At 65.1% G+C, this 111,442-nt stretch carries 109 protein-coding genes (1 of these 109 only partly in view); 38 read left to right on the top strand and 71 right to left on the bottom strand.

Going from position 1 to position 111,442, the window contains the following annotated elements; genetic code table 11:
• The first annotated feature begins 555 nt into the window (after positions 1-555).
• Positions 556-777: a hypothetical protein gene (locus AB7535_RS24520; RefSeq protein WP_085405589.1), complete on the top strand. Its 222-nt coding sequence runs from the start codon at positions 556-558 to the stop codon at positions 775-777.
• 114 nt (positions 778-891) lie between these two features.
• Here AB7535_RS24520 and AB7535_RS24515 read toward each other — a convergent pair whose 3' ends face one another.
• The 8 genes from AB7535_RS24515 to AB7535_RS24480 all read right to left on the bottom strand — a co-directional run bounded on the left by AB7535_RS24515 (position 892) and on the right by AB7535_RS24480 (position 9,480).
• Entirely contained in the window at positions 892-1,266 is a 375-nt protein-coding gene (locus tag AB7535_RS24515) for a YybH family protein (RefSeq protein ID WP_085405590.1), read from the bottom strand.
• A gap of 131 nt (positions 1,267-1,397) precedes the next feature.
• Positions 1,398-2,804: a tyrosine-type recombinase/integrase gene (locus tag AB7535_RS24510; RefSeq protein ID WP_085405591.1), complete on the bottom strand. Its 1,407-nt coding sequence runs from the start codon at positions 2,802-2,804 to the stop codon at positions 1,398-1,400.
• Positions 2,805-3,493: 689 nt separating this feature from the next.
• Positions 3,494-4,726 carry a Zn-dependent hydrolase gene (locus AB7535_RS24505; protein ID WP_439037047.1) on the bottom strand — a complete coding sequence of 411 codons (1,233 nt, stop codon included), beginning with the start codon at positions 4,724-4,726 and terminating at the stop codon, positions 3,494-3,496.
• Positions 4,719-5,504 carry an ABC transporter ATP-binding protein gene (locus AB7535_RS24500; RefSeq protein ID WP_063981932.1) on the bottom strand — a complete coding sequence of 262 codons (786 nt, stop codon included), beginning with the start codon at positions 5,502-5,504 and terminating at the stop codon, positions 4,719-4,721. Before AB7535_RS24500 ends, AB7535_RS24505 begins: the two co-directional genes overlap by 8 nt.
• Positions 5,501-6,274, bottom strand: coding sequence for an ABC transporter permease (locus AB7535_RS24495; RefSeq protein WP_085405609.1), 774 nt, complete (start codon positions 6,272-6,274; stop codon positions 5,501-5,503). The genes AB7535_RS24500 and AB7535_RS24495 overlap by 4 nt, the downstream gene beginning before the upstream one ends.
• 72 nt (positions 6,275-6,346) lie before the next feature.
• Positions 6,347-7,291 (bottom strand): ABC transporter substrate-binding protein, encoded by a 945-nt coding sequence (locus AB7535_RS24490; protein ID WP_085405910.1) that lies wholly within the window; start codon positions 7,289-7,291, stop codon positions 6,347-6,349.
• A gap of 105 nt (positions 7,292-7,396) precedes the next feature.
• Positions 7,397-8,125, bottom strand: coding sequence for a histidine utilization repressor (hutC, locus tag AB7535_RS24485; RefSeq protein ID WP_014493578.1), 729 nt, complete (start codon positions 8,123-8,125; stop codon positions 7,397-7,399).
• Positions 8,122-9,480 carry a formimidoylglutamate deiminase gene (locus AB7535_RS24480; RefSeq protein ID WP_085405610.1) on the bottom strand — a complete coding sequence of 453 codons (1,359 nt, stop codon included), beginning with the start codon at positions 9,478-9,480 and terminating at the stop codon, positions 8,122-8,124. The genes hutC and AB7535_RS24480 overlap by 4 nt, the downstream gene beginning before the upstream one ends.
• A gap of 82 nt (positions 9,481-9,562) precedes the next feature.
• On the opposite strand from AB7535_RS24480, the gene hutI reads away from it, so the two are divergent.
• From hutI to hutU, 3 genes are read left to right on the top strand one after another with little or no spacing between them, the layout of a single operon-like run.
• Complete coding sequence (gene hutI, locus AB7535_RS24475) at positions 9,563-10,777, top strand: imidazolonepropionase (protein ID WP_085405611.1); 1,215 nt, start codon at positions 9,563-9,565, stop codon at positions 10,775-10,777.
• On the top strand, positions 10,774-12,333 hold the full coding sequence (gene hutH, locus AB7535_RS24470; protein ID WP_085405612.1) for a histidine ammonia-lyase: 1,560 nt from the start codon (positions 10,774-10,776) through the stop codon (positions 12,331-12,333). Before hutI ends, hutH begins: the two co-directional genes overlap by 4 nt.
• 13 nt (positions 12,334-12,346) lie before the next feature.
• Positions 12,347-14,017 carry a urocanate hydratase gene (gene hutU, locus AB7535_RS24465; RefSeq protein ID WP_085405613.1) on the top strand — a complete coding sequence of 557 codons (1,671 nt, stop codon included), beginning with the start codon at positions 12,347-12,349 and terminating at the stop codon, positions 14,015-14,017.
• On the opposite strand, the gene AB7535_RS24460 is transcribed toward hutU, so the two are convergent.
• Complete coding sequence (locus AB7535_RS24460; protein WP_085405911.1) at positions 14,018-14,638, bottom strand: TetR/AcrR family transcriptional regulator; 621 nt, start codon at positions 14,636-14,638, stop codon at positions 14,018-14,020.
• Positions 14,639-14,895: 257 nt separating this feature from the next.
• Between AB7535_RS24460 and AB7535_RS24455 the strand changes: the two genes are divergently transcribed.
• From AB7535_RS24455 to AB7535_RS24420, 8 genes are read left to right on the top strand one after another with little or no spacing between them, the layout of a single operon-like run.
• Positions 14,896-15,756, top strand: coding sequence for an FAD binding domain-containing protein (locus tag AB7535_RS24455; RefSeq protein ID WP_439037046.1), 861 nt, complete (start codon positions 14,896-14,898; stop codon positions 15,754-15,756).
• Positions 15,753-16,277: a (2Fe-2S)-binding protein gene (locus AB7535_RS24450; RefSeq protein WP_085405615.1), complete on the top strand. Its 525-nt coding sequence runs from the start codon at positions 15,753-15,755 to the stop codon at positions 16,275-16,277. The genes AB7535_RS24455 and AB7535_RS24450 overlap by 4 nt, the downstream gene beginning before the upstream one ends.
• Positions 16,274-18,649, top strand: coding sequence for a xanthine dehydrogenase family protein molybdopterin-binding subunit (locus AB7535_RS24445; protein WP_439037045.1), 2,376 nt, complete (start codon positions 16,274-16,276; stop codon positions 18,647-18,649). Before AB7535_RS24450 ends, AB7535_RS24445 begins: the two co-directional genes overlap by 4 nt.
• Before the next feature lie 22 nt (positions 18,650-18,671).
• Complete coding sequence (locus AB7535_RS24440) at positions 18,672-19,913, top strand: ABC transporter substrate-binding protein (protein WP_439037044.1); 1,242 nt, start codon at positions 18,672-18,674, stop codon at positions 19,911-19,913.
• A gap of 10 nt (positions 19,914-19,923) precedes the next feature.
• On the top strand, positions 19,924-20,799 hold the full coding sequence (locus AB7535_RS24435) for a branched-chain amino acid ABC transporter permease (protein WP_028152185.1): 876 nt from the start codon (positions 19,924-19,926) through the stop codon (positions 20,797-20,799).
• Positions 20,796-21,794: a branched-chain amino acid ABC transporter permease gene (locus tag AB7535_RS24430; RefSeq protein ID WP_085405618.1), complete on the top strand. Its 999-nt coding sequence runs from the start codon at positions 20,796-20,798 to the stop codon at positions 21,792-21,794. The genes AB7535_RS24435 and AB7535_RS24430 overlap by 4 nt, the downstream gene beginning before the upstream one ends.
• A complete protein-coding gene (locus tag AB7535_RS24425; RefSeq protein ID WP_085405619.1) occupies positions 21,791-22,546 on the top strand; it encodes an ABC transporter ATP-binding protein in 756 nt (251 codons plus the stop codon). Before AB7535_RS24430 ends, AB7535_RS24425 begins: the two co-directional genes overlap by 4 nt.
• Positions 22,539-23,258, top strand: coding sequence for an ABC transporter ATP-binding protein (locus AB7535_RS24420; RefSeq protein WP_085405620.1), 720 nt, complete (start codon positions 22,539-22,541; stop codon positions 23,256-23,258). The genes AB7535_RS24425 and AB7535_RS24420 overlap by 8 nt, the downstream gene beginning before the upstream one ends.
• Before the next feature lie 28 nt (positions 23,259-23,286).
• Here the strand turns inward: AB7535_RS24420 and AB7535_RS24415 are convergent, their stop codons facing one another.
• The 23 genes from AB7535_RS24415 to AB7535_RS24305 form a co-directional block, all read right to left on the bottom strand.
• Entirely contained in the window at positions 23,287-23,808 is a 522-nt protein-coding gene (locus tag AB7535_RS24415) for a hypothetical protein (protein WP_085405621.1), read from the bottom strand.
• Positions 23,809-23,823: 15 nt separating this feature from the next.
• A complete protein-coding gene (locus AB7535_RS24410) occupies positions 23,824-27,006 on the bottom strand; it encodes a DUF6519 domain-containing protein (RefSeq protein ID WP_439037043.1) in 3,183 nt (1,060 codons plus the stop codon).
• A gap of 21 nt (positions 27,007-27,027) precedes the next feature.
• A complete protein-coding gene (locus tag AB7535_RS24405) occupies positions 27,028-29,157 on the bottom strand; it encodes a hypothetical protein (RefSeq protein ID WP_439037042.1) in 2,130 nt (709 codons plus the stop codon).
• Positions 29,154-31,793, bottom strand: a complete 2,640-nt coding sequence (locus AB7535_RS24400; protein ID WP_439037041.1) for a putative baseplate assembly protein — start codon at positions 31,791-31,793, stop codon at positions 29,154-29,156. Before AB7535_RS24400 ends, AB7535_RS24405 begins: the two co-directional genes overlap by 4 nt.
• Positions 31,790-34,336, bottom strand: coding sequence for a putative baseplate assembly protein (locus AB7535_RS24395; RefSeq protein WP_439037040.1), 2,547 nt, complete (start codon positions 34,334-34,336; stop codon positions 31,790-31,792). The genes AB7535_RS24400 and AB7535_RS24395 overlap by 4 nt, the downstream gene beginning before the upstream one ends.
• Positions 34,333-34,704, bottom strand: a complete 372-nt coding sequence (locus AB7535_RS24390) for a GPW/gp25 family protein (protein ID WP_439037039.1) — start codon at positions 34,702-34,704, stop codon at positions 34,333-34,335. The genes AB7535_RS24395 and AB7535_RS24390 overlap by 4 nt, the downstream gene beginning before the upstream one ends.
• 12 nt (positions 34,705-34,716) lie before the next feature.
• A complete protein-coding gene (locus tag AB7535_RS24385; protein ID WP_135216069.1) occupies positions 34,717-35,031 on the bottom strand; it encodes a hypothetical protein in 315 nt (104 codons plus the stop codon).
• A gap of 9 nt (positions 35,032-35,040) precedes the next feature.
• Entirely contained in the window at positions 35,041-35,553 is a 513-nt protein-coding gene (locus tag AB7535_RS24380) for a phage baseplate assembly protein V (RefSeq protein ID WP_039152785.1), read from the bottom strand.
• Complete coding sequence (locus AB7535_RS24375; protein ID WP_354114052.1) at positions 35,550-36,680, bottom strand: hypothetical protein; 1,131 nt, start codon at positions 36,678-36,680, stop codon at positions 35,550-35,552. Before AB7535_RS24375 ends, AB7535_RS24380 begins: the two co-directional genes overlap by 4 nt.
• A gap of 15 nt (positions 36,681-36,695) precedes the next feature.
• Positions 36,696-37,046 (bottom strand): Base plate wedge protein 53, encoded by a 351-nt coding sequence (locus tag AB7535_RS24370; RefSeq protein WP_247344766.1) that lies wholly within the window; start codon positions 37,044-37,046, stop codon positions 36,696-36,698.
• Between the two features lie 11 nt (positions 37,047-37,057).
• The gene (locus AB7535_RS24365) at positions 37,058-37,723 is read right to left on the bottom strand and encodes a hypothetical protein (protein ID WP_354114051.1); all 666 of its coding nucleotides are present in this window, start codon (positions 37,721-37,723) and stop codon (positions 37,058-37,060) included.
• A complete protein-coding gene (locus AB7535_RS24360; protein WP_354114050.1) occupies positions 37,720-38,268 on the bottom strand; it encodes a hypothetical protein in 549 nt (182 codons plus the stop codon). Before AB7535_RS24360 ends, AB7535_RS24365 begins: the two co-directional genes overlap by 4 nt.
• A gap of 3 nt (positions 38,269-38,271) precedes the next feature.
• A complete protein-coding gene (locus AB7535_RS24355) occupies positions 38,272-40,617 on the bottom strand; it encodes an eCIS core domain-containing protein (RefSeq protein WP_439037038.1) in 2,346 nt (781 codons plus the stop codon).
• Positions 40,614-40,847, bottom strand: coding sequence for a hypothetical protein (locus tag AB7535_RS24350; RefSeq protein WP_439037037.1), 234 nt, complete (start codon positions 40,845-40,847; stop codon positions 40,614-40,616). The genes AB7535_RS24355 and AB7535_RS24350 overlap by 4 nt, the downstream gene beginning before the upstream one ends.
• Complete coding sequence (locus AB7535_RS24345; RefSeq protein WP_439037036.1) at positions 40,844-42,820, bottom strand: ATP-binding protein; 1,977 nt, start codon at positions 42,818-42,820, stop codon at positions 40,844-40,846. The genes AB7535_RS24350 and AB7535_RS24345 overlap by 4 nt, the downstream gene beginning before the upstream one ends.
• Positions 42,817-44,166 (bottom strand): DUF4255 domain-containing protein, encoded by a 1,350-nt coding sequence (locus tag AB7535_RS24340; RefSeq protein ID WP_439037035.1) that lies wholly within the window; start codon positions 44,164-44,166, stop codon positions 42,817-42,819. Before AB7535_RS24340 ends, AB7535_RS24345 begins: the two co-directional genes overlap by 4 nt.
• Complete coding sequence (locus AB7535_RS24335; RefSeq protein WP_439037034.1) at positions 44,163-44,810, bottom strand: hypothetical protein; 648 nt, start codon at positions 44,808-44,810, stop codon at positions 44,163-44,165. Before AB7535_RS24335 ends, AB7535_RS24340 begins: the two co-directional genes overlap by 4 nt.
• Positions 44,807-45,511: a hypothetical protein gene (locus AB7535_RS24330; protein WP_439037033.1), complete on the bottom strand. Its 705-nt coding sequence runs from the start codon at positions 45,509-45,511 to the stop codon at positions 44,807-44,809. Before AB7535_RS24330 ends, AB7535_RS24335 begins: the two co-directional genes overlap by 4 nt.
• A gap of 8 nt (positions 45,512-45,519) precedes the next feature.
• On the bottom strand, positions 45,520-46,044 hold the full coding sequence (locus AB7535_RS24325; protein ID WP_071911630.1) for a phage tail protein: 525 nt from the start codon (positions 46,042-46,044) through the stop codon (positions 45,520-45,522).
• A 24-nt stretch (positions 46,045-46,068) separates the two neighbouring features.
• Positions 46,069-47,589, bottom strand: a complete 1,521-nt coding sequence (locus tag AB7535_RS24320) for a phage tail sheath family protein (RefSeq protein WP_439037032.1) — start codon at positions 47,587-47,589, stop codon at positions 46,069-46,071.
• A gap of 36 nt (positions 47,590-47,625) precedes the next feature.
• Positions 47,626-47,994, bottom strand: a complete 369-nt coding sequence (locus AB7535_RS24315) for a hypothetical protein (RefSeq protein ID WP_439037031.1) — start codon at positions 47,992-47,994, stop codon at positions 47,626-47,628.
• A gap of 234 nt (positions 47,995-48,228) precedes the next feature.
• Positions 48,229-49,011: a LuxR C-terminal-related transcriptional regulator gene (locus tag AB7535_RS24310; protein ID WP_439037030.1), complete on the bottom strand. Its 783-nt coding sequence runs from the start codon at positions 49,009-49,011 to the stop codon at positions 48,229-48,231.
• A gap of 248 nt (positions 49,012-49,259) precedes the next feature.
• Positions 49,260-51,269: a putative bifunctional diguanylate cyclase/phosphodiesterase gene (locus tag AB7535_RS24305; RefSeq protein WP_439037029.1), complete on the bottom strand. Its 2,010-nt coding sequence runs from the start codon at positions 51,267-51,269 to the stop codon at positions 49,260-49,262.
• Between the two features lie 496 nt (positions 51,270-51,765).
• On the opposite strand from AB7535_RS24305, the gene AB7535_RS24300 reads away from it, so the two are divergent.
• Positions 51,766-53,082, top strand: coding sequence for an alpha/beta hydrolase (locus AB7535_RS24300; RefSeq protein WP_439037028.1), 1,317 nt, complete (start codon positions 51,766-51,768; stop codon positions 53,080-53,082).
• A 19-nt stretch (positions 53,083-53,101) separates the two neighbouring features.
• Here AB7535_RS24300 and AB7535_RS24295 read toward each other — a convergent pair whose 3' ends face one another.
• Together AB7535_RS24295 and AB7535_RS24290 are read right to left on the bottom strand one after the other, a co-directional pair.
• Positions 53,102-53,380, bottom strand: a complete 279-nt coding sequence (locus AB7535_RS24295) for a Plug domain-containing protein (protein ID WP_354114044.1) — start codon at positions 53,378-53,380, stop codon at positions 53,102-53,104.
• Between the two features lie 63 nt (positions 53,381-53,443).
• Positions 53,444-54,835 (bottom strand): hypothetical protein, encoded by a 1,392-nt coding sequence (locus AB7535_RS24290; protein ID WP_354114043.1) that lies wholly within the window; start codon positions 54,833-54,835, stop codon positions 53,444-53,446.
• Between the two features lie 104 nt (positions 54,836-54,939).
• Here AB7535_RS24290 and AB7535_RS24285 point away from each other — a divergent pair, with 104 nt between their 5' ends.
• Entirely contained in the window at positions 54,940-55,347 is a 408-nt protein-coding gene (locus AB7535_RS24285) for a hypothetical protein (protein WP_354076714.1), read from the top strand.
• Positions 55,348-55,547: 200 nt separating this feature from the next.
• Positions 55,548-56,357: a substrate-binding domain-containing protein gene (locus tag AB7535_RS24280; protein WP_354076712.1), complete on the top strand. Its 810-nt coding sequence runs from the start codon at positions 55,548-55,550 to the stop codon at positions 56,355-56,357.
• Here the strand turns inward: AB7535_RS24280 and AB7535_RS24275 are convergent.
• From AB7535_RS24275 to pstS, 3 genes are all read right to left on the bottom strand, one after another.
• Positions 56,331-57,029: an ABC transporter permease gene (locus AB7535_RS24275; protein WP_085405650.1), complete on the bottom strand. Its 699-nt coding sequence runs from the start codon at positions 57,027-57,029 to the stop codon at positions 56,331-56,333. The genes AB7535_RS24280 and AB7535_RS24275 overlap by 27 nt on opposite strands.
• Complete coding sequence (gene arsC, locus AB7535_RS24270; RefSeq protein WP_354114042.1) at positions 57,026-57,394, bottom strand: arsenate reductase (glutaredoxin); 369 nt, start codon at positions 57,392-57,394, stop codon at positions 57,026-57,028. Before arsC ends, AB7535_RS24275 begins: the two co-directional genes overlap by 4 nt.
• A gap of 172 nt (positions 57,395-57,566) precedes the next feature.
• Positions 57,567-58,622 (bottom strand): phosphate ABC transporter substrate-binding protein PstS, encoded by a 1,056-nt coding sequence (gene pstS, locus AB7535_RS24265; protein ID WP_354114041.1) that lies wholly within the window; start codon positions 58,620-58,622, stop codon positions 57,567-57,569.
• Positions 58,623-58,869: 247 nt separating this feature from the next.
• Here pstS and AB7535_RS24260 point away from each other — a divergent pair, with 247 nt between their 5' ends.
• From AB7535_RS24260 to AB7535_RS24245, 4 genes are all read left to right on the top strand, one after another.
• A complete protein-coding gene (locus AB7535_RS24260) occupies positions 58,870-59,781 on the top strand; it encodes a 3-hydroxybutyryl-CoA dehydrogenase (RefSeq protein WP_354114040.1) in 912 nt (303 codons plus the stop codon).
• Between the two features lie 135 nt (positions 59,782-59,916).
• Complete coding sequence (locus tag AB7535_RS24255) at positions 59,917-60,381, top strand: group III truncated hemoglobin (RefSeq protein ID WP_166343232.1); 465 nt, start codon at positions 59,917-59,919, stop codon at positions 60,379-60,381.
• 264 nt (positions 60,382-60,645) lie between these two features.
• Positions 60,646-61,299, top strand: a complete 654-nt coding sequence (locus tag AB7535_RS24250; RefSeq protein ID WP_354114039.1) for a ubiquinol-cytochrome c reductase iron-sulfur subunit — start codon at positions 60,646-60,648, stop codon at positions 61,297-61,299.
• Positions 61,300-61,416: 117 nt separating this feature from the next.
• Complete coding sequence (locus AB7535_RS24245; protein ID WP_354114038.1) at positions 61,417-63,144, top strand: methanol/ethanol family PQQ-dependent dehydrogenase; 1,728 nt, start codon at positions 61,417-61,419, stop codon at positions 63,142-63,144.
• A gap of 221 nt (positions 63,145-63,365) precedes the next feature.
• On the opposite strand, the gene AB7535_RS24240 is transcribed toward AB7535_RS24245, so the two are convergent.
• The 7 genes from AB7535_RS24240 to xoxF5 form a co-directional block, all read right to left on the bottom strand.
• Positions 63,366-63,626, bottom strand: coding sequence for a hypothetical protein (locus AB7535_RS24240; RefSeq protein WP_354265295.1), 261 nt, complete (start codon positions 63,624-63,626; stop codon positions 63,366-63,368).
• Between the two features lie 55 nt (positions 63,627-63,681).
• Positions 63,682-65,994 carry a molybdopterin cofactor-binding domain-containing protein gene (locus AB7535_RS24235; RefSeq protein ID WP_439037027.1) on the bottom strand — a complete coding sequence of 771 codons (2,313 nt, stop codon included), beginning with the start codon at positions 65,992-65,994 and terminating at the stop codon, positions 63,682-63,684.
• Between the two features lies 1 nt (position 65,995).
• Positions 65,996-66,448: a (2Fe-2S)-binding protein gene (locus AB7535_RS24230; protein WP_085405661.1), complete on the bottom strand. Its 453-nt coding sequence runs from the start codon at positions 66,446-66,448 to the stop codon at positions 65,996-65,998.
• A 649-nt stretch (positions 66,449-67,097) separates the two neighbouring features.
• Complete coding sequence (gfa, locus tag AB7535_RS24225; RefSeq protein WP_063981977.1) at positions 67,098-67,661, bottom strand: S-(hydroxymethyl)glutathione synthase; 564 nt, start codon at positions 67,659-67,661, stop codon at positions 67,098-67,100.
• 33 nt (positions 67,662-67,694) lie between these two features.
• Positions 67,695-68,804 (bottom strand): S-(hydroxymethyl)glutathione dehydrogenase/class III alcohol dehydrogenase, encoded by a 1,110-nt coding sequence (locus AB7535_RS24220; RefSeq protein ID WP_014493614.1) that lies wholly within the window; start codon positions 68,802-68,804, stop codon positions 67,695-67,697.
• A gap of 57 nt (positions 68,805-68,861) precedes the next feature.
• Positions 68,862-69,383: a c-type cytochrome, methanol metabolism-related gene (locus AB7535_RS24215; RefSeq protein WP_207794581.1), complete on the bottom strand. Its 522-nt coding sequence runs from the start codon at positions 69,381-69,383 to the stop codon at positions 68,862-68,864.
• Between the two features lie 81 nt (positions 69,384-69,464).
• Positions 69,465-71,276: a lanthanide-dependent methanol dehydrogenase XoxF5 gene (gene xoxF5 / locus AB7535_RS24210; protein ID WP_063981978.1), complete on the bottom strand. Its 1,812-nt coding sequence runs from the start codon at positions 71,274-71,276 to the stop codon at positions 69,465-69,467.
• A 514-nt stretch (positions 71,277-71,790) separates the two neighbouring features.
• On the opposite strand from xoxF5, the gene AB7535_RS24205 reads away from it, so the two are divergent.
• The gene (locus AB7535_RS24205) at positions 71,791-72,759 is read left to right on the top strand and encodes a helix-turn-helix domain-containing protein (RefSeq protein ID WP_014493617.1); all 969 of its coding nucleotides are present in this window, start codon (positions 71,791-71,793) and stop codon (positions 72,757-72,759) included.
• Positions 72,760-72,799: 40 nt separating this feature from the next.
• Here AB7535_RS24205 and AB7535_RS24200 read toward each other — a convergent pair whose 3' ends face one another.
• The 6 genes from AB7535_RS24200 to AB7535_RS24175 form a co-directional block, all read right to left on the bottom strand.
• Positions 72,800-73,225: a hypothetical protein gene (locus AB7535_RS24200; RefSeq protein ID WP_028151278.1), complete on the bottom strand. Its 426-nt coding sequence runs from the start codon at positions 73,223-73,225 to the stop codon at positions 72,800-72,802.
• A 135-nt stretch (positions 73,226-73,360) separates the two neighbouring features.
• On the bottom strand, positions 73,361-74,362 hold the full coding sequence (locus AB7535_RS24195; protein WP_439037026.1) for a Bug family tripartite tricarboxylate transporter substrate binding protein: 1,002 nt from the start codon (positions 74,360-74,362) through the stop codon (positions 73,361-73,363).
• Positions 74,363-74,462: 100 nt separating this feature from the next.
• Positions 74,463-75,485 (bottom strand): FUSC family protein, encoded by a 1,023-nt coding sequence (locus tag AB7535_RS24190; protein ID WP_439037025.1) that lies wholly within the window; start codon positions 75,483-75,485, stop codon positions 74,463-74,465.
• Positions 75,486-75,776: 291 nt separating this feature from the next.
• Positions 75,777-76,706: an ABC transporter substrate-binding protein gene (locus AB7535_RS24185; protein WP_439037024.1), complete on the bottom strand. Its 930-nt coding sequence runs from the start codon at positions 76,704-76,706 to the stop codon at positions 75,777-75,779.
• Positions 76,703-77,059, bottom strand: a complete 357-nt coding sequence (locus AB7535_RS24180; RefSeq protein WP_063981983.1) for a c-type cytochrome — start codon at positions 77,057-77,059, stop codon at positions 76,703-76,705. The genes AB7535_RS24185 and AB7535_RS24180 overlap by 4 nt, the downstream gene beginning before the upstream one ends.
• A 10-nt stretch (positions 77,060-77,069) precedes the next feature.
• A complete protein-coding gene (locus tag AB7535_RS24175) occupies positions 77,070-78,734 on the bottom strand; it encodes a methanol/ethanol family PQQ-dependent dehydrogenase (RefSeq protein ID WP_354114032.1) in 1,665 nt (554 codons plus the stop codon).
• Between the two features lie 339 nt (positions 78,735-79,073).
• Between AB7535_RS24175 and AB7535_RS24170 the strand changes: the two genes are divergently transcribed.
• The 4 genes from AB7535_RS24170 to AB7535_RS24155 all read left to right on the top strand — a co-directional run bounded on the left by AB7535_RS24170 (position 79,074) and on the right by AB7535_RS24155 (position 80,980).
• Positions 79,074-79,466: an EF-hand domain-containing protein gene (locus AB7535_RS24170; protein WP_063981985.1), complete on the top strand. Its 393-nt coding sequence runs from the start codon at positions 79,074-79,076 to the stop codon at positions 79,464-79,466.
• A gap of 171 nt (positions 79,467-79,637) precedes the next feature.
• Positions 79,638-79,718 carry a pyrroloquinoline quinone precursor peptide PqqA gene (gene pqqA / locus AB7535_RS24165; RefSeq protein ID WP_012029362.1) on the top strand — a complete coding sequence of 27 codons (81 nt, stop codon included), beginning with the start codon at positions 79,638-79,640 and terminating at the stop codon, positions 79,716-79,718.
• Between the two features lie 24 nt (positions 79,719-79,742).
• Complete coding sequence (locus AB7535_RS24160; RefSeq protein ID WP_354114031.1) at positions 79,743-80,645, top strand: hypothetical protein; 903 nt, start codon at positions 79,743-79,745, stop codon at positions 80,643-80,645.
• A gap of 125 nt (positions 80,646-80,770) precedes the next feature.
• Complete coding sequence (locus AB7535_RS24155; RefSeq protein WP_014493627.1) at positions 80,771-80,980, top strand: hypothetical protein; 210 nt, start codon at positions 80,771-80,773, stop codon at positions 80,978-80,980.
• A gap of 10 nt (positions 80,981-80,990) precedes the next feature.
• Here the strand turns inward: AB7535_RS24155 and AB7535_RS24150 are convergent, their stop codons facing one another.
• The 5 genes from AB7535_RS24150 to AB7535_RS24130 are packed head-to-tail and all read right to left on the bottom strand — an operon-like array spanning position 80,991 to position 84,625.
• Positions 80,991-81,338 (bottom strand): hypothetical protein, encoded by a 348-nt coding sequence (locus AB7535_RS24150; RefSeq protein ID WP_354114030.1) that lies wholly within the window; start codon positions 81,336-81,338, stop codon positions 80,991-80,993.
• A 26-nt stretch (positions 81,339-81,364) separates the two neighbouring features.
• Positions 81,365-82,150, bottom strand: coding sequence for a pentapeptide repeat-containing protein (locus AB7535_RS24145; RefSeq protein ID WP_354265294.1), 786 nt, complete (start codon positions 82,148-82,150; stop codon positions 81,365-81,367).
• 58 nt (positions 82,151-82,208) lie between these two features.
• A complete protein-coding gene (locus AB7535_RS24140) occupies positions 82,209-82,949 on the bottom strand; it encodes an ABC transporter ATP-binding protein (RefSeq protein WP_439037023.1) in 741 nt (246 codons plus the stop codon).
• Positions 82,939-83,676: an ABC transporter permease gene (locus AB7535_RS24135; RefSeq protein ID WP_354114028.1), complete on the bottom strand. Its 738-nt coding sequence runs from the start codon at positions 83,674-83,676 to the stop codon at positions 82,939-82,941. The genes AB7535_RS24140 and AB7535_RS24135 overlap by 11 nt, the downstream gene beginning before the upstream one ends.
• A gap of 1 nt (position 83,677) precedes the next feature.
• Positions 83,678-84,625: an ABC transporter substrate-binding protein gene (locus tag AB7535_RS24130; protein WP_354114055.1), complete on the bottom strand. Its 948-nt coding sequence runs from the start codon at positions 84,623-84,625 to the stop codon at positions 83,678-83,680.
• Between the two features lie 135 nt (positions 84,626-84,760).
• On the opposite strand from AB7535_RS24130, the gene AB7535_RS24125 reads away from it, so the two are divergent.
• Positions 84,761-85,120 (top strand): hypothetical protein, encoded by a 360-nt coding sequence (locus AB7535_RS24125; RefSeq protein ID WP_014493633.1) that lies wholly within the window; start codon positions 84,761-84,763, stop codon positions 85,118-85,120.
• 158 nt (positions 85,121-85,278) lie between these two features.
• Here AB7535_RS24125 and AB7535_RS24120 read toward each other — a convergent pair whose 3' ends face one another.
• Both AB7535_RS24120 and AB7535_RS24115 read right to left on the bottom strand, forming a co-directional pair.
• Positions 85,279-86,097, bottom strand: coding sequence for a quinoprotein dehydrogenase-associated SoxYZ-like carrier (locus AB7535_RS24120; protein WP_354114027.1), 819 nt, complete (start codon positions 86,095-86,097; stop codon positions 85,279-85,281).
• Between the two features lie 76 nt (positions 86,098-86,173).
• Positions 86,174-87,100 carry a quinoprotein relay system zinc metallohydrolase 2 gene (locus tag AB7535_RS24115; protein ID WP_354114026.1) on the bottom strand — a complete coding sequence of 309 codons (927 nt, stop codon included), beginning with the start codon at positions 87,098-87,100 and terminating at the stop codon, positions 86,174-86,176.
• Between the two features lie 129 nt (positions 87,101-87,229).
• Between AB7535_RS24115 and AB7535_RS24110 the strand changes: the two genes are divergently transcribed.
• Complete coding sequence (locus AB7535_RS24110; RefSeq protein WP_439037022.1) at positions 87,230-88,111, top strand: substrate-binding domain-containing protein; 882 nt, start codon at positions 87,230-87,232, stop codon at positions 88,109-88,111.
• The gene (locus AB7535_RS24105) at positions 88,108-88,665 is read left to right on the top strand and encodes a PQQ-dependent catabolism-associated CXXCW motif protein (protein WP_439037021.1); all 558 of its coding nucleotides are present in this window, start codon (positions 88,108-88,110) and stop codon (positions 88,663-88,665) included. Before AB7535_RS24110 ends, AB7535_RS24105 begins: the two co-directional genes overlap by 4 nt.
• Before the next feature lie 128 nt (positions 88,666-88,793).
• Here AB7535_RS24105 and AB7535_RS24100 read toward each other — a convergent pair whose 3' ends face one another.
• The 6 genes from AB7535_RS24100 to AB7535_RS24075 all read right to left on the bottom strand — a co-directional run bounded on the left by AB7535_RS24100 (position 88,794) and on the right by AB7535_RS24075 (position 93,644).
• The gene (locus AB7535_RS24100) at positions 88,794-89,093 is read right to left on the bottom strand and encodes a copper-binding protein (RefSeq protein WP_063981995.1); all 300 of its coding nucleotides are present in this window, start codon (positions 89,091-89,093) and stop codon (positions 88,794-88,796) included.
• A gap of 139 nt (positions 89,094-89,232) precedes the next feature.
• Positions 89,233-89,841: a hypothetical protein gene (locus tag AB7535_RS24095; RefSeq protein ID WP_063981996.1), complete on the bottom strand. Its 609-nt coding sequence runs from the start codon at positions 89,839-89,841 to the stop codon at positions 89,233-89,235.
• Positions 89,838-90,686, bottom strand: coding sequence for an ABC transporter permease (locus AB7535_RS24090; RefSeq protein ID WP_063981997.1), 849 nt, complete (start codon positions 90,684-90,686; stop codon positions 89,838-89,840). Before AB7535_RS24090 ends, AB7535_RS24095 begins: the two co-directional genes overlap by 4 nt.
• On the bottom strand, positions 90,683-91,489 hold the full coding sequence (locus AB7535_RS24085; protein WP_354114022.1) for an ABC transporter ATP-binding protein: 807 nt from the start codon (positions 91,487-91,489) through the stop codon (positions 90,683-90,685). The genes AB7535_RS24090 and AB7535_RS24085 overlap by 4 nt, the downstream gene beginning before the upstream one ends.
• A complete protein-coding gene (locus tag AB7535_RS24080) occupies positions 91,486-92,454 on the bottom strand; it encodes a YVTN family beta-propeller repeat protein (RefSeq protein WP_063981999.1) in 969 nt (322 codons plus the stop codon). The genes AB7535_RS24085 and AB7535_RS24080 overlap by 4 nt, the downstream gene beginning before the upstream one ends.
• An 8-nt stretch (positions 92,455-92,462) precedes the next feature.
• Complete coding sequence (locus AB7535_RS24075; protein WP_439037020.1) at positions 92,463-93,644, bottom strand: ABC transporter substrate-binding protein; 1,182 nt, start codon at positions 93,642-93,644, stop codon at positions 92,463-92,465.
• 59 nt (positions 93,645-93,703) lie between these two features.
• On the opposite strand from AB7535_RS24075, the gene AB7535_RS24070 reads away from it, so the two are divergent.
• A complete protein-coding gene (locus AB7535_RS24070) occupies positions 93,704-94,276 on the top strand; it encodes a DUF3280 domain-containing protein (protein ID WP_439037019.1) in 573 nt (190 codons plus the stop codon).
• 181 nt (positions 94,277-94,457) lie between these two features.
• Here AB7535_RS24070 and fghA read toward each other — a convergent pair whose 3' ends face one another.
• The gene (gene fghA, locus AB7535_RS24065; RefSeq protein WP_439037018.1) at positions 94,458-95,303 is read right to left on the bottom strand and encodes an S-formylglutathione hydrolase; all 846 of its coding nucleotides are present in this window, start codon (positions 95,301-95,303) and stop codon (positions 94,458-94,460) included.
• Between the two features lie 75 nt (positions 95,304-95,378).
• Entirely contained in the window at positions 95,379-95,999 is a 621-nt protein-coding gene (locus AB7535_RS24060) for a response regulator (RefSeq protein WP_014493646.1), read from the bottom strand.
• Between the two features lie 193 nt (positions 96,000-96,192).
• Here AB7535_RS24060 and AB7535_RS24055 point away from each other — a divergent pair, with 193 nt between their 5' ends.
• Entirely contained in the window at positions 96,193-97,542 is a 1,350-nt protein-coding gene (locus AB7535_RS24055; RefSeq protein WP_439037017.1) for a histidine kinase, read from the top strand.
• 153 nt (positions 97,543-97,695) lie between these two features.
• The gene (locus AB7535_RS24050) at positions 97,696-100,158 is read left to right on the top strand and encodes a TonB-dependent receptor domain-containing protein (RefSeq protein ID WP_439037364.1); all 2,463 of its coding nucleotides are present in this window, start codon (positions 97,696-97,698) and stop codon (positions 100,156-100,158) included.
• Positions 100,159-100,206: 48 nt separating this feature from the next.
• Here AB7535_RS24050 and AB7535_RS24045 read toward each other — a convergent pair whose 3' ends face one another.
• Positions 100,207-100,794 carry a DUF4440 domain-containing protein gene (locus AB7535_RS24045; protein ID WP_439037016.1) on the bottom strand — a complete coding sequence of 196 codons (588 nt, stop codon included), beginning with the start codon at positions 100,792-100,794 and terminating at the stop codon, positions 100,207-100,209.
• Between the two features lie 79 nt (positions 100,795-100,873).
• On the opposite strand from AB7535_RS24045, the gene AB7535_RS24040 reads away from it, so the two are divergent.
• On the top strand, positions 100,874-101,836 hold the full coding sequence (locus AB7535_RS24040; protein ID WP_439037015.1) for a LysR family transcriptional regulator: 963 nt from the start codon (positions 100,874-100,876) through the stop codon (positions 101,834-101,836).
• An 11-nt stretch (positions 101,837-101,847) separates the two neighbouring features.
• Here the strand turns inward: AB7535_RS24040 and AB7535_RS24035 are convergent, their stop codons facing one another.
• Positions 101,848-102,411 (bottom strand): DinB family protein, encoded by a 564-nt coding sequence (locus AB7535_RS24035; RefSeq protein ID WP_439037014.1) that lies wholly within the window; start codon positions 102,409-102,411, stop codon positions 101,848-101,850.
• A gap of 124 nt (positions 102,412-102,535) precedes the next feature.
• Between AB7535_RS24035 and AB7535_RS24030 the strand changes: the two genes are divergently transcribed.
• From AB7535_RS24030 to AB7535_RS24005, 6 genes are all read left to right on the top strand, one after another.
• On the top strand, positions 102,536-102,703 hold the full coding sequence (locus AB7535_RS24030; RefSeq protein ID WP_166343176.1) for a hypothetical protein: 168 nt from the start codon (positions 102,536-102,538) through the stop codon (positions 102,701-102,703).
• A 61-nt stretch (positions 102,704-102,764) separates the two neighbouring features.
• Positions 102,765-103,172: a hypothetical protein gene (locus AB7535_RS24025; RefSeq protein WP_085405692.1), complete on the top strand. Its 408-nt coding sequence runs from the start codon at positions 102,765-102,767 to the stop codon at positions 103,170-103,172.
• Between the two features lie 89 nt (positions 103,173-103,261).
• Entirely contained in the window at positions 103,262-103,534 is a 273-nt protein-coding gene (locus tag AB7535_RS24020) for a hypothetical protein (RefSeq protein ID WP_439037013.1), read from the top strand.
• 114 nt (positions 103,535-103,648) lie between these two features.
• The gene (locus AB7535_RS24015) at positions 103,649-105,112 is read left to right on the top strand and encodes a GH1 family beta-glucosidase (protein ID WP_439037012.1); all 1,464 of its coding nucleotides are present in this window, start codon (positions 103,649-103,651) and stop codon (positions 105,110-105,112) included.
• A gap of 279 nt (positions 105,113-105,391) precedes the next feature.
• Positions 105,392-106,624: an acetyl-CoA C-acetyltransferase gene (locus AB7535_RS24010; RefSeq protein WP_439037011.1), complete on the top strand. Its 1,233-nt coding sequence runs from the start codon at positions 105,392-105,394 to the stop codon at positions 106,622-106,624.
• Positions 106,625-106,905: 281 nt separating this feature from the next.
• Positions 106,906-107,208, top strand: coding sequence for an HU family DNA-binding protein (locus AB7535_RS24005; protein ID WP_014493658.1), 303 nt, complete (start codon positions 106,906-106,908; stop codon positions 107,206-107,208).
• A gap of 72 nt (positions 107,209-107,280) precedes the next feature.
• Here AB7535_RS24005 and AB7535_RS24000 read toward each other — a convergent pair whose 3' ends face one another.
• The 4 genes from AB7535_RS24000 to AB7535_RS23985 all read right to left on the bottom strand — a co-directional run bounded on the left by AB7535_RS24000 (position 107,281) and on the right by AB7535_RS23985 (position 110,984).
• Positions 107,281-107,436, bottom strand: a complete 156-nt coding sequence (locus AB7535_RS24000) for a hypothetical protein (protein WP_166343169.1) — start codon at positions 107,434-107,436, stop codon at positions 107,281-107,283.
• Between the two features lie 5 nt (positions 107,437-107,441).
• Positions 107,442-109,835: an endopeptidase La gene (lon, locus tag AB7535_RS23995; protein WP_439037010.1), complete on the bottom strand. Its 2,394-nt coding sequence runs from the start codon at positions 109,833-109,835 to the stop codon at positions 107,442-107,444.
• 8 nt (positions 109,836-109,843) lie between these two features.
• Entirely contained in the window at positions 109,844-110,227 is a 384-nt protein-coding gene (locus AB7535_RS23990; RefSeq protein WP_014493661.1) for an Hsp20/alpha crystallin family protein, read from the bottom strand.
• Positions 110,228-110,414: 187 nt separating this feature from the next.
• Complete coding sequence (locus tag AB7535_RS23985; protein ID WP_014493662.1) at positions 110,415-110,984, bottom strand: YciE/YciF ferroxidase family protein; 570 nt, start codon at positions 110,982-110,984, stop codon at positions 110,415-110,417.
• Between the two features lie 145 nt (positions 110,985-111,129).
• Here AB7535_RS23985 and AB7535_RS23980 point away from each other — a divergent pair, with 145 nt between their 5' ends.
• Positions 111,130-111,442 carry the beginning of a MarC family protein gene (locus AB7535_RS23980; RefSeq protein ID WP_071911716.1) on the top strand. Its footprint extends 314 nt past the window's final position, so 313 of the gene's 627 nt are visible here — the first part of the coding sequence; the start codon lies at positions 111,130-111,132; the stop codon falls past the right edge of the window.

Genomic DNA, 111,442 nt, shown 5'->3' with positions numbered 1-111,442 from the left:
CTCGCCGACGGCACGCCTTCGCCTTTTGAGCCGTGCAGGATTCGGGACAGTCGACGTCTCGGACATGAGCACGATGGACATCGTCACTGCTTCGTCGGCGCACCGCGACGATCGGGTACCAGTCGTGTTCTGCTTTGGGTCTACCGGCTTGGTCTGCATGGACGGAGCTTGGTATCGCTGTGATCGCTCCCTCGACCCTGCTGCCTGGCCGCGAAGCCGACCTCAACGAGGCCCGTTTATGAACGCGCCGGCCGATCGCTCGACAGTGTGCTCGGAGAGGGCAACGCGGGGCAACCGTGATCCAAACGAAGAGCATCCGGCCGCATCGTCAGCCGGGCGGCTACGACGTGAACCGTTTCATCGCACGCCGGTCGGCCGTCAGCTGCCTCGGACATCAGACGAATCAAGTTCGCCTGACCTACTCACCCTACAGAGATTCGCGCGCCACGCGGAGTCCGGGGGAAACACCCCGCAGTTATTCGACCTATTCACAGCGTCTTGACTCCGTGCGAATCGATTCGGCCCCCTTTGATGTGATAGCAAAGCTGTTTTGTGATGATGCTGCTGCTGGTCGGAGTGGGCGCGGTGCAAGCCCAGCAGTCGTGCATGCCCTGCTCGCTGCGCACACCCGGCCTGCTGTACGAATGCGTCGATAAGAACGGAAAGCTGCAGCCTGCTGGACCAACGGCAGCGCGGCAGACAAAACACTTCGACCAGTGCATGGCGCGCGGCGGCTCAGGTTACAAGTGTCTCGATGAAGCAGCGAAGGTGAAGTGAAGCAGCGGAGTGTCTGCCGAAGGGCTGATGTGTGCCGCCGGCTAGGGACGTGCCGGCTGGGCTGCTCGATAGAGCTACAATGGCCGCAACTCTGCGGCCGCGCGGACCGTTATCTCAGTTGACGGAGCTTCGGGCGGCCGCCCGAGCCATGGGTGCGCAGCTTGTGTAGATGATCTTGTTTGAGACACCGAACCGAAAATAAACGCGAACCGGCTTGCCTTCGTAATTTTGATAGTCGATTTGAACGCCGTGGCCCGTCAGGCTCACGTCGTCCAGCGAAAATGAGAGTACTCGCTTCGTTTCGAGCTTAGGTGACCAGTAGGCAGCGATTGCTTCTCGCCCAGTCAGGCTGACGCCTTCGCAGGCGCATTCAAGCACCGCTCGCTCATCATACAGATCGAGCAGCGCGTTGACGTCTCCACGCCGGCAGGCGTCGAGCCAGTCTACAACTGTGGCAACAGGGTCAAAGTCATCCCTCGGAATAGGCATGGAGGTTCCATCATCAGCCGCGCCGCTCCCGGCGCGGGACTTAGATGGACTGTGATGAATGCTGCTTGAACGCACTCCCGCAGAACTACTGATTGAAGCCCGCCTGATCGAAGCTCAGGCGGGGCGATAGATCAGGCCGCAACGTGAAGTCCGATATTGGCGTCCTTTCTCGATGTCCGCCCGCCGACGATCCGCCGCAGCTCGGCCGCGACGCCGTCCAGCACCGCGCGCTTTTCCTTCATCCGCTTGGAGTGATTGTACACTTTGCCGGTGACCGTCGGCACGATCTGCTCGGCCTTCTTGCTCGCGGCGTGGTCGAGGCACTTCGCAATCCATGCGTCGTCGAAGCCGAGGTCGCCGGCCAGGGTCGCTGCCGTCCGGCGCAGGTCATGGGGCGTGAACGGCTTGAGACCGAGCAGCTCGCAGAGGCCAGCGGTTTTGGTTTTGTCCTTGTTCGTCTCGTGCTTGGTGCCGCGCAGGGCGTCGGCCATCGCTTTCCGGTGGATCGGCTGGCCCTTGTACATGGGACTCTCGAAGACAAACTGCTGACCATCCGAGGCGAGCGCCTCCTTGATGATCTCGACCGTCAGATCGGATAACGGCTGCTGGATCACCCGCCGCTTCTTGACCCGCTTGAGCGGCACGTCGAAGCGCGGATGCTCGCCGTCGAGGTCAAACAGCTCATCCCGATGCGCGCCGAGCAGTTCGCGCGAGCGCAGCATAGTGACCAGTTCGAACTTGAGTGCGAGCCGGGTCCGGCGGTCGTAGGGAAGGTCGTTGCGGTCCAGCCCGTGCCAGAACGTCTTGATCTCGTCTTCGGAGAGGACCCGGGTGCGGGGATGTTCGGGATCGAGTTTTGGCAGGTTGACGCAGGGGCTGGCGGTCACATAGTCGCGGCCTGCCTCCGCCGCCCAGGTGAACAGGCCCGAGGCCGCCTTGCGCATATGGCGCGCGTTGCTGACCGAGGGCTTGCCGAACTTGCCTGCGACGATGTCGTTCGAGAGTGTGGCGATGTCGTGCTTGGTGACCTCCATGGCCAATTTCTTGCCGAGACGGGGCCGGATGAGGCGATCGAGGTGGCTTGCCGTGTTCTCCCAGCTCTCCAGCCGGGGCCGCATTTCGCCGTCCGGCTTCTTGACCGGCGTCTTCATCCAGGTGATTCGCTCGTCGATGATCTCGGCGACGGTCTTGCCGCGCTTGGCCGTCGCGGTCTTCTGGTCGCGGAAGGTCTCGGCAAGCGCCTCGCCGCCCATGGACTTGAGGCCGTAGACCTTGCTACGGGCGTCCTCGACCGTGAAGGTCTCAGCATTGTAGACGCCAAGCCAGCCGGTGCGTTGCTTGCCGGTCTCCCGGTCGGTGAACTTGAACGAGAAGGTCGCCACCCCTGCCGTGGTGATGCTGACGTACAGACCAGGGCACTTACGGTCGTAGAGCTTGGTCCGTTTGGCAACGCGTTTCTCGCACATGCGGTCGGTCAGAATGGCGCTGCTATTGCGGCCCCGCTTGCCGGCGGGGGAGGGGGTGATGTTACTATCCATGTGGTTTCGGCTCCTAAGGCTTGGGACCAAAGGGCTCGGCTTTGGGGCTTTCAGTTTGTCGTGCGGACGCTGAAAGGCTTAGGGCCGGGCCCTTATTTTGGTGAAGCCCGCTGAAACAGCCCGCATCAGGGTAGTCGAAAAGCCCTTATTTTAAAGAGTGTTCTTAGTTTCGGCGTGTTTCACCGAACACCAAAATATAGACGTGTGGTCCTGGCCGTCGTTGCTACGGTCAAGTGCTTTGCGAATGCGGCAGTCGCGTCAACCGGCGCGGTGCTGGTGACTTTTGCAAGCGTGAGGGAGGCCAGAAGGAACTCGGCTCCCGGGAGAGCACGGCATAAGCCGTCCAACCACTGCGCAGGGAAGGCCGAGTGATTGGCACCACCTGTATGCTGCTGTGCGGTCTCCTTTGCGCACCACCTCGCGCAGCGGACCGCGGGTGCGAGGTCAGCACCCGGCCTTCCCTGCGCCCTCTTGGCTTCGAGGGTGGAGAGATCAAGCAAAGCTCGGGCGAAATGCGCTGCGAGGATGCGAAGGTGTGTCTGCAACACGCGCTGTTATCGCCCGCGAAGGCGGGCGACCCAGTATTCCAGAGGCGGGTGTGGTTGAACGCTGCGCTTCGGCTATGCCGTGCCGATCACGAAGGGCAAGTACGACATCGTCCAGGAGTTCAGATGCGGCGGCACGTCGTTCTAACCACCGAGGAGCCGCCGGCAGGCGTCGACGAAGACCTGCGCGCCCGTGACGATGTCGGCGTCGGCGGTGTTCTCGGTCCAGTGATGGCTGATGCCGCCGATCGACGGCACGAACAGCATGGCCGCGGGCATGACGGTCGCGAGCAACTGCGCGTCGTGGCCGGCGCCGCTGGGCATGCGAATGGATCGTCCGCTGGCAAGGGCCTTGCTCGCGGCTTCGATGGCGTCCTGGAAGCCGGCGTTCATCAGCGCGGGCGCGCCGGTGCGAATCTTCTCCACGGTGACGGTGCAAGGGCCCTTCGCGTTGGCCTCTTCCGCCATGGTGCGCAGCAGCTCCTCCAGCCGCGCGATGACCGCCGGATTGTCGTCGCGGATCTGGAACAGCATCTCGGCGCCGCCGGGAATGATGCTCGGCGCGCCGGGATCGAGCGTGATGCGGCCGGTGGTCCAGACCGTGCGCGTGCCACAGGCGCCCGAGAACCGCTCGTCGATCGCCACGCAGAACTTGGCCAGCGCGAGGCCGGCATCTTTCCGCGCCGCCATGCGGGTGGTGCCGGCATGGTTCTGCTCGCCGACGAAATTGATCTGGTACTGCCAGATGCCGACGATGGAGGTCACCACGCCGATCGCGAGCTTGCCGCTTTCGAGCGTGTCGCCCTGCTCGATATGCGCCTCCAGATATCCGATGTGGCGTCCCGGCTCGGCGGCGACGCGCGCGCGGCCCGAGAGCCCCATGTCGGCGAGTGCGTCGCGCATGGTGCGGCCGCTGGTGCGGTCGCGGGCGGCATCGATGTCGGCCTCGGTCACCTGTCCGACGTAGGAGCGCGAGCCGAGGAAATGCCCAAAGTGTCCTTCCTCGTCGCACCACGCTGCGACTTCGACCGCGCCCTTCACGGTCGGATCGGCATTGAGCACGCGGGCCGCTTCGAGCGCATAGACGACGCCGAGCGGGCCATCGAGCCAGCCGGCGTAGTTCTGGCTCTCCAGGTGCGATCCCGCCAGCAGCTTCGGTCCGGGCTTTGCGCTGGTGCCGAATACATTGCCGATGCCGTCGATCGCGGCGGTGAGGCCGGCGTCGGGCAGCTTCTGCACCAGCCAGTCGAGCGACAGTTTGTGCGGCTCGGAGAAGGTCGGCTTATGCACGCCGGTCTTGTAGGCGCCGATGGCACGGAGCGTATTGAGATCGGCGAGAACGCGTTGCCCATCGGCACGCGGCTTGGTGTCAGGCATGTTCGGCAACCTTCAGCGCCTCGGTGCGGATCTCCTCGACCAGCCGTTCCTTCAACTGGACGAATTCGGGCGTGGTCTTGATCTTGTACGAGCGCGGATGCGGCAGGTCCACATTGATCTCGGCCTTGATACGGCCGGGGCGCGCGCTCATCACGATGACGCGGCTGCCGAGGAAGATGGCTTCCTCGATGTCGTGGGTGACGAACAGCACGGTCTTCTGGTCGCGCTCCCAGATCCCGAGCAGCATTTCCTGCATCAAGGCGCGGGTCTGGTTGTCGAGCGCGCCGAAGGGCTCGTCGAGCAGCAGGATCTTTGGATCGTTGGCGAGCGCGCGGGCGATCGCGGTGCGCTGCTGCATGCCGCCGGAGAGCTGCTTCGGCCAGTGGTTCTCGAAGCCGGACAGCCCGACCTGGCGGATGAAGGCATCGGCGATCTTGTTGCGCTCCGCCTCGGGCACGCCGCGCTCGCGCAGGCCGAAGGCGATGTTCTCGCGCACGCTCAGCCAGGGAAACAGCGTGTAGGACTGGAACACCATGCCGCGATCGGCGCCGGGGCCGGTCACCTCGCGCCCGTCGAGCGTGACGCGCCCGCTGGTCGGCCGGTCGAGACCGGCGACGATGCGAAGCAGCGTGGACTTGCCGCAGCCGGAGGGGCCGAGGATGGTGACGAAGTCGTTGTTGCCGATGGTGAGATCGGTCGGCTCCAGCGCCCTGGTCGGCGCGTTGCCGTGGCGCGCGGGGAAGGTTCGCGAGACCTGTTCGATCTTCAGGGTGGTCATGCGAGCCTCCACGGAAACAGCCAGGCGTTGAACGCCTTGAACATGAAGTCCGAGAGGAGACCGATCACTCCGATCACGATGATGCCGAAGATGATCTGGCCGGTGTTGAGAAGCGCCTGGCTGTCGGTGATCATGTGGCCGATGCCCGAGGACGAGCCGATCAGCTCGGCGACGATGACGTAGGTCCAGGCCCAGCCCAGCACCAGCCGCAGGATTTCCGCGATCTCGGGTGCGGAGGAGGGCAACAGTACCCGGCGGATGATGCCGCGGTCGCTGGCCCCGAGCGTATAGGCCGCCTCGACCAGATCGCGCCGCGTGGTGCCCACGGTTACGGCGATCATCAGGATGATCTGGAACACCGCGCCGATGAAGATGACGAGCAGCTTCTGCAATTCGCCGATGCCGGCCCACAGGATCAGCAGCGGGATAAAGGCCGAGGCAGGCAAATAGCGAGCAAAGGAGACGAACGGTTCGAGGAAGGCTTCGACCGGCTTGTAGGCACCCATCAGCACGCCGAGCGGAACCGCGATGATCGCAGCAAGGGCGAAGCCGCCGACGACGCGCCAGATCGTCATGCCGATGTCGAACAGGAAGCCTTGCTTGGCGAGCAGGTCATAGCCTTCCTGCATCATGGTCAGCGGGTTGGCGAGAAAGGTCTTCGACACATGGCCGCCGAGCGTCGCCCACGACCAGAGGGCAACGAACAGCACGAAGAACGCGAGGCCGTAAGCCACGCGCTGCTTCGATGTCACGGGATCCAGGGGACGCATCAACGATCTATCCGGGCGGTGAACGAGTTTTCCGGCCCCGCCGCGAGACGGAGCCGGCAGCTCCTGAAGGGTTTACTTGATGTAGCTCGCGTCGAAGAGGTCCTCGACCTTCGGCGCGGCCTTGATGATGCCGATCTCGAGCAGGAGGTCGGCGGCGTCCTTGTTGAAGGTCAGGAAATCGCCGGCAAAGAACTTCTGGTTCGCGGCCTTGTCCTGCCAGCGCAGATATTTTGCCGAGTTGCCGAACGCCTCGCCGGTCTGCTTCACATCGGCACCCATGATCTCATAGGCCTTGGCCTGATCCTTGCCGATCATGTCGAGCGCCTCGAAATAGCTGTCGGCGAGCGCCTTGGCTGCCTTCGGGTTCTCGGTGAGGAACTTCGGCGTGCAGCCAAAGGTGTCCATGACCATCGGATAGTCGAGCGTGGTCGCGATGATCTTGCCCTTGTCGGGCGCGGCGCGAACCGTGGACAGATACGGCTCATAGGTCATTGCGGCGTCGTTCTGGCCGGAGACGAAGGCCTGCGCGGCTGCAGCAGGCTCGAGGTTCACGACGGTGACATCCTTCACCGAGAGCCCGTTCTTCTTCAGCATCCAGGCCAGCGCGAAATAGGGCGAGGTGCCGGGCGCGGAAGCCGCGACGGTCTTGCCCTTGAGATCCTTGATCGATGCGAGATCGTTGCGAACGGCCATGCCGTCGGCACCATAGCTCTTGTCGAGCTGGAAGATCTGCTTGGTCGCAACGCCATTGGCGTTCCACGAGATCCAGGTCTCGACCGTCGTTGCCGCGCACTGGACATCGCCCGAGGCGATCGCGAGGTGGCGGTCCTTCTGCGGGATCTTCTTGATCGTCACGTCGAGACCGTTCTTCTTGAAGATCCCAGCCTCCTTCGCCAGCGTGAGCGGCGCGAAGCCGGTCCATCCGGAGATGCCGATGCCGACCTTGACGTCGTCGGCGAGTACCGGAGTGGAGGCCGCGAGGGCAATGATTGTCGCAAAAATTGTCGAACTACGCATGATTGTCGTCCTCTTGCCGATCGATGGATTGACGTCCCTGTTGATCATTCGGTCCTGATGGACCGTTGCCCGAAGCGTTGCACGATTTGTGCCGACATCGTTCTCTCAGCCTCCCTTGAATCGGGCGACAAGGCGGTGAGAGTCACCGGGATAGAGCAGGCGCACTGCGGTGATGGTGCGCGCGCTGCGCCAAGTATAGCGGTCGATCACGAGGCAAGGCGCGCCGACGGCGATGTCGAGCGCCTCCGCCGTGCGATCGTCCGCAACGATGGCGCTGATCGTATGCTCGGCTTCCGTCCATGGGACATGATGAAGCAGCCACGAGCCGGGCGGTTCGCGCGAGAAATCCGCGGTCGCTGCATCCGGCACGGACGACAGATCGATCAGTCGGTCCTCGACGGCAAACGGCACCTTGTCGGCGCTGTGCCGGCAGGTGATCGCAACGACCTTGCCGGCCTTCTTGACACCAAGACGCTCGCGGTCGGCGGCGGTCGCCGCACGCAGCTTGCGCCCGATCAGCTCGTAGCCGTAGCCGCGGCCAAGCGCGGTGATCTCGGCGCGAATGTCTGCGATCTTCAGCACCGCCGACAGATGCTGCGGCCGGCGTACGAAGGAGCCGGCGCGCCGCCGCCGTTCGATCAGATCTGCCTGCGCGAGCTCCGACAGCGCCTTGTTCACCGTCATGCGCGAGCAGCCGTAACGCGCGACCAATTCGTGCTCGAACGGGATACGATGCCCGGGCGGCCATTCGCCGGTCAGGATGCGCTTCTCGATATCGGCGCGGATGCGCTTGTAGAGCGTCGGCTGGTCGGCGGCATCGGTGGCCAGGCTCATGCGACGAGCCTCCGGACCGCCGCGTTGAAGCGCTCGCGCGCGGTCTGTCGCAGTCTGTGTCGTCCGCCTTCGACGACCTTGTGGCCGCCGGCCCAGACGCAATCGATCGCGCCGGTCCCTCCGGCAAAAATCCAACCGTCGATGGCGGCGTCGCGCAAACGTCCCGCGAGCGATGGATGTGCGGTGTCGAGCGTGACGATGTCGGCGCGCGCGCCGGGCCCGAGGCCAACCGTCGCCTGTGCCAGCGCGCGTGCACCGCCGGCGAGCGCATGATCGAACAGCGTACGTCCCGTCGAGCGGCCTGCACCACCGGAGAGCACGTTGCGCTCGAGATGCTTGAGACGCTGGCCATATTCGAGCTGACGCAGCTCGTCGGCTGCGCCGACCAGCACGTTGGAGTCTGTGCCCACACCGAACGCGCCGCCGGCATCGACGAATTCGCGCGCCGGACAAATGCCGTCGCCGAGGCTCGCTTCCGTGATGGGGCAGAGACCCGCCACCGCACCGGTCTTCGCGAACGCCGTGACTTCCGCATCCGTCGTATGGGTCGCGTGGATGAGGCACCAGCGTTGATCGAGCGGCGCGTGCTCCAGCAGCCATTGCACCGGCCGTCGTCCCGACCAGGCGAGGCAATCCTCGACTTCCTTCACCTGTTCGGCGGCATGGATATGCACCGGCCCGCCATCGGTGAGCGGAATGATCGCCGCGAGCTCGTCGGGCGCAACAGCACGCAGACTGTGCGGCGCGATGCCGATATTGGCGCCCGGCAATCTGCTGATCGCCTTGCGCGACGCAGCCATCAGCGCGGCGAACTGATCGACCGAGCAGATGAAGCGGCGTTGTCCGGCATGCGGTGCTGCGCCGCCGAAGGAGCCATGCGCATAAAAACTCGGCAACAGTGTCAGCGCAATGCCGGAAGCTTCGGCAGCCTGTGCAATGCGCGTAGCCATTTCCGCGAGGTCGGCATAAGGGGAGCCGTCGCGATCGTGGTGGAGGTAGTGGAATTCGCCGACGCGGGTAAAACCCTGTTCGAGCATCTCGACATACAGCAGCGTCGCAACGGCGGCGACGTCGTCCGGCGTCATCGCCAGCGCAAAACGATACATCGTGTCGCGCCAGGTCCAGAACGTATCGGTGCTATCGCCGCGCAGTTCGGCCAGCCCCGCCATGCCGCGCTGGAATGCGTGGCTGTGCAGGCTCGCCAACCCCGGAAGCGCAATTCCATGACGCTCGTCGCCGGCGGCCGGCGCCACGCCCGGCGTCACCTCGGCGATCGCGCCGGCGGTGATCACCATCTGCACGTCATTGGCCCAGCCCGAAGGCAGGAGCGCGGAGGCGAAATGCAGTCGGGTCATGATTACACGCCGGCTGGACAGAACCGCCCCACGATTATATGTCTAGACATATAAGTCAAGCATCCCACGAAGGGACCATTGCATGGCAGAGCGCTTCGACCGGATCTGGCACAACACCCGGCTCGCCACGATGCGGGCCGACCGTCCCGATCTCGGCGAGATCGAGCATGGCGTGATCGCCACGCGCGGCGGCTATATCGTCTATGCGGGCGTAGCGGCGGATTTCCCTGGTGATGCGGACGCGATCAAGCGGATCGATTGCGAGGGGCGTTGGATCACGCCCGGCCTCGTCGATTGCCATACCCATCTCGTCTACGGCGGCAACCGCGCGCACGAATTCGAGCTGCGCCTGAAGGGCGCAAGCTACGAGGAAATCGCGCGCGCCGGTGGCGGCATTGTTTCGACAGTCGCCGCGACCCGCAAGGCGAGCGAGGCCGAGCTCGTTGCAAGCGCGCTGCCGCGGCTCGATGCGCTGATTGGCGAGGGCGTCACCACCATCGAGATCAAGTCCGGTTACGGCCTCGATGTCGAGACCGAGATGCGGCAGCTCTCAGCGGCGCGCATCCTCGGCCGTCAGCGGCCGGTTGCGATCCGCACCTCCTTTCTCGGGGCGCACGCGCTGCCTGTGGAGGCCGGCGGTGACAAGGATCGTTACATCGATCTCGTGTGTCATGAGATGCTGCCGGCCGTCGCAAAGGCCGGTCTTGCCGATGCCGTCGATGCCTTCATGGAAGGTATCGCGTTCTCGGCCGAGCAGACCGCGCGGGTGTTCGAGACGGCGAGGGGGCTTGGGCTGCCGGTCAAGCTCCATGCGGACCAGCTGTCGAACCTCGGCGGCGCTGCGCTCGCCGCAAAATTCTCGGCACTCTCCGCCGATCACCTCGAGCATACCGACGAGGCCGGCGCTGCCGCGATGGCGAAGGCCGGTACTGTCGCCGTGCTGCTGCCGGGCGCCTTCTACTTCATCCGCGAGACGCAAAAGCCGCCGGTCGAGGCGTTCCGCAGGCACGGCGTCCACATGGCGCTCGCGACCGACTGCAATCCCGGCAGCTCGCCGCTGACATCGCTCCTGCTTACGATGAACATGGGCGCGACGCTGTTCCGGATGACGGTGGCTGAATGCCTCGCTGGTGTTACCCGCGAAGGCGCGCGTGCGCTCGGCGTGCTCGACGAAACCGGCACGCTGGAAGCCGGGAAGTGGTGCGATCTCGCGATCTGGGACATCGAGCGGCCCGCCGAACTCGTCTACCGCATCGGCTTCAATCCGCTGCATAGCCGGGTGTGGAGGGGACAGTGACGGAACAGGGCGCAGCGATCGTCGTCAAGCCGGGAACGGTCAGCCTCGACGATCTCGCGCGCGTGCTCGAAGGCGCCGCTGTCGTGCTTGATCCGTCATTTTGGCCGCGCGTCGAGGCGGCCGCGGAGATCGTCGCAAAGGCAGCACACGGCGCCGCGCCGGTCTACGGCATCAATACCGGTTTTGGAAAACTGGCCGCGAAGCGCATTCCGCCGGACCAGACCGCGCTGCTCCAGCGCAATCTCATCGTCTCGCATTGCTGCGGCGTCGGCCCGGCCACGCCGGAGCCGATCGTACGGCTGATGATAGCGCTGAAGATCGTCTCGCTCGGCCGCGGCGCCTCCGGCGTGCGCCGCGAGGTGATCGAGCAATTGCAGGCCATGCTGGCGCAGGACGTCTATCCGCTGGTGCCGCAGCAGGGCTCGGTCGGCGCCTCCGGCGATCTTGCGCCGCTCGCGCACATGACGGCGGTGATGATCGGCGAGGGGCAAGCGATCGTCGATCGCAAGACTGTCTCCGGCCGTGAGGCACTCGCCGTCGCCGGTCTCGCGCCGCTGACGCTGGGCCCCAAGGAGGGGCTCGCGCTGATCAACGGAACGCAGTTCTCGACCGCCTATGCCGTCTCCGGCGTGCTGCGCGCGTTTCGCCTGGCTCGCGCCGCGCTCGTCACCGGCGCGCTGTCGGTCGATGCGGCAATGGCCTCGACGGCGCCGTTCCGCCCCGAGATTCAGGCGTTGCGCGGCCATGCCGGGCAGATCGCGGCGGCCTCGACGCTGACCGCGTTGCTCGACGGCAGCGATATCAGGTTGTCGCATCTCGAAGGTGACGAGCGCGTGCAGGATCCCTATTGCCTGCGTTGCCAGCCGCAGGTCGCGGGCGCCGCGCTCGACCTGATCACGCAGGCCGCGCGCACGCTGATCGTCGAAGCCAACGCCGTCACCGACAATCCGCTCGTTCTGGTCGATACCGGCGAGATCGTCTCCGGCGGCAATTTCCACGCCGAGCCGGTCGCCTTTGCCGCCGATACGATCGCGCTGGCGTTGTCGGAAATCGGTGCGATCAGCGAGCGGCGCATCGCGACGCTGGTCGATCCCGCGCTCAATTTCGGTCTGCCGCCGTTTCTAACGCCCGATCCCGGCATCAATTCCGGCTTCATGATCGCAGAAGTGACGGCGGCCGCGCTCTATGCCGAGAACAAGCAGCGCGCGGCGGCCTGCTCGATCGACTCGACGCCGACCAGCGCCAACCAGGAAGACCATGTCTCGATGGCCGCGCACGCCGCGCGTCGCCTCTTGGAGATGGCCGATAATCTCGCCGCCATCCTCGGCATCGAGCTTCTGGTTGCCGCGCAGGGAATCACGCTGCGCGCGCCGCATGCGACCAGCGCCCCGCTCGCAGCCGTCATCGCTGCGCTTCGCGAGCATGTGCCCGCGCTCGGTGCCGATCGCTACATGGCCGGCGATCTCGCCAAGGCGGCTGCGCTGATCGAAGCCGATGCGCTACCGGCCGTGGCGATCGCGGCGCTTCCGACCGATCCGTTCCCGAGACTTGACTAAAGAGGTGCTCTGCATGAACCGCCGACTGGACAATGACCGCACCATCCGCGCCCCCCGCGGCAGCGACATCAGCGCCAAGAGCTGGCTGACGGAAGCGCCCCTGCGCATGCTGATGAACAATCTCGATCCTGATGTCGCGGAGCGTCCGAGCGAGCTCGTCGTCTATGGCGGCATTGGCCGCGCCGCGCGCGACTGGGAGAGCTTTGACCGCATCACGGCGGCCTTGCGCAAGCTCGAGAATGACGAGACGCTGCTGGTCCAGTCCGGCAAGCCGGTCGGCGTGTTCCGCACCCATGCCGATGCCCCGCGCGTCCTGATCGCGAACTCCAACATTGTGCCGCATTGGGCGACGCTCGACCATTTCAACGAGCTCGATCGCAAGGGCCTGATGATGTACGGCCAGATGACGGCGGGCTCCTGGATCTATATCGGCAGCCAGGGCATCGTGCAGGGCACCTACGAGACCTTCGTCGAGGTCGGTCGGCGCCACTATGGCGGCAGCCTCGCGGGAAGATGGATTCTCACCGCCGGCCTCGGCGGCATGGGCGGCGCGCAACCGCTGGCCGCGACCATGGCGGGCGCCTCGATGCTCGCGGTCGAATGCCAGCCGAGCCGCATCGAGATGCGACTGCGCACCGGCTATCTCGATCGGCAGGCCGCGACGCTCGACGAGGCGCTGGCGATCATGGAAGAGGCCGCGAGGACGAAGAAGGCGGTCTCGGTCGGCCTGCTCGGCAACGCCGCGGAGATCTTTCCGGAGCTGGTGCGCCGTGGCGTCAAGCCCGACATCGTCACCGACCAGACCAGCGCGCATGATCCGATCAATGGGTACTTGCCAAAGGGCTGGACGCTCGCCGATTGGGAAACCAAGCGCGCCTCGGATCCGAAGGCGGTGGAGCGCGCTTCAAAGACGTCGATGGTCGAGCACGTCCAGGCCATGCTGGATTTCCATGCGCAGGGCATTCCGACGCTCGACTACGGCAACAACATTCGCCAGATGGCGCAGGACATGGGCCTGAAGAACGCGTTCGATTTTCCGGGCTTCGTGCCCGCCTATATCCGTCCTCTGTTCTGCCGCGGCGTCGGACCGTTCCGCTGGGCAGCGCTCTCGGGCGATCCCGAGGACATCTTCAAGACCGACGCCAAGGTCAAGGAGCTGATGCCTGACGACAAGCATCTGCACAACTGGCTCGACATGGCCAAGGAGCGCATCAAGTTCCAGGGCCTACCGGCGCGGATCTGCTGGGTCGGCCTCGGCGATCGAGATCGCCTGGGCCTAGCCTTCAACGAGATGGTGGCACGTGGCGAATTGAAGGCGCCGATTGTGATCGGCCGCGATCATCTCGACAGCGGCTCGGTGGCAAGCCCCAACCGCGAGACCGAGGCGATGAAGGACGGTTCGGACGCGGTGTCCGACTGGCCCTTGCTAAATGCGCTGCTCAATTGCGCCAGCGGCGCGACCTGGGTCTCGCTGCATCACGGCGGCGGCGTCGGCATCGGCTACTCCCAGCATGCGGGCATGGTGATCGTCGCCGACGGCACGCCGGAAGCCGCGAAGCGCATTGAGCGTGTGCTGTGGAATGATCCCGCCAGCGGCGTGATGCGCCATGCAGACGCGGGCTATGAGACCGCGATCGATTGTGCCCGCGACAAGGGGCTCGATCTGCCGAGCCTTGCGAAGTAACTAGCCGCTCACCAGCAGCTTCGGCATCGTCATCTTCGCGCCGTCCATGAAGGTCTGGACGGCGTCGCGGACGATCGCGTCGAGATCGGGCGGGATCGGCGTCTCGTAGACGAACTTGCGGATGGCGAGATAGAAGATGCGGCCGTGCAGGCCCCAGAACAGCTCGGTCTCGCGTTCGCTGAGCGGGTGGGATTTCGCGTCGGGCAGCTTCAGATCGTGGCGCAGCTCGGCCGCCGCGGGCTCGATGATCTCGCGGCGGACAATGTCGAGATAACGGCCGGTGATACCGAACGACTTCATGCCGGAGAAGACGAAGATCCGCACCCAATTGTACTCGAACACGCGTTCGACATAGTCGAGATAGAAGCGCGTCAGCCGCGCCTCGAGCGGTAAGGTTCGGTCGCGGATCATCGGCCCCCAATCGGGCGACCAGCGGCTGAGATAGACCTCCTGGTAAACCCGCTCGATCAGCGCCTCCTTGCTCGGGAAGTGGCGATAGATCGCCGAGTGCGTGATGCCCATGCGTTTGGCGAGTTCGCGGGTCTGGCCCTCGAAGCCATGCTCGGCGAAGAAGCGGATCGCCTCGTCCACGATCGCACGCTCGCGGTCGGCCGCACGCATGTTGCGGCGCTTTGGCGCGGACTTGCTGCCTGTGTCCGTTCGCTTCCGGACCGGTCGCTTCGTTGGTTTCTGCGCTTTTCGGGCCATTTCGTCGCTGAATCGCAATCTCCGGCTGCCTTCTTAGCCTAAAGGTGCATTTGTGACCAAATGGTCATTTCCTGTTGACCGCCTCCCGGCGGCGTGTCAGGATTTTGAGACCAGATGGTTACAAATCTGGCATCCCGGCTGATGAGCCGACGGATCTTGAGGAAACGGCGGTGAAGGCGAGGGCTTTCAGCTATTTTCGTGCTGCGACGATCGACCAGGCGCTGGATGCTCATGCCCGCGCCAGCGATGACGCGCGCTTCATTGCCGGGGGCCAGAGCCTCGTGCCGGCGTTGTCGCTGCGGCTACAAGCGCCGCGGCTGCTGATCGACATCACCCATATTGGCGAGCTGCGCGGCGTCCGGCGCGAGGGCGGTTATTTGCGTATCGGCGCGCTGACGCGGCACTGCGAGATGCTGAGCGAGCCGCTAATCGCCGAATTCGCGCCGCTGCTGCATGCGGCTGCGCCTTTTGTCGCCCATCCCGCGATCCGCAACCGCGGCACCATTGGCGGCAGCGTCGCGCTCGCCGATCCTGCCTCCGAATTCCCGGCGATGACCCTGGCGCTCGATGCCGAGATCGAAATCGCCGGCCCTTCCGGCAGCCGGCGTGTGAAAGCCGACGACTTCTTTGTCGAGCTGTTCGAGACCGCATTGCAGCCCGGTGAGCTGATCACCGCGATCTACGTTCCGCTGTTCAAAGCCGATCAGCGTTTTGCGTTCGACGAGCTGGCGCGCCGGCGCGGGGACTATGCTCTGGTCGGGTGCGGCATGCTGGCGACTTTCACAGCCGAACGCATCGACGACATCCGCATTTCCTTCTTCTCGGTCGGCAATACACCGACGCGGGTGAAGGGCGCTGAGGCAACCCTGATCGGCTCGAACCTGGATCCTGAACGTATCGCCGCCGCACAAGCTGCGCTCGAAGGCGATCTCGCCCCGCCTGACAGCGACGAGGTGCCGCCGGCGATGCGGCTGCATCTCGCCCGCGTGCTGCTCGGCCGCCTGCTCGGACGTCTGGGTGAAGGCGCATGAGCGGTTTTGACGAAACCCTTCTGGACGACGCGGACGAGACGGTGCGGGTCCGCTTCGTCGTCAATGGCCGCAAGGTCGCCTGCGAGGTGGCGCCGCGCGAGACGCTGGTCGATTGCCTGCGCAACGCGCTCGAACTGACCGGCACGCATGCGGGCTGCGAGATGGGGGCCTGCGGCGCCTGCCTGGTGCAGCTCGACGGCCGCGCTGTGCACTCCTGCCTGATCTTTGCAGTGCAGGCCGATGGCGCCAAGATCAATACCATCGAAGGTCTTACCGAGAGCGGCGTGATTGCCGATCTCCAGGCCGAATTCCATCGCCGCAACGCGCTGCAATGCGGCTTCTGCACGCCGGGCATGCTGGTCAATGCCCATGAACTGCTCTCGCAGGTGGCGCGGCCCAGCCGCGACGAAATCCGCGACGCGCTGTCGGGCAATTACTGCCGCTGCACCGGCTATGAAGCGATCGTCGATGCGATCGACGCCGTGGCGAAAGCACGCAGCGAAGACGGGGGTCCGGCATGACCGCGCCGCTGACCTCGCTCGACCGTCCCAACTCCTATATCGGCCGGTCCGTGCCGCGGCCGAACGCCAAGCGGCTGCTTGCCGGGCGCGGACGCTATATCAGCGATCTCAAGCTGCCGCGCATGCTCTATGCCGCGTTCCTGCGCAGTCCGCATGCGCACGCGAAGATCGTCGCCATCAATACCGAGCAAGCGCGCGCGCTCGAAGGGGTGCATCTCGTTGCCACCGGCGAGGACCTCGCAAAGATCTGCACGCCCTGGACCGGCACGCTCGACCACTTCAAGGGCATGACGTCGGCCCCGCAATTGCCATTGCCGCTCGACCGCGTGGTCTGGGCCGGGCAGGCTGTGGTGGCCGTCGTCGCCGAGAGCCGGGCGCTTGCGGAAGATGCGCTGGAGCTGGTCGAGATCGATTACGAGGACCTCCCCGTCGTCGTCGATATCGACAGTGCGCGCGAGGTTGGTGGCCCGCTGATCAATCCGGGGACCGCAAATAACACCTGCTTCCGCAGCCAGCTCGACAACGGCACAGTCGACGAGGCATTTGCGCAGGCCGCCCACGTGGTGGAAGAAGAGTTCTCCTTCGGCCGCCATACCGCGGTGACGCTGGAGCCGCGCGCCATCGTCGCCGACTACGACCCGGCCGCCGGCGCACTCACCGTGCATCACGCGACGCAGACGCCCTACCAGTTCCAGGATCTCTATTCGCGCCACTATGGCATCCCCGAGGCCCGTGTTCGCGTGATCGCGACAGATATCGGCGGCTCCTTCGGGATGAAGCTGCATGTCTATCACGAGGATATGGCGGTGGTCGGCCTGTCGATCCTGCTCAGCCGTCCCGTCAAATACGTCGCCGACCGCATCGAGTCCTTCGTCTCCGACATCCACGCCCGCGATCATCGCGTCCGCGCCCGCATGGCGCTCGATGCCAGCGGCGAGATCCTAGCGATGGACGTGCTGGACCTGACCGCGATCGGCGCGTTCTCGACCTATCCGCGCACCAGCGTGGTCGAGGGCAACCAGGTGATCCGCCTGATCGGCGCGCCCTATCGTTTCAAGAACTATCGCGCCACGCTGGAGGTGATCTTCCAGAACAAGGTGCAGACCAGCCAGTATCGCGCCGTCGGTCATCCCATCGCCTGTGCCGTCACCGAGCGGCTGGTGGACATGGCGGCGGTCAAGGTTGGCCTCGATCCCTTCGCCATCCGCGCGCAGAACGTTATCGCTGACGATGCCTATCCGCAGACCTCGCCGACCGGCTATCGCTTCGAGGCGCTGTCGCATCAGGCCTGCCTGAAGCGCCTGCACGAGATGATGGGTTATGAGGCGTTGTGCGCCGAGCAGGCCGACTTGCGCAAGCGCGGCGTCTATCGCGGCATCGGCATTGCGGCCTTCGTCGAGATCACGAATCCCAGCCCGGCCTTCTACGGCGTCGGCGGCGCGCGCATCTCGTCGCAGGACGGCGCGATCCTCAGCCTGACGCCGTCGGGCGAGGTCCGCTGCCTGATCTCGGTCACCGAGCAGGGGCAGGGCACCGAGGCGATCATCAGCCAGATCGTGGCCGATCAGCTCGGCCTTGCGCAGGAACACGTCAAGGTCATCACGGGAGATACCGAGGTGACGCCGCATGGCGGCGCCACCTGGGCCTGCCGTGGCGCCGGCATCGGCGGCGAGACCGCGCTGCAGGCCACGCGCGTGCTCAAGCGCAATATTCTGGAGATTGCCGCGCTCATTCTTCAGGAGCAGCCCTCGGCACTCGACATCATTGATGGCGAGGTCGTCGACGCCGTGACCCGGAACAAGCGGTTGCCTATCTCCGAGATCGCGCGGATCGCCTATTTCCGCTCCGACACCTTGCCGCCCGGTACGCAGGCGCAGCTCACCGTCAGCCATCATTTCGCGCCACAGGGCTATCCCTTTGCCTTCACCAACGGCATCCAGGGCTGTTCGCTGGAGGTCGATGTCGAGACCGGCTTCATCAAGTTGCTGAAGCACTTCATCGTCGAGGATTGCGGCCGCGTCATCAATCCGATGCTGGTGGACGAGCAGCTTCGCGGCGGCATCGTGCAGGGGCTGGGTGCGGCGCTGTTCGAGGAATGCCGCTACAGCGAGACAGGTCAGCTCATGAACGGCTCGCTCGCCGACTACCTCGTTCCGATGCCGATGGAGATGCCCGACATCGTCATCGGCCACGTCGAGACGCCGACCGCCGATACCGTGCTCGGAGCCAAGGGGGTTGGCGAGGCCGGCACGGCGGCGGCATCCGCCTGCGTTCTCAACGCCGTCAACGACGCGCTCACGCCGTTCGGCGCGTCGATCAATTCGATCCCGATCACGCCCATAAAAGTCCTGAAAGCCCTGAAACGCTTCTAAAAAAAATCAGTTGGAGGAAATCATGCCCAAATCCGGTTCGACCTCGACAATATCCCGCCGCACCGCGCTCGCTGGCCTCTCCGCCGGCGCCGCCCTGCTCGCCATGCCGCGGCTCGGCCGCGCCGCGGACGAGACGATTCGCATTGGCTTCCCGACGCCGCTGACCGGACCGTTCGCCGCTGAGGCGCGCGATCAGGTCAAATGCGCCGAGCTTGCCGTCAAGCTCGTCAACGACAAGGGCGGCATCGGCGGCCGCAAGGTCGAGCTCTTGGTGCGTGACGACAAGCTCAATGCCGGCGAGGCCGCGACCCGGACGCTGGAGCTGATCGAGAAGGACAAGGTCCACGCCGTGGTGGGCGCGCTTTCCAGCGCAGTGCAGCTCGCCGTCAACGAGGTCACCCGCGCCCGCGGCGTGATCTACGTCTCGATCAGCCAGTCCGACACGATCAACGAGGCCAAGGATTTCAGCAAATACACCTTCCATGAGGCGCTGAACCCGCACATGACGACCGCTGCAGTGGCGCGGCAGACCCTGAAGAAGGGCATGAAGGTCGCCCATCTCGTCGCCGACTATGCGTATGGCCATGAGATGCTGCGCGGCTTCAAGCGCGCGCAGGCAGCGATCGGCGCGGACAATGTCGGCGAGATCCTGCATCCATTCGGAGCGGCCGACTATTCCACCTTCATGCCGCGCCTGATGTCGATGCGGCCGGACGTGCTCTGCATCTCCAATTTCGGCCGGGACCAGGCCAACGCGATCAAGCAGGCCGTGGATTTCGGCGTCAAGCAGCAGATGAAGATCGTCGTACCCGTCATCCTGCACAACCAGCGCCTCGCTGTTGGCCCCGACGTGTTCGAGGGCGTGGTCGGCGGCGCCAACTATTATTGGGGGCTGGAGCCGCAGAGCAAATCGGCGGCCGCTTTCAACGCCGCGTTCAAGGCTGCCAATGGTGGTGCGATCCCGACCGACTACGGCGCCTACGGCTACTCCGGCGTCGGTTCGCTGCTGGCGGCCATGCAGGCCGCCGGAGGCACCGACACCGACAAGGTCATCGATGCTCTCGAGAAGCTGCAATATGACTTGACCAAGGGCCCGCAGCATTACCGCAAATGCGACCACCAGTCGGTGCAGTCGGTGCTGGTGCTGGAGTCCAAGAAGAAGTCCGCGATGGCGAACGACAACGATTTGTTTGCGATTCTCGCCAACGATTCGGGTTCCGACGATATGCTGCGCAGCTGCAGCGAGCTCGGTCACGCGACCTGAAGCCTGGCCGATGGACCTGTCGCTGATCATCATGCAGCTTCTTTCCGGGATCGCCCTTGGGGCGGTCCTGGTGATCACTGCGCTTGGACTGACGATCGTGTTCGGCATGCTCGGGGTGGTCAATTTCGCCCATGGCGCGCTGTTCATGATCGGGGCCTATGCGGGGCTGTATCTGGCATCGCTCACCGGCAGTTTCTGGTGGGGATTGCTGCTCGCTCCCATCTTGATCGGTGCCTTCGGCATGCTGATCGAGCTCGTCCTGATCCGCAGGCTCTATGGACGCTCGATCGACGATCCGCTGCTGCTCACTTTCGGCCTCAGCTACATCCTGGTCGAGGGCGTGCGGATCGTGTTCGGCAGCGACGGCATTCCGTTTCCGACCCCGCCGCAGCTCGTCGGCGTGCTCGATCTCGGCATCGGCTTCTTCCCGCGCTACCGCCTGTTCGTCATCGCGCTGGTGGCGGTGGTGCTGCTGGTGCTCTGGCTGACGCTGGAGAAGACCCGCATCGGCCTCATTGTGCGTGCGGGCGCCCGCGATCCCACCATCATGCAGGTGCTCGGCGTCGATATCGGCCGGGTCTGGCTCGCGATTTTTGGCCTTGGCGTCGGACTTGCCGCGCTGGGCGGTGTGCTCGCGGGTCCGATGCGCAGCGTCAATCCGGAGATGGGCTCGCTGGTGCTGGCGGAGGCCTTCGTCGTGACCGTGATCGGCGGGCTCGGCTCGATCGTCGGCGCGGTCGTCGCCGGCCTCATGGTCGGCATCTCCATCAGCCTGGTGGCGCTGTTCGCACCTGAAATGGCGACCATCGTCATGTTCGCGCTGATGGCGATTGTGCTGCTGATCCGCCCGCAAGGCCTGTTCGGCGTGAGAGGGAGGACCGCGTGACGTCACCATCGAGCGGCGAAGCGGTCGCCAAGCCCTCGTCCAGCGGGCTTAGTTGGCTTCTCGAGCAGCGCGTGCTGCTGTCGATTGCGGTGCTGGCCGTGCTGCCCTGGCTGCTGCCGTCGCAGGCGCTGGCCGTCAACGTCCTGATCTACGGCGTCGTGGTGATGGGCTACAATCTGCTGTTCGGCTACACCGGGCTGCTGTCGTTCGGGCAGGCGGCGTTCTTCGGCGCGGGCGCCTACTTCACCGGCATTGCGATCGGCCGCTATGGCGTACCCTGGTTCGCCGCGGTGCCGATCGCCGTCCTCCTGAGCACCGGCCTTGCCGCCGCAATCGGCATCGTCTCGACGCGCACCCGCGGCATCTATTTTTCCATGGTGACGCTGGCGCTGGCCCAGCTCGTCTACTACGTCGCGCTGCAGGCCTCGTCCTTCACGGGCGGCGAGAACGGCCTGCGCGGCTTCACCGTCGACCGCATCAGCCTGTTCGGCTTCCCCGTCAATTTCCTCGATCCCGTCAACAAATATTACGTGCTGATGGCCTTCGCGGCGCTCGCGATGTGGTTCCAGTCGCGGATCCTGAACTCGCCGTTCGGCGCCGTCATCGAGGCCATCCGCGAAAACGAGCAGCGGGCGCGGGCGTGCGGCTATGACGTCGAGCGCAGCAAGCTGATCGTGTTCATGCTGTCGGGCGCGATCTCCTCGCTTGGCGGCTGCATGCTGGCGCTGCACCTGTCGATCGTGCCGCTCGACCTTTTGCACTACCAGACCTCGGGCATGATCGTGATGATGGTGCTGCTCGGCGGCGCGCGCAGCTTCTTCGGGCCCTTCGTCGGCGCGGCGAGCTTCCTGATCCTGGAGGATGTCATCTCGCTTTGGACGCCGCATTGGCAGATTTTTGTCGGCGCGATCTTCGTGCTGTTCGTGCTGTTCCTGCCCAAGGGGATCTGGGGAACGCTGCTCGACACCCTCGGCATCGGAAAGGCGCGGCCATGAGCGGCGAACTGCTTCGCGTCGAGGGGGTCGGCAAGCGTTTTGGCGGCTTTGTCGCGCTCGAAGACATCACCGTATCCTTTGCGGCGGGACAACTCACCTCGATCATCGGACCGAACGGCGCTGGCAAGAGCACCTTCTTCAACATCCTCTCCGGCGCGCTGACCCCGACGTCGGGCACGCTGCACTTCAGGGGACGCGAGCTGAACGGCCTGCCGCAGCACCGCTTCGTGCATCAGGGCATCTCGCGCTCCTACCAGATCACGAACATCTTCCCGGACTTGTCCGTACACGAGAATGTGCGCGTGGCGGCGCAGGCGCTGACCGTGAGCTACGACATCTGGCGCAACCGCGCCCGGCTGACGGAGCTGAACGCGCGCGCCGACGCGGCGCTTGAGGCGGTCGGACTGCTCGGCAAGCGCGCTGAATTGGCTAAATTTCTCTCGCACGGCCAGCAGCGCGCGCTGGAGATCGCGATCGCGCTGGTCTCCGAGCCCGAGCTGCTCCTGCTCGACGAGCCCACCGCCGGCATGGGGCCGGAAGAGACCAAGGACATGGTCGCGTTGCTCGAACGGCTCGCGGAGAAGCGCACGGTGCTGCTGGTCGAGCACAAGATGAAGATGGTGCTGGGCCTGTCCAAGCGTGTCGTGGTGCTGCATCACGGCCGTCTGCTGGCGGACGGCGCGCCCGACGAGATCAGGAGCAACCCGGAAGTCCGGCGGGTTTACCTCGGACAGAGTGAGGGCTATGGCTGAGACCGCGCTGCTCGAAATCGATGACCTCCACGCCTGGTATGGTGCAAGCCATATCCTGCACGGCATTTCCCTGCACGTGAAGGAGGGCGAGGTGGTAGCTCTCGTTGGCCGCAACGGCGCCGGCAAGACCACGACCTTGCGCTCGATGATGGGTCTGATGCCGAAGGCGACAGGCCGCGTGCGCTTTGCGGGCAAGGAATTGCTGCCGCTCCGGGCTCATCAGCGCTTCCATCTCGGTTTGGCCTATGTGCCGGAGGAGCGCCGCATCGTTCCCGGGCTCTCCGTGCGCGAAAATCTCCGCCTCGGCCTGGTCGCGGCCGGAAGCGAGATCGAGGAGCGCGCCGCGATCGACGAGATCGCCGAAACCTTTCCGCGCCTGAAGGAACGCCTCGATCAGGAGGGCGTCACGCTTTCGGGTGGCGAGCAGCAGATGCTTGCGATCGCCCGCGCGCTGATCGCAAAGCCCAAGATGATCCTGCTCGACGAGCCCTCGGAAGGCATCATGCCCGTCCTGGTCGAGGAGATGGGCGTGCTGTTCCGCCGCCTGCGCGACGAGGGCAAGACACTGCTGCTGGTCGAGCAGAACGTCGAATGGGCCCTGCGGCTCGCCGACCGCGCGGTGATCATCGACCAGGGCGAGGTCGTGCATCAAAGCAGCGCCGCGGCGCTGCTGGCGGACAAGGACATCCAAGAGCGCTACTGCGCGGTATGACGGCTCCGGAGGGCCGCACGCCGGCCGATCATCCAAGCAGCTTGCCGAGCTCGTTGAGCTTTGCGATCGCGGCTTTGCCGACCTCGGTGATGTTCTTTTCCGCGCGCGCGGCAAGCTCGCGATCGGCCTCGAAGCCTTTCCTGACGGCATTGACGCTTTCGCGGATCTGGCCGCCCACATTGGGGTCGCCGATCGCTTTCTTCACCGCACCGTCGTCGAAGGCCTTGACGGTCTGCTCCTGATCCGCGAGCCGCGCGTTGCTGCCGGCCTCGGTCTCCTTGAGCGCGAGGCCGAGCGCCTCATCCAGGAGTTCGTGCAAGGCTGCGAGCGGACCCTCGCTGGCGGAGCTTGTGGTGCTGACCTTGAAGCCCGGCGTATCCGGCACGAACAGCACGGTGCCGCGCGCGAGCCTGTTCAGATCGGCATGCGGATTGGCCTCCTGCAAGGCTTTCAGCGCAGCCTCGCTGCGAACCTGGCTCAGATTGGCATGCAGCAGCTTCTCGCTGACAGCCTTGAGTTTCGTCTCGTCTCCAACGATGAAGGTGCGCATCGAAATCTCCGCGGATTAGCCGATCACGTTGAGTGGCGCCCACGGCGTGTTGGCAATGCCGCCGGGGATGATGATGTTGCTGGTTGTGATGTTGCCGATCACGGTCACTGCCCGCGCGCCGGTGAGGCGGATCGAGCTTTCGCCGCCGCGCACCCGGTTCGTGCTGATGATGGCGACCGCGCTCTCCAGCGCAACGGCGACGCTTCTGCTGCCGGATTCCACCCGGTTGTCGTTGAACAGGCATTCCTGGCCGGCCACGACCAGAACGGCGGGTGCGGGCCCGCGCGCGGACAGCATGTTGCCGATGATGCCGGCGCGCGCGCCCTCGGTGTCGTTGGCGGCAAGGCTTGCCCTGACGAACGCATAGTCGGCGCCAAGCGCGAGGATCCGCCCGTCGCCGAGCCGGATCGCGACCTTGTCGCCGGCCTGTCCGAACGGCAGTTTCGGATTGACCTCCGCCGTGGTGAGCGCGAACCAGTTGCCGTCCGAATTGTCCACGCCCGGCGTGAGGTCGCGCTGCACGCTGTTGTGATTGACCTCGATCTGGGTCTGCGGCGCGCGCAGCATGATGCCGGCGCTGGTGCCGACAAACCCCTTGGCGGGCGCGACCTCGACGATCTCGTTGCCGCTCACGCGCGGCCGATTGACGCCGAAGGTGACGACGCCGGCGCGCAGTGCGGACTTGACCGCCGTCAGGCCGATCGCGCGAACCAGATTTCCCGCAATCGTCGCGCTGTCAGCGCGGATCACCTCGATGCCGACCACGGTGCCGTTCTCGCTCTCGGTGACCGGTTCGATGTTGCGGATGTGGTTGTTCTCGATCGATACGGCTGCGGCGTCGGTCGCGCCGCCGAGCATGATCCCGGCACCGCAGGCGTCGATCGCATTGAGCTTGATGATCAGGTCCTGTGCCCCGGCAATCACCTTGATTCCGGCCGTGCCGAAGCCGTGGATCTGGTTGGCGAGGATATGCGCGGTGGCGGTGCTGCGGCGGTCGAGCCCGGGGATCAGCCCGATGCCGACGTGGTCGCCGGGCGACCAGTTGCGCAGCTGGTTGCGCTCGATCCACAGCCCCGCCGCGGCACAGGCGATGCCGTTGGCCGTGACGTTACAACTGTTGCCGTCGATCGCCAGCGCGGCGCCGGGAAGCGCAAGGCCCTGCGCGGTGATGGCGGTATCGGTGCAGCCGATGATCTCGTTATGCGCGATCCGCGTGGCGAGCAGATGCAGCACCTCGTCGGCGAAGGCGATCGCGCCGCGCTGGCACAGAAGGACGTTCTCCTCGATCGTCACCGCGGCCGTCAGCAGGAAGCCGGCACCGTTCTCCACGCCCTTGAGGGCGCCGCCCGCAATCGCAACCGGCGCGAAGATCGCGTTCTCGGCGAGCTTCGCACCGCCAACCACACCGCGCAGCACCACCGCCGGGAGCTGTGCATTCTCGGTGCCGAGTGCCGCGATGGCGAGACGGGTCAGGCCGAGGCCGATGCAGGTCGAGACGTCGATGGTGGGGTCGCGTGCGAGCGAAAGGATCGCGAGGTCCTCGATTGCGATCGCAAAAGAGTCCTGGATGGCGAAGGCGCCGGCCGGCGCCACCAGCAGCGTTGCCGGGCCCTTGCCGGCGATGCGGACCGATTTCGCCTGGTTGATCGCCACGGCCTCTTTGAGCACGTAACGGCCGGGGCCGAGGCAGATGGTGCCGCCGGTCTCGCGCACCTTGTTGACGGCGTCCTGGATGGTGAAGCTGCCGCTCTCGTGCTGCTCGACCGTGACACAGGCCGTGCAGGCACAGTCGTGGCCTTCGCCTTTCGGCGGCCACGGGTGGCGGCAGTCGGTCACACTCTTGGCGCCGACATCCCAGATGCCGAGCCGCGCATAATGGTGATGGATGCCGCGCGGCGGGGTGCGGTCGAGCAACTCGACGCTGGCATCTGCCGTGCGCGCGGCGAAGGCCCACCAGTCGCCGGCACGACAGCCCGCAGCCCCGGTCGAATCGAAGCTCACGGTGACGCCGTCCTCGAGCAGGACGGTCGTGCCCGCGGCCGGCACCTTGATCACGCCGGTCGATCCGGCGGCATCGAGGTCGCCGATCTGCACCGGCGTGCCGCTGGCGTCGGTCCGGAACACCTTTCCTTTCTGATCCCAGCGGCGCACCCGCAAATTGGTCTGCTTCGGCCAATCGCTGTTGGGGAATCCCGACGGCAGCATCAGGCCCGGCAGTGCCGGTGTGAAGCTGATGCGGCGGGTCGCTTCGGTGACGGTGATGCGGCGCATCTCGCCGCCCTTCTGCGAGAACTCTCTGGGGTCGTCGATGATCTCGACCCAGTCGCCGGTGTTGAAACGCAGCACGTCGTCGCGCCCGAGACTGTCGAGCTCGAGTTCGGTGGCCGAGATCATGCTGGCGACGCGCGAGCCGACGCTGGCATTTTCGCGCGACCATTTGAAGGTCGCAGTGCCGCCGGGCTGGCCGGGGTCGTGGATCTCGATCCGGTAGAGCTGGTTCTCGAGGCCGCGGAAGCCGCCGGTCGGCGGCAGCTCGCAGGGGTCGGTCACCGGAGCTGCGTCGAAAGTGCCTGTCGTGAGCACGCCGGTCGATGGCGCGATCACTGTGGTCCAACCCGGCATGTCCTCGTCGGGCGTCGCGCAGCTGGTGTTGGCGCCGGCATCGGTGTCGAGCACACGCACCTGCCACACCGTCTGGAGCCGCGAGCTGGTCTCGACGCCGACGGCGATCTCGACCAGTTCCGGCCGCTCGAGCCAGGTCAGCTCGCGATTCCAGACGTCGAGATAGACGAGATGACGGCCGGCGGTCGGCAGTGGCGGCCGCACCTTGGCCGGCAGATAGGGCTGGGTCTCATAGGTCAGCTTGTCGGTGAAAACAGTCTCGGCCATGAGTTCGTCGAACAGGCGCTTGCCGGGATCGGCAAGGCCGTGGTTCTCCGCGAGCAGACCGTCGACATAGAGCCGCCCCTTGCCGATCTCGAGCGTATTGCCGGCAACGCCGAGCTTGAATGCATCCGGGGTCGTCGAGGACACCGTATCGCGGTCGAGAATGTCGCTGGCGAGTGCACGCAGCCTGCGATCGAGGATCGCCATCAGCTCGTTGGCGTCGCCGTCCAGCAGCACCGCGCCCTGTTTCAGCTCCACGCCGGCGAAGTCGAGCAGCGGGTCGAGACGAACGCGTGAGAAGTCGGCACCCATGATAGCCTCCGATGCACTCGGTCAACTCGCGAAGAACAGGCCCGCGTGCAGCCCGAAACGTAGATATTCATCGAGCCGCAGCCTGAGATTGGCCTCGCGCTGCGGCTGGAATAATGCGTTGAGAACGCCGATCTCGCTGTCATTGTCGCCGCCGGCGCGGATCGTGAGGCTCGTGGCGCGGCGCAGCTGCCCGTAACCGGGATCGCCATAACGCAGCGAGGTGAACAGCGGCAGCGCCGTGGGCGCCGTGTCATTCGGCACGCAATGGAAGCGCCGCGGCGTGATCGAACCCGCGGGCACGTAACAGAAGCGGACGCAACCTTCCTGGCGACGCTGGACCAAGAGCGGCGCGATCCACGTTTCCGCGGGCTTTGGACCAAGCTCTGCGAACAAGATGGTGTTGGAGGCGAGCTTCAACAGTTTCGTGTGAACCTTGCCGATGACGGTGCATTGGGCGACCGTCAGTTCGGCGCCGGGGCTGCCCGCGGCATCGGCGGCAAAGGCGACGTTCGCCGGCGCGCCGGCATCGATCATGCAGTCGGTCAGCGTTACCTCGGCATCAGTGACGGCGCGGATAGGGCCGACGACGCAGTGCTCCAATGTCACTTTGGCGAAGGGATGCTCGATGATCAGGCTCGGCTCGCCCGGCGAGGTCGGACTGCCGTCCCCATTCAGGGTCAGTCCGGGCACCAGCGTGCAATCGCGCAGCAGCAGCTCCCGCGGCTCGACATCGGCAAAAGCCGCCAGCCGCAACGCGCCGCCCGATATCACGAGCCCGTCGAGCGTGAGGCGACCACGCGCGCCGATGTCGAGCGTGATCTCGCCGCCCGCCGCCAGCAGCGGGCGGGTCTGGTCATGGGCGGCGACCACAACATGGTGCGGCGTGGCATCGCCGGTCACGTCGTCGACGACAAAGGTCGGCGTCTCCTTGTAGGTCAGGCTGTCGCCGATGATGAGGCGGCCACCGGTCCTGATCAGATTGAGCTTGGCCTGCCACGCGCCTCCGGCATCGACTGCCTGCTCGTTGCCGATATCGCCCGCGGCGGGCACGCGCGGATACTCGCCGCCGCCGATCTGCCGCGCAGTGCCGTAGTGGAATGTCGCAAGCAGCGGTCCGTCGGCGGGATTGCCGAGCAGCACACGGCCACGCTCGGGATCGAAGCCGATCGTGCCCGCCGTCACCTGCGCCTCATGGGCCCAGCCGATGACATTGCCGCCGCCATCGAGAATGTCGCGGAGATCGCAGACCCGCACCTTGGCCGTCGGCATCGGGATGGGCGGGGTGCCCGGCGTGAAAAACACCAGGCTCTCGCCGTCGCCATAATCGCCCTCGCGCTGTGCGTCCGGCTGTGCGGTTGCCTGTGCGGCGCGCACCGCCATTGCCATCAGCCGCACCGACAGCGGCTCCGGCGCGTTGACCGGCTCGGCGAGATGGGAGATGTCGGACTCGGCCTGCGCGAATCGAAACAGCCGCATGTCCGCGCCGAGCGGGTTGAGACGGAATTTCCGGCCGGTCGCGTCGCCGGCGTCAGGCGTCAGCGGCACCGCCGTGAGCGACAGCGACAACAGTCGCCACAGGAAGATGCCGATGTTGGGAATGTTGTAGCGGCCGGCGCCCGTTTCCGGCCGCCGCATCTCGGCGGTGTGCGCGATGCTGTTGAAGGCGCCGTCGCGCCGGAACAGCGCCGCAGTGTCGCGCAGATTGCAGGTCGCGGGCGCATGCAGGCGGATGTGCTTCATGTATTGCGTGGTGGCGAGCTGTTCGAAAAATTCGACCGCATGTGCCGGCCAGCCGGTGACGTCCTGCGCGAGCTCCTCCAGCATCAGCGCGGTGCCCTTGCGGCGGCGGAAGGCGATGGTGTCGGCGACTTCGGCACGCGGCGAGGTCAGCTCGGTGCCGAGCCCGCGCAGCGGCCGGTAGCCGATGAGATCGCCGATATAGGGCGTCACCCACTCGGCGCAGGTTTCGATGAACTGGTCGTCGTAGAGCTGGTCGATTGACTCTTCCAGCGTGGCGAACTCGCGCGCAATTGCCGCCAACAGAGCCTGGAGCGGACCGGCCTTTGCCGGATCGCCCGCAAGCGCGGCGTCGCGCAACCGGTGCAGCGTCGGCAGCAGGCTGTAGAGCCGTTCGGGGGTGAGGCTGTTCATGCCATCTTCTCCAGGAGGTCGAACGGCGCCGGGCTCAATGTCAGTAGCTCGCTCGGCTTCGCCGCGCCCTGGTCGACATGCATCCGCGAGGCGAGCAGCCGGACCTGGCGCGAGGGAATGGTCTGCGCGAAGGGCGCCGTGCCGCCATAGAGCTGGACGAGGTCGACAGCGACGACGCCGGGCACCGACTGTGCCGCCGCGATCACGTCGGATTGCTGCACTGGCTGGCCGAGCTCACGCGCGTCGAAGGCGAAGTGCGCACGCAGCGCCGCCTCGACCGCGGTGAGCACGGCCTTGGCGTCGAAATCGGGATCGCGCTTGACCTTCAATCCGATCCGGAAGGTACCGGGCTGGTAGGGCAGCAGCACGACGGCGACATGCGGATCGCCGCCGGCCTTCAGCGCAGCGAGCAAATTGGTCCACACCGGGCTTGTCGAATTGACGGGAGCGCCGAGCGGCCCCGCGATCGTGATGGCGATGGTCTTTCCGCGCGGCAGTTGCAACACCTGCGCCTGCGCCTTGGCAATGCCGGTGAAGGCGCGGGCAAAATCCTCATAGTCAAGGACGGACACGACGCGGCCGAGCGTGCGTGCGCCGAGCGGCATGCTGCGTCGCGCCGCATCCGCCGGCTCCGGATCGTTGCCGCCTTCGGCCGCGAACGGGTTGCTCACGCCCTTGAGTCCGAGCGGGCGCGACAGCAGTTGGCTCAGCGTCTCGGCGCGGACATTGCCGGCGACCCCGATGCCCTTGCGGTAGGTGGCGCGGACGTTGTTGAGCCCGCTCGGCAGCCGCGCACCGCTGGCGCCGTCGCCGAATTTCACGAGCTTGCGCCCTTGCTCGTCAATATCGAGCGCAAAGACGCGATCGGACGCGGCTGTGCCGAACAGCGTCGCGCGCTCGTGCCATGCGATCTCGCCGACCCGCAACGTCAATTCGCTCGCGGCACCACTCTCATTGGCGGCGGCGCGATAGGTCAGCGGAACCTGCTTCAGCTCGAATTGCTGGAACGGCTGGGCTGCATCGCCCGAGCCGAGGATCTGAGTCACCGTCTCGCCATGCGAGGCCGGCACCACATTGCCATGAACCACGACGCTGCCACGGTCGAGGCTGCCGGCGAGCGGCGGATCGATCTGAAGCATGCAGCGGCCGGCGTCGACAGCCTGGGCGAATACGAGGTTGGCCTGCACAACAACGGCCTGGCCGTCGGAGACGCGATTGCCTCGCACGATCAGCCGTCGCCCTGCGACGAGGCCATCGGCACTGACGGCTGCAGGGATGCTGCTGCCGGTCGCGGCATCATCGACGGCGTAGGGCGCAAGCGCGAGCTGCTCGGACTGCACGAAGGTTGTGATGCGACGAACTTGGTCCTGATAGCGGTCGTAATGGGAGCCGCGCAATTGCAGCCGGGTGACCTTGCCGGCCAGCGCGAACTCCGCGCGCGACGTCTCGTCCGCATCGGCTATCTGGTAGACGTCGAGATGCGGGCCGAGATCGAGGATGACATCCGACTTGCCGAAGGCCTTGATGATGACCTGGATGGAGCCCCTGGCTGCCATCGAAAGCACGACGTAACCGCCGGCGCGGACCTCGGAATAAACCGTATCGAGATCAATGAAACCGCCGCCCTGGGCCGAGCCCATCGGCGAGATCGTGTAGTCGGGCCACTCCGGCGCGTCACTCCCGCTCGGATAGTTGTTGCGAAAGTCCGTCGACATCGACTTCCACATCGGCGCGTTGTGGCCGAAGGGTGCTGCCCGCTTGCGCAGCGCATAGACCTTCGAGTTCTGGGCGGCCGTGACCCCGGAAAGACCGAGCTGCCAGGTCACCTTGGTGCGATCGAAATCCGATTGCAGCTCGACACTGTCGATGAAGCGGAAATCGCAGTTGCTGTCATTCGTACCGGGATTGAAGGCATCGCCGACGATCAGCAGCGCATCGCCCGGCTTCAGATTGTTGCGCTGGCCGGCGAGGTACATGACCGTGTCGCCTTTGTCCGGTCGGCGTGTCTCCGCCAGCCACGGTCGGATCGCATTCCAGGCCGGCCGTGCGGCGTCCAGTCGCTCGACCGTTTCGAAGGTCTGCGGCTTCTCGTCCGGCCCCGGTACGCTCTGCACTTTCGTGCCGATCTCGATCGACACTTGAGCGGGCACGCCGGTGACGAAGCTGCCCGGCTCGGGCGACAGCTTTGGCGGCGGCGCAGGGGGCGTTTCCAGCGTGAAGGCGAGCCAGGTCTCGGCGGCGACGCCGGACCGCAGGCGGTAGCCGATCAGCCGGCCCATCTCCTGGAGCGAGACGCGCTCCAGCGCAGTGCGGAGATAGGATTCGTTGGCGATGCGCTCCTGGTAGAAGGTGAGCACGTCGGCAGCGCAGGCGAACGCATCGATCAGGCCGATGGTGAAATCGTCATCGGCGCGGCTTTGCAGCTTGCCGAGCGGTGCGAACGCGGCAGAGGACAGCGCGGCGTGCAGGCTGTCGCGGAACTGGGCGTAGTCGCCGACGCGGTAGGTGATGGCGGAGAGGCCATAGCGGTTGGAGATGCGTTGCGGCGTCTCGGCTTCAATGCCGGCGCAGCAGCCGCAGCTCTCGCTGCCGGCAGGCAGGGCATCAGGCTTGATGGTTGGGACCGGTAGCGTCATTTGCCGCCTCCCGCCTCGATGATGAGCCGGCCGCGCTCGCGGAAACTCGGATTATTGGCGAGCTGCGCGATCTCGAGGCTTCCGATCGGGATCACCTCGTCATCCAGCGAGGTCGCGAGCGGCGAGATCAGCCGCTGGAATTTTTCCGCCTGAACCGCCTCGACACCCTCGACCGCTTGTGCGGCTGCGATGATGCGGCTGAGATAGACGGGATCGCCGAAGGTGAAATTGTCGGGATGGAACAGGCCGAGTGTGCCATCGGGCAGCACCGCGCTCGACAGCACCGTCCGCACGGCCTGCGCGACATCGGCGCGGAAATAGTCCGGCTTGACGCAGACATGCAGTGTGACGTCGAGCGGCACATAGCGCGGCGGTCGTACGTCGAGGTCGTAACCGGCCATCCTGAACCGCTCGAGATGGTTGCGCAGTTGCGTAGCGAAGGGCGCGTCGACTACGCCGCCGCCGAAGCGGTCGGGCGTTACGAACACGGTGTGCCAGCTTCCGGTCCAGCGGAACGTCGCGGCCGCGCGCTGCACGTCGGCGCGTCGCTCACTGGCGGCGGCGTAGTCGGCCGCCGTCACCGCGCGCTCCTGGGTACGGAACGCCTGTGGGGCATCGCGGCGCGCGGCTTCGATGTCCTCGGGCTCGACGCCGCCGGATGCGGGAAGCGGATTGCGTACGGCCTCGAACACGCCGTCCGTGGTGCTGACGATGTGGGCGATGGCTTCGGCGCCGACATTTCCGGATGTGCCGTTGCCGATCCGGTAGGTCGCCGTGAATGCGGTGTCTTCGGCCGGGCGCTTGCCGAGCAGGCCGTCGCCGAACCGCAGCAAGGCCTCGCCGTGGTTGTCGATCTCGACCACGACATGCGGCGCGTTGCCGGCGCTGTCGATGAGGTCGCGTCGCGGCAGCCAGTGCTCGGTGATGCCGGCGACTTGTCCCGTGAGATCGACGATGGCAGGCGTGGCGTCGCGCGGCGACAAGAACGAAAATGCGCTGGCCGCCCACCAGGGCTTGTCGTTGCTGACGGGAACGGCGAGCAGCGCGCCGAGATCGAAGGATTGCGTCAACGGGCTGTTTGCCAGCACCGGGCGGAAACGCGGCGGCAGCATGACGTCCGGGGACGAGGTGCAGCAATTGCCCGGCGCGCGCGATGCCTGCTTCAAGCTGGCGCGCGGCATCACGCCGAGCTGTTCGGGCGGCAGCGTGCGGCCGTGATCGACGAGCACGATATTGCCGCGCGCAACACTGATCGCGAGCTCGGGGCGATCCTCCACCGTCAGGCAAAGCGGGAAGGGCAGCGCGTCGGCCTCGCTCCAGGCGATCTCGGTGACGTCGACCGGGCCGTCGACCGGAGGCTCGTCGAACAGCCCGCCCGACGGATCGCTCGTAAGCGTCCTCTCGGTCAGCCGCACCGCGCAGCGATGGCCGGGATCGGCATCGGCGGCAGACAACGTCGTGGGGCTGATGACCTCCTCGAAGATCAGGATGTCGCCGATAGCCAGCGTATCAATGTGGCCGCGCAGGGTCGCGCGCGTGGTGCCGCCCGGCAGGCAGCATCCGTTGTTGCCCCAGACATAAAAGGTGAGACTGTTCTGTTGCTGGTCGAACTCGGCTGGCGCGACCGTTTCGAACACCTCGGCGCCGCCTTCGATCGCATCGCTGAGCGCGCGCGAGCCCGGCGTCAGCACCACGTCCAACCCGGGCACGCGGGTCAGCAGCTGCGTGCCCTTGGGCAGTGCGATCTTCTGCCCATTCACGTCGAAATGGACGAAGGCGCGGGCGTTGCAGCCCTCGTGCAAATGATAGTCGACCAACCTCGCATGGCGCCGCACCGAGATGCGCTGCCGCGCGGTGGCGAGATAGGCTTCGTTGGCGACTGCATCCTGGCGATAGGCGAGGTTGTCGGCGGCATAGGCGAGCAGCTCGACCAGGGTCACGCCGAGATCGGCCGCCGAACGCTCCTGCCAGCCGGGCACGAGCAGGCTCAGCCTGTCAAGCATCAACCGGCGAAAACCCTGATAGTCGCGCGCGAGATAGTCGATCTCCGGCCTCAAGCGCGGCACGGGCGGGCACGGCGCGGTGTCCGCGCAGTCATAGTCCGAGGGACATTCGACCTTGAAGGTGAAGTCGATCGCCGACAGCTTTGGATCGAACCCGGCCGGCGGCAGGGCCGAACCGGAATTGGCGAAGATGCCGAAATTGTAGATCGAATAATCCCCGCTGCTGTCGGTCCGGACGACCAGCGTGCGGGCGAGATCGTCGACGGTGTCGACCAGGCCGGGCTCGGCCTCGGCCGGCAGCGCGTCGGCGGGCGCGCACCAGACCACGCCGACGGTCGCGATCCGCTCGCCGCCAGTGATGCGCAGATTGTCCGGCGAGAGCGCGAAGCCAGCGTGCAGCAGCCGTACCAGCAGCGTCTGCTGTCGCGGTGCGCCGGGTGGGGAGGCGAGATCGAGCACCTCGATGAATGCGATGGCGTTGGCGCTGCCCTTGGCCTCGAGTACTTCGAGCCGGCGTGGGTCGCAGCAATGTTGCTTCATGCCGCGCCTCCCGGAACCGCAAAGCTTGCGACGTGGCTGGTGCGGTCGGCCAGCACCACGTAGCGGATCTCGACCCGCAGCACCGCATCGTCATTGATCACCTCGACCGAGGTCACGGCGATCAGGTGTGCGAGGTGTTGATGCAGCGCGGCCTGGGCCAGCATCTGCGTCGTCGCGGCGAGCGTCACCGAATTAGGCTCGAACACCAGCGCCAGCAGTCCTGCGCCGAAATCCGGCCGCATCACCCGCTCGCCCTGCATCGTGAACAGCACCTGCTCGATCAGGTCGCGGATGTGATCGGGGCGGCCGGTCGTGGCCGTGCGGCCCTGGTCGTCGAAATGATAGGGGAAATCGAGTTCGCTGCTCACGCCGTCCTCCCCTCAGGTTGCCAGCACGCGCGTCTGCGCCACGACGGGCAGCATCGGCGTGCCCGTCGGTGTGCAGACGGATTGCCCCATCATGGTCGCGGCCGGTGCGCCGCCGATCATCACCCGTGCGGCGCCCACTACCATCTGCGCCGTGACGCAAGGCGGCGCCGAGCCGGTGAGCGAGCAGGCCGCGATCGCATAGGGGCTGGTGAGATTGACCGCGGGCTGGCCCGACAGCATCACGCGCGGGAACGGCGCGATCGGCGTCGCCTGTCCGGCATGGCTGCACAATACCGTGGCGCCGAGATGCAAGACGGGAGCGGGCATGTGCGTCTCCTAGATCACGGTGAGCGCGCCGAGATTCACGTCGACGGTCGGCCCGGTCATGGTGATGACCGCACCTTTGCCGTTGGAAATGGTAATGCCGACGTCGCTGACCGAAATCATCGCGCCCGTCGTGGTCTGCATCAGGATGCCGCCGGTCGGGCCCGGCACGTCGCTGATGGTGAGACCGTTCTTCAAGGGGGTTTGCAGGGTGATGCCAGGCACGCCGGGCGGCACTGCGTGCGCCAGCACCGGCACCTCCGCGGCACTGCCCCAGTAGCACCCGACCCAGATCGGATAGTCGGGGTCGCCGCGCTCGAACTCGACCCAGACCCCGGCGCCGATGATCGGCACCGTGAAGAAGCCGGCATTGATGCCTGCGGTCGGCAGGCAAGGCATCGCCCAACTCGTCGGTATCACGGCGCCGACGTCGGGCACCATCACCTGGATCCGGCCGATCTGGAGCGGATCGACATTGTTGATCACCACCGCACGATATTTTCCGAACAGGGGCGCATCGCTCATGTCGGCACCTGCGGGACGGTCGAGATCAGCGCGTTGCGTGCGAGCGAGAATGATTGCTTGTAGGAGCCGCGCTCGATCTCGTGGGTGACGTTCTTGACGTAGTAGAGCCCGTCGAACGGGAGGCCTGCGCCGCGCACGCCAACCAGTTGCCGCGACTTCAGAACGCGGCCATATCTGGCGACGTCGAGCTTGCCGCTCCCGAACACGCTGTCGCTGTGCTGGCTGGCGTAAGCGAGCCCCGCCATCAGCGCCTGCGGCGCGGACAGGTGCGCGGTATTGCTCAGCTTCTCGATCTTCGGCGGCAGCGGCGGCACCACGCCGAGCGGCGGGCTCATCGGGGTGATGTCGGGGATCGGCACCGGGATCGGCGCCTTGCTGTTGGCCTCCTGGAAGAACACGATCGGCATGACCTTGCGTTCCTTGTCGAAGTTGAACGAGATCTCCTCGACATTGGTGAGCGCATCCATGTTGGTGGTGAGTGCCGGCTGCGGCGCGCCGAAGCGGATTTCCGGTCCCCAATAGGCCTTCGAGGCGCCGGGCGCGGGACCGGCCTCGAGATAGAAGACGTAGCCGGCTTCGCCCGCGAGCTTCTTGACGTAGGCGTAGTCGCTGCCCTTCTGCTGCGGGATCTGCTGAACCGGGATCGGCGGGATGTCGAGCACGCTCGGGATCACCATCGGGATCACGCCGAGCGCTGCGTATTTGGCAAGGATCGCCAGCACGCGCACCGAGGGCGGCATCGCCGGGAAGGGCAGGCCGGGCAGCTCGATGATGTCCATCAGCGCCGACATGTCCTTGCCCTTGATCACCAGCTTGCCGACGCCGCCGCTGCCCGGCTGCGTCTCGACATTGGTGACCATGCCGTCGATGACGGATTCGGCCGTGCCGTTGATGGTGACGATCAGCACCACGCGCAGCAGCGGCGGCAGCGCGCCGCCGCCGGCAAGCAGGAAGATGGTGCGCAGCGGCGAGCGCACCGGCAGGTCGAAAGTCAGCTCGAATCCGCTCTGCGCATCGCCCGATCCGATCTCGATCTTGGCATGGGTCAGCGTCTCCAGCACCTCGCGCGGCGCCGGCACCGGCGCCGGGCCGATCTGGAGCGAGAGCTGGACGCCGCCTTGCATCATCGGAAAATCGTCTCCCTAAAGCCCGTTCGGGCGCGGGATCTGCACGCGCTCACCGGGCGTGTCGGTGAGTTCGAGCGGATCGGTCACGACATTGGCGTCGGCGATGCGCCAATACAGTTCGGGGTCGCCGAGCGTTGCGGAGGCGAGCGTGTCGGGCCGTTCGCCGGCATTGACGATGTGTTCGCCGGCGATGCCGATGCCGCGCGCCTGGGGGATGAAGCGGCGCAGCACATAGGCGACACCGGGATCGTCCGCGCTGCGCTTGAGCCGCCCGATCGCGGCGCCATGATAGCGGCTGTTCGGCGGAAAACTGTTGTCCGGAAACGCACCGGCATCGATCAGCATCTGGACGGGATCCGAGGACATCATGTGCTCCGTCAGGGCAGACTGGAAAGACCAAGCGAGGCCAGCGAGGCGCCGCCGGTCAGGCCGGCGAGCGTCTCGCGGTTGCGCAGATAGTTGAGGAAGATGGTGCCGCCGCGATGCGTGAAGCCGAGATCGTCGGTGCTCATCACATGCAGCCCGAGCGAGACCTTTGCGCGGATCGGGTTGAGCGCGGGATCGAACGCTTCCTCGACGATGGAGAACTCGGCGACGCGCACCGGTGCGACCCGGTTCTTGCTCCAGACGAACAAGGTGAGCGGCGCCTCCGGCGGCAGGATCTCGAGCGTGCCGCCATCGGCCTGGCTTGCGATGCCGAGCAGATCGTCGACGCTCGGATTGACGAGCGCTTCGAGCACCGCGAGCTGCGGCGCGATGCCGAAGGCGACCGCATTGGCGTGCGCGTCGGGATCGGCGAGCTGGTCGGTGGCGTCGATTTCGGCGTCGAGCTTGATGGTCTCGATCGCGGGCCCTTTCAGCCGGAACGGTTGCGCCCGCCCGCCGGCCGCGCCGTCGCCGCCGGTGCCCTGCACCTGGTAGCTGCGGCTCAGCGTGTCCGGATTGTACTGGAGCGCGATCTGCCGTCGCACCGTGCCGCCGCCCGGCGCCAGCACCACGAGGCCGCCCTTGATCAGTTTTGGGGACGAGGTGAGGCCGGTCATGGCAGGCGCCCCCCCGATGGGCCGCGCGACGGCGGCAGCCGTTTCATCTGAAGGTCGAGCCGTAAGTCGCGCTGATAGCGTTCAAGACTGCCCGGTGCGAACGCGGCGATCCGGAGCGGCGTATCGACGGCGCGGTTGACGTAGAGCGTCAGGCCCCGCCGCGTGTACACGTATTCATTGGCTTCGACCTCGAACGTCCCCTGGAACGAATTGAGCCTTGTCTCCGGCTCGCCGAGTGCGTCGAGCAACGACGGCAGCGGCTCGACGAGGACGACGTCGGTCGCATCGATCAGCACCACCGTGCCGTCGTTTGCCCATACCCGCGCGCCGCGCGCGAAGCCTGCGGCCGAGGCGTTGAACCAGTCGGTCCGGTGCCTGGCGCTGCCGAGCGCGCCCTGACCATGCCAGGAGCGGTCGAGATCGAACACGGCTGCGACGTCGTCGAGGGAGGTCGGGTGCGCGAGGCCTGCGAACGAACGCAGGTCGCGGCCGGCGAGCAGCCGCAGCGGTGACAGGGCGAGATCCGACGGGCGCGCGGCTTGCATCGCTCAGCCTCCGATCTTCTTGACGTCGCCCTGGAAATAGGCGGCGTAGAGGTTGCGGATGCCGACGACGTTGACGAGCTTCACCGCCTCCGCATACGAGGAATAGCGTCGGCGTGATGCCGGCTGCACGGTGATCGGTTTGAGCCTTGCATATGCGGGGCCCTCAACCGCCTCGCGCAGCTTGGGATCGTTGACCCGCGGTGCGACGTTCTCCCAGGCGATCTCGTCGAAGAGCGAATCGACGCCTTCGATCAGCGTATTGTTCTCGTTGGAGCCATCGCCGAAAGTATTGGCGAAATTGTCGTATTCCGTGGTCCGCAGCGTGTGGATATATTCGTGGATCAGCGTCTGGAACATGTCCCACAGGAAATCGCGATCTTTGTCCGAGTCGGCCTTCTTGAAGATCTGGATGTTGATGTCGCCGAGATTGGCGGAGGCATCCCAGCCGCGGTCGATTTCGTTCAGCTTGTCGACCTGCGCGGCCGTGCTGGTGAAGTCGTCGGCGATCTGGTCGAGGATGATCGCCTCGTCGCCCACGGGATTGTTGCTGGCATCGAAATGCGGTGAGGCATTGAGCTTGCGATTGATGGCGCGCACGCGGTCGTTGGCCTGAAAGAAATACCGCATCAGCGCCTTCGCCTTGTCGCGCTTCTCGGTGCTGTCCATGCCCGCGAGCTCGGCCTCGGTCTCGGCGAACAGGTCGTGGATGTTGCCGCGCGCGCCGAGCGTATCGGCTTTCAGCTCGGGATGCTTCGACTGGTCGTAGTACTCGCCGAACACCTTGTCGGTTTCGTCCTTGCTGGCCTTGCCGATCCGCTCGAACTCCGCAAGCTGGTGCACCTTGTTCGGATCGCCGTGCTCCGCGGTCCCCTTGTCCTTGACCATTTCATCCCAGTAGTCCTGGATCATGCCGGGCATCAGCAGGCGCAAGGCGTCGTCGTACTTCTTCTTGCCCGCCGGGGAGTTGTCGAATGGCAGCGGGCTGCTGGGGTCGGGCCTCAGCGCCACCGCGATGTCTGCCTTCTTCGCGGCATCGGGTTCGACCGTCGTCGACAGATCGCCGGCGCTGGTGGTCAGCGTGACGTCGCGGAACACGCCCTGAAGCATGACGTCGTATTTGTCGAGGATCCTTTCCGTCGCGTCAGCCTGCTGTTTGAGCGTTGCTTTTTTCGCCGGATCGCTTTCGTCCTCGGCCTGGTCGCTGAGGAGGTCGAACCGGCGGGCGATGTCGGCGCGTTCGCGGCCGAGTTCCTCCGTGGCCTTCGCCCGCTCGGCCGGCGCAAGCGCGAACACCTCCGCGGCGATGGTGGCGACCTCGTCGTGGCCCGCTGCCGTCGCAATCCGGATCTTGATGGCCATGGCATCGTAGGCGAAGGTCGGCGCGCCCTTGCCCGGTTCGCCCAGCGGTTCGACGTCGCCCTTGGCGAGCGCGTCGCGTCCGCCGCGAAAGCGGGTTGCGAAGAAGCGCTTCAACCTCTTGTACTCGGCGCCGTCGATGTCGGATTCGAGCTCGGTGACGCTGAGTTTGCCTGAACCGAACATGATCCGCAGTGCGGCGATATCGCTCAGCTCGAGCAGGTCGAGGATGGCGTTCTCGTCGTCATCGAGTGTGGGGCCGTCCTGCATCTCCTGGATCAACAGCGCCTTTTGCAGTGGATCGAGCTTGAACTCGGCCTGGCCGGCTTTCCACCGACGGACGATGGCACGCGCCTTGTTGTCGCTGTCGAAGCTGCTTTCGATCGCTGCGGACTTGGTGATCTTTTCGAGATAGGCGAGCAGCTCCTTGTCGCCGAAATTGCCCTCGGCGCCGAAGAACACGGCGATCGATTCGTACCAGGCGAGCCGCTGCACCGCCGCCGGCGGCACAGTCGCGCCGCGCTGCTGCACAACATGGGCGAGCTCGTGCGCCAGAATGTGCCGGCCACGCGGGCTTTGCGGATTGTATGCGCCGTCGCCGAACACGATGTGGGCACCCGCAGTATAGGCGGTTGCGCGGATCGCACGGGCTGAGGCTGCGGCCTGCGCGTCGGTGTGGATCCGCACACGGCTGAAGTCGGAACGAAATTGACGTTCCATCGTCTCGCGCGTCGGAGCGCCGAGTGGCGAGCCGGCCGATCCGACCACCTCGGATACCGCGGCCGGCGCGGCCGGTCCCGTCGTGCCAGTGGAGCGTGGAAGTGGCGATAGCTCCGGGGCCGGGCCAGTCGGCTGCGATGGCCGCAGGGCGTTCTCGGCCGCATGCTCGGCTTCGCTCTCGAAGCGGTCGCGGGCCGGACGAAGCTCGAGCGAAGGCGCATGGGCCGGCGAGGATGGCTTCGGCACTGCCTTTGGTGCGGCATGCACGGTCATGGCTTGTCTCGCGGAGCGTCGGCGCCGGATGTCGTGGTCAATCGTGCCGCGATCCGATCGGCGACCGCGCGCGGCGCCTCGGCATGGGCGGCGCTCGCCTCGTTGGCGGACCCCGTGAGCCGCTGTTGCAAGGCCTGTCCGATTGCGTCGGCAAGTCCCGCAGCTTCGGAGTGTCGCGACGCATCGACGACGAGACGCCCGATCCGGATATCGATACCGGCATGTTTCATGGCCCGACTCCCGGCCAAGGCCGCTCGAGCTTGGAGAACTCGGCACGCACCGCGGCGTTGATCGCGTCCTGCTCGATCCGCTCGCCGCCGCCGGCGGCGGCCAGGAAGGCGGCGTTGAGCGCGATGGCGCGGATGTTGCCGCCGGTCAGTTGCAGCCTGGCGAGGCCTGCGAAATCGACCTTGCCGAGCGGTGCATCGGCGGGGAACTGCATGCGCCATAGTGTTTCGCGCGCAGCGGCGTCAGGGTAGGGGAACTGGACCACGTAGCGGATGCGGCGCAGGAAGGCACGGTCGAGCGCGCTCTTCATGTTGGTGGTGAGGATCACGAGCCCGCGATAGGTCTCGATCCGCTGCAAAAGGTAGGCGATCTCGATATTGGCGAAGCGGTCATGGCTGTCGCGCACCTCGCTGCGCTTGCCGAACAGCGCATCGGCCTCGTCGAACAGCAGGATGGCGCCGCTGGTCTCCGCGGCCTCGAACAGCCGGCTCAGATTCTTCTCGGTCTCGCCGATATATTTGCTGACCACGCTGGCAAGATCGATGCGGTAGAGATCAAGTGCGGCCGCGCTCGCGATCGCTTCGGCGGCGTAGGTCTTGCCGGTGCCGGATTCGCCGGCGAACAGCGCGGCAGTTCCGAGCCCGCGGCCGTTATGCACGGCAAAGCCCCAGTCGTCATGGACGCGCGGCCTGTGCTGCAATTCACTCGCGATGGCGCGGAGCTGCGCGGTTACCACCGGGGGCGCGACCAGGTCGTCGAAGCCAACGCGGCTGTCGATCCGCTGCGCCAGCGTGTCAAGCCCGCCGCGCACCGCGGCGCGGCAGAGCCGCCACACCGCCGGCCCGAGCAGAGCGGGATCGGCCTGTGTCTCGGCGAGGGCTTTGGTGACCACGAGGCGCAGGTCGGCGGCGGGGACGTTGAACTGCCGCAGCGCCGGACGCAGCGCGGCTGCGAGCGCGGCGGCCTGCTCGCGCGAAAGCCCGCGCAAGGCTGCGACCTGCCGCGCGGCGGCCGGGGCATCGGCGACCTCGAGCCCCAGGATGCGGCGCTGCCGCAGTCGCGACAAGCGGGCCGGCTCCGGCGCGTTGAGCACGATCGCGGGTCCCATTAGGTGAGAGAGCAACGTCATCGCATGCGCCTCGGCATCCGCCGCCTCGATCGGGCGGTCGAGCTCGAGCGCGATGATGGCGTCCGAGAGGGCGGCCTCGCGGTCGAGCAGACGGGCGATCTCGGCAAGCTCGCGCGGATCGTGCGGCAGATCGCGGGCGTGCAACCACAGTCCGTTCGCACCGAGGCAGGCGAGCGCCGCGCGCGCGAGGTCGCGCTGCGGCTCGATCTCGCCGCGAGCGTGACCCAGGGCGGCCAGGGCAGCCGCGCCCGTGCCGAGCGCGTGCGCGATCGTGTTCGCCTGTGGTGTATCGGGCTCGATGGATCCGACCGGCTCGCAGCGAACGAGCCCGATCAGGCGGGCATCCATCGCTGGGACGCCGGTCAGGTAGTGCAGCACGCGCTCGTCGATCTGGATCGGACGGCGCGGCGGCGCCTCGCGGCCCTCGCATGCGATCAGGCGCCAACGCCGCAACGGCCGGAGCGGCGAGAGCGCATCCCAATGTGGCTCAGTCAGCATCTGCACGGCGAAATTGAACGTCGGCTGCGTGCTCGCGATGGCTTCGGGCGCTTGCGCCATCGCCACGCCGACGAGGCGACGCAGCGCACTGTCGAGCTCGAAGCCGGCCGCGAGCAGCACGACGTCGCGCTCGAACGCTGACAGGCCGAACAGCTTTGTCAGCGCCTCGAGCGCGGGCTCGAAATCATCGCCGCATTCCGGCGGAGGCGGCTCGGCGTTGGCCGATGTATCGCGCAACTGCCGTGCGAGGCGCAGGCGCAGCGCAGCGAACTGCGCCGCCAGCCATTGCTGGTTGCGGCTGGCCCAATCGAGCCCCGGCGGCGCTTGCGGTCTGTCGTGCATGTTCATGGCGGCACGCTCAGGGTTTGCGAGGCATCGAAAGCGGGCGCATCGCCGCTGAGATCGAGCAGGAGACTGTCGACGCCTTCGATGCGCAACCGCGCCGGATAGGCCCCAGCGGCAAGCGTCGCGGGGAAGTCGAACACTAACGGATCGGTGGCCGCGCTGCGCGGCTTGGCGGTGGCTTCCGCCGTGCCGAGGACGAGGCTCGCGCGCTGCCGCGGCTGCACCTGCGGCCGCGAGAACAGGGTGGCCGTGACGCGCAGCGGCGCAGTCTTGCGCAGCACGGTCGCCGCAGGCAGCGAAAGTCCGGCATCGGCTGCAATGACCAGTGCTGGGGCGATGACCAGGGCCACCGCGTTGGTCTCGCGCTCATTGGCTTCGCCGGCCGGCAGCAGGCGCAGCGTGAGGCTCCATTGCCCCGGCGCGAGCGCTGCCTGCGCGGCGGCATCGTTCGGCAGCATCACGGTGAGCTCGGTGCCGTCGTCGTTGGGGGCGCCCGGTACCAGTTCAAAAGGAGCTGGAAATAGCGGGTGCGCCAGCCGCACATGAAAATTGCTGCCGCTGAGGCGAATGCCGGAGAGCACCACAGGCTCGCCGAGCCGCGCGCCGGCCTGCTTGTTCTGCGGCGTCGCCGCAAACAGCGTCGGCAGCGGAGGCAACGTGTCGGGATTGACGACGACGCCGCGGTCGCGCTTGGTCGCGGGATCGATGATCCCGCGCGACAGCACCGGCAGCGGCGAGACTGCGGGTTTCGTGGCCTCGATCAGCACCACCGACACCACATAGGCGGCCGTCGGCCGGTAATGCGATTGGATGGCGGCCCATAGCCGTGACATCTCCTCCGGCCCCATCACGGCCGGCGTGATCTTGATCAACTCGGCCTGATCGGCAAGGTCGGCGGCAGCGAGCGCCTGGAACGCCGGCGGCAGCATCGCGACGTCGAGCGGATTGGGATTGAGCGCGCGCTGCACGGCGGCGCGATCGAGCACCGGGCGCTCGTGCAACAGATGCATGCCATAGCCGAGCAGGATCTCGGCCTGGCAGTCGACCCGCGCGTAGGCCGTCAGCAGATAGTGCAGGTCGAGCGCGAGCGGTGCGTTGGTCAGGCGCTCGCCGCTGGTCGAGGACCGCGACGGCAGGGAGCGGTTGCGCCAACCCGGGTTCGGCGTCACCTGATGCAGGAACAGATTGAGCCGCGGCTGCTCTTCAGGGCTGGCGAGGTCGATCGTGTCGGGCGCAACCGCACTGACGTTGACGGTGCCGCCGACCGCGGGCCCGGCCTCGATCAACCCGTTGTCGAGCAGGTTGCGCAGCACTGCGCTGACCGCGCCGATCGCGAGCGGCGAACTCATGCGCGGCCTCCGGGTCCAGGGCGGCGCAGATAGTCGGATAGCGACACCGACGGCTTTGATGCGGGCTTAACGGCGCGTGCCGTGCGTGGGGGCTCCGGCGAGCGGATGTCGATGCGGTCGATCGTCACCTTGATCACCGGCGGTGTCTCGCGCCGGCGCTGCGCCTGGCCGGCGAGCACGGTCTGGCCGAGCGGAAGCGCCGGCGGTGTTGCAGCCTCGTTTCGGGGGCGGGGCGTGTCGCGCAAGACCGTGTCACGCGGCTGTGTGCCGCGCGGCGGATCGCGCGGGTCGGCAGGCAGAGGGGCATCGACAGGCGATCTTGACGGCGCGTCGGTCGATTGAAGCGGCTTCGCGGTAGCTGCGACCTTGGGTTCGAGACGCAACGGTGCGGCTTCGTTGTCCGGCTCCATTTGTCTGCGCTGCGGCGCCTGCAGGCCAGTGGCAGGATCATCTGCGCCGGTCATGTTCGGCAATGCCGCCGGCGAGGATGCCGGTGTCTGCCTTTCATCCCGTGTCGTCTCGTGCATCGGAGCATCGTCGTTCCGGGGCGGGGCGGCAAAACGCGCCGGCAGGGCAACGCGTGCCGCGCCGGGAATCGGTTCGCCGCGGCCGATGCGTGCGAGATTTTGCAGGAGGCCCGTCATGACGCGCCCGCAAGTTGCAGGTAGGCGGCGCGGCGGGTGTGCGGCAATGCCAGCACCTCGGCTTCGCTCCAGCCATATTCGCGCGCGAGCGCGTCGACTTCGAGCAGGGTACGCTCGGCCGCTGCCTGCACCTCGGTCCAGAGCGCCGGCGCGATGTCGATCACGGCCTGCCAGGCGTGGCCGCAATCGGGGCAGTCGAGCGCGAAACTGAGCACCGCGCCGGGATCGCAACGTTCGAGCTCGGCCTCGACCCTGTGCAGGATGTCCTGCGCGGCCGGTGGCGCCTCACCGAGGCAGCGCGCGAGCAACAGTTTTGTTGCGGCGGCGGAATCGCAGGTCGCGGCGAGGCTTGCAAGATCTGAAAGCGTCGGCAGCCGCAGGGCCAGCTCGCTGCCTCCGTTCGTGATGCGCGGCGGCACGGCGTCAGCCGGTGGTGCAAGTCCGTCCGCGAGCACTGCACTGTCCGCCGTGAACTCGCAGTCGGTGTGACAGGTGGGGCAGGCGGCGCGCAGCCGCCACGGCGCGCCGAACAATCGCGTGCGCAAGGCCAGCAGCGCGGCATTGCCTGTGCCGATCGAGTCCGTCGGCGCTGCGCCCGCCGCCGCGAACAGGGCATCGTCGCGCTGGCGCTGCGCGCGGCCGGCGGCCCGGTCCCACAGCGCCAGGATGTCCTGCTCGCGTTGAGCGGTGGCGGAGAGCATGGGCGGTCTCAGGCTGGATCAGTGAAAGTGGGCTCGGACGGCTCGGCGACGGCTTGATCGCGCTCCCATCCCTCGTTCTCCAGCTTGATGTGCTGGATCGCCACCGCATTGGCGTTGGCGTCGAGATCGGGCAGCGACTGGTATTCGGAGACCCAGCAGCGGAATAGCTTGTAGGCCAGCGCGAGCTGCCCGGCCTCGTTGTAGACCTCGAGGATGATGTCCTTGCGGAAATCCTTCAGCGAGACCTCGGCGCCAAGTCCTGCGCCGAAATGCCAGACCTTGTTGGCCCATTTCTCGAACTCGGTGTCGTGGGTGACGCCGCGATCGAGCGTGATCGCCTCGAACTTGCTGCGGCCGGGCGACTTGCGTCCCGTCGAGGGATCGCCGCCCTCGCGGTGTTCGACCACTTCGGTGGTGCGTTTCAGCGCCGACACCTTGCTGATGCCGGCGACGTAGCGGCCGTCCCATTTCACGCGGAACTTGAAGTTCTTGTAGGGATCGAAGCGCTGCGGATTGACCGAGAACTGTGCCATTTGCTTGCCTCAGGTGTCTTTGCCTCAGGTTGGGATGTCGCCGGCGATCTGCTGGATCTTGATGACGACGAACTCGGCGGGCTTCAGCGGCGCGAAGCCGACGATGATGTTGACGATGCCGAGATTGATGTCGGCCTGCGTCGTGCTCTCGCGGTCGCATTTGACGAAATAGGCCTCGCGCGGCGAGCGGCCCTGGAACGCGCCCTGCCGGAACAGGCCCTGCAGGAAGGCGCCGATGTTGAGCCTGATCTGCGCCCAGAGCGGCTCGTCATTGGGCTCGAACACCACCCATTGCGTGCCACGGTAGAGGCTCTCCTCCAGGAACAGCGCCATGCGCCGTACCGGAACGTATTTCCATTCCGAGCCGCGGTCGTTCTGGCCGTGCAGCGTGCGCGCGCCCCAGACCACGTTGCCGTAGACCGGCAGCGTGCGCAGGCAGTTGACGCCGATCGGGTTGAGCTGGCCGTTCTCGGCGTCGCTCAAGCTCAACGCGAAGCCGACGCCGCCGTTGACGCTGGCATCGGTGCCGGCCGGCGCCTTCCAGACCCCTCGCGTGGCGTCGGTCCGGGCGTAGACGCCGGCGACGAAGCCGCAAGGTGGAAAGTCGCGCACGACGCCGGATTGCAGCGGATCGGCCTGCATCACCCACGGGTAGTACAGCGCGGAGAAATTGCCGTCCGAGCCGGTCAGGCCGGCCTCGCCGTTGGCGCCGCTCATGTTGGCGACCGTCTCGTTCTGGAGGCTGTCGATGATCAGGAACGCACGGCGGACGTGGCAGCGTTGCTGTAGCTTGGCGAGTGCGCCCTGGGTCGTTGAATTGACATTGGTGAGGCCGGGCACGCAGACCAGGTTGAACAGGTCGATGCGGTCGACGATCCCGCCGGTCGCGAACAGCGGATCGATCGCGCTCACGAACGGACCGTCATTAGCGGAGAGGACCGTGCCATCGGCGCCGCCCGCAAATGGTTTCGTGGCCGGGGTCGGCACCGTCGTTGATGCCGTGGTCAGCTTGTCCATGAAGGCGGAGCGGCCGTTGACGACGCTCGGCGCGTAGCGCGGATCCGCCTTGTTCATCGACAGGTCCTGGAACGTCTCCACGATGTCAGTCCTCGGCGACGGGCCGATGACGTCGAGCCGGAAGCGGGTGCTGTCGTCCGCACGCAGCGTCAGCCGGACGCTGTAGGAGTTGGCCCACAGGCCCGGCGAACTCGCCTCGATACCGAGATCGTTGATCGCGCAGGTCGCGGTCTTCGCGTCGTTCGCCGGCGTTCCCGAATTGAACAGCGCGATCCGCACGACGTAGGCGTCGCTGCCGCCGTTGTCGAAGAATTGGCGCACGGCGTAGCCGAGATTGGCGCGGCGGTCGAGCCCGCCATAGGCGCGCTCATAGTCGGCAAAGCTCGAGATGCGCACGGCACGGTCAACGGGGCCACGCGGCGCCCAGCCGATGAACAGCGCGATCGACGTCGCCACGCCCGAGATCGAGCGCACGCCGCTGGAGATTTCCTCGATATAGACGCCGGGTTGCAGAAGGGCTGAGGGCATGTCGGCTCCTGTGATTTGGCGGTCCGTCTCGTTTGGTCAGACCGCGGCGATTGTCTTGCCTGGCCGGCGGGCGCGCCGCTGGCGCGGCCTGCGCCTCGGGCCGGGCGGATCCCGAATGGCTTCCGACAGGGATTGCGTCGTGATCTCGGTGATGGCCGTGCGGTGCGGCCGCAGCTCGTAGAGCGCGCCGCTTTCGCCGCTTGCGACGATGGTGACGACCTTCAACCGCGGCCGGCTGTGCAGAAGGCTCGCGAGGCTGTCGCGCTCGTCCGGGGCCTTCTGTGCCACCACGAGGACGTCGGCGCGGGTGCGGCGTGCCTCCGTTGCCAGATTGGCGTCGTCACTCGTCCCGACTACGGACAACGCCGGATCTTTCGCGACGACATGCTCGAGAAGATCGGTCATCAGCCTCGGAAATCCCGCAATGAGGATGCGTCTCTGTCGCAATGGCCACCTTTGCGGTGAGCCTTGCACAAGGCGCGACGGCGCGATTGAGCCAAAAGGTCTAGCGAGGATGGAGCTGATGGTCCGGACCATGCCCGCGGCGGTGAGACCGCGATGACGCAAACGGGCGCGCAATTCACCGCGACTTGGCGGCTTCGCGCGCGATGCCGGCCCGAAGGATCTAGGCCGAAAGGTCTAGCGGGTCTGGATCCGCGACGATGCAGGCGCGGGCGCGCCGTTCGCGTGCAGATGCCTGCTGATCTCGCCGCGCCGGCGAATCTGCAATTTGCTGAGCACGTTGTGCATGTGGTTCTTCACCGTCGAATTGCGGATCCGCAAGGCTCGTGCGATCTCTTTGTTCGATAGCCCTTCGCCGACGAAGCGAATGATCTCGTGCTCGCGTGGTGTCAGCGTGTCGACGCCGGCGGCCGGCGCTCGCGTGACGGTCCGCGCGGAGAGCAGCGCGAGCCGGCCGAACAGGGCGGCGGCGACTTTGGGTGAGCACACGAGCTCGTCGCGCATAGCGTTACGGACGGCGGCGACGACGTCGCTGATCGAACCCTCGCGCAGCACGAAGCCGGACACGCCGGCCTCTGCGCAGGCCAGGATGTCCTGCTCTGCCTCGGCGACCGCGATGGCGACGACCTTCAACGCCGGCGTCAGCGCGCGGCAGGCTGCCGATTGCTGCAAGCCCTGCGGCGTCGCTATGTCGACCAGCAGCACCTGCGCGCCGCTGTCGACGACTTGCTCAGGCGGGGTCGCAAGATCGCCGTGTCCGGAGATGCGTAAGCATTCCTGCCGGGCCAGGCAGGAACTGAGGCCTTCGCAGAGCAGGCGCACGTCGCTGAGGATGAAGAGGCTGATGGGTATGAGGCCGCCGGCGTCCGGCTCGGCGGGCGGCGGTGATGCATGCGAAGCGGTGAGTTGGGAATGCGGCGGGACGTGGCGCCCTGCCGAAAATGACGCATTGGACGACATGCCTGCCTCCCGATTGCCAACTCACAACCGTGTTTGCCGCCGCGCCCAGTTGAAGGCCACCAAGATCAAAAAGTTGTATACTAAATATCTTTCCCCTTGAAATTGAGTATCGCGCGTTTTGACGTCGCTGACAAGCACCGACACGGCATCCCAGCATGTCGGGGGCGTTTCGACGCATGTGAAGCGGACGATTGACAGGCAGCAATTTAATTTATCAGCGCTACGCATGCGGATTGAGATCTGGCCTCTCAGGCCACGACCTTGGCGCCGGCGGCGCCGAGACGCTGGCGTTCCTTTGCGAGATGATCGCCAATCGCATCGCCCGACATCGGCTTTGCGAAGTAGTAGCCCTGGATGAAGTCGCATCCTAGGCGGCGCAGGCTGTCGAGCTGGGCGCGGGTTTCGACGCCCTCGGCGACGCAAGCGATCTCCATGTCGTCGCACAGGCCGGCGAGAGACTTGATGATCTTGTGACTCACCGGATTTTCGTTGATGTCGGCGACGAAGCTGCGGTCGATCTTGATCTTGTCGAGCGGCAGCCGATGCACGTGGCTCAGCGAGGAATAACCGGTGCCGAAATCGTCCAGTGAAATGCCGCAGCCCATCGCCTTCAGCGTCGCGATCGACTGCTGCGCGCGCACGAAGTCGAAGGTGACGGCGGTCTCGGTGATCTCGAAGTCGATCCGGTTCGGCGGCAACCCGCTCTTCTCGATGATCGAGATCAGCGGCAAAATGCCCTCGGCTGCGCAGACATCGTGAGCAGAGAGGTTGAACGACAGGCGGATGTGGTCGGGCCAGGTCCTTGCCGTCGCGAGCGCGCGGACCAGCAGCGCCTGCGTCAGCGGCCGGATCAAGCCGATGCGCTCTGCGGCCGGAATGAAGTCGGCCGGTGAGACCAGGCCGAGGCGGGAGCTGTGCCAGCGCGCCAGGACTTCGAAGCCGGCGGTGTGCTCGCTCATGGCGTCCACGATCGGCTGGAACACCAGGTCCATCTCGGTGCTGAAATCGGCAGTGCGGAGCAAGTTCTCGATGACGCCGCGGCTGCGGATCTCGGCCTCGAGCTCGCTCGAGAAGATCACGGTGCGGCCGCGCAGATGGCGCTTGGCGTGATAGAGTGAGTAGTCGGCGCATTCATAGAGCGCTTCGGCGCTGGTCGCCGAGCTTGGGAACAGCGCGAAGCCGATCGAGCAGGACAGCCCGGTATGGGCGGTGTCGAGCTGGTAGGGCAGCTTGACCTGTTCGCCGATGCGCTGGCCGAGCCGCATCAAATCGTCATCTTCGGGATCGCCGCACACCACAAGGCCGAACTCGTCGCCGCCGAGCCGGGCAAATTCCACCCGCTGCGGGCCGAAGCCCTCGCAAACTTCGCGGATGCGGCGCCCGGCTTCGATCAGGACGCGATCGCCGACCGAGTGGCCGTAATTGTCGTTGATCGGCTTGAAGCCGTCGAGGTCGATGATCCCCACCGCGACGCGAACGCGCCTGCGCTCGGCGCCGCTGAAGGCGCTCGACAGCTCGGCGAAGAAGCGGCGGCGGTTCGGCAGCTCGGTGAGGGAATCGAGATTGGCGAGGCGGAAATTCTCGTCCGAGAGCGCTTGCGTTGCCGCCTGCTGCGCCAGCAGCGATTTGCGGCTGGAGACGAGATCGGCGAAGTCGCGGTAGTAGATGAACAGCACCGTCACCATCGCGCCAGAGACGAGAAGGTTGTTGACCGCGATCGCCTTCAGCGTCGGTTCGCCGGTCGCCCAGAAGAACAGCACATAGGGAACGTCGACGACGAGCGTCACGATCAGCGCCGCGGAACGCAGATGCATCAGCGAAAAGATGCAGCCGATCACGGTCACCGCCATGTAGAAGGCGACCTGGCTCTTGGCGAAGGCGTCGCCGTAAGGGTACAGCGCAAAGGACCATGCGGTGAAGCCGGCGCCGATCGGTAATGTCATCCAGTTGGTGGCGCGCAGATTGCGCAGGATATCGGCATCGCTGCGCACGAGGTGCCGCTGGCGCAGCCACCAGAAGGTCCGAAGCGCGGCGAGCACGGTGAGCACGCTCGGCACGATCATCGTCAGCCAGTCCGGCGCCACGTTGACATAGGTATAGGCGACCGCGATCGTGTTGCTCATCAGGATGAAATAGAGCAGCGGGATCTGCTTGGAGAAGGCGTCGAACTGCGCGCGCGTCAGGTCCGGGTTATCGGCCGGCACGCGAAACAGCCGCATCGCGGCGGCGAGCTGAGACTTCAAATTGACGACAGGCATTGCAATACGCGCCCCGGATCCCTTCAAAACGGCGGCGATCTTGCACGACGGGGGTAAAGGTCGCGTTAGGTGGGGCTGCACGAAAAGTCAGCGCAGGTTGCGCGCGGCCGCGGGATTTTCCAGCCGCGTGTATTGGTGAGGCCGTGTTAAGGATATCCGGCGGCCGAGGCGCGTGTCTCAGGCACACCTTGCCCGCAACCACCCGCAGCTACGATCTGCTAACCATGCGAGACCTTGGCTTTCACATCGGCGACGGCGCATGGCCGCGCGATCAGCCGACGCACGTGCTTGCGCAAGGTACGTCGTGCGAGGTGCAGCAGCAACGGCCTCGTGTCCGCGGTAATTCATGAGCATGCACGGAATAATGGTCGCCTTTCGGTTTGAGCATGGCGGCTATCGCTGGAATGCGGCCGCTTGCTGTTTGACCGCGCGCAGGCGGCCCGCCATACTTTGCGTCAAGGCGAGCCAGAAAGACTTGTCGGCACCGGGAGCTGAAATGACCAATTCTTTGTCCGTCCTTGCGGGGACGCTGATTTCCCTCGTCTCCTTCACTTCAATTGCACTGTCGCAGCCGGCCTGCGTCACCCAGAACATGGCTGTGCCGCCCGGGGCCAACACCACCGACAAGGCGGCACCGTTCTTCATCGACACGGCGGGCCTGGATTTCAAGACGGCACCGCCGACGCGCGATCCCTCGAACCCCAACTATCCGCGCGCGACCGAGCTGCCCGACGGAACGCTGCCGCCGTCCGGCGCCGAGGGCAATTTCATCATCGGGCCCACCCACAATCCCGCGCCGGAGACGATTGCGAAGGAAGGCGTACCACGCGGCACGACAAAATCCTTCACGCTGACGTCGAGGGAGAGCACGATCTACAATCCCGGCCTGATCCGCGACGACGTCGCCGGCTGCACCAATTCCTCGATCATGACGACCGTCACCGCGCCGGATGACAAGTCGCACATGATCGTCACCACCAGCCATCCTGGAATCTGGTCGCGCACGATCGACGTCTACGTGCCGGCGCAATATGTACGCGGCACCGAGGCGCCGTTCATCGTGGTCGGCGACGGCGGCTCCAACGCCTACAAGGACCTCGCCACGACGCTCGATAATCTGATCGCGCAGCGCCGCGTGCCACCGATGATCGCGATCCAGATCGGCAATGGCGGGCAGGACGCGCAGGGCAGCCAGCGCGGCCGCGAATACGATGCGGTGTCAGGCGACTATGCGCAGTTCGTCGAGCGCGAGGTGCTGCCGCTGGTCGAGAAGAACGCCGACGTCAAGTTGACCAAAAACCCCGACGGGCGCGCGACGATGGGCCTGAGCTCGAGCGGTGTGGCGGCCTTCACCATGGCGTGGTTCTATCCCGATCTCTATCACCGCGTGCTGGCCTTCTCGCCGACGATGGTCAACCAGCAATGGCCGCACGATCCGTCGCTGCGTGGCGGCGCCTGGGAATATCACAGCGCATGGACGGGGCCGGCCGGTCCCAACCTCATATCAAAGGCCGGCGTGCTCACGCCGGCCGAGCCGCCCGGCGTGCCGCTGATCGTCGCCGCGCCTGCGAAGCCGATCCGCTTCTGGTTCTTCGGCGGCGATCAGGATCTGTTCTATCCGAACCCCACCATTCCCGACGGCATGCACGACTGGACTTTGTCGAACGCGCTGATGGCGAAGGTGATGGCGGAGAAGGGCTACCACTACCAGTTCCTGTTCGTGCGCAACGCCAAGCACGTCGACCGGCCGACGATCGCGCAAACGCTGCCGTCGGCGCTGGAGTGGGTCTGGAAGGGCTATCCGATCCCCTGAACGCGAAGTCGCGCGAAATCTAGCGGCCAATCCCTATCGTCACGCCGGCGGTCGAGCGCATGGCGTCCCGGAGGGTCGTCGCGTTCATGTCGTCAAGGATCTGACGTGTCAGCACGGTGGTCTGGCCGGGCGTGTTGAGGATCGTCTGGCCGCGCGAGGTGGAGAGCCGGTCGGCCTTGTAGGGCGCGGCCGGATCGGTCGCGGGCGCATGGTGCGGGCGTTTGCTGGACGCCGCAAAGGCCCCTTGCGAGATGCAGAGGGCGGCGATCACGACCAGGCGCAATAATCTGGCGGGCATGCGGCCTCCCATGTCCAGGGCGTCAGCCTAGCATATGGCGGGCATGGTCGCAGAGGACAAGGGTCAGGCGAGAGCGGCCTGGCGTTCCCGTAGCGGTTCGCGGGGCCGGTCAGTGTTGCGCGGCTCGGCGAGCCGGGTAAAGCTGCGCTGACCCGCCGACGCGGGCGCCTCGACGACGACGCCCTCGCAGACGATCTGCCCGTCCAGCATCCTGAATTCGAGCTTGTCGTAGCGTGGCATGGTCTCGCCGGGCGCGGGCGGCAGCAGCTCGACGCGGCCCTGGATGTTCAGCGTGGCGTCGCCGGCGCCGTGAAGCCGCGGATTCCACATCCTGATCCCGGTCTCCGTCCAGCGCTGCCGGATCAACGTGGCGCGGTCGACGGGTTCCACGACCTTTGCGCGCGTCTTCGGCGCGCTGGGGATCACCGGAGCGGGATACTCGAGGATCGGCTCCGGCGCGACGTGCGTGACGGCGCTTGCCGTGTCGGCGGAGGAATCCTCCGCGGCGATCGTTGCGATCGGGGCGGGATCGTTGGCCGGGACCGGCTCGATCTCCATTGCGACGACAGCGAAGGCAGCGCTGTCGATGCTGCTCTCGGAGACCTCCCCTGCCGAGACGTCGCTGTCCGCAAGCGCGACGCACGTGTCCTCTACGACAGCCGGCTCCACATCAGCGACGTCAGAGGAGGTATCGTCGTTGACGGCGAGAACGGGGGCATCAACCGGTGCGATCTCGATGTCGATAGAGGAGACCAGCGCCTCCTCGACGACGACAAGCTCCACCTCGGTCGCGAGTTCGGGAGATGCATCGTTGCTGACGACGGGCTCGGAAACGTTGGCCTGCCGGCTCTCGGCCTCGACAGGCGACAGCCGCGCCTCTTCAACGATGACGGGTTCAGCGATCTCCGGAAGTTCCACAGACGGGTCGCTGCTAACGAGCTCGGGTGCACCGACCGGCTCGCTCTCGATCTCGACAACCGGGACCGGTGTCTCTTCTACGACGACGGGTGCGACGCTGGTTTCAGGCTCCGCGGGCGGATCGTTGGTGACGAGCTCATGAGCATCGACGGCCGCGCTCTCCACCTCGACTGACGAGACCGAAACCTCTTCGACGACGACCGCCTCGACCTCTGTCGGCGCTTCCAAGGATGGATCATCGGCGACGCTGATATCAGTTGGCGCCGCGGACGAGCTCTCCGGGATGACAGAGATAGCGGCGCCATCTTCGGCGACCGGAGCCGCAACGGCGATCTCGGTGTCACTGGGCAGCGGGCTCGTGCTGATGCTGTCGGGAGCCGGAACAGCTTCTGCGATGTCGGCGACGATTGCGGGCGAATCGCTTACCGCGATCGGCGCGACATCGATGCTGCCGCCGTGAGGCAAGGGCCTAAGCCGGGTGAACGCCCATTTCACCGCGGGAATGCGGCGCAGCAACGATATCAGTCTCGAAAGCACAGGGAGTTGTCCAAGAGGTACTCGGCGTGAAGCAATCGCTGATTCGCCAGCAATGCAAAAAACTGCCCCGGCCGTCACATCGATGTCAATGTAGGTGGGACCAATTGCAGAACATCCGTGCCTCCACCGCGCGGGAAAGGGCAACGCGACTGCCGTGTCGGATGCGACAATGCACCACCGCCGGGTTGCGGGCGGTCGCGCCTAGGATGGGCGGGACAGCAACGCAAAGCACGCGCATGTCCGATCCTCCCGACGACAGGATCGTTCCGATCCGCTCGTTGCAAGGCGCCCGGCTCGACGAGCGCTTTGACGCAACGCTTGCGGACCTCGAGGCGCGCCGCGATGAACTCGTGCAAATCATCTCGCGTCTCACCGACGGCTTGAGCGTGATCGATCAGGCCGCCGCTGGCGGATCAGCTCAGTCCGCGCGCGATCTGCTCGATCTGCTGGCCACGGCCAAAGCCCAGCTGAACGAGGTGACGGCCATCATCGAAAAGCTGCGGTCGTCCTGAAGTTCCGGCGCGGCAGGCGGCCAATGTGACCGCGCCCACAGAGTTGCCGCGCCGATCCCCGATACGCTTCCTTCGACAGCGAAGGAGAAAGGACGTGATCCGCGAGACATATCTGGCCGCTGATCCTGCGCCGAACGTCGGACTTCCCTGCGTCATCCTTCCCGCCTAAGTTTAAACGTCAGGAGAGTGAGGACAACACAATGAGAAAGCTTGCCGCCATCGCAGCGGTTCTGGTCTGGTCGACATGCGCATTCGCGCAAGATCGCACCATCACCGTGGCCTCGACGACGTCGACGGAGCAGTCGGGCCTGTTCGGTTACCTGCTGCCGCTGTTCTCGAAGGCGGAGGGCATCGAGGTGAAGGTCGTGGCCGTCGGCACCGGCCAGGCGCTCGACATCGGGCGGCGCGGCGATGCCGACGTGGTGTTCGTGCATGACAGGCCGGCCGAGGACAAGTTCATGTCCGAGGGGCAGGGCGTGAAGCGCTTCGATGTCATGTACAATGACTTCATCATTGTCGGTCCGAAGAGCGATCCCGCAAAGATCGCCGGCGGCAAGGACGTCACGGATGCGCTGCGCAAGATCGCGGCGGCGAAGGCGCCATTCATCTCGCGCGGCGACAAGTCCGGCACCCATGCGGCCGAGCTGAGATTGTGGAAGGAGGCGGGCGTCGATATCGGCGCCGGCAAGGACAGCTGGTATCGCGAGATCGGCCAGGGCATGGGTCCGGCGCTGAACATGGCCTCGTCGTCGAACGCCTATCTTCTGTCGGACCGCGGCACCTGGCTGTCGTTCAAGAACCGCGGCGAGCTTGCCGTCCTGACCGAGGGCGACAAGCGGCTGTTCAACCAGTATGGCGTCATGCTGGTGAATCCGGCGACGCATGCGAATGTGAAGGCGAAGGACGGACAGGCCTTCATCGACTGGCTGGTTTCGCCGAAGGGGCAGGATGCGATCGCCGGCTACAAGGTCGGCGGCGAGCAGCTATTTTTCCCCAACGCGTCCCACTAGCAGGAAGGCGACGGTCGACACCGCCACGCTCAGCGCGAGCAGGATCAGCCCGAGCCCGAGTGCCAGCGGCAGGTCGCCCTTGCTCGTCTCCAGTGCGATCGCCGTCGTCATCGTGCGCGTGAAGCCGCGGATGTTGCCACCGACGATGATGATGGCGCCGACCTCGGCGATCGCGCGCCCGAAAGCCGCGAGAAAGGCCGTCAGCAGCGACGTCCGGCCGAGCGCGAACAGCAAGCCGATGCTGCGCAGCGTCGATAGTCCGTCGATCCGCGCCAGGTCGCCATACTCGGCCCAGAGCAGGCTCGCCGGCCGGTGCACCAGCGCGACCACGATCGGGGTCGCGAGCAGGGTCTGCGCGATCACCATGGCGGTCGGCGTGAACAACAGTCCGGCTGCCCCGAGCGGACCGGACCGCGACAGTAGAAGATAGAGCGCAAGCCCGACCACGACCGGCGGAAGGCCGAGCAGCGCATTGGTCAGCACGATGACGACCTGTCGCCCGCGGAATCGGGTGATCGCGAGCAGGGCCCCGAAGGGCGCGCCGATCAGCAGCGCGACGATGCCGGCGGTGAGGCTGACACGAACCGACAGCGCGACGATGCCGAGCAGCTCGGCGTCGGCCTCGCCGATCAGCGTGAGCGCGGCGCCGATGGATCGCGCGAAGTCGTTCATTCGGCCGGACGCTGTTGCGCCGGCAGGAGATCAAGCACCAGCCACGAAGGGCGGAAAAGCCTGACGTCGTTCGGGGGCACGATCGGCCTGTTGCTCAGGATCGGATGTACCATCATCGCTTCGAGCCGCTGGTCATCCGTCAGTGCCGGGTTGTCGAGCCCGGGCTCCGGATAGGGCGCCGCCTTTTCGCGGACCGCCTCGTGCACCGAAATCCCCATGCGCGCGATGGACTGCTGCAACGGGGCTCGCGAGGGGGGCGTCTTCAAATATTCGACCACGTGCGGCTCGATGCCGGCACTCCTGATCGTGGCAAGCGCGCTACGCGACGTGCCGCAGTCGGGATTGTGGTAGATGATCACGTCCATGCGAAAGTCCCCGGGCTTGGACCTTCGCGCGTTCTCGCCGCTGCGAGCCGGCAACAGGCCTTTCGCAGGACTAAATCACGATTCACGGCGAGATTTCCAGAAGGATCGCGGTCGCGTGGCTGGCACTGGGAACGTGGATGCCCGGGGCATGACGGCCGCTCGTTTCCAGGCTTCAGCGCTTGACGTTAGCCGAGGCCGAGACCGTGGGGTTTGTCTCGATGCTCTGCTGCCAATAGCGTTCGATCTGGTCGACCAGGGCAGGCGGAAGCGGCACGTAATTGAGCGTCTCGGCCTGGGCCTTGCCGTTCTCCAACGACCAGCGGATGAAGTCGATGGCCGCTGCCGATCGTTCCTCGGATTTCGGCGCCTTCGGCATCAGCACGAACGTCGTGGCTGTGATGGGGTAGGCGTCCTCGCCGGGCGCGTTGGTGAGCACGAGGTGGAAATCCTTCTCCGCCTTCCAGTCCGCGCTCGAGGCCGCGGCCTGGAACGATGCGGCGTCGGGGACGACGAAATTGCCGGCGCTGTTCTGCACGACGCCAAATGAGATTCTGTCTAGCCGTTGCAGCGCGTAAGTGTATTCGAGATAGCCGATCGCGCCGGGCACGAGGCTGACGAGCGAGGCGACGCCGTCATTGCCCTTGCCGCCGAGACCAAGTGGCCACTCGACCGAGGTGCCTTCGCCCACGCTCGTCTTCCACTGCGTGCTGACCTTCGAGAGGTAGTTCGACCAGTTGAACGTCGTGCCGGACCCGTCGATGCGATGAACCACCGTGATCGCAGTGTTCGGCAGCCTGATGTCGGGGTTGATCGCGCGAATGGCCGGATCGTTCCATGATCTCAGCTTGCCGAGATAGATGTCGGCGAGCATCTGGCCGGTGAAGCGGATCTGGCCGGGTTTAACTCCATCGATATTGACGACCGGCACGACGCCCCCGATCACGATCGGGAATTGCATCATGCCGAGCCTGTCCAGCTCCTTGGGATCAAGCGGCATGTCGCTTGCGCCGAAGTCGATGGCCTCTTTCTTGATCAAGCCGACGCCGATGCTCGAGCCGACCGCCTGATAGCTGACGGTGTTGCCGGTCTTCGTCTTGTATGCGTCGATCCATTTCGCCATCACGGGCGAAACGAAGGTTGAGCCGGCTCCCTTGGTCTCGGCCGCCAGGCTTTGCGTGGCGACGAGCAGAGCGGTGAAGAGGACGGGGAGAGTGAGATGTTTCATCATGCGGCCGAGGCTAGCAGGCCGGGCGCGAAGCAGATGTGGCCTGTGTCACAAAGACGTCTTGGCCCGGTGCTCGCTGGCGCGCCCTCGGCACCCCCTGCAGCGGCCGGGCAAAATGCGCAGAAATCAGCCCGCGGGGGCATCAAATCGCACCTCTCCGCGGCGGAAGAGCGGCTTTATTCCCGCCCGGGATGCTTTAAGGAGGGGGCAGGATCAGGTCGCACCCGCCCGGCGGCGATGCTAGACCCTGATGCAGGAACAATGGGGCCGGGCCGTCTGGCACGCCCGCAATGATGAAGGATACGAGGCAATGATCAACACGGTTGGCATCATCGGGGCAGGGACCATGGGGAACGGCATCGCGCAGATTTGTGCCGCGGCCGGGCTCTCGGTCGTGATGGTCGACATCTCCGATGCGGCGGTGAACCGCGGGCTGTCGACCGTCGGCGGCAGCCTCGAGCGCCTGGTCAAGAAGGAGAAGATGTCGGCGGCCGATCGCGAGGCGGCTCTCAGCCGCATCACCGGCACCACCGACCGCGCGAAGCTCGCCGATTGCGACCTCGTCATCGAGGCCGCGACCGAGAACGAGGAGCTCAAGGTCAAGATCCTGAAGGACCTCTGCGCCACGCTGTCGCCGCGCACGCTGCTCGCGACCAACACCTCCTCGATCTCGATCACGAAGCTTGCCGCCGCAACCGATCGTCCCGATCGCTTCATCGGCATGCACTTCTTCAACCCGGTGCCGGTGATGGCGCTGCTGGAACTCATCCGCGGCTTGCAGACCTCCGACGACACCCACGCCAAGGCGCTGGATTTCGCCAAGCGGGTCGGCAAGGTGGCGATCACGGCCAAGAACAGCCCCGGCTTCGCCGTCAACCGCATCCTGTGCCCGATGATCAACGAGGCGATCTTTGCGCTCCAGGAAGGGATCGCAACCGCTGAGGAGATCGATGCCGGCATGAAGCTCGGCTGCAACCATCCGATCGGGCCGCTGGCGCTCGCCGATCTCGTCGGGCTCGACACCATGCTCTCGGTGATGGAGGTCTTCTATAAGGGCTTCAACGACCCCAAATATCGTCCGGCCCCCTTGCTCAAGGAAATGGTCGATGCCGGCCATCTCGGCCGCAAGACCGGCCAGGGCTTCTACACCTATAGCGCCTGATGGCGCCGGCGGCGGGTGCTCTGCATCCGCCGCCCGATCCCCGCAATTTGCGCTGCGACAAAGACGCCGCGCGCAATTGGCCCGACAATGTCGAACGGGCGGCCTGCGGGAACAAATGAACGGATAGCGAAGGACATGTCGGATCGACTGAAGGCCGAGCGCGAGGCGGCGGCCGCGCGGCGGAACCTGCTGACCCAGGATGCGATCGAGCGCACCGGGATCACCGAGGAGATGATCGGGGAGCTCGTCACCCGCTTCTACGGACGCGTGCGCGAGGATGGGCTGCTGGGGCCGGTCTTTGCGATCGTGCAGAATTGGGACGAGCATCTCGCCAAACTCAAGGATTTCTGGTCGTCGGTCGTGCTGATGAGCGGCCGCTATCATGGTTCGCCGATGCGGGCGCATGTGCCGCTCAGCCTGGTCGGCGATCATTTCGATCGCTGGCTCGATCTGTTCGAGCAGACCGCGCGCGAGGTCTGTCCGCCGCCGGCGGCCGCGCTCTTCATCGACAAGGCGCGACGCATCGCCGACAGTTTTGAGATGGCGTCGGCGACCATCGCCGGCCGTATCGCTGCGCCGCGTCACGTGCTCCGGTCCTGACGACAGCAAATTTGCCTGTAAAACGTGCAGTTGTATCGCTTCGAGGTTGTGCTGTGCGGCCAATAACGCGTTGCACCAATTCCGGCATCATCGGTCTGATCTGCAAAATCATCATGCCGATCGCGCGATGCGACGTTGCAATTGCAAATATGCGCTGGAACGCATTCATTTGCGTTCAACCAAAGCGAGCAAAGACATATTGATGCGCTGCGGCGCCAACTCTCCGCCTTTTTTTCGGCAGAGTTCCAGCGCCTGCTAGCGTGCATGTCGCGCGCATCGTTCAACACCACCCCCTCATCGTCCGAGAGCACCGCGGAGTCCGAAGTCGACGCGGGTACAGAACAGACGCGGCGAACGCTGCTGCTTGGCGCGCTCGCCACGACCGCCTGCCTCGGTTGTTTCACGCAGGCGCGCGGGGGCGAGGATCCGCCAGGCTCCGACGAACGTCCGCAGAAGGGTGATCTCCTCGTCTTCTCCGAAGGCGACCAGGAGGGAAAGCTCATCACCGCGGCCGATCTCCCGGCCGGTGGACCGCCGGTTCACGCTTGGCCGAAGGATCCCAACACGTCGGTGGTGCGCAGCGCCTCGCGCCTCAACGAAATCCTGATCATCAGACTCGATCCCGCCGAGCTCGACGAGAAGACCCGCGCGCGTGCCGTCGACGGCATCCTGGCCTATTCGGCGATCTGCTCGCATGCCGGCTGTCCCGTGACCGCCTGGGTCAAGAGCGATGTCGGCGACAAGGACGTGTTCAAGTGCATGTGTCACAACTCCGAATACGATCCCCGCGAGGGCGCGCAGGTCGTGTTCGGACCGGCGCCGCGGCGGCTTGCCGCGCTGCCGCTCGCGCTCGCTGACGGTTCGCTCAGCGTCGCCGGCAACTTCATCGGAAAGGTAGGTGGCGTGCAGCCAGGATGACGGACGGTGCGGGTTGTGCCCGCGTCACGAGAGGCCGCATCCGCCGAGGGGCGGACGACGGGACGAACGACAAGAATTCAAAACAAGAATTCAAACGGATGAAAAAGGGGAACGTTCATGACCAGGAAGCAATGGTTACTGTCCGGCTTCGTCGCCTTCACGTGCCTTGTCTCGACCGTCGCCGTCGCCGGCCCGATCGAGAACTACGCGCCGGTCACCCAGCAGCGGCTGGAAAATCCGGAACCCGGCAACTGGATGCTCTATCGGCGCACCTATGACGGACAGGGCTACAGCCCGCTCGACCAGATCAACACCTCGAACGTCAAGAATCTCACACCGGTCTGGACCTTTGCCACCGGCGTGGTCGAAGGCCACGAGGCGCCGCCGATCGTCAACAATGGCGTGATGTTCGTAACGACCCCGATGGGGCAGGTGATCGCGCTGAACGCGAGGACCGGCGACGAATATTGGCGCTACAAGCGGCAGCTTCCCGACGACCTCTTTCAGCTGCATCCGACCAACCGCGGCGTCGGTCTCTGGGAGGACAAGCTCTATCTCGCCACCACCGACGACCATGTCGTCGCGCTCGACGCCAAGACCGGCAAGGTGGTGTGGGACACCAAGGTGCAGGACTACAAGAAGGGCCAGTACATGACCCTGATGCCGCTGGTCGTCGAGGGCAAGGTCATCGTCGGCGGCTCCGGCGGTGAACTCGGCGTGCGCGGTTACGTCGCCGCATACGATGCCAAGGACGGCAAGGAGTTGTGGCGCACCTTCACCATCCCCGGCGAGGGCGAGCCCGGTCACGATACCTGGCAGGGCGACGACTGGAAGACCGGCGGTGGCTCCGCCTGGATGACCGGCAATTACGACAAGGACACCAAGACGATCTACTGGGGCGTCGGTAACGCCGCGCCATGGCCCGGCGAGACGCATCCCGGCGACAATCTCTACACCTCCTCGGTGCTCGCGCTCGATCCCAGCAATGGGAAGATCAAGACCTACCACCAGTACCACCAGAACGATTCCTGGGATTGGGACGAGGTCGAAGCACCGATCCTGGTCGACCTGCAACGCGACGGTCGCACCATCAAGAGCCTGATCCATCCGGGCCGCGACGCGATCTTCTGGGTGCTCGAGCGCACCCCGACCAAGATCAACTACGTCGCAGGCTGGCCCTTCGTCGCGACCGATGTCTGGAAGGGCATCGATGCCGAGAGCGGCAAGCCGATCGTCGATCCTGCGCACAAGCCGGTCATCGGCAAGCGGGTCGAGTTCTGTCCGTCGCTGTGGGGTGGCAAGGACTGGCCGTCGGCGGCCTACAGCCAGAGGACCGGCCTCGTCTACGTGCCCGCCAACGAGAATTTCTGCGGCGGCTTCACCGGCGAGAAGGTTCCGCTCAAGGCGGGCGAACTCTGGCTCGGCACCAAGCCGGAGGACATCGGCCTGACGACGAAGCCCGGCGCCGATCATTTCGGCGAGCTCCAGGCCTGGGATCCCGTCACCGGCAAGAAGGTGTGGCAGCACAATTTCCCGAAGTCGCAGTTGTTCGGCTCGGTGACGGCAACCGCAGGCGATCTCGTCTTCGTCGGCGGCACCAACGACCGCAACTTCCGTGCCTTCAATGCCAAGACCGGCGAACTCTTGTGGGAGCAGAAGACCAACTCCGGCATCATGGGCATGCCGGTGTCCTATGAGATCGACGGCACGCAATACATCTCGATCCAGTCCGGATGGGGCGTGGACGCGCAACGCATCCAGGATGCGCTCGCGACCAACAATATCGGCATCGAAGCCAATGTGCCGCAGGGCGGCGTCATCTGGGTGTTCGCGCTGAAGAAATAAGCTCCGCGGGCGAATCGAAGGAAGCGGAGCGTCAGGGGGCAAATGCGGCGGACGGCAACGTCCGCCGCATTTTGCGTGTGCGGTGCTCGCGCCACGAACTCGTCATGCCCGGGCTTGTCCCGGGCATCCACGTTCTTCGTGCCGCGGCAGAGGTCGTGGATGGCCGGGACAAGCCCGGCCATGACGGCGAGCGGCGGTTTGTGGGCGCAGGCGCTGAACCGCTACTTCCCCTGCCGATCAACCTTGTCCTTTTCCTTCTGGTTCATCTCCTGAACCTTCGGATCGGAGCTGGTCTGCCCGGTGGTCTGCGTGGTCGAAGGCGGCGGGGCGCCGGCGTTGGGAAGCGAGTTCTGCTCCGGCGCGGTGGGGCGCGTGGCGGTGGTCGGCGGGGCGGTGTTGCTTTGGGCGAACGCAGCCGTGGTCGTCATGAAAAAGGCGCCCGACAGCAACGAGACTGCGAGCGCCTTTGAGATGTTGGTCATCGATCTGCTCCTGTCAGATCGATGGAAACGGCGCGAGGCCGCTCAATGTTCCGCCTTAGGCCTCCAATTGCTTGCCGAGCGGAAGGCTGCGGATACGCTTTCCGGTCGCGGCGAAGATCGCGTTCATCAGCGCGGGTGCGAACGGCGGAACACCGGGCTCGCCGACGCCGCTCGGCGGCGTGTCGGGTCCGGGCGGGACGATGTAGACGTTGGTTACAAGAGGAGATTCATCCATCCTGAGGACCTGGAAGTCGTCGAAGTTCTTCTGCTCCACCTTGCCGTCCTTGAAGGTGATCGCGCCGTATTTGGCGACGCTCAGCCCCATGATCGCCGCGCCCTCCATCTGCGAGGCGATGCGCTCGGGATTGACATAGGTGCCGCAGTCGATCGCGGTGTCGACCCGCGGCACCGTCAGCTTGCCCTTCTCGTCGACGGCCACCTCGACGATGGTCGCGATGTAGCTGACGAAGCTGCGGTGCACGGCAATTCCGAGGCCGTGGCCTTTCGGCACCTGACGGCCCCATTCGCCCTTCTCGGCAACCAGCTCGACCACCTTGCGCAGGCGCGCGGTGTCGATCGGGTAGCTGTCATAGGGCTCGCCGTAGTTCCACATGTCCTTCACCGCCGGCTTGACGATGCGGGGACTGCCGATCAGCGCGAGCAGCGTCTCCTTCTGGTCGCGCCCGGTCGCCTGCGCGATCTCGCCGACCATCGACTGCACCGCAAAGGCCCGCGGGATGTTCGAGACCGAACGGAACCAGCCGATGCGGGTGAACGCCGCGGCTTCCGGGTTCTCGCAGGAGATGTTGGCGATCTCGAACGGCATGTCGACGAGGCCCATGCCGAGCTCGAAGGGCGCCTGGTGGTTTGCACCCGCGGCGAAGGTCGAGGCGATGCTCGGGGCCACGCTGCGGTGGCGCCAGGCGATCACCTTGCCGTTCTTGTCGAGCCCCGCCTCGATCCGCTCGACCGAGACGGTGTGCAGGAAGTCGTGACGGACGTCGTCCTCGCGCGTCCATTGCACCTTCACCGGCGCGCCGAGCTCCTTCGACAGCAGTGCGGCCTCAAGCGCGAAGTCGCATTTCGACTTGCGGCCGAAACCGCCGCCGAGCAGCGTGACGTTCACCGTGACGTTGTCCTCGGGAATGCCGAGCGTCTTGGCGACGTCCTCGCGGGTGCCGCCGGGACTCTGCACCGGCGCCCAGATCTCCGCCTTGTCACCCTTGACGTCGGCGACCGCCACCGGCGGCTCCATGCTGACATGGGCGAGGTGCGGCAGATAGTATTCGCCGACGACGACCTTGTCGGCGCTCTTCAGCGCAGCGTCTGCGTCACCCTCCTGGCGTACGACGAGGCCCGGTTTGCGCGAGGCTTCCTCGAGCTCCTTGCGATAGGCGACCGAGTCGTATTTGCCGTTGGCGCCGTCGTCCCAGGTCAGCTTCAGCGCGTCGCGGCCCTTGATCGCCGCGCCGGTGTTGCGCGCGATCACCGCGACGCCGCCGAGCGGCTGGAATTTCGACGGCCACGGCCAGCCGCGCACCTGCATTACCTTCTCGACGCCGGGGACCTTCAGCGCCGCGTCCGGATCGAACGAGACCAGCTTGCCGCCGGTCACCGGCGGGCGCGCGATGACCGCATATTTCATGCCTGGTAGTCGCACGTCCGCGCCGTAGCGCGCCTTGCCGGTGGTGATGTCGTGGAGATCGACGATGCTGATCTGGCCCTTGCCGAGATAACGGAAGTCCTTGGGGTCCTTCAGCTTGAGGCCTTCGATGCTCGGCACCGATTCCTTGGCTGCGTCCGCGGCGAGTTCGCCGAAGCCGAGCTTGCGGCCGCTGGCACTATGGACGACCTCGTGATTGACGGCCTTGACCTCGGTCGCCGGCACGCCCCAGCGCTTGGCCGCGGCCTGCTCCAGCATGGTGCGGGCGGAGGCACCGATCTGGCGCATCGGGATCAGATAATGCCGCGTGCTGCGCGAGCCGTCGGTGTCCTGGTTGCCGAACTTGACCTCGTCGCCATGGGCCTGCTGCACCTTCACTTTGGACCAGTCAGCCTCCATCTCCTCGGCGACGATCAGCGGCAGGCTGGTGCGCACGCCGGTGCCCATCTCCGCGCGGTGGGCGAGGATGGTGACGGTGCCGTCGAGTGCGACCGCGACGAAGACGCGCGGATCGACCACCACGCCGTGCGGCATCTTGCCGGCGCCGGTCTCATAGGCAAAGGCCTGGCGCGACATCACGGGGGCGGCGAGCACGAAGCCGCCGGTGATGCCGAGCCCCTTCAGGATGCTCCGGCGCGAGACCTTCTCGACCCGAATGTTCTTCTCGAAGCCACGAAGCTTCCCGGGTTTGTCGATGAAATTCATGTCACACTCCCGTCGATGCGAGATGGACGGCGTTCTCGATGCGCTGGTAGCAGCCGCAGCGGCAGATGTTGCCGGCCATCGCTTCGCGGATCTGGTCGTGTGACGGCTTGGGATTCTCCATCAGTAGCGCTGCGGCCTGCATGATCTGGCCGGCCTGGCAGAAGCCGCATTGGGGCACGTTGACTTGGCGCCAGGCCTTCTGGACGGGGTGGTCGCCGTTCGGATGCAGCCCTTCGATGGTGGTCACCTCGCGCCCGGCGACGTCGTTGATCGACGTGATGCAGGCGCGCACGGCCTCCTTGTCGACGATGACGGTGCAGGCGCCGCATAGGGCCTGGCCGCAGCCGAACTTGGTGCCGGTCAGGCCGGCCTCGTCACGCAGGAACCAGAGTAGCGGGAGATCCGGGTCGCCGTCCCAGCTCTGTTCCTGGCCGTTGATCTTCACCTTGATCATGATGGTCCCTCGCTCTTCATAAGCTTGTCGATTGAACATTGCCGACACAGGTCGGCGCACTGCCCGTTTCGTCGTGTCGTCGCATCCCGGCCTGTTCTCCTGCGCGGGCAGATCCCGGCGGCAAGCAGGAATGCGAATCGTGATGTCCGGATGTGCTCGATACCTCCCGTCTTATTCTTGATTGATTGAATTCGCGCGGCATCGTGACGACGCGATCGTAGCAGAGACCGCGCCGGCCCGGCGTTCACAGCCGGGTGTTGTTGAAGGGAAAAGTTGCAACGAAGGTTTGTCAAAAGCAGGGCGCGGCATCACGCCGCTGCGCCTGCGAAATGTGCACGACGAAAAAAGCTTCGTCCGGCAGAGACTGCGCGGACGAAGCAGGATGCCTCAGTCGAGGGAGGGAGAACGCAGCGGCGCGGACTTCGAGGGGGAAGTGGGCGGCACTGCGCAGTCATTCAGAGACCAGGACTGAGGAGCTCATCTGAGGAGTTCATGGCCCTCGCGTCTGCCTCGTGCGATGCGGCGGCATCGCAGCGATTTGGTCGAGGGCCGGACCGTCCGGCTCGCTGGCGATGGTCGGGCCAGCGAGCGGACGGGCACGGCGAGGGTCTGGCGGGCCTGTTCAGGCGGCCTTGTCAGGCAGCCTTGTTTAGGCGGCCTTGGCTTTCGCCACGTGGGTCGCGATCGCGTCCATCAGCGCCGGCGACAGGCAGTCATAGGGCTCGAGCCCGATTTCCTTCAGCCGCGAGCGGATGCCTGCCATCTGTTCCGGCTTCACGCCGGATTCGATCACGGAGGAGACGAAGGCGGCGAATTGCGGCGCCTGCGAGCCCTGCTCCTGGAACAGCTCGGGATGGATGAAGTCGAGGCCGTAGAACGGATGGCCCTTGTTCTCGATGCGGCCGTACATGTGGGTGCCGCAAGCCTTGCAGGCGTGCCGCTGGATCACCGCCGAGGGATCGACGATCTGGAGCTTGTCGCCGTTCTCGGTCACGCTGACGTTCTGGCGCGGCACCACGGCGACCACCGAGAAGTTCGCGCCTTGCGGCTTCCAGCACTTGGTGCAGCCGCAGGCGTGGTTGTGGGCGACGTCGCCCTTCACGGCGACCTTGACCGGGTGGTCCGTGCATTTGCAGACCAGTGTGCCGCCGGCAAAGCTGCCGCTGCCCTGTTTGACGCCGTTATCGATCGAGGGATGGAGTGCAACAGTCATGGGTCGATCCTCCTTGGGTGTGACGCTTTCGAGCTAGAACACGACGACTGAACGGATGGATTTGCCCTCATGCATGAGGTCAAAACCCTTGTTGATCTCCTCGAGCTTGAGCACGTGGGTGATCATCGGATCGATCTGGATCTTTCCGTTCATGTACCAGTCGACGATCTTGGGCACGTCGGTGCGGCCGCGCGCGCCGCCGAAGGCCGTGCCGCGCCAGTTGCGCCCGGTGACGAGCTGGAACGGGCGGGTGGCGATCTCCTTGCCGGATTCGGCAACGCCGATGATGATCGAGGTGCCCCAGCCGCGATGGCAGGCTTCCAGCGCCTGGCGCATCACGGTGGTGTTGCCGGTGCAATCGAAGGTGTAGTCGGCACCACCGTCGGTCAGGTTGACCAGATGCGCGACGATGTCGCCGGTGATCTTCTTGGGGTTGACGAACTCGGTCATGCCGAACCGGCGGCCCCAATCCTCCTTGGAGTCGTTGATGTCGACGCCGATGATCTTGTCGGCGCCGGCCATCTTGGCGCCCTGGATCACGTTGAGGCCGATGCCGCCGAGGCCGAACACGACCACGTTGGAGCCCGGCGTGACCTTGGCGGTGTTGACGACGGCGCCGACGCCGGTGGTGACGCCGCAGCCGATGTAGCAGCTCTTGTCGAACGGCGCGTCCTCGCGGATCTTGGCGACGGCGATCTCCGGCAGCACGGTGAAGTTCGAGAAGGTCGAGCAGCCCATGTAGTGGTAGACCGGCTTGCCCTTGTAGGAGAAGCGGCTGGTGCCATCAGGCATCACGCCCTTGCCCTGCGTCGCGCGAATCGCGGTGCAGAGATTGGTCTTCTGGCTCAGGCAGCTTTTGCACTGCCGGCACTCCGGCGTGTAGAGCGGGATGACGTGGTCGCCCGGTTTCACCGAGGTCACGCCCGGTCCGATCTCGCGGATGATACCGGCGCCCTCATGACCCAGGATCGACGGGAAGATTCCTTCGCTGTCGAAGCCGTCGAGCGTGTAGGCGTCGGTATGGCAGATGCCCGTCGCCTTGATCTCGACCAGGACTTCGCCGGCCTTCGGTCCTTCCAGATCGACTTCGACGATCTCGAGTGGTTTCTTGGCTTCGAAAGCAACGGCGGCACGTGTCTTCATCGTAAACTCCTCAAATTCTCGCAGGACGCCACGAGGTGGTATCGGTCCTGGTAACCTTCATTTCTTGCCCATGCAGGCGTCTTCCGCCTTGGTGTAGGTCTCGTTCTTCTCATCCTTCTTGGAGGGACGTTGACGGCCCCACGCCTCGTCGGAGCGGGCGCGCAGATAGACGTAGAGATCGTCCATGTAGCAGGCGACGTTCGGGTTGTCGCCGAAGGCAGGCATGACGTTCTCCTGCGCGGTCGAGATGTTCTTGCGACCGGAGGCGACGACGCCGAGGAAGTCGCCGTAGCTCATGGTCTTGACCGAATCCTTCAACGCCGGTGCGTAGGTGGATCCCATGCCGTCGGGGCCATGGCAGACGTGGCAGTCGGAGTGATAGCGGCGATATCCGGAATAGGTGAACCAGTCCACGGTGCCGTCGGCCGAAATCTTGTAGGTTGGGTTTCCTTCCTTATCGAGCCACTTTCCGTCGTCTTCCTTCTTGACGGCGGTCGGGTCGCCCGGACCGTCCGCAACGGCAATTCCCCCCGAGGTCACGAAGATGGTCGCAGCGATGACAAAGCAGATTTTACGCAAGAGATGATCCTCGAAGGCGTTCGGTGGAGACGAGCCGGCGCGTGGAGTTGATCCACGCGCCGGAGCGACACGAAGGTGAGGCTAGTTCGCCGCTGGCAGCGAGAACACGGTCAGCGTACCGCCGAGTGCCGTGTAGTTGCTGAGAGCCGCGTAGCCACCGACTGCGCCGAGACCGGCGGTCGGATCGGTCAGACCAGCTGCCAGACCGATACCGGCCCAGCCGCCCACGCCGGAGAGCACTGCGACATACTGCTTGCCGCCGTTCTCATAGGTGGTGACGTTGCCGATGATGCCGGAGGGAGTCTTGAACTTGTAGAGCTCCTTACCGGTCTTGGCGTCGACCGCCTTCAGGTAGCCTTCGAGCGTGCCGTAGAACACCACGCCGCCGGCGGTTGCGAGCGCACCCGACCAGACCGAGAACTGCTCCTTGTTCGACCAGACGATCTTGCCGGTCTTGCCGTCCCAGGCGATGAAATTACCCATATGGGTTTCACCCTGCGGCGGATACATCGAGAGCGTCGCACCCACATAGGGCTGGCCCGCGGTGTAGCTCACCTTGAACGGCTCGTAGTCCATGCAGACGTGGTTGGTCGGAACGTAGAACAGCTGCGTGTCCGGCGAGTAGGCTGCCGGCTGCTCGTCCTTGGTACCGAGCGCGGCCGGGCAGATGCCCTTGGTGTTGTGATCCTCGCCGCCCTTTTCAGTCGAGGCCGCGTCGAGAACCTTCGGGCGACCATAGGTCGGTGAGTTCTTGTCCATGTCGACGCCGGAGGTCCAGTTCACCTTCGGGTCGTATTTCTCGGCGACCAGCAGTTCGCCGGTGACACGATCCATCGTGTAGGCGAGGCCGTTGCGGTCGAAATGGGTCAGCAGCTTGCGCGGTTGGCCGTTGATCGACTGATCCGAGAGGATCATTTCGTTGACGCCGTCATAATCCCACTCATCGTGCGGCGTCATCTGGTAGACCCACTTGGCCACGCCGGTGTCGGCATTGCGGGCCCAGATCGTCATCGACCATTTGTTGTCGCCTGGACGTTGCTTCGGGTTCCAGGTCGAGGGATTGCCTGATCCGTAATAGATCAGGTTCAGCTCAGGATCAAAGGAGATCCAGCCCCAGGTGGCGCCGCCGCCAATCTTCCACTGATCGCCCTGCCAGGTCTTGAGGCTGGAGTCCTTGCCGACCGGCTTGCCGAGAGCGGTGGTCTTCTCGGCATCGACCAAGATTTGATCATCAGGCCCTCCCGAGTAACCGCGCCAAGCCAACTTGCCCGTTTTGAGATCGTAAGCCGTCATGTGAGCCTGGACGCCAAACTCGCCACCGGAAATGCCAACCAGGACCTTGTCCTTGACGACGAGCGCCGCAGAGGTTCCGGTCTCGCCCTTAGTGGGATCGCCGTTCTTCACAGACCAGGCGACCTGGCCGGTCTTGGCGTCGAGCGCAACCAGTGTGGTGTCAGCCTGATGCAGGATGATCTTGCCGTCGCCGTAAGACAGGCCGCGGTTGACCGTGTCGCAGCACATCACCGGGATGACGTTCGGATCCTGCTTCGGCTCGTACTTCCAGATGATCTTGTTCTCGTTGGAAAGGTCAAGAGCATAGACCTTGTTCGGGAACGGTGTATGGACGTACATCACGTTGCCGATGATCAGCGGGCCGCCTTCGTGGCCGCGCAGCACGCCGGTGGAGAAGGTCCAGGCGACCTGGAGCTTGCCTACGTTTTGTGCGTTGATCTGGTTCAGCTTGGAATAGCGGGTATTGGCGTAGTCGCCCGCCGGCATGACCCAGTCTTTGGGATTCTGCGACATCTTGATCAGCTCGTCATTGGCTGACGCGCTGCCGACGGCGAGCATCGCCGCGGAGCCAAGATAGGTCGCCATTAGCACCTTGCGCATAGTCATTCCTCCGTTGGTCTCGTTTATTGTTTCCGAAGCATTGCTTAATCACCGGGCTTCTCGTCCGGCGTCTGCTCGTGCAGGGCGGTCACGTTTGGGACCAGAAACGATGCTGTGCTGTTTCCTCCTCCGGATGAGAGCTACGGGTCCACGTGCAGGAGAGGCCCGTTTTTGTTGTTCCTGCCGCAATCCCTAACGACTTCGTCATCGGGAAACTTGCCCAAGAGGGAAGCCGGTTTGCTTGACAGCGCACGGACGCAAAGTTTTTGATTTTGCAGTAGCGAATTCAGCGGCTTCCGCGCGCCTTCGCGACCGCCTTCGACGCTCAGGTTCCCCTTGACGGCGCTGCAACTAAGGCGGAGGATTAACCGTCAAGGGCGGCAATGGAACGATCGCGCTCGTTGCAAGAGACCGCTCAAATTCGAGGTAAACGTCACGCAATCATGGCTGAGGGCTCCGGCAGCGCTGGTTGCGATTCGCGTCGAATCTGCAGATGAAACCAGCGGCTGGATTAATGTCCGACACCATTCACACGCTCTCGACGACCGGCCTGACGCCGAAGCGGCAGATCCAGAGCTGGATCGACGGGCTGACAAGCCTGTGTGGGCATTTCGACGTCGATCCGCTCGAGGCGTCCTCGCTCGAGGGCCGCATAGACTACACGAGCGTCTCGCGCCTGAAGCTCTGCCAGATCGAGGTCAGCCAGCATCGCATCGCGCACACGCTGGCGCGCGCCAAAGCCAATGAACACCCGTACATCAAGATCCACTTCCAGACCTACGGCGTGTCCTATTTCGAGCAGGAAGGCCGCCACATCGAGCTGAACCCGGGCGACATCATCGCCTATGACGTCTCGTGTCCGCATTCCATCATCAGCCCTGCCTTCACCCGCCACGACGTGGTGATCGTGCCGAAGGCCTTGCTGCGTGACCGTGGATTCCCGTCGCAGCGGATGCCGGCCTGCAAATTGTCGGCGAAGACCGGGACGGGGAGAATCGCCCATGATTTCGTCCATGCCACCTTCGACGAGGCGGCCAAGCTGTCGGCGAACAGCGCGGTCGGTGTCGCCGATTCGCTGATCGACCTCTTGCTGCTGCCGTTGCGCGAAGCGGACACGATGTTCGATCGCGTCGGGCCCGAGGCGATGTATGTGCGCGCGCAATTCTTCATCCGCGAGCACCTGCGCGATCCGGATCTGTGCATCGACCAGATCTCCGCCGAGCTCGGCTGCTCCAAGCGCTATCTGCACATGCTGTTCTCCGAGCGCGGCACCACGGTGAGCGACTACATCTGGCAGGCGCGCCTGCAGAATTGCCGCCAGGAGCTCGAGGCGCACGGCGGCAAGACCATCACCGACGTCGCCTTCTCCTGGGGCTTCTCCAGCTCATCGCATTTCAGCCGCGTGTTCCGGAAATATTTTGGCGTGGTGCCGTCCTCGATCCACAAGGCCCAGCAGGGCGCCGCGGCCTCGGGCGAGCATTAGGCGAGCGCCGCAGCCGACGCAGGCCGCGCGGCGATATCTCTCAGGCCGATATGGCGACGTAGGGAATGCTGGTCACGAGAGCGACCAGCAGCACCGCGTTGCCAAGCATGCCGCTCCAATGCAGCCGGCGCAGCCGGTGCGGGGCTTCAGCATCGCCTGCGTCCCTCGCGCGGAGCTGGTCGTCGATCCGTTGCATGAACCAGCGGCGTCCCCAGATCGCCAGGGCCGCGAGCAGGCCGACGCCCATCGCGGCGACCAGGCGACCGTCGAGCAGGAAAGCCAGCGCCCCGATCACGCCGGCGACGCGCATCACCAGAAAATGGGCGTTGAACATCCCACGCAAGAGCTGCGCGACGGGCTGGATATCGAGCTTCACCAGCAGGAAGGCGGGCGAGGCCAGCGTGAAGTAGCCCATCGGAAAGAGCAGAATGATCATGACGGCAACGGCGACGCCATCCGGTGTCATGCGATCGGCCTTTCTTGTCCGCCGGTGAAGAGGTCCGGCACCGGCGCACAATCATAGCGGGAAAATGGGGTTCCGACACTAGGCTTTGGTCGGATGCCAGGCTGCGATGGGACAGCCCCGTGCGCCGCGCAGGGTTCAGGCCGGCTCGAGGCCGAGCGACCGCGCGCTCTCGATCCAGATCGGCAACTCGTGCTGATACAGGGCATTGGTCTCCTTGAAGCCGATGGCCGGCTCGAGCACGAAGGTCGCGAGAACCTCCTTCACCTTCGGATCGCTGTTGGCGGCGACGCAGAGCGCCGCCAGGCGGTCGACCACCGGCTGCGGCGTCGCCTTCGGCACGGCCCAGCCGGAGAAGCCGCTCACGGTGAAGAATTTCGACGTTGCGCCCTGCTCCGGGAGGGTCTTGATGGCGGGGATCGCGTCGACCTTCTTCGAATGCACGGCGAACACAGTGCCGCGATCGCTTTGCAGGACGGACTGCGCCGCCGTGTAGCTGCCCATTGCGGCATCGAGCGTGCCTTCCAGCATCCCTGTCCACATCGGCGCCTCGCCGCGGTAATGGACCGGCTCGATGTTGAGACCGTACTGCTTGTTGAGCTCGTTGATCGTCATGTGCGGGGCCGAGCCCGCGCTATAGGTGCCGAAGTTGACCTTGCCGCTCTTGCGCGCGAAGGCGACGAAATCCTCCAGCGTCTTGACCCCGGTCTTGGGGTTCGCGACCAGCAACAGGCCGGCGCCCGGAATGACGCTGACCAGCGTCAGATCCTTGTCCATGTCGTAGCCGGGATTCTTCATCACGACCCGGTTCATGATGTAGGTGGTCGAGATCGAGCACAGGATGGTGTGGCCGTCGGGCTCGGCGCGGGCGACCTCTGCCGTGCCGATCGCGCCGGAGGCGCCGGGCTTGTTCTCGACCACGACGGTCTTGCCGACCTGCTTGGAGATGAATTCGCCATAGGCGCGCGCGAGCAAATCGGTCTGTCCGCCGGCGGGATAGCTGCAAATCATGCGGATCTGCCGCGACGGCCAATTGCCTTGCGATGCGCCTTGCGCCGAGGCGCCGCGCGCGACGAAGGGCATCGCGAGTGCACTGGTACCGGCGGCGATGAAGTGGCGGCGATCGAATTTTGCGGGCATGATTCCCTCCTGATTTTTGCCGACCCTACTGCATCAGGCTGGGGTGGTAGGCGAGACAGATTGGCGCATTCGACAAGGCCGCGCGGTGCCCATTTGCGCGTCATCCGGGCGATCGGGTCTTCCGCATCACCCGCAGCCAGACGATCTCGGTCAGGGCGACCGCTATCAGGCCGAACGTGCCGCCGATCAGCACGTTGACGATGCGCTCCTCGGCGATGCCGCTGGCGCCGCCGGCAAAGGATGCGGCGAGCGCAATGAAGAAGCAGCGCAGGCCGAAGCCGACGACGTAGCGGGAGAACGAGATCAGGGTGAGGGTGGCCGCGAGAATCGCGATGGCGTAGCCGACGCGGCTTTGCGGCAGGGCAAGGCCCGCGAGAAAGCCGAGCGGCGCGCCGACGAAGGCGCCGCTCGCCCGCTGCTTCAGCTTGCCGGTGGACGCCGTGAGGTCGCCGACCACGACGCTTGCGGCCGACCACATCACCCATTGCCCCTGCGCGAGGTTGAAGATCTCGACCAGGGCGGCTGCGGCAAAGACCGCCATGGCGGTTGCCGCTGCGGGCAGAAACCAGTCGGTCGCGGGCGATCCGAACGAGGTCGCGGCATTGCCATGCTGCCGCTGGTCGTAAACCTGGATAGCGCAGACGAGCGCCAGCGCGATCGGAGAGGAGGCGATGATCACGCCGGCATGACGTATCGCTTCCTCGGCGCTCACGCCCTCCCGCACCTCGCAGGCGAGATAGACGGCGGGGATGAACACCCAATTGCCGAGCGTGCGGAAATGTTCGCCATAGCGCGTCCCCGCCACCGCAAGGAAGCCGGCGAGCGCCGTCAGCACTACGAATAGCGGCTTGACCGGAGCTGCAAGGAAAAGCGCGGCAAAGGTGACGAGAATGGCGAGATAATGCCACGCGACGACTTTTGGCGGAAAGTGCTGCCTGAGCGCCGGAATCAGCAGCGAGACCGCGACGAGCCCCAGGTTCAGCAGCGCCGTCTCGCGCGAGATGAAATAGGCGGCGACCATCGGGCCGACGACGATCAGCGCGCGCAGCAGTTCGGCGGTTTTGATTTCGCGGGAGAGGATGTCGCGCAGGTTGGTGGCGGAGGGTGTCGTGGGGGGATTCACGGGGCACCAAAGGGGCGAACGAAACACTATGCATACCACGGAAATGTGGTCGGCACTTTGGGGTGTGGAGCGACGGTCGCACCACACCCTCGCTGTCATCGCCCGGCTTGACCGGGCGATCCAGTATTCCAGAGGCGCTTGCGATTGAATCGAGAGGCCGCGGCGTACTGGATGCCCCGCCTGCCGCCTACGCTAAAGCTTCGGCGCCCCTAGACCTCAACCCCGGCGAAGCCTTGGCGTAGCCGGGTCGCGGGGCATGACACCGGTGATGTGGTGGCACGTGAGGCCACCTCACCTTTGAATGATCTTCGTCCAGACATCGCCGAGGATCGCGGGCTCGCGCGGCGGCAGATAGGTGAGGCCGGCCTGCTTGCCGAATTCGGCGATCTTGCCCTCGGCGGCAAGGCTGGTCAGCGCCTTGTTGACCGCGTCGATCAGTGCGCCGTCGCTGGCGAGCCCGACATAGCCGCGATTGGCGCCGATCGGATAATAATAGCCCGACGCGGTGATCGTCGTCTCGGGATGCGCGGCGCGGTGGGCATCGAAGCGGCCGAGGTCGATCAGCGTCGCGTCATGGTCGCCGCGCTGGAGCGCGCCGAGGAGATCGTCGCGGCCGGGGACGAGATGGGTGATGCTGTCGATCAGGCGGCCCTTGTCGAAGGTCATCAGGATGGCATCGCCCAGCGAGCCGCTCTCGATCGCAAGGCGAAGGCCGGCGAGGTCGCCGATGTCGCCGATCTTGCGGCCCTGCGCTTTCGGCCCGAGTACCACCGTTATCGGCGAATAGACGTAAGGCTGGCTCGGCGCGAGCACGCCGAGCGCGACGCGGCGGCGCCGGTCGTCGCGCGTGGCCCCGGTGAAATCCGGCAAGCGTGCCGTCTTCATGCCGGGCTTGACGAGGGAATCCGTCGTCAGCGCATAGCCGCCGACCAGCGAGCAGCGCCCGTCGGAGAGCAAAGCGTTGGCCTCGAGCTGCGGGCTCGAATCCTCGTCCAGCTTGCTCTCGAACCACTGGATTTTCAGCGGCCGGCCGATCCGGTCCGCGATTGCCTGCGCCAGCAGCACGTCGAAGCCTGAATCCGGCTTGCCCTTGTGATGTACCGAGAGCGGAGGCCGGTCCTCATCGAGGCAAACCTTCAGCGGTTCGTCGGCCGCGCGCGAGGCGGTCGTCGCCGCCGCGAGGATCGCGGCAACGCTCCATGCGGCGAGCCAGGGTCTCATGGCTTTCTCCTGCTCGAGACGAAGGCCCAGAGATTGCCGATCTCGTCGTCGCTCAAAATGTCGGCCCAGGGCGGCATCTTGTTGTTCTTGCCGTTCTTCACCGTCGTGACGAAGCGCGTCTTGTCGTCGGGAAAGGCGCGCAGGTCCGGCGTGATGGTGCCGGAATTCATCATGTTGGGGCCGTGGCAGTGCGAGCATTTCGAAGTATAGGTCGACTTGCCATAGTCGATCTGTGCCTGCACGGGATTGCCGGTTGCATCGTCCGCGGCACGAACGGTCGCCGCAAGCGCGACCGTCAGCACCGCGACGGTGGCGATCGTCGCCACCGTCTTGTGAGATATGTCCTTCAGCATCGGGCCGTGGTTATTGCTTGACCGCAAAAACCCACAGCGAGCCGCCGGGCGGCACCTTGGCAAGCCGCTCGTCGCCGGAGAACAGCGAGTAGACGCCGCCATAGCCGGAGGTGACGGCAACGTACTGCACGCCATCCTGCTGCCAGGTCACCGGCTGTCCCTCGATGCCGGAACCGGTCTGGAACTGCCAGAGCTTCTTGCCGGTGTCGGCGTCGAAGGCCTCGAACTCGCCGGTCAGTGCGCCCGAGAACACGACACCGCCTGCGGTCGACAGCACGCCCGAGAAGCGCGGGATGTCGCTTGGTGCTTCCCACTTGGCCTTGCCGGTCATGGGATCGATCGCCTTCAGATGGCCGCGCGGGCCGTCGCCCCACTCCCAGAGGTCGGTGAGGTCCATGCCGAGATACCATTCGCCCTGCTTGAAGGTGACGGGCTCGGTCTTGTACCTGCCGCCGAAGGCGAGCGTGTTGGCGTAGGCCAATCCGGTCTGCGGATTGAACGACATCGGCTCCCAGTTCTTGCCGCCGAGGATCGACGGATAGACGGTGACCTTCTTACCGTCGCGCGCGTCCTTCGAGACGTCAGTCTCGATCGGCTTGCCGGTCTTCATGTCGATGCCGGTCGCCCAGTTCACCTTCACGTAAGGATTGGCCGCGAGCAGCTTTCCGTTGGTGCGGTCGAGCACGTAGAAGAAGCCGTTGCGGTTGGCGTCCATCAGCACCTTGGTGGGCTTGCCCTCGACATTCATGTCGGCGAGGACCATCTCGGCCACCGAGTCATAGTCGAACGGATTGTTCGGCGAGAACTGGTAGTGCCACTTGATCTTGCCGGTCTTGGGATCCATCGCCAGCACGGAGCAGGTGTAGAGGTTGTCGCCGGGGCGCACCGCCGAGTTGAACGGTCCGGGATTGCCGATGCCCCAATAGACCGTGTTGAGCTCGGGATCGTAGGAGCCGGTGATCCAGGTCGAGCCGCCGCCGAGCTTCCAGGTGTCGCCCTTCCAGGTGTCGCCACCGGGCTCGTCGGGCGAGGGGATCGAATGGGTACGCCAGAGATGCTTGCCCGTCGCCGGATCCCAGCCGTCGATGAAGCCCCGGGTGCCGAATTCGGCGCCGGAGATGCCGGTGATGACGACACCGTCGGCGACCAGCGGGGCCACCGTCATCGAATAGCCTTCCTTGATGTCGGCGGCCTTCTGCCGCCACAGCTCCTTGCCGTCCTTGGCATCGAGCGCGATCACGTTGGCGTCGAGCGTGGTGCGGAAGACCTTGCCGTCATAGAGCGCGGCGCCGCGGTTGATGATGCCGCAGCAGACGATGCGCGGCGTCTCGGCGGGATACTCGACCTTGGATTTCCAGATCTGCTTGCCGGTCTTGGCGTCGACCGCCATGGTGGCGTTGTGCGAGGTCACGTAGATCACGCCCTGGTACACCAGCGGCTGCGATTCCTCGCTGCGATCGTCGTTGAAACTGTAGTTCCAGACCGGGACGAGATTCTTGACGGTGTCCTTGTTGACCTGGTTCAGCGTCGAGAAGCGCTGCAGATTGTAGCCCATCCCGTAATTGAGAACGTTCGATGTATCGGTCGCGCCCTTGACCAGTTGCTCGGTGGTCTGTGCGCTCGCACAAGTCGATGCAAGCATGACGAGGCTCGCGGCCATCGCAAAGCGTTTCATCCGTTCCTCCCAATATGCGCGCCTTTTGACGCTGCAGGAGCAACACTCCGCCCGAACGCAAAACACGTCAATACGAAAGTCGCAAGTGCGTTGCCGATATGTTGGATGCCAGATGCCGGTCACCTGACAGAAACCTGACAACCGACTTTCACTTGTGCGCAGACGCTGAAAAAATTCCGTGGCATGAAGCGGAGACGGCTTCGGCCGCTCTGCCCGGGCCGTCGGGTTCCGCGAGTTGTGCGGTGCGCAGGTTGCAATTCCGGACTTGAACCGGGGCTCGCTTGTAGACTTATGTCGTTTCGACCCCCTACGAATCGGGGGGCTGGTCAGGAGGGTTTGATGATTTCACGTCGCTCAGTTGCGCTTGCGCTCACGATTGCAGTGCTGTCCGGTCCAGCTTGGGCTGCTTCCGGCAACGCCGTAAAGATGTTCGATACCGACAATGACGGCACGCTCGATCTCGCCGAGGTAAAGAAGGCGGCCGCCGCGCTGTTCGCAAAGCTCGATCCCGATCACGACGGCACGCTGGACGCGCGCGAATTGCGCGGACGGTTAACGGCGAAAGAACTCGCCGCCGCCGATCCCGATCGCGACGGGACTCTCACGCTCGACGAATATCTCGCGGTGGTGGAGCAGCGCTTCAACGCAGCGAATCCCGACAAGGACGGAACGCTGGATGCGAAGGAGCTGAACTCGCGCGCCGGCCGCGCGCTGCTGCGCCTGTTGCGGTGAGAGACGCGGCGCTTGACTGGGAGCGAAGGCGATTTGCCCGAGAGGGAAATTCGCGAGCATAACGCGACAGTTCGCCGTGTTTGCGCTTCGATTCCAGGCTTGCGCTGCACCTGACGCAGCCCTAGGTTTTGCCCCGCGCGATGTCGCGCTCAATACCCTTGGGAGACCCGAATGGCTTGGAAAGCTCCGAAGATCGTGGAAGTGCCGGTCGGCATGGAAATCAACATGTACGCCTGCGCTGCGCGCAAGTAAGACTGACGACCTGCCGCGGCTTCGATGGCGAACGCCGTCGAAGCCGTGGTAGTGTTCGCAATGCCCATTGGAGCCCACACGATCTGGACGGCAATTGCGTTCGGTGTTGCGCTTGCACCGGCGTGTGTCAGTGCCGAAGAGAGCTTTGATACCGAGCACATCTTCGGCTTCATGATCGGCACCGATGTCGGCAATCCCGGCGAGCGCGAATTCCAGACTCAGACCACGGGACGCTTCGGCAAGGGCGGCACCTATCGCGCCCTCCAGCAGGAGGTCGAGATCGAAGTCGTGCCGCTGCCGAACTTCCGTATCGAGGTCGGCGGCACCGCCACGCTGCATGACATCACCGGCGTTCCCGACATCGACGACCGCCGTCAGTTCAATTTCCAGGGCGCCTCGCTCGACCTGCGTTACCGCCTGCTCGACCGCGGGCGCGCGCCATTCGGATTGACTGTCGCCGCCGAACTCCATGGCGATCGCATCGACGAGACCAGCGGCGCGAAGGGACGGATGTACGGCTCCGAATTCACGCTCGCTTTCGACCGCGAGCTGGTCCCGAACTTCGTCATCGGCGCGCTCAACCTGATCTATCAGCCGGAATGGGCGCGCTTCGAGGTGGCAGGTCTGTCCGAGAAGAGTTCGACGATCGGGGCGGCGTTTGGCGGCTTGGTGCGCGTGCGCCCCAATTTTCTGCTCGGTGGGGAGATGCGCTACTTCCGCCAGTATGAGGGCATCGGCCTCGGTGAGTTCTCGGGGCAGGCGCTGTTTGTCGGTCCGACCGCCTATTTCCAGCTATCGGAGAAGTCGCGGCTCACCCTGAGCTGGAGCATGCAGGCCTGGGGCCGCCCCGCCGGATCGGGCGGCAATCTCGACCTCGTCAATTTCGAGCGTCATCAGGCGCGATTGGTGTTCGGGGTAAACTTCTAGGGTGTTTGTTCCGCCTCTTCCCGCGCGCGGGGAGAGGGAACATCCCGTCCGTCTGAAACTTCCTGCTCCTCGGAACGTAATCTTTCGTGCTAATCTCCATTGTCCCCTTGCGACAGGATCCCGGCATGAACCCGATTGACCTGGTGGTGACTGTGTGTGCGGTGCTCTCGCCTGCGACTTGCGAGGAGCAGCATCTGGTGTTCAACTTTGCGGGGTCGCCGAGGCAATGCGTGATGGCTGCGCCGCCCTATATCGCCCAATGGGTCGGCGACCATCCGAAGTGGCAGGCGGTGCGGTGGCGCTGCGAATATCCGCACCCGAACGACAAGGCGTAAGCCGCCTTCGCTATTTCGTGCAGTCCTTCAGATCCTTGTCGGCGATCGAGAACACCGCGTCCGCCTTGATCTCGATGTCGCGGACGATGCACTGCCGCGCATTGGGATAGCTGACCCTGGCGTCGTAGTGGCCGGGTTCGACGCCGGTGATGCGCAGCCGCTCGTCGTGGTCGACCTCCTTGTCCTTGTCGTTCAGGCACTGGTTCGGCCCCCACTCGGTCTTGCCGGCGGGCGAGAGCTGGAGGCCGGAGATCGTCTCCGTCGTCAAATTCCAGAGCCGGATGCCCTTGCCCTTGCTTTGGGCGGCGGCTTCGCCGGCCAACGTCAACAACGCGATCAAAGCCAGAAACCAACGCATCAGCCGATCCTCCCAAAGGCGCCCTGTTATTCCCTGATCAGGCGCTCGCGGTTCTTTGCCTTGTCGAAATTCCTGGCGCGGTCAAGGCCGATCGGCGCGATCAGCTTCGCCGAGGCAAGATCAGCGCCCTCGAAATCGGCGTCAGTGACGGTGGCTCCGGTCAGGTCGGCGCCGCCGAGCTGAGCATTTTTGAGCGATGCGCCGGTCAGGTCGGCTCCCTTGAGGGAGGCAAATTCGAGATCGACGCGCGACAGGTCGGCATTGCGCGCGTTCAATCCTTCCAGATTGGCGGATCGCAGCACGGCGCGCATCAGCCCCATCGACTGGTTGCGCATATCGGCGCCAAGATGCGCGTTCGCAATCGAGGCGCCGATCAGGCTTGCGCCGGTGAGGTCGGCCGCGATGCGAGCACCGGTCAGGTCCGCGCCGTCCAGACGCGCGCGCGCCATCTGCGAGGCGAACAGATTGGCGCCCTTCAGGCTCGCGCCCGCGAGATCAGCGTCCAGCAGCCACGCCTGATCGAGGATCGCCTGATCAAGACGGGCACCGGCGAGTTTCGTCTTGTTGAGTCGTGCCGCACGGAGAATCGCCGTGGAAAGGTCGAGACCCGAGAGATCAAGCCCCGACAACCGCTTGCCGGTGAAATCGGCCGGCGCCCCGGCGCTGGCTTTGGCCAGGATGGCCTCGACCTCCTGCCGGCTCATTTCCGCGGAGACCATCGCGGGTGACGTGAGGTCGACGTCACGCATCATGTCCTGCGCGCTCGCCATGGTCGCGACGAGAGCGAGGCCAAGCGTCATGAGGGCGACCATTCGCTTCATCATCGGGCTCCGCTACGGGCCCTGTTTAGCACGCGCTTTGCGTGGCTGCCTATGAGGCATCACGCCCGGCGTGTTCGCCGCCATGTTCGCCTTGGATTCTCGCCACGAGGTCCGCCCTGATCGCGGCGATCTCTGCGTCGCCGCGTGCGCCACGCGGGATGCTGATGGGCACTTCTGCCAGAATTCGCGCCGGCTGCGGCGACAGGAAGAACAAGCGGTCGCCGAGGCGGACCGCATCGTCGAGGCTGTGGGTGACGAGCAGGGTCATCATGGGGCGGCTTGCGACCAGCGTCGCGATCTCGTCGCGCAGGCGGCCGGCGAGCGCGTCGTCGAGCGAGGCGAGGGGCTCGTCGAGCACGAGCAGATCGGGCTCGACCGCGAAGGCGCGGGCCAGCGCGACGCGCCGGGCAAGACCCAGCGACAATTCGCCGGGAAAGTGGCTGCGATGCGCCTCCAGCTCCAGGATCCTGAACAGCTCCGACAGCTTCGCCTCGGAGATGCCAGGAGCTGCAAGCCGCACATTCTGCTCGACCGAGCGCCACGGCAACAGCCGCGGCTCCTGGAACACCATCCCGATCCGCGCTTCTGGTGGACGCGCGATGGTCCCGTGGAAATCGCGGTCGAGCCCGAGGATGATGCGCAGCATCGTGCTCTTGCCGCAGCCGGAGGGGCCGATCAAAACGCCGACCTCACCGGATTGAAGCGCGAAGCTGACCGGGGCCAGCACCTCGTGCGTTTCGCCCGCGGCACTCCTGAACGTCTTTCCGGAGATATCGACTTCAAGCCGCACGGGGCCGCCACCGGGTTGCGCGGGCTTCGAACGGCTGCACCAGCAAGGTTTCGATGACGAGCACGACGGCCGCGAAGGTGAGCGAATAGGCCAGCAGTCGCGGCGTGTCGAACAGCTGGAAGGCGACGCCGATCTCGAAGCCGACGCCGTTCGGCCGTCCCAGCAGCTCGGCCACCAGCACGATCTTCCATACCAGCGATAATCCGGAGCGGGCCGAGGCTGCGATATAGGGCGCAAGCTGCGGCAGCACGACGTGGCGGAACGCACGCCAGCGCGGCATCGCGAACACGGTGGCCATCTCGTCCAGCGAACGGTCGAGCGCACGCGTGCCCTCGCGCAAGGTGACGATGGCGGTCGGCAGCTTGTTGATGGCGATCGCCGCGATCGCGGCCGCTTCGGTCAGGCCGGCCCAGATATAGGCCAGCACGATCACGACCAGCGCCGGCAGGTTCAGCAGGAGGATCAGCCAGGGATCGCCGAGCCGGTCGGCGAGCTTCACCCGTCCCATCAAATAGCCGATGGCGCTGCCGAGCGACATCGCCAGCACGAAGGAGAGCGCGACGCGCGCCAGCGTGGCGCCGAGATGCAGGAACAGGGCGCCGCTCGATGCTTCCGCGATGATGACGTTGAGCACGGCAGGCGGGGAGGGCAGCTTTGCGCCGCCGACGAACAGCGCGGCAATCCACCAGGTTGCGAGGAACAGGGAAAACGAGAGAAGACGCAGCACCTCAGTCTCCGGGGACCGCGTGATAGAAGGTGCCGGGATCGAGCTCGGCCGCCGGCCCGACCAGGTCGCGTCCGCCGATCTCGGCAAGCACGCGATAGAGCACGCGCGCATCCGCCTCCTCGTCCACGATGCTCCGGCGCGGAATGCCGTCGCGATAGCGGTCGCGGTAGGTCTTAAGGATGGCCGGATCGCTCGCGCCGGTGAGCGGCGCTATCTTGTCCCAGGCGGCGTCCGAGGTGATCAGCAGCTGCTTGGCCTTGCGGGTCATCGCAATGAAACGCGCCACTGCATCGCGGTGGCTTGCGGCCCAGCCTTCGTCGAAGACGTAGCCGACCGCGGACACCGCGCCCTTGGCCCCCAGCTTCGGCAAAATGTCCTCGATGCCGGCGAGGCGGCGAAAGCCCTTGGCCTCGAGCTGCGCACAGAAATTCCAGAAGTTGAGGCTGGCATCCATCTCGCCGTCGAGCGCCTTGGCGGCAATCAAGGGCGGCGCGCCATAGACGATGCTTGCATCGGACTTCAGGTCGATGCCGTCCTGCTTCATCCGCGCCTGCAGCAGCAGCCAGCTCTTGTCGATCGCGCCGCCGCCGACGCCGAGCTTCCGTCCCTTCAGGTCGGCGAGCGTCTTGAGCGGCGACGAGGCCGGCACCATCACCGCGCCGAGCGCGCTGGAATAGGGATAGAAGGTGAGCTTGGCGCCGAGCCCGCGCTCGCGCGACACCCACAGCCAGTCGGACAGGATGATGTCGGCACTCCCGGCGCGTAGCGCGATCTTGCCGGCCTCGGGGCTCGCGAGCTCGGCGACGTCGAGCGACAGATCGGCTTCCTTGTCGAGCCCGCCGGCGCGGATCGCCGCCAGCTCCCAGGAGAATGTTCCGGTCTTCTGCACTGCAAGGCGGATCGTATCCGCGGCGCGGCCGGGGGCGGCCAGCGACAGCGCCAGCGTCATCGCGAGCGCCAATGTTCGTCCCGGCGCTCTCAAACCAAGTGCTCTCATCACCTTGTGAGCCGTTTCCTCGAAGGGAGTGCTTTTCATGACAATACGCATAGCATAGCTTTCGTCGCAACCAGCGGGAGGACGCTCATGAATCTGGCGGGACAGCTACGACCGATTGTCGCCGCATTGGCGGTGTGGGCTGCGACCGTCTACGCCGCGCGTGCCGAGGAGGCCAACGATTATCCGACCTCGGCGCGTGCCGAATACGTCTATGGCTGCATGAAGGCCAATGGCGAGAGCCGGCAGTCGATCGAGCAATGTTCCTGCTCGATCGACGTGGTGGCCTCGATCGTGTCCTATGACCGTTACGTCACCGCCGAGACGGCGCTGAGCATGTCCCAGGTGCGCGGCAATCTCGGCGTCCAGTTTCGTACATCCGAGCAGGCAAATTCGGCGGTGAACGATCTCAGGCGCGCGCAGGCGGAAGCCGAGGTGAGGTGTTTCTGACGGCTAGCTTCACGCCAACCGTAGTTGTCATGCCCGGGCTTGTCCCGGGCATCCACGTTCTTAGGATAGGCGCGAAGTGCGTGGATGGCCGGGACATAGGCGAGCAAAGCGACGCCGTCCTTCGGACGGCTATGCCCGGCCATGACGATCGAGAGACCTCACGTCCCCGGCTTCTCCACGTCCCATTCATTGCGGAATACGTGCCCGTCCGTGTCCTTCGCTTCCGCGCGGAAGCGCCTGGCGCCATTGGAGACGTAGGTGAAGCGCAGATTGGGATCTTCCGAGATCGAGATGCCGCCCTCCATCGACAGCACGGGGCTGTCGTCCTGCGCCAGCTTCAGCTGGTTGACGAAAAAGGCGGGGATGTAGAGCTGCGTGACCTGATCCATTTGCAGCCCGGAATTGTTGGGATGGCCGATCATGATCTGCGCCTCGCGGACGCGGCTGGCCGGTGCCTCCTCGCGCGCGAATTGCCGGTAGCGCATCTGGCCGAGCCGGTTCCTGGCTTCCTCGATGTTCTTTCCTGCCGGCGCCGAGCAGCCGCCTGAGGCCTTCACATAGGTCTTGGCGACGTAGAGCTGGCCGTCGCTGAGCTCGGCAACCGCGTGGACGTCGGTATAGTTGTTGACGCGGACGCGCGTGGAGATCTCGGTGACGTTGGCATCTGCGCCGAGCTCGAACTTCGCTGCCATCGGCGCGGGGTTGCGGTCGATCACCAGCGTGATCGAACGGATGCGGCGGCTATCCGCGGGCGACAGTTTGCTGCGCAGGGTCACCGGCACGATCGCCGCGTCCTCGGCGCGATAGGGCATCTCGATGCCGATGACGTCGTTGCCGTCGTTGATCGGACGGTTGCTGAAGATGTCCTGCACCAGGCCCGGCCAGGGATCGTAAGCCTCCTCGGCGCTCGCCGGCAGAGCGAAGGCGATGCCAAGCAATGCGGCGATCAGGGGCAGGCGGCGTGTGCATCCCGTCATGGTCGTGGTTCCGTGCGGACGAAGCAGTTTTCTCTGGGGCGGCGCAGCCGATCCCCCGTCCAGCGTAGCGCGTCCACTACTCCCATTCAATTTCCGAAAATGCTGCGGTTGCGTTGCGAGCATTGTAGTCGTTGAACAATTGCCAATGCGGCCGTTCCGATGCGGCCGCCTTGTCGGCGGCAGTCCGGATCGGCTCGCCCTTCTTGTTCGACGCCCGGACGTCCGCCAGCAGGGTCGTGAGATAACGCCGCTCGTCGCCGAGCGCGGCAGGCCAGTCGCTCACGGGCCCGTGACCCGGCACGACGCGCTGCGCCGGAATTTTATCGAGTTCCCCGAGCGTGCCGAGCCAGCCGCGGATGCTGCCGTCCATCACCGGAATATGGCGGAGGAAGACGAGATCGCCCGCGAACAGCGTCTTGCTGGTCTCGTCGAACACGGTCAGATCGTTGTCGCTGTGCCCGGCCGACCAGGCCCGCAAGGTGAGGCGGCGCGACCCGAGATCGAGCTTCAGGGTATCAACGACGAGCAGGGTGGGCGGCACAATCTTCACGGGATCGATCAATTCGCTACCCATGATGCGTCTAAAATTGTCGAGATAATACGGCCCGCGCGTCGCCAGCGCCTGCGGCAGCTTGCTGTGGCCGACGAAGCTGGTTCCCTCTCCGGCAAAGGCCGCATTGCCGAAGACATGGTCGGGATGGCCATGGGTGTTTATGACGTAGCGGATCGGCTTGGATGTGCGAGCCCGCACCGCCGCCAGCAGCGCCTCGCCCTCACGGAGGCTGCCGCCGGTGTCGATCACGGCCACCGCATCCTCGCCGACGATAAAGCCGACATTGGCGATGTCGCCTTCGTTCTCGCGGGTCATGAGGGCGGTGGTCCCGGAGTGCACGAAGATTCCCGGTGCGACTTCGCTCACAGGCAATTCGGCTGCCCCGGCGCGTGCTAGCGTTGCTGTCCCCAGCAGGGACAGGGCTGCGATCAAGGAAGCGATGCGAGACACTTTTCCGCCTCAGTTCAGATGGCTTGCCGCACTGCACTGCAACAAACCAAAGCCAACACAAAGTTTGGCAAAGCATGGCGCGTCATGCGTTGCATGGCTAGCATTCAAACAAACCGAGGAGGAAGCGCGATGACGGAGGCCGGGCGACATCGTCGCTGGTTGTTTTCACTGTGGGTCCTGGTGGCGTCCTGCGCGTTCGGCGACGTCGCCATTGCGCAGACCAGCGAGACCGGCGACCTCTCGTTCGAGCTGGTCGATCCAAAAGTGCTGCGCGTCTGTGCAGACCCGCGCAATCTGCCGTTCTCGAACGAGAAGGGCGAGGGGTTCGAGAACAAGCTCGCCGAGCTGCTCGCGGACAAGCTCCAGAAGAAGCTCGACTACGTCTTCTTCCCGCAGGCCACCGGCTTCGTGCGCATGACGCTGGGCGCGCATCGCTGCGACGTCATCATGGGATTTCCGCAAGGCGATGACCTCGTGCAGGGCACCAATCCCTATTACCGCACGACCTATGCGCTGGTCGCCAAGACCGGCAGCGGGCTCGAGGACGTCGATACGCTCGAAGACGCGCGCCTGAAGGGCAAGCATGTCGGCATCGTCGCCGGCACGCCGCCGGCGACCAACATGGCGATCGCCGGCCTGATGGGCGATGCAAAACCCTATCCGCTGATGATCGACACGCGCTTCGACAACTCCGCGCAGGCGATGGTCGACGACCTCGTCGCCGGCAAGATCGACGCCGGCGTGCTGTGGGGTCCGATGGCCGGGTATTATGCGAAGAAGGCCGGCTCGCTTCATGTCACGTCGCTGGTGAAGGAAACCTCGGGGCCAAAGCTGATCTATCGCATCGGCATGGGCGTGCGCCCCGCCGACCAGAACTGGAAGCGGCAGCTCAACAAGCTGATCCAGGAGAACCAGGGCGAGATCAACAAGATCCTGCTCGACTTCGGCGTACCGCTGCTCGACGAGAGCGACAAGCCGCTCGGCGCGGAGACGGCCAAGAAGACGCCGTGAGGCGGCGCGTTGCCGCTGCGCTGGTTGCCGCCATTCTGGTGGCGCCGGCGTTGGCGCAGCAGCAGGAGCCGTTCGAGCCCGAGGGGTATCGCTCCGACAATTACCGCGCGCCGGTGCCGGCGACGCTCACTGGCGCGCGCGTGCTGACGACTGCTGAGGCCGAAGCGATCTGGCGTGCGAAGAGCGGCGCCTTCATCGACGTGCTGCCGCGCGCGCCGAAGCCGAAGAACCTTCCCGAAGGCACCGTCTGGCGCGATATGCCGCGAAAAAACATACCGGGCAGCACCTGGCTGCCGGACACCGGCTACGGCGTGCTGCCGCCCGCCATGGACGATTATTTCCAGCGCGGCCTCGCCCACGCCGCGCGCGGCGACAAGGCTGCGCTGCTGGTAATCTATTGCCTGGCCGACTGCTGGATGTCCTGGAACGCCGCCAAGCGCGCCTTGGCTTACGGTTATGCCAACGTCGCCTGGTACCCCGACGGCACCGACGGCTGGGAGCGCGCAAACCTCCCGACCGAGGAGACGCCGCCGCAGCCGCGGCCGGAGCAGTAGGTACAGGTCGTCATGCCCGGGCTTGTCCCGGGCATCCACGTTCTTAATCCGCGTGGTTGGGCGTGGATCGCCGGGACAAGCCCGGCCATGACGCCGTGCCGCGCGCGGGGACAGGTGAAGATGCAGGGTTACTGCTTCTGCAGCTTCGTCAGCGTGCCCGTACCGTTATTGTCGGTCGCCGAGTACGTCACCCTGTCGCCGGCATGGACGGCATCCAGCATCGCGGCGTCCTTGGCCTTGTACTCCTGAAGCGTGCCGGCGCCGCCTGCGCTGCCGCCGACCGTGCCCTTCTGTGTCTGCTGGATCGAGATCGTGCTGTTGAGCCGGTCGATTCTGGTGACCATCCCGGTCATGTCGTCAGCAAAAGCGGGGGACGCAAGCGTGCTGATGGCTGCAGCGCATGCGAAGATGAATTTTGTTGTTCCCATCGAGGCCTCCCGACGTCTTGGAGTTCACGTCGACAAGCCATCCTAGAGCGATTTGGTTCCGGCTGATAGCGCGGCAAAGGGTAACGATGGCGCTGATATCGCGGGAACTTTCCGAAAGTCGTCGTCAGCGAGGCTGACGCTATTCCATTTCTTGCTGGATCACGCGTCCGAGAGCGAACAGGCGCTGGTCAATCGCGGTCGGAACCTCGCAGACGAACCGCACCACCTTGTGGCGATCTTCGAAAATGCGGGTTTCCCAGATCAACTGGTTGCTGAGCGCATCGACCTTTGCGTCGTCGCGTGGTGTCGCGCTCTGGAGCGCCTGGAGCTGGATCGACTCCTCGCGGATCTTGTCGGCCGCCTCGCGCTGTTTGCGGCTGACGCGTTCGAGCCCGTTCATGACCTGCGAGCGCTGGGCGTTGAGCGTGTCGAACAAGCCGGCGAACAACAGCTTGGCGTTCGCCGTCTTGTCAGCGGCGGAGCCGGCCAAAAACTCCTTCACCGACTTCTCGGCCTCGTCCATCGGCGTCTTCCGCGCCGACAGTTTTGAGACCAGCGCGGTGACCTTTGCGTCGTCCTTCCATTTGGTCTCGGCGTCGTCGAGTGCGGGACCGGCCCAGACGGCGGCGAGCGAGATGTCCGGCACCTTGGCCTGCGTGCAAGGCCAGTTGGGATAGCGTGGATCGGCGGCGCACGCAGCCGTGCTCGCAACGGCGAGCGCAAAAGCGGCCATGGCCAGAACCTTCATCCTTCGCCTCCCGCAGGGCCCCGTCGCGCCAGCCCGCGCGAGGGATCATAGGCCAGAATCGCGCCGATCATGAAGACGATTGTGCAGGCCGCCACTACCGCCAGCGAGATCCAGTTGATTTGCCCGTAGAATGCAAAACGTATCAGCTCGACCGCATGGGTGAACGGGTTGGCCTGGCAGAGATAGTAGAGATAGGGGCTGCCCTCCTGCACCCGCCAGAGCGGGTAGAGCGCGGAGGAGGCGAAGAACATCGGAAAGATCACGAAGTTCATCACGCCGGCAAAACTCTCGAGCTGCTTGATGCCGGAGGAGATCAGCATGCCGAGCGAGCCCAGCATCAGCCCCGACAGGATCAGCGCCGGCAGCACGGTGAGATAGCCGATCGCGGGAGGGGTGATGTCCCAGAACCAGGCGATCAGCAGGAACGCATAGACCTGGAGCAGCGACACCGCGGTGCCCGCCAGCAGCTTGCAGAACAGGAGGAACCCGCGCGGCAGCGGGCTCACCAGCAGCGTCCGCATATTGCCCATCTCGCGGTCATAGACCATCGAGAGCGAGGACTGCATGCCGTTGAAGAGCTGGATCATCGCCATCAGCCCGGGCGCGATATAGACCTCGTAGAGGATGTAGGTCTCGTAGGGCGGGATGATGGAGATGCCGAGCACCTGGCGGAAGCCGGCGGCGAAGATGAACAGCCATACCAGCGGGCGCACCAGCGCCGAGACGAAGCGCTCGCGCTGATGCAGGAAGCGCAGCCCCTCGCGCCAGACGATGCCGGTGAGGCAGGTCATGTATTCCGCGGCCGAGAAACCGCGCGGTGTATCCCGCGTCGTGATGCTGCTCATGCGCCGCCTCCCGGCATCGTCTGCGCACCGGTCAGGCGCATGAAGGCGGTGTTGACGTCCTGCGCGCCGGCATCCGTGATGACGCGGCTCATCGGCCCCTGCGCCAGCACCTTGCCCTGGTGCAGCACCACGAGGTCGTCGCCGGCCATGATCTCGTCGAACAGATGCGTGGCCCAGAGCACGCCGATGCCTTGCTCGGTCACGAGCTGGCGGACATGGCTGATGATGTCGGCGCGCGCCTTGACGTCGAGGCCGACGGTCGGCTCGTCCAGCAACAGCAGCCGCGGCCGGTGCAGCAGGGCGCGTGCGATCTCCAACCGCCGCATCTGGCCGCCGGAGAGATCGCGCACCTTGCTGCCGGCACGCTCTTCGAGCCCGATGCGGCCGAGCAGCTCGCCGCTGCGCGCGGCCGCCTCGCGCCGGCTGATGCCATGGAGTGCGGCGTGATAGAGCAGGTTCTGCGTCAGCGACAGGTCGAGATCGAGCGTGCGCGGCTGGAACACGACGCCGAGCAGCCGCAGCGCCTCGCCGGGGCTCTTGCTGATGTCGTGGCCGAAAATGCCGACGCGGCCGCTCTGGATGCCGAACAGACGCGTGATCAGCGAGAACAGCGTGCTCTTGCCGGCGCCGTTGAGCCCGAGCAGCGCCGTGAAGCTCGCAGGCTGCACATTGAAGGAGACGTCCATCAACGCCCGGCGCGGCCCGTAGGAATGGCTGACGCCGTCGATCGACAGCGCCGGCACCGCGGCCGCTTGCAGCCTCGGCATCTCCTGTGGCTCGGCGATGGGAGCAGGGCTGGTCATGGCGAGATCGTAATGCCCCAGGGCAGTTCGCCCACCTGAATGGTCTTGATCACCTTTTGCGCGGCGACGTCGATGACCGAGACGTCGTTCGACACGCCGTTGGTGGTGAGCAGGTATTTCTCGTCCGGCGTGAACGCCATGTGCCAGACGCGCTGCCCCACCAGCAAATATTTCGTCACCTTGCGCGACGCGACGTCGACCACGGCGACGCGGTTGGCCGGGCCGAGCGCGACGAAGGCGGTCTTGTCGTCTTTGGTCATGCCGATGCCGACCGGCTGGATCGCCTCTTTCCGCAACCCCGGAATCTCGAACGTGACCTTGCCGGTCACCTCGTGCTTTTTGGGATCGATGATCGAGATGGTGCCACCGATCTCCGAGGACACCCACAGCTCGGAACTGTCGTGCTTGAATTCGGCAAAGCGCGGCCGGGCGTCGACCAGCACGTTGGCGACGATCTGGCGCGACGAGGTGTCGATGAAATGCGCCATGTTGGTCGTCTCGGACGTGTTGATCAGTGTCTTGCCGTCGGGGCTGATGGTCATGCCCTCGGGCTCGACGCCGACCTGGATGTCGCCGAGCCGCGCACGCTTCTCCAGATCGATCACGGTCACCGTGTTATCGTTCTCGTTGGCGACATAGAGGATTTTTCCGGCGGCATCCTGCGCGAACAATTCCGGGTCGGGCCCGGAGGGCAGGCTGTCCACGATCGCTTGCGTCTTCGCATCGATCACCTGGATGGTGTCGTCGTCGCCGACCGCGACCATCACGAACTTGCCGTCGCGCGTGAAATCGATGCCGCGCGGGCGCTGGCCGACCTTGATGGTCTTGGTCACGGTCCAGCTGTCGGTGTCGATCACCGAGACCGTGTTGCTCTTCTCGTTCGAGACATAGGCGATGAACGCATGCGCGGGCGCGGCCGCAAGCGCCAGTCCGGACAGCAACCCCACACGCCACATGCGCAACATTCGCGTCCTCATTTCAGCTTGCATTTGCTCTCCGGGCGGTCGTAGCCGAGCGTGTCGAGCTCGGAGACCTGGTGCAGAAATCCCTCCTGCGGCGATACCGACACCACCATGCGGCCGTCGACCAGCAGGATCGGCTGGCGCAGCTGCAGGTTCCAGTCGCGCAGGGTCAGTTTTGTGCCCTTGAAGGCAGCGACTGAAAAATCCGGCCCCTTGATGAAGTCGGTGACTTTCTTGACGTCGCCGGAATTGGTGCGCGAGGTGGCCTCGCCGATCATGCGTACCGCCGTCCAGGCCTGCATGTCGAGCGGGGTCATGCGCCGCGAGTTCAGCTTGATGAAGCGGTTCTGCATCTGGATCGCGCCCCACTGGTCCTGCGATGCGTCCCAGCTGCGCGGCACGAGGCCGGCCGAGCCTGCGACGGGGCGGGGGTCCCAGGTGCGATAGGGCAGATAGGCGCCGAACACTTCGCTCTCGTCGGCGGCGACCAGCACGTCATAGGCCGGCAACTGTTGCGTGAACACCGGCATCTGGCGCTGGATCAGCGTGACACCGCTATCGGTGCGGCGCGCGCCGCCCTTGTCCTCGAAGGTCTTCTCTTGCACGATCTTGGCGCCGAAGCGTGTGGCGGTACGCCGGAGCGCGTCTGCAAACAGCTTGTCCTCGTCATGCGAGCCGACCACGAGCACCCAGCGCTTCCACTGCTTCCACACCAGATATTGGCCGAGCGCATCGGCCAGCATCGCGCGCGTCGGTGCGGTGTGGATGACGTTGGCGCGGCAATCGGCCTCGCGCAGGCGCTCGTCGATCGCGCCGGCGTTGAACAGCAGCGTGCCGCGCTCGCGCAGGGCATCCGAGACCTTCAACAGCGCGTCGGCCGGCAGGTCGGCGATGATGAAGCCGTTTTTCTCGGCAAGCGCAGCCGCAGCCTGGACCGGATCTTCGCCTTCCCTGATGCGGCGCTCCTCCAGCGTGAAACGCTGGTTGAGGAATTTTCCCGTGGTGTTGTTGTCCTCGATGGCGAGGCGCGCGCCGGCGACGCCGTCATTCTCCGCGGGCTGCTCGACCAGCGACAGCGTCGATCTGGTGCCGGCGACGCCGAGATAGCCGACGCCGATCTGCACCGGGTCGGCCGCGAGCGCGCTCGTCGCGGCAAGACCCAGGCCGATCAGGCCGACCAACCATCGGATCATGTTTCCTCCAGATGTTCTCCCTGGCTTGACCGCCGGTGGAGAATTGTCTCTGCTAAAGCATGACCGATTTGACCCGGCTTGCAACCCCGCATTTCGTCCCCGCTCGCGCGAGGCCCGGGTTCACGATCATGCGAGCGCTGATCTGTTTCGCAGCTTTGCTGTTGACGGGGTCGGTCGCGTTGGCCGATCCGCCAAGGCTCGCGGTGTTCGATTTCGAGCTGATCGACACCAGCCTTCCCGGCGAGTTCTACGGCTCCAAGCCGGAGGCGGCGCGGCTCGAGCGCATCAGCGAGCAGCTGCGCAAGGAACTGGCGCTGTCAGGAAGGTTCCAGCTGCTCGACATCGCGCCGGTCAGGGATGCCGCCCGTCACGCCAATCTGCAGGCCTGCGGCGGCTGCGACCTCAAGCTTGCCGGGCAGCTCGGCGCCGACCTCGAGATCACCGGCATGGTGCAGAAGGTCTCGAACCTGATCATCAATCTCAACATCTATCTGCGCGACGTGAAGACCGGCAACATGATCACCGTCGCCAGCGCCGACATGCGCGGCAACACGGACGAATCGTGGTCGCGCACGATGAGCTATCTGATCCGCAATCGATTGCTGGCGCCGAATTACGGGAAACCGGAGTAGATTTTCTCTCCGCGAGCGCCGCTGCACCCTCTCCCCTTGCGGGAGAGGGTGGCTCGCCGCGTAGCGGCGAGACGGGTGAGGGGTATCTCTCCGCGAGTCCAACTCTTATTTGAACGCGCGGTGAGATACCCCTCATCCGGCGCTTCGCGCCACCTTCTCCCGCAAGGGGAGAAGGAAGAAATCACCCCTTCAATCTTTCCGCATGCCAGTGCAGATGATCGCCCATGAAGGTCGAGATGAAATAATAGCTGTGGTCATATCCCGCCTGCCGCCGCAGCGTCAGCGGGATGCCCGCCTTGGTGCAGGCGGCCTCGAGCAGCTCGGGCCGGAGCTGTTCTTTCAGGAAATTGTCGGCCTCGCCGACGTCGACGAGGAAGCCGGAATATTTCGCGCCGTCCTCGATCAGCGCCACGGTGTCGTGGTTGCGCCAGGTCTCCTTGTTCGGTCCGAGATAGCCGGTTAGCGCCTTGATGCCCCAGGGCACGAGCGAAGGCGCCACGATCGGCGCGAATGCGCTGGCGGCGCGATAGCGGTGCGGATTGCGCAGCGCGACCGTCAGCGCGCCGTGGCCGCCCATCGAATGTCCCATCACCGATTGCCGCTTGGCGTCGACCGGAAAATTCTCCGCCACGAGCTTGGGCAGCTCGTCGGTGACATAGCTCCACATGCGATAGTTGCGCGCAAACGGCTGTTGCGTCGCGTCGACATAGAAGCCGGCGCCGAGGCCGAAATCATAGGCATTGTTGGCATCGCCCGGCACGTCGGGCCCGCGCGGACTGGTGTCCGGCGCGACGAAGATCAGGCCGAGCTCGGCGCAGGCTTTGCGGAATTCACCCTTCTCGGTGACGTTGGCATGGGTGCAGGTGAGGCCGGAGAGATACCAGACCACGGGCAGCTTTGCGCCGGCCGCATGCGGGGGAACATAGACCGAGAACACCATGTCGGTTCCGGTCGCCTGGCTGGCATGGCGGTACACGCGCTGCACGCCGCCATAGGAAGTGTTGGTCGAGACAGTCTGGATCGTCATGCCGTAATGCTCCGTGGCATCTAACCACATCAAGATTGCAACGCTTGTGTGACCGAATTCGTGGCGGTGTATGCGTCAGGCGACGCCGCTGTCGATCGCCAGCCGCACCAGCTCGACCGAGGTCTTCACGCCGAGCTTCTGTCGCATGATCGAGGAGGTGTTGGCGACAGTCTTGTAGGACGACTGCACCAGCCAGGCGATCTCGGACAGGCTCTTTCCGGCGCTGAGGAGCCGCAGGATTTCCATCTCGCGCGCGTTCAGCTTCGACAGCGGGCTTTGCGCCAGCGTCGGTCCTGCAAACGCGATGCTGCGCGCGATCGCGGTCGGCAGATAGGTGCCGCCGCCCCCGACGGCGCGGATCGCCTCGACGAGGTCGTCGGGGTCGCCGGTCTTGGAGACGTAGCCCTTGGCCCCGCACTCGATCGCGCGCGCGGCGAACGCAGGGTCGTCGTTCATGCTGAACATGATGATGCGGGCCTCGGGCGCACGTTCGAGGATGCGGCGCGCGAGCTCGAAGCCGGAGACGGTCGGCAGGTTGATGTCGATGATGCACAGGTCGGGGCGCTCGACAATGAAGACGCATTCGCCGTCCTCGGCGTCGGCGGCCTCCAAAATCTCGATCTCGCCCTCGTCGGCCAGCACGGCACGGCAGCCGGAGGCGACAATGGGATGATCGTCGACGATCAGAATGCGCATAGGCGTTCCCCGTGACAGCCTCGGCCTGCTTTTCCGCCGCATGATCCGAACAAGAACGCTGCGCGCGTCTCATGTCGCCTCATGCAACCCGGCCGGGATTGCTGTACGCTTTCGATTAGATACCGGGCGCTTCGCCTCTGTCAACGTCATCGGACAGGCGCGGGCCAACCTTCGCGAGGCACGGGCAGCACCAATGTGGCAAAATCTATCGTTGCGCGCGCGCATCAACCTTCTGCTGGCGCTGCTGCTGGCGCTGGGGCTCGCCGTCAATATCGGCCGCCAGGTCGCGGAAGCCGGGCCGCGCGTGCAGGCCGAGGACCAGAGCGTGATCCGGCTTGCGCGTGAATTCATCGAAATGATCGTTGCGGATCTGAACGAGGCGCCCGATCCGGATGCCAGGCTGAACCAGATCGCGCGCGATCTGAGCCGCCTGCGCCATGTCAGCATCGCGCTTCAGGACGCCGGCGGTAACCCGCTGACGCCGCCCCGGCCTGCCGACGACGACGCGCGCGGACCGCCGGCCTGGTTCGTCAGCCTGGTTCATCCCGAGCAGACCACGGTGAGCGTGCCGGTCTCGGTCCATGGCAAGCCGGGCTCGCTGGTGATCACCGCGCATCCCGACGACGAGATCGCCGAGATCTGGGACGCCATCGTGACCCAGCTCGAGGTCGGCTCGGTGATCGCGCTCGCGCTGTTCCTGGTGATGATGACGGTGGTCGGCCGCGCGCTCGCGCCGCTGCAGTCGCTGGCGCAGACGATGACCGCGATCGAGGGCGGGCATTATGACGCGCGCGCCACGCCGGGCGGTGCGCCCGAGCTGGCCGCGATCTGCGGCAAGCTCAATCATCTCGCGGCGGCGCTCGGCGAGGCGGTGGAGGAAAAGCGGCTTTTGGCCGAGCGCGCGGTGTCGCTCCAGGACGTCGAGCGCAAGGAGATCGCGCGCGAGCTGCATGACGAATTCGGGCCGTATCTGTTCTCGCTGCGCGCGCATGCGAGCGCGCTGGCGAAGCTCGCGGACGGGCGCGTGCCGAATGCCGACTCGGTCCGGAAGCACGGCAGCGCCTTGCTGGAACAGATCAACCAGCTCCAGCAGTTCACCCGCCGGGTGCTGGAGCGGCTCCGGCCCGTCGGCCTTGCCGAGCTCGGCCTGCGCCAGGCGCTGGAATCGCTCTCGCGGCTGTGGCGGGAGTCGCATCCCGACGTCGCGATCGAAACCGTGATCTCCGCCACGCTCGGGGTCACCGGCGAGACGGCCGACCTCACCATCTACCGCATCGTGCAGGAGGCGCTCACCAACGTGTTCCGCCACGCCGGCGCGACGTCGGTCAATGTCGTGATCGAGCCCGTCGAGCAGGCCGGCGGCCGCGGCTATGCGCGCGTGCGGGTCAGCGACAACGGCCGCGGCATGGAGCCGGGCCAGAAGCTCGGCTTCGGCCTCGTCGGCATGCGCGAGCGCATTCTGGCGCTGGGCGGCACGCTCAACGTCGTCTCCGGCGACGGCGGCTTGACCGTGGAGGCGCTGGTTCCGACGGCGGCGTCCTGATTGCATCGGGAAAAATTCCCGATTTGGTCGGGAAAACGGGTGCGGATAGTGCCAGACCTTTTGTGGCTGGCGGACTCACTGCCGCCGAATACACTCATCTCAACCAAACGGCGAAAATCAAAACAGCCGGTGGTCACGGATGGGAAGGCAGGGATGGGCAAGCCTCTTTGGTTCAAGCGTCGTTTGTTGATAGCCTCGGTGTCGACGGGGCTGGTGTCGGGCTTGGTCCTTGCAGGCCCCGCCGCAGCCGCGCAGGATGAGGAAACCAACGTCCAGAATCTGCCGGCCGTCGAGATCACCGCACCACCGCCGTCGGCCGTGAGGCGCAGTGCGCCAACGCGGCCGGTCGCACGGGTAGGGGCGCCGGCGTCCGCCGCTCCGAAGACACGCCTTTACGTCTACCCGACCTCACCGGGCACCGGCCGAGGTCTCGATGTCGACAAGGTGCCGTCCGCGATCAATGCGGTCGATGCCAGCCAGATCAGGCGTACCGCCTCGCCAGATATCGCCGTTGCCCTGCAGCAGTACGTGCCTGGTCTCAGCATCAATGAAGTGACCGGCAATCCATTCCAGCCCGATGTGCAGTTTCGCGGCTTCGTCGCTTCACCTCTGGCCGGCACGCCGCAGGGCCTCGCCGTCTACCAGAACGGCGTACGCATCAACGAGGCGTTTTCCGACACTGTCAATTGGGATCTGATCCCGACGGCTGCGATCCGATCGGCAGTGGTCGTAACTAACAATCCGGCATACGGCCTTAACGCGCTCGGCGGCGCCATCGATCTGCAGATGAAGAACGGCTTCAACTATCAAGGGGCCGAGATCGATATCATGGGCGGCTCATTCGGCCGCATCCAGGGCTCTGCACAATGGGGCAAGAAGGTCGACAATAACTGGGCAGTCTACGGAGCGCTCGAAGGCATTCACGACAATGGTTTCCGCAATTTCTCGCAATCGGATGTTCGGCGCTTCTATGGCGATGTCGGGTATCGCTTCGAAGGCAACGAGTTCCACCTCAATGGCGGCGTCGCCAACAATTCCCTGGCAGGACCCAGCACTGTTCCGGCCGAACTGCTCCAACAATATTGGGGCGCGACCTATACAACGCCACAAACCATTTCCAACAAGGTCGGCTATCTCAACCTGACCGGCAAGGTGGAGGCGACGCCGACCTGGACCTTTGAGGGCACGGCGCATCTGCGCAGCTTCAAACAGAGCACCGTGGACGGAAACCCGACCGACGCCCAGGCATGTGCCGATCCAACGCTCCTGTGCTTTGGCAATGATACGGTCCCGGCTTTTGGCCTGAATGGCGTTCAGCTCGCCAATACCTTTGCGCCAGACGCCATCCTCAGCGAGATCGATCGCACCAGCACGAAATCGACCACATTTGGCGTATCCGGTCAGGCAACCAACACCGACCAGCTGTTCGGTCATGAGAACCGCTTCGTAGTTGGCGCGAGCTATGATGTCAGCAGCACGCGCTTCACCGGTAGCGCCGAATTGGGAACGATAGGCACGAACTATGTCGTCACGGGCAGCGGCATATTCCTGGGTCCCTCCGGTGCCCCGACTTCGGTTGGCCCCGTGTCGCTTCGTACCGTCAACCAATATCACGGGCTCTATGCGCTCGACACGTTCAACGTGGACGATCGCTTTGCGGTGACGGCAGGCGGGCGATTCAATGCGGCCCGTGTCACGCTGATGGACCAGCTCGGCACCGCACTCAATGGCGATCATACCTATGATCGGTTCAATCCGATCATCGGCGGCACCTACAAGATCACCTCTGAAGTGACCGCCTATGCGGGCTATTCCGAAGCCAACCGGGTGCCCACGCCACTCGAGCTCGGCTGCGCCGATCCGGCGAGGCCATGCATCATCGGGCAGTTCCTGATCGCTGACCCCTCACTGCAGCAAGTCGTCTCCAAGACCTTCGAAGCGGGCTTCCGCGGCACCAAGGAATTGAACATCGGCTCGCTCGGCTGGAAAATCGGTGCCTACCGTGCCACCAACTACGACGACATCCTCGCGACCCCAATTCCCGGCCTGACTGGCTTCGGCTTTTTCCAGAACGTCGGCCGGACGCGCAGGCAGGGTATCGAAGCCGAGGTGAGCCTGAAGTCGAATGTGCTTCAGTTCCAGGCGAGCTATGCGTTCCTGGACGCGCGCTTCCTCGACGCGCTGACGCTTGGATCAGAGAGCCCGTTCGCCGACGCCGGCAACATCCAGGTCTTGCCGGGCAATCACATTCCGCGCCTCCCTAGCCACCTTATTAAGGCAAGCATCGAATATGCGGTTACCGATGTCTGGAAGGTCGGAGGTGACGCGCTCTTTGTCTCGAGCCAGTATTTCGTCGGCGATGAGTCCAACCAGTTTCCGAAGCTGCCGTCCTACGCCGTGTTCAATCTCCACACCTCTTACCAGATCACCAAGAACCTGCAGATTTACGGTCGCGTCGCCAACATCTTCGACAACCGCTACTCGACCCTTGGCACCTTCTTCGATAGGGAAGCCTTGCCCAACTTCACCAATGGCGGTGCGGAATTTAACGACCCGCGATCGCTGAGCCCGGCAAGGCCCCGTGCGTTCTATGCGGGCATGCGGATGACGTTCTGAGTTCGACACGCAAGCCCGGCCGCCTCTGGAGGGCGAAAGACATCGCCTTTACTCCGCCCAGCCTCGGGCGAGGATCGCCGCTTGCTGCAAGGAAATGCGCCGGACCAGCGGATCTGCATGGCGGTGTACCAGCTGCCAGTCCGTGCTGTCCTTGCGATAGATCTCCGTGACGCGCAGCGACCAGTCCTGGGCATGCAGGCCGCCGACCTCCGCGCGCTGGCGTTCGATCATGACGAGCGCAACGAGCCCGTTCGAGGCATAGGTCTGCAAGACCTCCAGTCCGGTTTCCCCGTTCCTGAAATATTGCGCCAGGTCAGCCAGCCGTTTTGGGCTGCTGTCGAATCCGAAGCTGGCAGGGCCACCGAAGGGCTGCATCAGCGTGAAATCCGGGGCAATCCGGACCAGCTGCGACCAGCGGCCCATGTCGCCACGCATGAAAGCGGCATTCTTCTCGCCGGCGAGCTTGATGAGACCGGCTAGCGCGTCGTCCCCGGCGGCTGCATTGGCTGGAAGCTGACCGGAAGCAGGAATTGCCGCCGCCGCCATCATCATCGAGCGCCTCGACATCCTGTGCGGCGAGTCCCGGTTGTCCGGCGAGCCATGGCCCTTGCTCACCCCTTTCGACCTTCTGATCATTTCGAAGCTCCTGATTGCACCATCTGCGCATTCCATGAGGCCTTGATCTCGATGAATCCAGCGATATGATTTCAGCAACATGCTGAACCAAATTGATCTATCCAGGGTCGAACTGAATCTCCTTGTGCTCTTCCGCGTGGTCCTGGAAGAACGCCATGTCGCGCGCGCGGCCGCGCGACTGAACCTGACGCCGTCCGCTGTCAGCCACGCGCTTGGCCGGCTGCGCCTTGTTTTGAACGACCCGCTGTTCCTGCGAACGCCGAAGGGCGTCGTTCCAACGGAGCGGGCCCTGGAGCTTGACCACCCGATCGCCGAAATCATCGCGCGCGTCGAACAACTGGTTGGCTCTGCTAGACCATTCGACCCTGCAAAAAGCCATCGCCGGTTTACGATCGGCGCACCCGATGCTGTTCTCGCCTCGACAACGGGGCAGCTACTCGGTTCGATCGCGAGAAGGGCGCCCCACATCGACATCGGATTGATCCATGTGATGCCCGCGCCCCGCGGCGGCGCGATCGGCGAACCCTGGCACGAGTGCCTCGAGATGCTCGAAAGACGAGAGCTGGACATCGCGATGCTGCCGCTGCCGGCGGTATCGCCGCGTTTCGAGGCGCGCAGGCTCTACGACGAGGAATTCGTGCTGGCCATGCGCAAGGGACACGCCTTCGCCAGAGCTCCGACACCCGCGGCTTTCTCGCAATCGCAGCATCTGCTGGTGTCTCTCAGCGGTGAGCCGCGCGGCTTCGTCGATGAGATGTTGGCAAAGCGCGGTCTCAAGCGCCGCATTGCCTTGACTGTCCCGAACTTTATGATGGCGCTGGTCCAGCTTGCGGGGTCCGAACTGATCGCTGCATTGCCGCGGCGTCTGGTGCAGCAGCACGGCGGGCATTTCGGATTGATGTTCGTCGAGCTGCCTTTCGCCCGTAAACCGGATACGATCTGCGCCATCGCGACCAAGGCTGCGATGAAGGACGCCGGTGTTGCATGGCTGATGGAAGTTGTCTTCGCCTCGGTCGGAGCAGGTCGGAACCGCAATCGGTAGCGTGGGCTCGCTCAGTTGGGCGGCCCCCAAACCGTTTCCTCCGTCCAGCCCAGATCGGCAAACTCGGATGCCCTCAACGGCGCTTCGGCAGCTGAAAAGAACTCGTCGAGCTGCGGCGGCTTGATGCGCGTTCCCGACAACATTGCATGCGCCTGCCCACGGTGGTGAATTTGATGCTGAATGAGATGCATCAGCAGCCGGTCGCGTCGCTCTATCTGGACACCAGGATCTCGATTGATCCGAACGTCTTCGTTCAACGAGGCGGGTGTCAGGGCATCGCAGACGCCGATGAAGCGCCGGTCCATCGATGCTTGAGCTTCCGAGAGCCCTGCAAGAGCTGGAAATGGGATGGGATCCTCCCAGGCCTTCGGCCCAAGCCATCCGCCCTCGAGTGCATCGACGTAAAAGAGGTCAACGACATAAATATGGTTCAACGTCCGCTGTAGGCTCGGGAAGAAGCCCGTCCGCTCGACCTCAAATTCGCCTTGGCTCAGCTCGGCGCACGCGCGGAGCAACCGGTGGTTCGCCCAGGCATTATTGTAGGCGAAGGCGCGATAGCTTTGAACGATCGACATTGCAAACCCTGCGACTTGCTCGGCGCCGCGTTCCTTTACCGATCAGAAACCATAGCAAATGATCTGAAAATTGTAACGAAACGACTTGGCTGTTTCCGGGTAGGTTTGATGGAGGGCCCGTCCGATGACAGAGCACCAGTTGCGAGAGCGGGAATTCCAGATCGCGCGTTACAGGCTTCTGGAGCGCGAAGTCACCGATCCGCTTGCCGCGTGCCTGCTTCACAGCATCATCGAGGAACTGGAAGCCGAGTTGCGAAGGGACAGACCGGATTCGCACGGGCCGCGCGATTAACCGTTTCTTAGCGCTAATCATGCGGATTATTCGCGAGGGAATGTCAAGGGAGACTGCTCCCATGCTGAAGGACGGCACCTACGCGGCGTGGTACAAGACGCCACTCGACCAGGGTACCGGGATCGTCCATGTCGCAGACGGACAAATCTGGGGCTGCGACAGCCTGATGACCTATCACGGCTCCTGCAAGGTCGATGGAGATCGCTTCACCGCCACCGTGTCGACGAAGCGTCATACCGACGGACGTGCAACGGTCTTCGGCATCGACGACGAGCTCACGCTGGACATCGAGGGAAACTGCCCCGGCAAGGTCGCGACTTACACGGCGAAGGCAGCGCAGATGCCGGGAATGATCCTCCAGGGTACGCTCATTCTCACGGAACAGCAGCCGCCCGCGCGTGAGCGAACCGAGCAGGTAGCCGCGTTCAATCCCGACAAGCTTCCGAAATTGCCCAAGCGCTCGCGCTGATCGAGCGAGCCGGGTCGCTCGGCGTGCCCGGTTCAATGCAGCATCATGTCGGACAAGACTTCGCGTCGCCTGCTTGCCAGGCTGGCGGGATGTCCGCAGCCGGACTCGCAATCACTCGGGACCGCGTTTGTGAACGGATTTATGCGTCCTTGCCATCGATGGTGGCGCGCCGGATCGTTCTATCGATGGTTTCGGACGATCGCTCCTGCATTCGCAGCGCGAAGCTGAAGATCATACCGCCCAACGGCAAGGACCGCGACTTCGTGGTGGATGGTCTGGGCTCGCGAGCTGTGATCAATTCGCTGCTGGCGTGCTTCGATGCGGCTCAGGGCCTGAAAGGTAAAAAGAAGGGCAGGGGGTAAATCCGGGGCGTTCTTCTGCATTTTTGCATCAGCAAGTCCCGGAACTCCCGCTTCTCAAGCAGCTTCCGACACGCCATTGTGCGGCCGCAACAATCGTCTCAAGGGGCAGTATCAATGTCGGACAAGGTCTCGCGTCGCCAGTTTACCAAGCTGGCGGGATTGTCCGCAGCCGGAATCGCAAATCCGCTGGAGGCCGCCGAGACCAAGCCGGCACCGGCGCCGCGGGGCGTGGACGGCTTTCCCGCGGGTTTTGTCTGGGGCACGGCGACCTCGTCCTATCAGGTCGAGGGGGCGGTCGACGTCGACGGGCGGGGGGCTTCGATCTGGGACAAGTTCGTGCGCATCCCCGGCAAGATCGAGGACGGCACCACCGGCGATCGCGCCGTTGAGCATTATCGCCGCTACAAGGAAGACATCGCGCTCATCAAGGAGCTCGGCTGCAAGGCCTACCGCTTCTCGGTGGCATGGCCGCGGGTGTTTCCGGACGGCGACGGCAAGCCGAATCCGAAGGGGCTCGACTTCTACAATCGTCTCGTCGACGAGCTCCTCAGGAACGGCATCGAGCCGTGGCTGACGCTTTATCACTGGGACCTGCCGCAATCGCTCCAGGATCGCTTCGGCGGCTGGCGCTCGACCGAGACCTGCAAGATCTTTGGCGACTATGCGGGCTATGTCGCCGAGCGCCTGACCGATCGCGTCAAGAACGTGTTCACGCTGAACGAGAGCGGACGTTTCGTCCAGTTTGGCTATGGCCTCGGCATCGACGCGCCCGGCGTGACGCTGCCGCAAGCGGAGGTCAACCAGGTCAGGCATAACAGCGCGCTCGCGCATGGGCTCGCGGTGCAGGCGGTGCGGGCGCACGGCCGCCGCGGAACCAGGGTCGGGCCGGCCGAGAATATCGACGTCTGCGTTCCCGCAATCGATACGCCCGAGCATGTCCGTGCAGCCGAGATCGCGCTACGCGAGATGAATGCCGGCTATCTCAACGTCATCATGACGGGCCGGTATACCGACGCCTTCCTGAAATACGCCGGCGCCGATGCGCCGAAATACACCGACGCCGAGCTGAAGATCATCTCCTCGCCGGTCGACTTCCTCGGTCTCAACATCTACGCGCCGCAGAACTACGTGGTGCCCTCCGACCAGGGCGCGGGCTTCATGCCGCTGCCGATCCCGAAATCGTTCCCGCACATGAACTCGAACTGGCTCCGCGTCGCGCCGGAGACGATCTACTGGGTGCCGAAGCTGGCCGCAAAGATCTGGAAGACGGATGCGATCTACATCAGCGAGAACGGCACCTCCGGCGACGACGTGGTGACGCCCGACGGCAAGATCTACGACACCGACCGCATCATGTACCTGCGCAACTATCTCGCCCAGCTCCAGCGCGCGACCGCCGAGGGCGTGCCGGTGCGCGGCTACTTCCTCTGGAGCCTGCTGGACAATTTTGAATGGGTGTTCGGGCTCAACAAGCGTTTCGGGCTCTATCACGTCAATTTCGACACGCAGGTGCGCACGCCAAAGCTCAGCGCGACCTTCTACCGCAACGTGATCGCGAAGAACGCGGCGGGGGCGTAGCTTTCTCTCGCTCTCCCGGATTTTCCGCCGCGCGTAAAATCCGACCTCTTCCCGCAGGCGGGGCGAGGTGACGCAAGATCGCGCGGCCACGGCCGTTTAGCCTGACAGGCCAATCGCTTCACCGGTATCACCGCGCCCCATGCGGAACCCGCGCTTCTACTGTGCATGGGGTTGTTTTTCAGTTTTTTTGCAAGGAGGCCGCGCGGCACCGCACGTTGACTCCACTCTTCCCCTTATTCAGAAACGACATCAACACCCATAAACAATAGGACAACGCCAATGGCTGACGCGCTGATCATCGATGCCTGCCGGACCCCGCGGGGCGTCGGCAAGGCCGGCAAGGGAGCACTCTCGGGCATTCATCCGCAGCAACTCGGCGCGACCGTGCTGCGCGCGCTCGCCGATCGCACCGGCATCGACACCGCCGATGTCGACGACATCGTATGGGGCTGTAGCGCGCAGGTCGCGACCCAGAGTGGCGACCTCGGCCGCATGTCGGCGCTCGATGCCGGCTACGACGTGCGCGCCAGCGCGGTGACGCTCGACCGCTTCTGCGGAAGCGGCATTACCAGCGCCGCCATGGCGGCGGCCTCGATCATGTCGGGCACCGAAGACCTCGTCATCGCCGGCGGCTGCGAGATGATGTCGATGGAAGGACGCCGCGGCGGCGGTCCGATGATGATGGACTCCGGCAATCTGCGCCTGCGTGCGCGGCATCCGCAGTCGCATCAGGGCGTTTGCGCCGACGCGATCGCGACGCTGGAAGGCATCACGCGAAGCGACGTCGACGCGCTCGGTCTCGAAAGCCAGAAGCGCGCAGCGCAGGCGATTGCCGGCGGTCACTTCAAGAAGAGCCTCGTGCCCGTTCATCGCGAGGACGGCAGCCTCGCGCTCGACCATGAAGAGTATCCGCGGCCGCAGACCACGATGGAAGGGCTGAGCGCATTGAAGCCCGCATTCCCCGCGATCGCCGACTATGCACTCGACGACAAGGGCACGACCTATCGCGGCCTGATCCTGCAGAAATATCCGGACCTGAACATCGACTTCATGCATCACGCCGGCAATTCGTCCGGCGTCGTCGACGGTGCCGCCGCGATCCTGCTCGCATCGCCCGCTTATGCCAGCGCGCACGGCCTGAAGCCGCGCGCTCGCGTCGTCGCGATGGCCAACATGGGGGACTCGCCGACCCTGATGCTGAACGCGCCGGTGCCGGCCACGCGCAAGGTGCTGGCGAAGGCGGGGCTCTCCATCGACGACATCGACCTGTTCGAGATCAACGAGGCCTTTGCGGTGGTGGCGGAAAAGTACATCCGTGACCTCAAGCTCGACCGCGCCAAGGTCAACGTCAATGGCGGCTCGATCGCACTCGGCCATCCCATCGGCGCCACCGGCTCGATCCTGATCGGCACCGTGCTCGACGAGCTCGAACGGCGCGACCTGAAGCGCGGTCTCGTCACCATGTGCGCCGCCGGCGGCATGGCTCCTGCGGTCATCATCGAGCGCGTCTAGCCTTATTTTTCAGGGTGAATCGCGACCGGCCTTTCACAAAGAGGCCGGTCGTCGCTTGTCGAAAGCAGCGAATCAGCTTTAGCAAGGCGGCGTGCGGGCCTTTGAAACAAGGCAAAAACCGCTGCCGGAGGCTCCTTCCGCTCTGGAAGCCGCTGAAAAGCAGGGTTTTTTGCCTCAGAGGGCCAAAAAAGCCCGTAAAATCGCGACAAAACTGTGCAGAAGGCTCTGGGCCTTCAACGGTTGGTCTAATATGCAACCGGCAACGAATCAGAGGAGACACGATGCCAACCCAAATGTCCAAATCGCAGCTGATCGAAAAGATTGCGACCGCCACCGAGCTTTCCAAGCGCGACGTCAAGAGCGTCATGGAGACGCTGACCGACGTCGGTCACAAGGAGCTCAAGAAGAACGGCCTGTTCCTGGTGCCGGGCTTCGCCAAGTTCGTGGTCATCAAGAAGCCCGCGACCAAGGCGCGCAAGGGTACCAACCCGTTCACGGGTGAAGAGATGATGTTCAAGGCCAAGCCGGCCCGGAAGATCGTCCGCGCCCGCCCGGTCAAGGCCGCCAAGGACGCGGTGGGCTAACAACGCAAAGGCCCCCTCGGCTAGGAGGGGGCCTTTTGTTTGGGGCTGCCGCGAGGGCTTGAGACGGAGGGCTCAACCCTTGCGGCGCTTCACCCGGACCGGAACGGGCTGAAGCCGCGGCCCGGGTGCCGCCAGCGCATCGCGAACCCGGTCGATCGCACGATCGAGCAGCTGACGCAGCCGCTGCGTCCTCCGCGATTGCCTCGCTTTTTCCAGCAGTTTCTTCATCGTCTTCACTCCGCCGCTTCGACCTTGGCATCAGCCGGCTCGAGCGCTGCGGCGATGGCCTCGTCGACGCGCTCCAGCCAGATGAATTCGAGGTTGTCCCGCGCGCTCTTCGGGATGTCGTCGTAGTCCCGCTTGTTGCGCGCCGGCAGCATCACCCGCTTCAATCCGGCGGCGGCCGCAGCCACCACCTTCTCCTTGATGCCGCCGACCGGCAGCACCAGACCGCGCAGCGAGATCTCGCCGGTCATCGCGGTGTCGCTGCGCACCGTGCGATTGGTGAGCAGCGACGTCAACGCCGTAAACATCGCAACGCCCGCGCTCGGTCCGTCCTTCGGGGTTGCGCCCGCCGGCACGTGAACGTGGATGTCGCTCTTCTCGAACACCGACGGATCGATGCCGAGCTGCGAGGCCTTGCTCTTCACCAGCGTCATCGCAGCCTGCACGCTCTCGCGCATGACGTCGCCGAGCTGGCCGGTCAGGATCATGCCGCCCCGGCCGGGCACGCGCGAGGCCTCGATGAACAGGATGTCACCGCCGACCGGCGTCCAGGCAAGCCCGGTGGCGACGCCCGGAATGCTGGTGCGCTGCGCGATCTCGCCCTCGAAGCGCGGCTGGCCGAGCACGGTGGCGATGTCCTTCGGGCTCACCACGACCTTGGCAGCCGTGCCCTCGGCGATTTGCACCGCGGCATGGCGGAACACCTTGCCGATCTCGCGCTCGAGGTTGCGCACGCCGGCTTCGCGGGTGTAGCCCTTGACGACCAGCTTCAGCGCCTCCGGCTCGATCTCGGCCTGCTCGGCCGTCAGACCGTTGGCCTCGAGCTGACGCCGCACCAGGTAGCGGCGCGCGATCTCCAGCTTCTCCTCCTCGGTGTAGCCGGCGAGGCTGATCAGCTCCATACGATCCAGCAGCGGACCCGGAATCTGGTCCAGCATGTTGGCGGTCGCGATGAACACCACGCGCGACAGGTCGAACGGCACGGCCAGATAGTTGTCCCGGAACGTCCCGTTCTGCTCGGGGTCGAGCACCTCCAGCATGGCGGCGGAGGGATCGCCCTGCACGCCACGGCCCATCTTGTCGATCTCGTCCAGCATCATGACGCAGTTCCGCGTGCCAGCCTTCTTGATGCCCTGGATGATGTTGCCGGGCAGCGCGCCGATATAGGTGCGCCGGTGGCCGCGGATCTCGGCCTCGTCATGCACGCCGCCGAGGCTGACGCGCACGAACGGGCGATCCATCGCGCGTGCGATGGACTGGCCGAGCGAGGTCTTGCCGACGCCGGGCGGGCCGACGAAGCACAGGATCGGCGCCTTGCCATGCGGAGCGAGCTTGCGCACCGCCAGATATTCGATGATCCGGCCCTTGATCTTCTCCAGGCCGAAATGATCGGCATCCAGGATGCGACGCGCTTCCGTGATGTCGATCGGCTTCTCCGCGGGCAGCGCCCAGGGCAGCTCGATCAGCCAGTCCAGATAGGTGCGGACCATGCCGGACTCACCGGCAGCCTCGGGCATGCGCTCGTAGCGGCGCAGCTCCTTCTTGGCGTGCGCTTCCGCTTCCGGCGGCATGTTGGCCTTGGCGATGGCAGCCGTCAGCTCGGCGACCTCGGCCGCCTTGCCGTCGCCTTCGCCGAGCTGGCGCTGGATGGTCGCCATCTGCTCGCGCAGGATCGCCTCGCGCTGCCGCTCGTCGAAGGAGGCCTTGGTCTTCTGGCCGATCTCGTTGGAGATGCGCAGCACCTCCAGCCGCTCGGCCAGGTGCTTCGACACCTTCTCGACGCGCAAGGCGAGGTCGATGGTCTCCAGCACCTCCTGCTTGTCCTGCGGCTTGATGTCCATGAACGAGGTCGCCAGATCGGCCAGCGCGCCGGGCGCGGTGGTGCTCTGGAACATCGCGACCAGCTCGGGCGGCGCCTGCGGCAGCAGCTCGACCGCCTCGATGGCCTGGCGCTGCAGGTTCAGCGCGCGCGCCTCGATCTCGGGCGAGCTCGTGGTCGGCTCGGGGATCTGCTGGAAACGCGCGGCCAGGAACGGTGTTCCCGGCAGGAAGTCGAGGATGCGGGCGCGCTGCACGCCCTGGCAGACGATGTGATGCGTGCCGTCGGGCGCGGTGATGTAGCGCACGATGTTGGCAATGGTCGCGACCCGGTAGAGATCATCAGGCCCGGGCTCCTCGATCTCGGGGCTGCGCTGCAGGACGATGCCGACCGGCCGCTGCTCGCGCAGCGCCTGCTGCGCGGCGGCAATGGACTTCGCCCGGCCGATCGCGATCGGCGCGATGGCGCCGGGAAACAGCACCATCTCGCGCACCGGGATGACGATCAGCGCGTCTTCGGGGATTTTCACGTCGGGATTATTTTGGGAATTGGTTTGTGCGGTATTCATCTGTTCGGTGGCCATGATCGACCTCAGGATTTGGCGAGGCGCAGCGCGACGCAGCCGTCCATCACGAAGCGGCTGATGGCGTAGCGGCCAACGGGAAGCGCGATGCGCCGCTCGAAGCGGCCCTGCGGCAGCTCGAGCCGGTGGATGCGGGCGTTGCGAAGCTCCGGCGGCAGCGTGCGCTGGCCGGAGATGACGAGCACGCCGTCGAGGATCACCGTCTCGACATTATCGGGATTGACGCCGGGAAGCGCGACCAGGATCAAAAGCTCATGCTCGGTTTCGAGCACGTCGATCGGCGGCTCCCAGCAGGCTTCCTGGCGGCCGAACTGCTGCCGCAGCCGTTCGGCGCGGGTCAGCGAGTCCAGGGCTTCGGACAGCATCCAGTCGAGGGGATTTTTGGGTTGCATGGCAAAACTCGGGGAAGGCGCTGCGGTTGGAAAACGAGCATATGGGGACGGTTCCCCAAAATTCCAGCATTGCGCGTTTGGAGCATGCCTGGCCTCTCCAACCGGAAGAGGCCCTTGCAGTCGCACGCTTCGACGCCGCGGGGATATTCCGCGGCATCGAAGGCAACCGTTGGGCGCGTCGCGCCGATCAGGCCGCGGCGCGGTACTCCTCTTCCGCTTCGAGGTTGATGACCGAGGTCGCGAGCTCGGTCAGCGTGTGATCGGTCGCCTCTTCCTCGTCCAGCGTCTCCTGGAGCAGCCTTGCCGCGTCCGGCATGCCGAGCTCCTCGGCCCAGGTGCGCAGCGTGCCGTAGCGGGAGATCTCGTAGTGCTCGACGGCCTGAGCGGCTGCGAGCAGGCCGGCGTCGAGGGCAGGGGCGTTCTTGAAATCCTTCATGATCTCGGCGCCCTCGTCGGTGATGCCATTGATCGCTTCGCAGGGCTTGCCGCGGGCCGGCTTGCCCAGCATCTTGAAGATCTGATCGAGCCGTTTGACCTGGCCCTGTGTCTCGCGCAGATGCTTGTTGAAGGCGGCGGCAAGGTCCTTGGAATGCGCCGCCTTGGCCATCTTGGGTAGCGTCTTGATGATCTTGTTCTCGGCGAAATAGATGTCCTTCAGCGTCTCCAGGAACAGGTCGCTCAACATCTTCGGTGCCTGACGCGGACGGCGCGCCGCGGTCTTTTTCGCGTTCGCCCGTTTCTTTGCTCGTTTAGCCATAAATCCTCCTCTTGAGGCGACACGGGAAGGGCGATGCCCTCCTCAATCCTCGCGCGACCAAGACTCTGCGAGGGCAAATGTTCCTCGCGAAGGCCTCCTCCAGCGGTTATGGATTGCGGCTGCACCTCGCGTGAGACCCACCCGCATGCTCGACTTCGCCCTGTCCGCCTTCGTGACGCTGCTGCTGGTGGTCGATCCCGTCGGCCTTGCACCGGCCTTCCTGGCCGCGACCGGAGGCATGCCCGACAAGGTCAAGCGCACGATCGCGCTGCGCGCGCCGCTGATCGCGGCCTCGATCCTGGTGGTGATCTCGCTGGCCGGAAACTGGCTGCTGCGCCAACTCGGGATCGGCATCCCCGCCTTCCAGATCGCCGGCGGACTGCTGCTGTTCGGTGTCTCCTACCAGATGATCTTCGGCGACCGTCCGCATCGCGAGGCGCGCGAGGCCGACAAGGCGA

Origin of the sequence: Bradyrhizobium sp. 956_D2_N1_4, from assembly GCF_052076025.1 — a bacterium.
GTDB lineage: Bacteria > Pseudomonadota > Alphaproteobacteria > Rhizobiales > Xanthobacteraceae > Bradyrhizobium > Bradyrhizobium barranii.
The sequence above is the reverse complement of the archived record's forward strand: the minus strand, read 5'-3'. Positions and strand labels throughout refer to the sequence as shown.

What these genes read in the sequence shown, in the direction of transcription:
- AB7535_RS24520 (WP_085405589.1), top strand. Translation starts at nt 556, where the DNA reads ATGATGCTGCTGCTGGTCGGAGTGGGCGCGGTGCAAGCCCAGCAGTCG.
- AB7535_RS24515 (WP_085405590.1), bottom strand. Translation starts at nt 1,266, where the DNA reads ATGCCTATTCCGAGGGATGACTTTGACCCTGTTGCCACAGTTGTAGAC.
- AB7535_RS24510 (WP_085405591.1), bottom strand. Translation starts at nt 2,804, where the DNA reads ATGGATAGTAACATCACCCCCTCCCCCGCCGGCAAGCGGGGCCGCAAT.
- AB7535_RS24505 (WP_439037047.1), bottom strand. Translation starts at nt 4,726, where the DNA reads ATGCCTGACACCAAGCCGCGTGCCGATGGGCAACGCGTTCTCGCCGAT.
- AB7535_RS24500 (WP_063981932.1), bottom strand. Translation starts at nt 5,504, where the DNA reads ATGACCACCCTGAAGATCGAACAGGTCTCGCGAACCTTCCCCGCGCGC.
- AB7535_RS24495 (WP_085405609.1), bottom strand. Translation starts at nt 6,274, where the DNA reads ATGCGTCCCCTGGATCCCGTGACATCGAAGCAGCGCGTGGCTTACGGC.
- AB7535_RS24490 (WP_085405910.1), bottom strand. Translation starts at nt 7,291, where the DNA reads ATGCGTAGTTCGACAATTTTTGCGACAATCATTGCCCTCGCGGCCTCC.
- hutC (WP_014493578.1), bottom strand. Translation starts at nt 8,125, where the DNA reads ATGAGCCTGGCCACCGATGCCGCCGACCAGCCGACGCTCTACAAGCGC.
- AB7535_RS24480 (WP_085405610.1), bottom strand. Translation starts at nt 9,480, where the DNA reads ATGACCCGACTGCATTTCGCCTCCGCGCTCCTGCCTTCGGGCTGGGCC.
- hutI (WP_085405611.1), top strand. Translation starts at nt 9,563, where the DNA reads ATGGCAGAGCGCTTCGACCGGATCTGGCACAACACCCGGCTCGCCACG.
- hutU (WP_085405613.1), top strand. Translation starts at nt 12,347, where the DNA reads ATGAACCGCCGACTGGACAATGACCGCACCATCCGCGCCCCCCGCGGC.
- AB7535_RS24460 (WP_085405911.1), bottom strand. Translation starts at nt 14,638, where the DNA reads ATGCGTGCGGCCGACCGCGAGCGTGCGATCGTGGACGAGGCGATCCGC.
- AB7535_RS24450 (WP_085405615.1), top strand. Translation starts at nt 15,753, where the DNA reads ATGAGCGGTTTTGACGAAACCCTTCTGGACGACGCGGACGAGACGGTG.
- AB7535_RS24445 (WP_439037045.1), top strand. Translation starts at nt 16,274, where the DNA reads ATGACCGCGCCGCTGACCTCGCTCGACCGTCCCAACTCCTATATCGGC.
- AB7535_RS24440 (WP_439037044.1), top strand. Translation starts at nt 18,672, where the DNA reads ATGCCCAAATCCGGTTCGACCTCGACAATATCCCGCCGCACCGCGCTC.
- AB7535_RS24435 (WP_028152185.1), top strand. Translation starts at nt 19,924, where the DNA reads ATGGACCTGTCGCTGATCATCATGCAGCTTCTTTCCGGGATCGCCCTT.
- AB7535_RS24425 (WP_085405619.1), top strand. Translation starts at nt 21,791, where the DNA reads ATGAGCGGCGAACTGCTTCGCGTCGAGGGGGTCGGCAAGCGTTTTGGC.
- AB7535_RS24420 (WP_085405620.1), top strand. Translation starts at nt 22,539, where the DNA reads ATGGCTGAGACCGCGCTGCTCGAAATCGATGACCTCCACGCCTGGTAT.
- AB7535_RS24415 (WP_085405621.1), bottom strand. Translation starts at nt 23,808, where the DNA reads ATGCGCACCTTCATCGTTGGAGACGAGACGAAACTCAAGGCTGTCAGC.
- AB7535_RS24410 (WP_439037043.1), bottom strand. Translation starts at nt 27,006, where the DNA reads ATGGGTGCCGACTTCTCACGCGTTCGTCTCGACCCGCTGCTCGACTTC.
- AB7535_RS24405 (WP_439037042.1), bottom strand. Translation starts at nt 29,157, where the DNA reads ATGAACAGCCTCACCCCCGAACGGCTCTACAGCCTGCTGCCGACGCTG.
- AB7535_RS24400 (WP_439037041.1), bottom strand. Translation starts at nt 31,793, where the DNA reads ATGACGCTACCGGTCCCAACCATCAAGCCTGATGCCCTGCCTGCCGGC.
- AB7535_RS24395 (WP_439037040.1), bottom strand. Translation starts at nt 34,336, where the DNA reads ATGAAGCAACATTGCTGCGACCCACGCCGGCTCGAAGTACTCGAGGCC.
- AB7535_RS24385 (WP_135216069.1), bottom strand. Translation starts at nt 35,031, where the DNA reads ATGCCCGCTCCCGTCTTGCATCTCGGCGCCACGGTATTGTGCAGCCAT.
- AB7535_RS24380 (WP_039152785.1), bottom strand. Translation starts at nt 35,553, where the DNA reads ATGAGCGATGCGCCCCTGTTCGGAAAATATCGTGCGGTGGTGATCAAC.
- AB7535_RS24375 (WP_354114052.1), bottom strand. Translation starts at nt 36,680, where the DNA reads ATGATGCAAGGCGGCGTCCAGCTCTCGCTCCAGATCGGCCCGGCGCCG.
- AB7535_RS24370 (WP_247344766.1), bottom strand. Translation starts at nt 37,046, where the DNA reads ATGTCCTCGGATCCCGTCCAGATGCTGATCGATGCCGGTGCGTTTCCG.
- AB7535_RS24365 (WP_354114051.1), bottom strand. Translation starts at nt 37,723, where the DNA reads ATGACCGGCCTCACCTCGTCCCCAAAACTGATCAAGGGCGGCCTCGTG.
- AB7535_RS24360 (WP_354114050.1), bottom strand. Translation starts at nt 38,268, where the DNA reads ATGCAAGCCGCGCGCCCGTCGGATCTCGCCCTGTCACCGCTGCGGCTG.
- AB7535_RS24355 (WP_439037038.1), bottom strand. Translation starts at nt 40,617, where the DNA reads ATGACCGTGCATGCCGCACCAAAGGCAGTGCCGAAGCCATCCTCGCCG.
- AB7535_RS24350 (WP_439037037.1), bottom strand. Translation starts at nt 40,847, where the DNA reads ATGAAACATGCCGGTATCGATATCCGGATCGGGCGTCTCGTCGTCGAT.
- AB7535_RS24345 (WP_439037036.1), bottom strand. Translation starts at nt 42,820, where the DNA reads ATGAACATGCACGACAGACCGCAAGCGCCGCCGGGGCTCGATTGGGCC.
- AB7535_RS24340 (WP_439037035.1), bottom strand. Translation starts at nt 44,166, where the DNA reads ATGAGTTCGCCGCTCGCGATCGGCGCGGTCAGCGCAGTGCTGCGCAAC.
- AB7535_RS24335 (WP_439037034.1), bottom strand. Translation starts at nt 44,810, where the DNA reads ATGACGGGCCTCCTGCAAAATCTCGCACGCATCGGCCGCGGCGAACCG.
- AB7535_RS24330 (WP_439037033.1), bottom strand. Translation starts at nt 45,511, where the DNA reads ATGCTCTCCGCCACCGCTCAACGCGAGCAGGACATCCTGGCGCTGTGG.
- AB7535_RS24325 (WP_071911630.1), bottom strand. Translation starts at nt 46,044, where the DNA reads ATGGCACAGTTCTCGGTCAATCCGCAGCGCTTCGATCCCTACAAGAAC.
- AB7535_RS24320 (WP_439037032.1), bottom strand. Translation starts at nt 47,589, where the DNA reads ATGCCCTCAGCCCTTCTGCAACCCGGCGTCTATATCGAGGAAATCTCC.
- AB7535_RS24315 (WP_439037031.1), bottom strand. Translation starts at nt 47,994, where the DNA reads ATGACCGATCTTCTCGAGCATGTCGTCGCGAAAGATCCGGCGTTGTCC.
- AB7535_RS24310 (WP_439037030.1), bottom strand. Translation starts at nt 49,011, where the DNA reads ATGTCGTCCAATGCGTCATTTTCGGCAGGGCGCCACGTCCCGCCGCAT.
- AB7535_RS24305 (WP_439037029.1), bottom strand. Translation starts at nt 51,269, where the DNA reads ATGCCTGTCGTCAATTTGAAGTCTCAGCTCGCCGCCGCGATGCGGCTG.
- AB7535_RS24300 (WP_439037028.1), top strand. Translation starts at nt 51,766, where the DNA reads ATGACCAATTCTTTGTCCGTCCTTGCGGGGACGCTGATTTCCCTCGTC.
- AB7535_RS24295 (WP_354114044.1), bottom strand. Translation starts at nt 53,380, where the DNA reads ATGCCCGCCAGATTATTGCGCCTGGTCGTGATCGCCGCCCTCTGCATC.
- AB7535_RS24280 (WP_354076712.1), top strand. Translation starts at nt 55,548, where the DNA reads ATGAGAAAGCTTGCCGCCATCGCAGCGGTTCTGGTCTGGTCGACATGC.
- AB7535_RS24275 (WP_085405650.1), bottom strand. Translation starts at nt 57,029, where the DNA reads ATGAACGACTTCGCGCGATCCATCGGCGCCGCGCTCACGCTGATCGGC.
- arsC (WP_354114042.1), bottom strand. Translation starts at nt 57,394, where the DNA reads ATGGACGTGATCATCTACCACAATCCCGACTGCGGCACGTCGCGTAGC.
- pstS (WP_354114041.1), bottom strand. Translation starts at nt 58,622, where the DNA reads ATGATGAAACATCTCACTCTCCCCGTCCTCTTCACCGCTCTGCTCGTC.
- AB7535_RS24260 (WP_354114040.1), top strand. Translation starts at nt 58,870, where the DNA reads ATGCAGGAACAATGGGGCCGGGCCGTCTGGCACGCCCGCAATGATGAA.
- AB7535_RS24255 (WP_166343232.1), top strand. Translation starts at nt 59,917, where the DNA reads ATGTCGGATCGACTGAAGGCCGAGCGCGAGGCGGCGGCCGCGCGGCGG.
- AB7535_RS24250 (WP_354114039.1), top strand. Translation starts at nt 60,646, where the DNA reads ATGTCGCGCGCATCGTTCAACACCACCCCCTCATCGTCCGAGAGCACC.
- AB7535_RS24245 (WP_354114038.1), top strand. Translation starts at nt 61,417, where the DNA reads ATGACCAGGAAGCAATGGTTACTGTCCGGCTTCGTCGCCTTCACGTGC.
- AB7535_RS24240 (WP_354265295.1), bottom strand. Translation starts at nt 63,626, where the DNA reads ATGACCAACATCTCAAAGGCGCTCGCAGTCTCGTTGCTGTCGGGCGCC.
- AB7535_RS24235 (WP_439037027.1), bottom strand. Translation starts at nt 65,994, where the DNA reads ATGAATTTCATCGACAAACCCGGGAAGCTTCGTGGCTTCGAGAAGAAC.
- AB7535_RS24230 (WP_085405661.1), bottom strand. Translation starts at nt 66,448, where the DNA reads ATGATCAAGGTGAAGATCAACGGCCAGGAACAGAGCTGGGACGGCGAC.
- gfa (WP_063981977.1), bottom strand. Translation starts at nt 67,661, where the DNA reads ATGACTGTTGCACTCCATCCCTCGATCGATAACGGCGTCAAACAGGGC.
- AB7535_RS24220 (WP_014493614.1), bottom strand. Translation starts at nt 68,804, where the DNA reads ATGAAGACACGTGCCGCCGTTGCTTTCGAAGCCAAGAAACCACTCGAG.
- xoxF5 (WP_063981978.1), bottom strand. Translation starts at nt 71,276, where the DNA reads ATGCGCAAGGTGCTAATGGCGACCTATCTTGGCTCCGCGGCGATGCTC.
- AB7535_RS24205 (WP_014493617.1), top strand. Translation starts at nt 71,791, where the DNA reads ATGTCCGACACCATTCACACGCTCTCGACGACCGGCCTGACGCCGAAG.
- AB7535_RS24200 (WP_028151278.1), bottom strand. Translation starts at nt 73,225, where the DNA reads ATGACACCGGATGGCGTCGCCGTTGCCGTCATGATCATTCTGCTCTTT.
- AB7535_RS24195 (WP_439037026.1), bottom strand. Translation starts at nt 74,362, where the DNA reads ATGCCCGCAAAATTCGATCGCCGCCACTTCATCGCCGCCGGTACCAGT.
- AB7535_RS24185 (WP_439037024.1), bottom strand. Translation starts at nt 76,706, where the DNA reads ATGAGACCCTGGCTCGCCGCATGGAGCGTTGCCGCGATCCTCGCGGCG.
- AB7535_RS24180 (WP_063981983.1), bottom strand. Translation starts at nt 77,059, where the DNA reads ATGCTGAAGGACATATCTCACAAGACGGTGGCGACGATCGCCACCGTC.
- AB7535_RS24175 (WP_354114032.1), bottom strand. Translation starts at nt 78,734, where the DNA reads ATGAAACGCTTTGCGATGGCCGCGAGCCTCGTCATGCTTGCATCGACT.
- AB7535_RS24170 (WP_063981985.1), top strand. Translation starts at nt 79,074, where the DNA reads ATGATTTCACGTCGCTCAGTTGCGCTTGCGCTCACGATTGCAGTGCTG.
- pqqA (WP_012029362.1), top strand. Translation starts at nt 79,638, where the DNA reads ATGGCTTGGAAAGCTCCGAAGATCGTGGAAGTGCCGGTCGGCATGGAA.
- AB7535_RS24160 (WP_354114031.1), top strand. Translation starts at nt 79,743, where the DNA reads ATGGCGAACGCCGTCGAAGCCGTGGTAGTGTTCGCAATGCCCATTGGA.
- AB7535_RS24155 (WP_014493627.1), top strand. Translation starts at nt 80,771, where the DNA reads ATGAACCCGATTGACCTGGTGGTGACTGTGTGTGCGGTGCTCTCGCCT.
- AB7535_RS24150 (WP_354114030.1), bottom strand. Translation starts at nt 81,338, where the DNA reads ATGCGTTGGTTTCTGGCTTTGATCGCGTTGTTGACGTTGGCCGGCGAA.
- AB7535_RS24145 (WP_354265294.1), bottom strand. Translation starts at nt 82,150, where the DNA reads ATGGTCGCCCTCATGACGCTTGGCCTCGCTCTCGTCGCGACCATGGCG.
- AB7535_RS24130 (WP_354114055.1), bottom strand. Translation starts at nt 84,625, where the DNA reads ATGACGCTGGCGCTGTCGCTGGCCGCCCCCGGCCGCGCCGCGGATACG.
- AB7535_RS24125 (WP_014493633.1), top strand. Translation starts at nt 84,761, where the DNA reads ATGAATCTGGCGGGACAGCTACGACCGATTGTCGCCGCATTGGCGGTG.
- AB7535_RS24120 (WP_354114027.1), bottom strand. Translation starts at nt 86,097, where the DNA reads ATGACGGGATGCACACGCCGCCTGCCCCTGATCGCCGCATTGCTTGGC.
- AB7535_RS24110 (WP_439037022.1), top strand. Translation starts at nt 87,230, where the DNA reads ATGACGGAGGCCGGGCGACATCGTCGCTGGTTGTTTTCACTGTGGGTC.
- AB7535_RS24100 (WP_063981995.1), bottom strand. Translation starts at nt 89,093, where the DNA reads ATGGGAACAACAAAATTCATCTTCGCATGCGCTGCAGCCATCAGCACG.
- AB7535_RS24095 (WP_063981996.1), bottom strand. Translation starts at nt 89,841, where the DNA reads ATGAAGGTTCTGGCCATGGCCGCTTTTGCGCTCGCCGTTGCGAGCACG.
- AB7535_RS24090 (WP_063981997.1), bottom strand. Translation starts at nt 90,686, where the DNA reads ATGAGCAGCATCACGACGCGGGATACACCGCGCGGTTTCTCGGCCGCG.
- AB7535_RS24085 (WP_354114022.1), bottom strand. Translation starts at nt 91,489, where the DNA reads ATGACCAGCCCTGCTCCCATCGCCGAGCCACAGGAGATGCCGAGGCTG.
- AB7535_RS24080 (WP_063981999.1), bottom strand. Translation starts at nt 92,454, where the DNA reads ATGTTGCGCATGTGGCGTGTGGGGTTGCTGTCCGGACTGGCGCTTGCG.
- AB7535_RS24075 (WP_439037020.1), bottom strand. Translation starts at nt 93,644, where the DNA reads ATGATCCGATGGTTGGTCGGCCTGATCGGCCTGGGTCTTGCCGCGACG.
- AB7535_RS24070 (WP_439037019.1), top strand. Translation starts at nt 93,704, where the DNA reads ATGACCGATTTGACCCGGCTTGCAACCCCGCATTTCGTCCCCGCTCGC.
- fghA (WP_439037018.1), bottom strand. Translation starts at nt 95,303, where the DNA reads ATGACGATCCAGACTGTCTCGACCAACACTTCCTATGGCGGCGTGCAG.
- AB7535_RS24060 (WP_014493646.1), bottom strand. Translation starts at nt 95,999, where the DNA reads ATGCGCATTCTGATCGTCGACGATCATCCCATTGTCGCCTCCGGCTGC.
- AB7535_RS24055 (WP_439037017.1), top strand. Translation starts at nt 96,193, where the DNA reads ATGTGGCAAAATCTATCGTTGCGCGCGCGCATCAACCTTCTGCTGGCG.
- AB7535_RS24050 (WP_439037364.1), top strand. Translation starts at nt 97,696, where the DNA reads ATGGGCAAGCCTCTTTGGTTCAAGCGTCGTTTGTTGATAGCCTCGGTG.
- AB7535_RS24045 (WP_439037016.1), bottom strand. Translation starts at nt 100,794, where the DNA reads ATGATCAGAAGGTCGAAAGGGGTGAGCAAGGGCCATGGCTCGCCGGAC.
- AB7535_RS24040 (WP_439037015.1), top strand. Translation starts at nt 100,874, where the DNA reads ATGCTGAACCAAATTGATCTATCCAGGGTCGAACTGAATCTCCTTGTG.
- AB7535_RS24035 (WP_439037014.1), bottom strand. Translation starts at nt 102,411, where the DNA reads ATGTCGATCGTTCAAAGCTATCGCGCCTTCGCCTACAATAATGCCTGG.
- AB7535_RS24030 (WP_166343176.1), top strand. Translation starts at nt 102,536, where the DNA reads ATGACAGAGCACCAGTTGCGAGAGCGGGAATTCCAGATCGCGCGTTAC.
- AB7535_RS24025 (WP_085405692.1), top strand. Translation starts at nt 102,765, where the DNA reads ATGCTGAAGGACGGCACCTACGCGGCGTGGTACAAGACGCCACTCGAC.
- AB7535_RS24020 (WP_439037013.1), top strand. Translation starts at nt 103,262, where the DNA reads ATGTCCGCAGCCGGACTCGCAATCACTCGGGACCGCGTTTGTGAACGG.
- AB7535_RS24015 (WP_439037012.1), top strand. Translation starts at nt 103,649, where the DNA reads ATGTCGGACAAGGTCTCGCGTCGCCAGTTTACCAAGCTGGCGGGATTG.
- AB7535_RS24010 (WP_439037011.1), top strand. Translation starts at nt 105,392, where the DNA reads ATGGCTGACGCGCTGATCATCGATGCCTGCCGGACCCCGCGGGGCGTC.
- AB7535_RS24005 (WP_014493658.1), top strand. Translation starts at nt 106,906, where the DNA reads ATGCCAACCCAAATGTCCAAATCGCAGCTGATCGAAAAGATTGCGACC.
- AB7535_RS24000 (WP_166343169.1), bottom strand. Translation starts at nt 107,436, where the DNA reads ATGAAGAAACTGCTGGAAAAAGCGAGGCAATCGCGGAGGACGCAGCGG.
- lon (WP_439037010.1), bottom strand. Translation starts at nt 109,835, where the DNA reads ATGGCCACCGAACAGATGAATACCGCACAAACCAATTCCCAAAATAAT.
- AB7535_RS23990 (WP_014493661.1), bottom strand. Translation starts at nt 110,227, where the DNA reads ATGCAACCCAAAAATCCCCTCGACTGGATGCTGTCCGAAGCCCTGGAC.
- AB7535_RS23985 (WP_014493662.1), bottom strand. Translation starts at nt 110,984, where the DNA reads ATGGCTAAACGAGCAAAGAAACGGGCGAACGCGAAAAAGACCGCGGCG.